Source organism: Pseudomaricurvus sp. HS19, assembly GCF_009857815.1.
GTDB lineage: Bacteria > Pseudomonadota > Gammaproteobacteria > Pseudomonadales > Cellvibrionaceae > Pseudomaricurvus.
Map to the genome: position 1 here is coordinate 860,928 of NZ_WVVW01000001.1, position 115,343 is coordinate 976,270.

Here is a 115,343-nt window from a genome sequence, read left to right on the forward strand (position 1 = left end):
CACTGAGCATGGTTACGGTGGCATTGCGCGGCGACTCCTTGAGCAGTGCATCCTCGCCAAAGCAGTGCCCGGCCCCCACTACAGCCAGTGGCTCAGCCGCCGACCCGCGAGTGACACGGGCCTCCCCGCTCTGCACAAAGTAACAGCAGTCACCCGCTGCACCTTCGCGAATAATCACGTCGCCGGCACGCACCTCCCGGGGCTCCAGTTTCTGCAGCACACGACCGATGTTGGTAGGTGACACCTTGAGGAAGAGGTTCGAACCCAGCAGACGATCCAGCCACAGGTTACCGGCAGCATCGCCCTGCTCCTCCACCGCCGCCAGCCGCAGATGTTCTGCCACCTGGCTCCAGCTGAGCAGCTCATCCAGTCGCTGGCGGTTAATTTTCAGAACTACCGCATCCGCCGCTACCCGGGCTCGATGCCGCCGCGGCAACATGGGAGACAGGGCACCGAGCGAAGTACGCCCCTTTTCCAGGGTGTGATTGCCGTTGGCGTCGGTGAGGGTTACATCACCACTGAGAAGAAAATATTCGCTGCTGTCGAACTGACCACTCTCAAACAGAATGTCACCGGGAAACAGATAGAGCGTATCGCTCTCCTGCAACAGCGCCTGCCGCTGTCCCGGGCTGAGGCTGCCCAGAGGCACCAGGGTATTGAGGGATTCGGGACTGACCTGCAACCTGGCACTATCGCCGGTTACCACCGCTGTACTGCTCATGCCCACTCCCCCTCAGCCGCGGTGCTGTCCAGCCCCGGCACGCCGCGCCGCCCCTGCAGCCCACCACTGTGCAGTACCACAAGGCGCGTGCCGCGGCGCCAGTGACCTTGTGCAGCCAGCTGGCTGATGGCGTAGAGCATTTTCCCGGTATAGACCGGATCCAGACCAACACCGGTTTGCGCTTCAAAATCGACCATAAACTCCAATAACTCCGGCTTAACCCGACCAAACCCGCCAAAACTCTGCTCGTCCTGCACCGTGACCCTGGCAGCACAGGCCGGTGACAGGCCCTGCAACAGCTGTTGCCTGTACGCTGGCAACCCGGGCCCGAGCCTCAATGCGGCAAAGGCCATGATGTCCTGCCGCGCCCCGCAATCCTCAAGCCCCTGCAAAATCCCCCGCAGGGTGGTGCCGGTACCGGTGGCCAGGCAGAGGTTGTCGCCAGGCTGCAACTGTATTCCCAGCCATTGCCCCAGGGCACGGCATCCCACCAACCCCGGGGCGCCACCGCCTCCTTCCGGTACGCAGTAGTAGCCCTGTGGCGTTGCGCCGCCGTGCCCGTCACAGGCCGCGCGGTAATCCAGACGACTGAGGAATTGCAGCTCCATACCCCAGTGCCGGCAGTCCCGTAACGTCGCCGACCACTGTCGTGGCTCGTGTCCACGAACAAAACCCAGCGTCGGAATGCCCAGCGCCCTGCCCACCCGGGCCAGCGCATGCAAATGATTGGAGTAGTAACCACCAAAGGTACAGAGTCCCCGCGCGCCCTGCTGGCGCGCCAGCTGCAGGTGGCCCCAGAGTTTGTAAAGCTTGTTGCCGGACGCTGTCGGGTGCAGCAACTCATCGCGCTTGCAAAAGACCTCGACGCCCGCCTTGTCGAACACCGGGTATGCAAGCCGGGACAGGCCAATGCGCCCTGCCAACTTCTCCGCCGTCCCATCGAGCAGTGGAACTATCGCCTCGCTGCCGCTTTCACTCTGCATGACATGACACCCCACCGCCCCGCACCTGCCGCAAACGGTGATTAAAAACCTACGCCGAGCGCGACTGGTCGCCGGACAAGAGGCGCTGGTGCTGCTGACAGCGATTACTGATGCCATCGACAAACGCCGCCGGCTTGTCGACCCGGGTCACCGCGGCCCCGCAACGGGCTCCATCGGCCAGCTCCCCCTGACACGCCGGGCTATGATAGTGATCGCGCCACAGACGCAGCTGATCCTCGCTGACCTGGCAACGAGCCGCCACATAGCCGTCGCGGTTCTCCATAAAGGCGCCCACATCATCCACCGGCAGGGTCATGTGTCCCGCTCCCAGCTGGAAGGTCACAAAACTGATACCGCTGGTGTGCATCTTGTCCAGCAGGTTATGGCCACTGGCATTAAGAAGTTCCTGCTTGTCCCGCTGCAGCCGCCGGATTTCGTCCTGCAAACCAGCCACCTGGGTGCTTTGGTACATCAGCTCAATTTCCTTGCGTTGCAACTGCTCGCTGTACTCACGCTGCAAACGCTCCAGCTCCAGCTGCCGGGTGCTTTCAAGCTGACTTTTGAGGCTGGCCAAAGCGCTGGCGTCCACATTACTGGCGTTCTCGAGGCGCTGTTCAAAGTAGTCCCGCAGACTGCTGAGCTTCTCCTCCTGGTGACTGCGCTCTTCCGCTAACCTGGTCACCCGCTCCTGGCTCTCCTGCAACTGTTGCTGCAGCTGTAACGCCCTGGTCTGCTGTGCCTGCAGGCTACCGGTGTGCTGCTGGTTCAACTGGTCAAGCTGTTCCCGGTGATGTTCCTGCAAGGTAGCCACCCGCAGCCTGGCCTCTTTGATGGCCTGTGCCAGCTTCAGGCGTAAAGCCTGCTCACGAGGTGACTCCTTGGGCTGGGTCTGTGGCTTTTGGGGGGAGGTTCGGGGTTCGGCCTGCAGGGTCGGGACACCAGCCCCGCTTTCGAAGCTGAGGCCAAGGCGATTACGCTGCACCGCCTTTTTAATAAGCGCCAGATGATTACACTGGGCATCCATGCGCGGATCCCAGAGCTGCTGCTTGTGCCAGGCGATGGCGCACTGGCTACGACAGGCAAGGCGTATGGGCCCTGCCCCCATATCAGGCCCTTCGGGCGAGATGGCAGCCAGTTGCCCAATGGGCAGATTCCAGCGCCGGTCAGCCTGGCCATCCTGACCAAAATCGATCAGGAAAAAGACTGCAGCCGTCGCGGCCGGGCCCGGGCCAATTTTCACGTAAACCGCCCGAATACTGCGCCCGGCGTATTCCGGCATGGGAACAAAGCCGTCCAGTACGGCTTCGAACTCCTGATACAACATTTCCCGGGGCGAGCTATCGTCGTCAAACAGGTAAATCGCCTCAGCGTTTTCTGTATGTACCCGCATAATCTGTCGCTCTGATGTCTCTGAACCTGACCGTGATAATGGGCTCGTTAAGCGGATTATGCCGGCTTCATGCCCCCTGCCCGACGACGCACTGGTGTCCAGCACAGAAGTCTCCATTTCTGACGCATTATCCGTCGCGGACGACATTCTATCTGTGACGCTGTCAGCAAAAGAGTAGCAGCCCGGGGCCTCCATTGAGGCGAGGAGTGACCTGCTGGCCTGGCATAGGCCGGAAGCTCATGCACCAACACGGAGCGCAGGAGAGTGTTTGCTCATTCCTGGGGCATCAGGTCGGCGGATAAGGGAGTGATAAACAGGTGGGATATATGGCAGGGAGTGACCTGCAGTGCCAGATGCACGCAGATTTTCTCCCCGCAGGTTTGGGTTAAGCCGAAACGTCAAACTTCGCAGTAGTCATCAGACCAGGCGTCGTCCTCATACTCTTCGTATGCGTCGTCCAGCAACTCTTCCAGATAGTCTTGCATGATAATTACCCTATAAATATCGGTTGCACCACTTAGGACAGCTCATTTGACCGGCCAACACTGCAGGGAGTTCCGTTCCCTGGCTACATCGGCTTGCCGGTCACCCCGGGTCACCCCTCGCTGGGGCAGCTGTCTGCGCTTCTGGTTACCTTGCGCGTTCAGCTGGCCTACGAGCGGTTTTGACCCTCGAGAGTAAGTTAAGCAAAGTTCATGACAGAAAAATGAATGTGGTAGATATCAATTTGGAATAATCATATAGCGCAATAAAACCAAATCAGAAACGGGCCAGAGCCCGAAGAGCTGCTGCCAGTGTCTGTTGGTATTTTGTCAGCTTTGGCACACCGCCCTCTGCTTTGCCTCCCCGGCGATCGACCGCCGCAATTTGTCTGTCGAGTTTGCAACAATAGCCCCGATGACGCCGGGCAAGCCCTGTCAGCTTCACAACAAGACTGTTCACACCCTTCTCTAGCGATAATTATTTTATTATATATATCAATGAGTTATCCCCTTAAGCCAACCCTCTAACGGATGGCACACGACGTGCAATTCTCCTTTCAGGCACCAGGATTTTGGTGTAGCGCGGCAGGCCTGTGCACAGGCTGTACGTTGAATTGATGTGACCAGCGATAGGAATGTTAAAGAGGACTGACCATGGCGAAGATCGGACTATTTTTCGGTACTGATACCGGCAAGACACGTAAAGTGGCCAAGATGATCAAGAAGATGTTTGACGACGAGATCATGGCCAAGCCTGTAAACGTCAACAAGGCCACTGCCGAGGAGCTCAGCGCCTTTGACTTCCTTATTCTGGGTACCCCAACCCTGGGCGAAGGCCTCCTGCCCGGCCTCTCCGCCGATTGCGAAAGCGAAAGCTGGGAAGAGTTCCTGCCAGGAATCGACAGTGTCGACTTCACCGGCAAAACCGTGGCCATCTACGGTCTGGGCGACCAGGTGGGATACCCCGATGAGTTTGTGGACGCCATGATGGAGATTCACGAGTTCGTTTCCGAGCGCGGTGCCAAGGTGGTGGGCGCATGGCCCACTGACGGCTATGAGTTTGAACACTCCGAAGCCGTGGTCGATGGCAAGTTTGTCGGCCTGGCCCTGGACCTGGACAACCAGTCAGGCCTCACCGAAGAGCGCCTGGCCAAGTGGCTCGGCCAGATCGCCCCGGATTTCGGCCTGCCTCTCTAAGCAATACTGCAAGCCGGAGATTTCCGGCTTTTGTGCCGGATGCCCGTCTGACGGGTATCCGGCCTGCTGGCAGCCCCATTCCCGACAAACGCTTTTACCCGTATTCCTTCCCGGCGCTCCCCCCGCTTCTCGCGCTCGCAAACAGCAACTGCAGTACAGTACCCCGGCAACCCGGCTCGCCCCCTGCCCCACCATCCATCAGTGCAACAACCGCTATTGAATCTTTTCTGCCAGGGCAAGTGCGCCCGCGACCAAATGGTATAAAAACCGGACATAAAAAAGCCCCGCGCGTTACACAGGGCTTTTCAAAGAGCGCAGACAACAGGGTCAGAGCGAAGCAGCACTCTCCCGGGCATCCATTTCGGTTACGGGTTCGCGACTCTCAGGTTCGACTGCACTGCCATCACTGGCACCAAAGTGTTGGACCACTTCCAGGTGAGCCTCTTCACCCTCGCCTGCCACCACCACCTCACAGCTTTTGAGGCCGACAATGGTTGGCAACTCAAACATGATCTCACACAGTGTGGTCTCCATCAGCGCACGCAGTCCGCGAGCACCGGTACCACGCTGCACCGCCTGCTCCGCAATAAAGCGCACGGAGTCATCGGTAAAGTTCAGCTCCACATTCTGGTAGGAGAACAGCCGGCGATACTGCTTGGTAAGCGCGTTTTTCGGCTCCCGCAGAATCCGCTCCAGCGCCGGCACGTCCAGCTCCTGCAGGAAGGTGACAATAGGGAAGCGGCCGATGAATTCGGGGATCAGGCCGAAGCCCTGCAGGTCGTCCGGTTGCAGGGCTGCCAGCAACTCATTGTTGCTGAATTCACAATCCTTCTTCAGCGGTGCGTTAAAGCCGATTCCCGCCTGTGGCGGCTGCAGACGCTTGCTTACCAGCTCCATCAGCCCGGGGAAGGCACCACCGACAATGAACAGAATATTCTGGGTGTTGAGGGTCACCTCTTCACCGTGATCCCGCTGCCCGCCCTTGGGCACCCTTACTTCGGCGCCCTCAATCATTTTCAGCAGTGCCTGTTGCACACCTTCACCGGAGATATCACGCACGGCAGTGCCGCCGTCGCCGCGCTTGGCGAGCTTGTCGATCTCGTCGATATAGACAATGCCCCACTCGGCCTGCTGTACATTCCAGTCGGAGGCTTCCAGCAGTCGCTTGAGCAAGCTCTCCACATCCTGCCCCACATAACCCGCCTGGGTCAGGGAGGTGGCATCGCCGATAACAAACGGTACACCAATAATACGGGAGAGGGTCTTCACCAGCAGGGTTTTACCAGTACCGGAAGGCCCGGTCATAAGCACGTTGGACTTCTCCACCTCCACCACCTCGGTGTCGGGATTGGTGCTGAACGGCTGCTGCTCCCCGCTGTTGTGCAGCCGCAGGTAGTGATTGTAGAGCGCGACTGACAGTGTCTTCTTGGCATCGTCCTGGCCGATAATATACTCGTCCAGGTACTTCTTGATCACCCCCGGAGCTTTCAGGTCGGGCTGGGATATAACCGCCCGCCGCCCCCAGCTATTCACCACCTGATAGGCTAACTTTACGCAGTGCTCACAGATGTGGCCGTCGTTACCGGCTATCAGGGGAACACTAACTGACTTTTCAATACCGCAAAACGAGCAACGCAATACCGGGTTGGTCGTTGTTTCATCCACCTTATCGTTCATTCTGTTTCCTCCACAGCCTTTTCCGGAGTTGTTGCGGCAGCCTCGGCGGAGACCTGCCGTAACCGTTGCTGTACCCACTCCCGCGAGTGGCGGCGACATTGCTGCCCCTGCAGGCTTTCACGCAACTTGTCGGCTATCTCTTCGTAAGATGGCACGCCACCCGCCTGTACACTCTCGCAATAGAGCACATGCAAGCCGACCGGCGACTCCAGCACCTCACTCACCTGCCCTGGCTGCATGGCAAAAAACACCGTTTCCAGGCTCTGGTACAGGTCGCCAGCCTTGATGTTGCTCAGCTCACCTCCCTGCAGCGCCGTGGGGCATTCGGAATGCTTCATCGCCTGCTCGGCAAAACGCTCAGGATTCTTCGCTACCCGCTTTTGCACCAGGGCAATACGCTTCTTCGCGGCTTCCTCGGTGTTATCGGGGAATTCAGGATTGATGGTAATCAGGATATGGCGCCCGTTGCGGACTTCCGGACGGGTAAAGCGATCCACATTCATGTAGTAGAAGAGGCTGACCTCGGTTTCATCCACCACAGGCGCCCGCGATTCCACCTTCGCAATCACCGCTTCCACCCACAGTTCACGATGCAACGCTTCCCGCAAGCCGGCCACGCTGAGGTTGTTCTCCTCCAGCGCCTCTTCGAAGGCCTCTTCGCTCTCGTAACGTTCACAGATCTGCTGCAGGGCGATATCCACCTGCGAAGGGGGAACGATAATATCGCTGGCCTCGGGGCTGGAGAGTACCGCCTGTTCCAGCAGGTACTCCTTTGCGGCGATGGAGCTGACCTTCTTGCGCTGGCTTTCGTCCAGCTGCGACGGGGCCTTGTCGAACTGATCGGTGGCTATACGCAGCAAGCGGTAATTGACGCTTACTGGCAGTGCTGAGCTACTGTCAGACATAACTGCAATCTCCTCGACTAGCCGGTTGCTTCAATATCCGTGGCGGGGGTTTCGTCCGGCGGCGGCGCCTCCAGCGAACTCTCGGGAACCACCAGGGTTCGTTCGCCAAAGCGGGCGTGGTAAAGAATCCGGCCAGGCTCCCTCAGGACCCGCTGCACTTCACCCAGGTCGCCGACCTTTACAATCACTTCACCATTAATGGCCAATGACTTGGTCGCCACAACTTTTTCGCGAAATTCAAACAGGTTCTGGATCCATTCATCCTGGGCGTCGATAAGCTCCTCTTCACGGCAACCTACCGTCATGCCCGCATCCAGGAAGTGCACGCGATAGATGATCTGATCCTGCAGATAGGTGCCCACGTCGTAGACACACCCGACGGCGCCACGACGGATAAGCAATTCCCCCACTTCCATCCCCGGATAGGTACCGTCGTTGCGCACGTTGCGAATCAGGCGCACCTCGGAGCCGTATTCATACTTTGGCTGCATACCACTACCTCCGTATCAGAGACCTTCCAGCAGAGTGTCGGCGGAGACAAACGTGGTCTGGGGGCCCTGCATTTTGTAAATCTTCAGTACCGCTTCGGTCTTGGCGTCCGAGTTGACGAAATCCTGGTAGGCCTTTTCCAGCAACACCTTGTACGCGTCGTAGATGGCTTTGTCGTTGCCTTCATAGCCCTCCAGCATGTCGGCACTGTCAGCGAGATAATCGTGATAGCGCTGCATAATATGCAGGCGATTCACCAGCACCACGGTGGTATCGAAGGAGATCTCGAAAAAATTGAGAAAATCCTCAGCGGAACTCAACTCTTCCATGGCTTCTTCAAGGGTCAGGTCTTCATCAAACATGCTTGCCACCTCAAGGTTTCAGTCAGCCAGTACGGCAGTGTACTTAGGCTGTTGTTCGGATTTGTTTCTGAGCTCGGTAGGCCCTACCGCCAGCAGCAGGCTCTTAGCCCCGAGCCGGTCCTTATGATCCAGCTCAATCACCTTGTTGAGCATCTTTACGCCCAGCTCCACATTTTCCATGCGCAGCTGCAGGTAAGCCTGGGCCTTCAGCGCCAACAGGTAGAAGCGCACCATGGTGAAGGACTCCTGCACGCCGTTGGCGAGGTGGGCGAACTCGATCTCCTGCCAGCGCTCCGGGAAATGAATCATCGGTGCCACCACGGCCATTACCTCTTCAGCAATGGCCACCCCTTCGGGATAGCGGTGCTGGTAGTAGTAGAAGCGGTAAAGCGCCACCAGCACAGACAGGTTTTCCGGCTCCAGCGTGTAGGCTTCAAGCAACAGCGGTTCGGCGTTACCGTCGCCGTAGGCTTCTGCTGCAGCTTCAATCAGGCGCTCGGTCTCAACCCGCATGGGCTTGTCGAAATAGAGCAGTTGCGATTCAAAATCCTGTAAGTCCATCCCCTGAGTCCTTTGTTTTTATTGGTTGGCCGCCACTGCGGACTTGCAATCACTCTCACAAATTTCATTGTCCGGATCGCACTGGAAGTCCGCCTGCGCGGTCAACGCTTTTGCACCCAACGCCGCTTCCAGAGCATCTATACGTTCCATCAGGCAACCCATTACTTTGGAAACCGGGTCGGGGATCAGGTGGTGATCCAGGTCGATACCATAGGGGTTCACCTGCCCTGCTTCCCGCACCTTCACCACTTTGCCGGGTATACCGACCACGGTGCAGCCGTCCGGTACATCCTGCACCACCACCGAGTTGGCACCGACGCGGGCATTTTTGCCGATGGTGATGTTACCCAGCACCTTGGCACCCGCACCTACCAGTACCCCGTCATCCAGGGTCGGGTGGCGCTTGCCCTTGTTCCAGCTGGTGCCACCCAGGGTGACACCGTGGTAGAGGGTCACATCGTTGCCGACGATGGCGGTCTCACCGATCACCACACAGGCTCCATGATCGATAAAGAAGCGCTCGCCGATCCGGGCACCGGGATGAATATCCACGTTGCTGATAAAGCGGCCGATGGCAGAGAGCCAGCGGGCAGCGAGACGCCAGTTGTTTCTCCACAGGCGATGACTGACACGGTGAATGGTGACCGCGTGTACGCCGGGATAGGTGACGGCTACTTCAAAGCGTGTGCGGGCAGCGGGATCACGCTCAAACACACAGTTGATATCGCCGGTGATCTGTTGCCATAAACTCTTGTTTGCGGTTGCGCTGTTCATTGCGTTACCTGCTGCCGTGTCATCGGTGTAGCAAAAACGGCGGTTGAAATGGGGGGATCAGACAGCGTCCTCATGGCCTCATAGAGGGCCAGCAGTTCGCTGTCCGTTGGGCTGCGTTTTACCGTAGTGACCAACACCCGCACCTGGGACAGCAGCATGTGCAGCTCCCACTCGGTGGGTTCGAGGTTCAGCGCCTGATAGGCGGTACGCAGCATATGGGTGCCGGAGTGTTTGCCCAGCACCAGGCGGTGTGACTTGCCAAGCTCCAGCGGATCCAGAGCCTGGTAATTGCGCGCATCTTTGAGCAAACCATCCACATGGATGCCTGCCTCGTGGGTGAATACACCTTCACCAACAATGCTTTTTTGCCAGGCTACAGCACGACCGGAGGCATCTTCGACAATCCTGGAGAGCGTCGGCAAACCCTGTGAGTTAATACCGGTATCGACGTTATGCAGGTGCTTAAGGGCCAGCACACACTCTTCCAGCGGCGCGTTACCGGCGCGCTCCCCGAGGCCGTTGACGGTGGTATTGATGTGCGTGGCACCGGCGTGCACCGCCGCCAGGGTATTGGCGGTTGCCAGCCCAAAGTCATCGTGGGCATGCATCTCGAGTTCCAGATCCACCACCGCACTCAGCTGGCCGATAGTACGGAATACGGAGAAGGGTTCCATCACACCCAGGGTATCGGCAAAACGCAGTCGTTTGGCGCCGGCACGGGATGCTGCCTCGGCCACCCGCAACAGGAACTCCATATCGGCGCGACTGGCGTCCTCGCAGCCCACACACACCTCATAACCAAGGTTGTGGGCCTTGCGCACCAGCCGGTCGATCTCCGCCAGTACCCAGTGGCGATCGCGGCGCAGCTTGTGTTCGATCTGCTGATCGGACACGGACACCGACAAATCCACCATGGTTACCGGTATCCCATTGACTGCCTGCAGATCCTTGTCACTCATCCGGCACCAGGCCAGGGTCCTTACAGGCAACTGCAACTGGGTGATTGCACGCATCACATCACGCTCTTCATCACCCATGGCGGGAATACCAATCTCCAGTTCCGGCACACCCACGTCCGCCAGCGCACAGGCAATCTGCAACTTCTCCTCGGCACTGAACGCCACGCCGGCGCTCTGCTCACCGTCCCGCAGGGTGGTGTCGTCGATTACAACTGCTGGTTGCTGCTTGCTCATCAGACGTTTCTCTTTACGGTATGCGCTTCACTCAGTGATCAGCGGGCTGTTAGGTTCCGTCAGGTTCAAACCGGGGCCGGAGCAGCGCTGAGCACCTGCTCCGGCTGAACCAGGCCTCAGGCGTAGACCGGAGCAAAGGCCTGCTCGGGGTTTTCCACCGGACCGGACTCGCCCCAGTAAGGCGACAGCTTGCGCAGTTTGGCCACAATCGGTGGTACCGCCTCAATCACACGCTCCACCTCTTCCATAGTGTTGTAACGGGAAAGAGAGAAACGCACGGTGCCGTGAGCGGCGGTATAGGGAATACCCATAGCCTTCATCACGTGCGACGGTTCCAGCGAGCCCGAGGTACAGGCTGAACCGCTGGACGCCGCAATACCCATCTTGTTCATCAACAACAGGATGGCTTCACCTTCGATGTACTCGAAGGCAATGTTGGCGGTATTGGGCAGGCGGTTATCCGGATTGCCGGTAACAAAGGCGTTGGGAACTGCTGCAAGAATGCCTTCCTGCAGACGATCACGCATGGCCTTTACCACAGTGTTTTCGTGCTCCATGTTCTGCAGCGCCAGTTCAGCTGCCACTCCCAGACCGACAATGCTGGCGACGTTCTCGGTACCGGCACGACGACCGCGCTCCTGGTGACCACCACGCAGCAGCGGACGGAAGCGCACGCCGCGCTTCAGGTAGAGCACGCCCACGCCCTTGGGGGCGTGCAGTTTGTGACCGGAAATAGAGAGCATGTGAATGGCGCTGTTCTCCAGGTCTATAGGCAGCTTGCCCACAGCCTGTACCGCGTCGGTGTGGAACACCACACCAGCTTCGTCAGCCAGCTCCGCCATCTCTTCCACCGGGAAGATGGTGCCGGTCTCGTTGTTGGCCCACATCACACTGACGATGGCCACGTTGTCGCTCAGCAGCGATTTGTACTCGTCCATGTCCAGATTGCCCTTACCGTCCACCTTGAGCTTGTGGATGGTGTAGCCTTCAGTCTCCAGGTACTCGCACAGGTTCAGTACCGCAGGGTGTTCCACCACAGTGGTAATGATCTCGGTGCGATTGGGCTGGGCCTTGAGGGCCGACATGATGGCGGTGGAGTCTGACTCGGAACCGCAGGAGGTGAAGATGATCTCTGAATCGTGCTCGGCACCGATCAGCTTCTGCACGCTTTTGCGGGCATTTTTCAGTGCCAGTCCCACCTTGTTACCAAAGCTGTGGAGGGAAGACGGGTTGCCGAACTGCTCGGTGAAAAATGGCAGCATCGCCTCCACCACCAGTGGGTCACATTTGGTCGTGGCATTGTTGTCGAGATAGATATCATTCATGAGACACCTCCGGTTACGCTGACGCGGTTGCTTGCTTCTGGGCCAGCTGCGCGGCGTACTGAGCCTTGTCAACCGGAATGATCTTCACGAACTCACCCAGGGCTTCGATCATCTTCTGCTGGATGCCGCCAACGGTCATGGCCGCCATCTGACAGCCACTGCAGGCGCCGACCAGGCTCACGTAAATGTTCTTGCCGTCGATATCCAGCAACTCGCAATCGCCGCGATCGGCCTGCAGGTTGGGACGAACCTTCTCGATCACTTCCTCGATTTTCTTGTAACGCTGGAAGGCGCTCATACCACCGGCAGCAGGGGCAGCAGCGGGCTCAGGAGTTTCCAGGGTGACCAGAGGTTGTGCCGCAGGCTTGGCCTTCTTCTTCTGGATGGCGCCGGGCATAAAGGTCTCACCACGGGCCTGCATCTCTTCCATGAGGATATTCTCGATACCTTCGTGGCAGGAGGAACAACCGCCGCCGGCCTTGGTGTAGTTGGTCACATCCTGTACAGAGCTGAGATTGTTCTCACGGATGGTGTCGCGGATCATGACTTCGTCGATGGCAAAGCACTTACAGACCAGCGCGCCCTCTTCGTGATCGTCCACCCACTCTTCACCGCGGTAGTTGGCCACTGCAGCCTGCAGGGCTTCACGACCCATGACGGAGCAGTGCATCTTCTCGGGAGGCAGGCCGTCGAGGAAATCAGCGATATCCTGGTTGCTGATCTTCAGCGCTTCGTCGAGGGTTTTGCCTTTCACCATTTCGGTGAGGGCGGAAGATGAGGCGATGGCGGAGCCGCAGCCAAAGGTCTGGAAGCCGGCATCGAGAATGATCTCGGTCTCTGGTTCCACTTTCAGGGTCAGACGCAGGGCGTCACCACAACTGATGGAGCCCACATCGCCCACTGCGTTGGCCTCTTCAATTGCGCCGGCATTTTTGGGGTTGTAGAAATGCTCTTTTACCGTTTCAGAATAATCCCACATGGCTATTTATCTCCTGCCGTGATTCTGAGGCTATCACTCAGATATTTAGGTTGGCTTAGCAAGCGAATGATTTACCGCAGCCGCAGCTGCCGGTGGCGTTAGGGTTTTCGAACTTGAAGCCCGAACCTTCCAGCCCATCCAGGAAATCAACAGTGACCCCGTCGAGCATCTCCACACTTTGTGGATCCACCAGAACTTTGACGCCGGAAAAGTCCATCACCGAGTCATCTTCGGCTGCAGCTTCTTCGAGCCGCATGCCGTACTGCAGGCCGGAACAACCGCCCCCTTCAACTTTTATCCTCAAACCAGCTATGGGCTTACCGGCAGAATCGATAAAACGCTGCACGGCACTCACGGCGTTGTTGGTTAATGTCAGCATGGGTGTGACTCCGTTGAGGTTGATTCGATACTTGCTTTGCAAGCTTTTCAAAGGAGGGAGGTGCAACGCCTGTGCCACTGACCAAAAGCATTTTTATTTGTTATTTTTCAATAGGTTGGAATTTACGGTGTCGCGTGAGGCGGGGTTTATGGTTGTCTTGAAACGGAGGGTTTGTCGCAGATACGACAATTGTTACAGGCGCCGGCAGCGAAAGCCTGTGTCAGTATTCACACAACAATTCAAACAACCCGGGGAAGACGCTGCTGGCAGGCTGTCAGCAGCAAAAGGATATGGCGAACCGGGCAATGCCGGCCCCTTCAACGAAAGTGGCCAGGCAATGAACGCTGCGGCCGCAGGTCCGGGACAGCGCCGCCTTGCACTGGCCTGTATCGGCCTGTCGCAACACAGGCTTCCCCCCGGCATGTAGCCGGGGCAAGACCCACTATTACGATGGGTGCCAATCTCGGGTAAAATGCCGCCCTGCCCCGCTGCGGGCCTGAAAATCCCTTAAATCACAGGATCACCATGGAACGCTTGCTCGAAAAACTGATGTACTCCTCCCGCTGGCTGATGGCCCCCATTTACCTGGGCATGAGCCTGATCCTGGTGGCGCTGGGCATCAAATTCTTTCAGGAAATCTTCCACATCTTCCCGATCATCCTTGAAATGAAAGAGGTGGATCTGGTACTCGTAACCCTGTCATTGATTGACCTTACCCTGGTCGGCGGGTTGATTGTGATGGTGATGTTCTCCGGCTATGAGAACTTTGTGTCGCGGCTGGATGTAGACGAAGGCGAGGAAAAACTGGGCTGGCTGGGCAAGCTGGATGCCGGCTCACTCAAGAACAAGGTGGCGGCCTCCATTGTGGCAATCTCCTCCATCCACCTGCTGAAGATATTTATGAATACCGAGAATACCGACGACAACAAGATTATGTGGTACCTGCTGATCCACATCACTTTTGTTATCTCGGCGTTCGCCATGGGTTACCTGGATAAACTGACCCGCAAGTGATTGCGGCACCGGGCCGGTTCGGGCCTGGGGAACGGTAGTCAGGCCAGAGGCAGGACGCGGTAACCTACCGCATTACCAAAAATCAGGGTGCCCCCCGCTTCTGCCACTATGTCAAACAGTAGCCCGGGGGCATGCACCTGCACGGGCGCCAGGTAATCCACCCCGAAATTGCGCCACTCCGCCACACAAGGCAGGGTCGGCCCCATCAGCACCGTTGTAGCATTGGCGCTCCACTGCAGCAGACGCGCCAGTGTGCCATTGGCCAAGGCACTGGCGGTAATAAACACCCAATCCGCCTCAGGCAACAGAGTCCCGGCAGCCTCTTCCGGATGATCCCCGGGCCCCGGTCGCTTCTCGATACAGTCAAAACTGAACTGCTCCCGGAAGCTGTCCAGCTGGGGGTAGCGCCCGATAATGGCCACTTTCTTACCCGCCAGTTGTGGCGCGAAGTGAGAGAACACCGCCAGATGCGGCTGCCCCGGCATCAACAGCTCTGTTGCGCTTTGCAGCAAGCTATTATGCGGGCCATTGAGGATGGCATTGCAGGTAGCAATACCAACAGTCACCGACGCAGAGTCATCCATGGTCAGCCAGCCAGCCAACTCACTGGCATGACGGCCCCGCAGGCTGCCGGCCCAGGGAATATGACGGGGAATGGCCACCGGGCTGAAGCAGAGTCCCTGGCTGCAGCTGCCATCGCCCCAACCCAACTCAACCACCGTCCAGTTAATCCCCATCAACACCCGGGTAATGTGGGCATCGCCCGCCTGCTCCATGGCTTTGCTCTGCAACATGGCGTGGATAGCGATGTTATTCATGCAGTGCGGTAGACCCCGTGAATGGTGGATCGGATACTGGCCTGCGCGGTACCGTCTGTCAGTCCTGCAGGGCCGGCAACAGCCGCGGTTCGGTTTTTACCGCTTCGGCACTGCCCCAGGCCGTCACCGCCTCAATAAACCACTGCGACTTGGTGGGATGGGCGGCCAGCACGTCATACTCGGCGTAAATCTGACCAGCACCGTGAATCAGCAGGTAACCCAACAGTGCGCCGCTGGGGGTACGCCACTCGGCGAACAGGGAATCAGTGCCCTCGTAACTGTCACGACGTAGCTCCGGATTCACCAGCGGCTCGTCAATGGCACCGGCCTTGTCATCAAAGCCGAGTTTACTGAGAGCTGCCTGCAAACCGGTGCGTAGCGCGGCGATTGCACCCTGCTCCGCTGCCAGGCGCTCCTGCAAACGCTCCTGATAGGTTGGTTTCAAGCTCACGTTATCGCTCCCCGGGCTTACCATACGGCATCCGGTGCAACTTTTGCAGCCAAAGGCTGGCCATTGACAAAATGACTGTCGACAATGCTGTCCAGGTCATCCGCCATCACGCCCTTGTAGAGCACCTCACCGGGAAACACCAACATGTTGGCTCCCACACTGCAGGGCCCCAGGCACGCGGTCGGTACGATGGAAACCTTCTGGTGCATGTTGCGAGCCATCAGGCTCTGGGACAGGCGCGGGATCAGGCCCGCTGCGCCGCGCTCACCGCAGCTGCCACGGGGATGGCCCTGCGGGCGTTGCTGTGAGCAGACAAAGACGTAGTACTCTGGTTTGGCCATGATCGCTTACCCCGCCAAGGCTTCGTGGGTGTGGCACTGCTTGGGACAGACCCGGGAACAGGACATGCAACCGATACAATCCATGGCGTCCTTGATAACCATGACCATCATCTCGTCATCGTCATCGTAAAAGTCATCGTCGTCATCCATCATCTCGCCACGCTCCACCAGCTCGAATACGCTGCGTGGACAGACCTTGTAGCAGCGGCCGCAGCCAATGCACTTGCTGGCGTCCAGCTCGGTGACGAATTCGGGCGTCCAATCAGCGCCGCCGCGGGTACGGCCGACGATCACGGCATCGTTCATGTCCTGTCTCCTGTTTGCTCCGGTTGGCTCACGACGAGCCATAATTTCTGTTGTAGGCCTGGCTTATCACGGTGCGGTTAACCACTTGTTTGCGTGGCTCTTTCCGTGACTGATTGCAAGCCATATGCCATCCGACAAAAATACGACAATACCTGAAATATCAGAGGGTTAGAAACCAGCGTGGACTGTCGCTCTTGTCGCAAAAAGCACCCCGACCGATACTTGTCGCAGGTGCGACAATGCACCCGGCACAAGACGCGACGGGAAAGCACCAAAATGACAGGCGTTACCAGCTGCAGGAATCAGAGATAGGGCAGGAACAGCCAGCAGGCGGCGTCGCGGATGCGGGCCGGCAAGGGTCGACTGACAATTTCCCGCAGCGTGACCTGGCGGGAAGCGTGGAGGATCTCATCGCCATAGGCCTGCAGCGGCGCAACCGCGCTGGCACCGTGAATCTCCACATTGAGCTCAAAGTTGAGTCGTAAACTGCGGGCATCAATATTGGCTGAACCCACCTGGGCGTAGTGCCCGTCAATCAATAGCAGCTTGGTGTGAGCGAATGGCGGAGGCTGATAGCGGACGCGCACGCCGTACTGCAACAACTCCCACAATAAGTTGCGCGAAGCCCAATCCACCATCCGCAGATTACTCTTCTCCGGCAATATCACGGTCACCGCCACACCCCGTAACGCCGCCGCCTGCAGGCTGCCAATCAGCTCACGCGAGGGAAGGAAATAGGGAGTGATCAGAGTCAGCTGTTCCCGCGCCGCCGAGATAGTGCCCATCAGCACCAGGGCAATGCGGTCCAGATCCTCTCCCGGCCCGTCACTGATGCAACGGCAACAAACGCTCTCATCACTGGTACCTGCATGCCACGCTTCTTGCACCGTCTCTTGCAGCGATACTTGTTGCGGCACTTGCGGTGGCAACAGGAGGTCCAACGGGCGACCGCTGGCGAACTGCCAGTCGCTGCGAAACACCTGCTGCAGCTGCTGCACAACACTGCCACGCATGGCAAAGTGAAGATCACTGGTGCGATGCGCCGACTCGCTCTCCAGCAGGTGGCGCACACCAATATTCATCCCCCCGGTAAACGCCTGCTCACCATCCACCACCAGGATCTTGCGGTGATTGCGTAAATTGATGGAAAACGACGGAGGCAACAACCGGGGTGGCAAAAAACGCTCCACGGCAACGCCGGCACGGCGCAGGTGCCTCACCACCACCCCGGGCCAGGAGTACCATTCGCCAACGCCGTCCAGCAGTACATACACCTTCACACCCCGGGCCTGAGCCTGCTTCAGGGCTGCCACAAACTGCCGCCCCACTGCATCCCACTGAAACAGGTAAGTGATCAACAGTACGTAGTGTTCGGCACCGGCAATAGCGGCCAACATGGCAGGATAGGCCTGCTCACCATTACGCAGCATGGTGATGCGATTGCCTTCACAGAGGGGAAAGGTGGAGACGTGATCGGCTACGGCGACGAACAGCTGCCGGTCATCATCGTCCAGCTGCAGGCTCGGTGTCGGTCGATGGACCAGCGAGCCACGCTCATAACCCACACGGAACCGAAAACGCCGCCCACCACTGAGACGATGCGCCTGGGTCTGCACCCGGTTGATTCCGAAGGTGTAGTAGAGCAGCGAACCCGCAAGGGGAAAGAACAGGCACATGGACACCCAACCCAGCGCAGCACGTGGGTCACGCTTATAGAGCAAGGCGTGCACAGTCGCCATCAGGGCGAGAATGAGGTGGAGTGCGGCAACCAGCCACTCCCAGGGCAGGCTGCCCAGCAACTGCCCCATCTCAGCGGTGATACGATTGAGATAACTGTCCAATAATACCTGCTCTGCCGACCTCAGGCCGCCCCACCCCCCCTGCTCAGTGGCAGGTAACAAGGTTGCAGCTCTTCAGTCAGTCCCGGTTACGCTTACCGGCAGAGACTAGCACAGTACTGGCACACAGGCACAAACCGGCACTGCTTGCGCAGTGCCGGTTTGTAAGCCTCAACGAGGATACCCTGTTGCTATCAGATAGCCTTTGCCATCAGGTAGCCTTTGTCATCAGGTAACGGAGCGATACTCGGAGTCGGCGACAGCCCACTCCTCACAGGCAGCAACGGTTCTCTCAGCCAGCGCCACCAGCTCCTTGTAATCAGTCAAAAGACGATCTTCCACCAGGTCGTGTACCTGTGAAGCGAAGTCCATGGCAATACGCTTCTTGCCCGCCACTTCTTTCTTCATGGTTTTCAGTTCGTCGTCAGTCATGGTGTTCTCTCCGTACTCTCTCCGTTACTTACAGTTCTGCGACTTCGCGATGCGCCTTGATCAGGTCAACCGCCTGGCCAACAATTTTCTCCATATCCGCCACCATGTCCGGCAGGGAGTCAAAACCAAAACGATGCACATCACGCAGGGTTTTGTTTACAGCCACCAGGCGCCCCACCAGGATCAGCGCTTTGCCAAATCCTTCGTGCGACAGATTGACGAATGGCACTGCCATCAACTCACACTCGCGCTCAATACCGGCGGCAATGCTGTTGTAGTAGGCCTTGAGGCGTGAAATCACGATCTCGTCGGGATCGCCCACGACCGGGATCTCACGACGGCGCTCCTTGGTGAGGATCATGGGATCAAGCACCTTGTAGTCAGGCCAGGTATCGTAGGTGCCGTAGCTGTCCAGCGCGCGCAACTGCGTGACCACCTGACGGACGATGGGGTGCTCCATCAGCGCTTCGTTTTCTGTTAGTACCAAATCGTTCATAAGATCCTCACTTGCTGCCTGTAGCAGGCGGTATGTCATTAAACCAATTACTCAATCCAGCCCTCGGATTCCATTGCATCGAAACGTCCCAGGTCACCGTTGCGCTGGATGGCTTTTGCCAACCAGCTGGATGGGCCTGAACGTAACTCGTCCTGCAGCGCCGATATCATCTCTTCGATGGTGGCGCCCTCACTCACTTTGACCGGCTGTATGCCCTGGGTCAGCAGTTGCCGTACCGCCGACGCGCCACAGGCACGGCAGTAAACTGCGATACAGTCCTTCAGCAGTTCCAGCTTGGCGGCCAGCTTGTCCTCGTCGTGGGTCAGGTCACCGAATTCAATGACCGTCAGCAAACGCGAGTCTTCCGGATTGACCCCGTAGATAGCGAAAGAACTGGCGGAGCCGAAATGCTGGTTGATCATCTTGCGATCAGAAGTGGCAAACGCCACCCGCAGCATGGCGATATCATCGCCGTCGTCGAGGACCCGTAGCTGTCGCGTGACCTCCGTCATCAGTGCCTCCAGTCATTGGTCGCCATCAACGGAATCTGCTCGGAGGATTTCTGCGCGTAAATCGAGTGATACGGTTGTGTTTCCTGATGGTGGGACAACACGATATTGGCCAGGTCAAACAGCGCCTGGGTAGTACCGCGATAGCCAAACCAGCAGCGCTGGAAGCCACCGACCAGGTCGTACTGCGGGAAGCCGACACGCAGGATGGGAATACCCAGCCGATGTGCGCTCTCCACACCGTGGCTGTTGGCCAGCAGCAACTGGGCACCATTTTCCCGCGCCAGCTTTTCCAGGTCTTCCAGGTCACCCACCTGCACTTCGGCCAGCTCGCTGTTGAGCAATGCGGGTCCCTTGGCAGGCACCACGGCGGCAACGGTCTGCGCGCCCATGGCGCTGATCAGGCGATCGAACCCCACCAGCATGTCGGGATCGGAGGCGATGGCCACTCGTGACAGGCCAATCATGAAATGGGTATCCAGCATGGCGTCCTGCAACTGCCGGCGCTGTTTCTGCCAGCGCGGGGCTACAGGCTCGCCACTGATGTGGGACAGGGTCTGGAACCAGGCATCCACCGCATCCAGACCCAGCAGGTGGCCAAACTGGTAGGCCGGCACACCAGTGCGCTTCTCCAGCAACACCGCCGGCGCCGCCATACTCTCACCCACCGACACGGTCGCTATGCTTTCGCAGGCCGTTGCAACCTCTTCCACCGATACACCACCGGTAGTCAGTGCGTTGTAGTCGCCGTCATCAAGGTGGCCATCAAGCGAGCCTGAGAGATCGGGAATCAGCAACGGACGCAGCCCGAAGCTTTCAATGCTCTCCACCACAAATTCAATGTCGCCCGGGGTCAGGTTTGCCCCGCACAGTACATTCACCTGACGTTTTCGCAGCCCTACCCGCTCGCGCTCTTCCGGTACCAGGGTCTCGATAATCCCGCGCACCGCCAGTGCATAACCACTTTCAAAACTGCCGGCAAAGTCCGGGGTGTTGACCGCAACCACCGCCACATTTTCATATTCGGGGTATTCGAGGCGGAACTCAGCCACCGCGCGCTTGATATCTGCACCCTGGGTTTCCGCGAGACCGGTGGTGCAGAGGCCGATCAGCGAGGGGCTGTTCTTCTCGGCAATCACCCGCAGGGCTTCAACAATATTGTCGTCAGCACCCATTACCGAGCTGACCTGATCCATGGCGGTGGTCTGCAGTGGTACCGGCTCGCGGAAGTGACGCACGAAAAACACCTTGGCAAAGGCGGTACAGCCCTGCGAACCGTGCATCAGAGGCATGGAGCGGGCCACACCCAGGAATGCCAGCGCCGCACCCACGGTCTGACTGGTTTTCAGCGGGCTTACGGAAAGCGGTTTCTTGCGCTTGAGAATCTCGGTCATTGGAGTCACCCGTTGGCAGTTAGAACACCGTTGTCACTGGCAGCCCAGGGCGCGGGACGACGTACCGCCTCCCACACCGGACTCTCCAGGGTCAGCGCCAGCTGACGCACCAGTTCCAGCATGCCGTCGTAGCCGGCATAACCGAACTCACGCTCCTGATTGATATCGAGGAACGGAATGCGCGCCTTCAGCGCTGTGTACATATTGCGGCCACCGGCAATAAGGATATCGGCCTTGTAATCGGCAACGGTCTGCAGCAACACGCGGGGATTACCCTCGTCCAGCATCTTCACATCGTCGCCCATCAGCTCGCGGATGCGCGCCTTGTCTTCTTCGGTGGATTTCTTGGTACCGGTAGCCACCACTTTCATCCCCAGGTCCTGCAGCGCCGAGATAACCGACCAGGACTTCACGCCACCGGTATAGAGCAGCACACGCTTGCCTTCGAGACGCTCACGCCACGGCTCCAATGCCTTGCGAATACGCGCCTCTTCACGTTCGATCAGTGCCTCGGTGCGGGCGGTGAGATCCGGATCATTGATCAGGCGGGCGAAATCCCGCAGTGACTGGGAGGTGTCGGTAATGCCGTAGAAGCTGCCCTCGAACCAGGGGATGTTGTAGGTCTCTTCCATTTTGCGGGCGACGTTGAGCATCGCCTTGGAGCAGACCATCATGTTGACTTCGGCGTGGTGCATGGTCTGCACTTCGTGGAAGCGGGCATCGCCGGAGAGCGTACACAGCACGCGGATACCCAGCTCATCCAGCAGTGGCAGCACATACCAGAACTCCCCGGCGATGTTGTACTCACCCACCAGGTTGACGTCGTGCACCTTGATTCCGGGACGCTGAGCGGATTCAGGCAACGGATCGGGCTCACGGTGACCGATCACATATTTGACCATGGCGTCACCGGCAATGCGGTTACCCAGGTTTTTGGTGCCGTAGAATCCGGCAGCATCCACCGGTACCACTGGCACGTTCCAGCGTTCCTCTGCGGCGCGACAGACGGCATCAACATCGTCGCCGATCAGCGCCGGCACACAGGTGTTGTACACAAACACCGCCGGTGGGCTGTACTCTTCAATGGCCTGCCTGATGGCATGGAACAGCCGCTTTTCAGCACGTCCCATGACAATATCCTGTTCGGTGAGGTCGGTGGTCATGCCGATACGGTAGAGCTGAGCCCCACTGGAGCGGGTGCCGCGGTTGTCCCAGGAACTGCCGGCACAAGCGATGGGGCCGTGAACGATATGGGCTACATCGGCGATGGGCAGCAATGCAATCTGGGCGCCGTCAAAGGCACAGCCGCCCGCCGACGCGCCAGGCTTGGGTTTGGCACAGCCGGATTTGCTTTTCTTGTTGTGCTCGCAGGCCGGTTCATCGAGAAGTTCGGCTATGTCCTTGGCTTTCATGCATGGCTCTCCGGCAACTGGGTACATAAGGCGTTTACTGCTGGAGGTGCAAGACTTGAGCCACAGACATAAGCCCATGTTTTTATTAGGTTTTCAGATCTTAAACAGCTGTAGCCATTACGACACGACACACGCCTTGCAGCAAATACGACAAAGCGTTATTACCCTGCACGACAACAGCGCGCTTTGTCAGCTTCGCCACACACTTGCGCGGCCTGCCGGCACAGCGCCCGCCCGTGCGGGAAATTCGTTTTTATCCATATATTTCATGAAGTTAAAATCAAACAGGTTCGCGACCAACCGTCAAAAGAGATATCTGGCGCGTTGTTTGCCGTTATATACTCAGCGTTATAACGCTTCGTCTGCACCCCGCCCGGCAACGGCGGATAGTGATTGCCGGGGGTGTAGTACAGCTCACTGCAACCGCTTACGCCTAAAGCGTTGCAACGACGGATTCACACATTACCCACGGAGAGCGCCCCATGACGAAGAACACCACACTGGCAGCCTGCCTCACCGGGCTTCTCGGCACACTGGCCATATCGCCTGCCCAGGCGACGGACAAGGCAGTAGCCGATCTGCTGCTGCAGAAAGGAGTGATCAGCGCTGAAGAGCACCGACAATTGCTGCAGTCCCCGCCGCAAGCGCCAGCCCCGGCAAGCAACACTGCCACCATTGATCTGAAACAGGGTCTGAAAATCACCAGCCCCGACAAACGCTACAGCGCCAAAGTCGGAACTTACATGCAGCTGGACACTGCCGCCTATAAAGGGGCCGAAGAGGTGGATCACAACAGTGGTACAGAGATGCGCCGTGGCCGCTTCTACCTGCAGGGTACGCTGGACAAGGATTGGCACTACAAGTTTGAGATGGAACTGTTTGCCGGCAGCGGCACTGAACTGACCGACGGCTATGTGCGTTACAGCGGCCTGGACGCCGCCAACATTACCGCCGGCCACTTCAAGGTACCTTTCAGCCAGGAGCAGCTGATGTCCGCCAGGGAGGTACCGTTTATGGAGCGCTCACTGGCCAACGCCTTTGTCATCTCCCGGGCCCCGGGGGTGATGGTGAGCAGCGGCGGAGACCACTGGTCGGCAGCCGGCATGATCATGGGCGAAAAGCTTTACACCAAAACCGGTGAGGACGAAGGCGGTGGTGTCAGCGGCCGCTTCACCTGGGCCCCCATTGCCAGCAGCGACAGCAGTCTTCACTTTGGACTGGCCGGTCAGTTCCGCGAGCCTACCCAGGCTGTGGGTGGTGAAACCGCCCGCTTCCGCGCCCGTCCCGAATCCCACCAGACCGATGAGTACCTGATTGACACCGGCACCATCGGTGATGTGGACAACTTGCAACTGTACGGCCTGGAAGTGGCCAGCCATTTCGGCAATACCTTCCTGCAGGCCGAGTATTTGCAGGCGGATGTGAATCGCGACAATGACGCCGACCTCTCGTTCAACGGCTGGTACCTGCAAGGTGCCTGGGTGCTGGTGGGTAATCCCCGCACCTACAACGCCGCGACCGGGCTCTATGGCGGTGTCAGCAGTGATTACGCCTTTGGGGCCGGCGGTATAGGTGCCTGGGAGCTGGCCCTGCGCTATTCAACCATGGACCTGAGCGACGCCGACATCGACGGAGGTGTGGAGGAGAACGTCACCATTGGCGTCAACTGGTATCCCACCCGCAACCTGCGCCTGTCCGGCAACTGGGTGCATGTGGTTGATATTGATGGCGGCCCCGCCGATGGCGAATCCCTGCATGCCATTCAGGTGCGCCTGCAGTTCGCCTATTGATAGCCAGCGACTGTATTTCATAACGACATTTTTATTTTTCGTGTGCCAGCCACTGGTGCCCGGGACCAAAGATCACCGCCGGCGACAAAACAAAACGCCGGACAGGAGTAGAACACAATGATGTACCGTCAATTATCAATCATGCTGCTGTGCCTTGGCGCCAGCACCTGCAGCCTCGCCGGCAGCACCCGCATCGCCGTGGCAGCCAACTTCACCGCACCCATGGAAGCCATAACCCACGCTTTTGAAGAGCAGACCGGACACACCGTCAGCGTCAGTTTTGGCTCCTCGGGCAAACTGTTCGCGCAGGTACAGAACGGCGCCCCCTTCGATGCCTTTCTCTCCGCGGATACTGCCAAGCCGGAAGCACTGGTTAACGCCGGGCTGGCCATCAAAGAGAGTCGCTTTACCTACGCGGTCGGCACACTGGCACTCTACGGTGGTGACAGCACCGACGCAAAGAGACTGCTGGAAAGCGGTGATTACAACAAACTCGCTATCGCCAATCCACGCCTCGCTCCCTATGGCGCCGCCGCCATGGAAACACTGCAGGCACTGGGAGTGGCGGACAGCGCAGCCAGCAAGCTGGTTACCGGCGAGAACATCAGCCAGACCTGGCAATTTGTCTTCACCGGCAACGCCGATATCGGCTTTATCGCCCTCTCCCAGATCATCAAAGGTGGGACGCCACCAACCGGCGCCTGGGTGGTGCCCGGCCAGCTGCACTCGCCCATCCACCAGGACGCCGTGCTTCTGGAGAGAGGTAAAGACAATCCTGCCAGTCAGTCGCTGCTCGATTTTCTCAAGGGTGATACTGCCCGGGAGATCATCCAGCGCTACGGCTATGCAACAGTGCAACCTTAATCCCGATAACCATTAAGCCATTTGCCACCGGGAAAGAACCACCGCAGGAGCCACTCAATGCTTTTCTCTGACGCCGACATCACCGCCATCTGGCTCACCACCAAACTGGCATTTGTGGTTACCCTGCTGTTGCTGGTGATCGGCACGCCCATCGCCTGGTGGCTGGCCAACAGTAACAGCCGCTGGAAAAGCCCTGTTAATGCGCTGGTGGCACTGCCCATTGTCCTGCCGCCCAGTGTGCTGGGCTTTTACCTGCTGATTTTCATGGGCCCCAAAGGCCCGTTGGGCGAACTGATCAGCACCCTGGGTCTGGGCACCCTGCCCTTCACCTTTAGCGGTCTGGTGGTGGCTTCGGTGATCTACTCCCTGCCCTTTGTGGTACAGCCTATCCAGAACGCCATTGAAGCTCTCGGCAAGCGGCCCTTCGAAGTAGCGGCCACTTTACGCGCGGGCCCCTGGGATCGCTTCTGGACGGTGTTGCTGCCACAGGCAAGGCCCGGGTTTCTCACCGCCGCCGTCCTGGGTTTTGCCCACACGGTGGGTGAGTTTGGTGTGGTACTGATGATTGGCGGCAACATTCCCGGTGAGACCCAGGTTGTCTCCGTCCGCATCTACGATCATGTGGAAGCACTGGATTACGGCAGCGCCCACGCATTGGCGTTCACCATGGTGGCCTTCTCGTTTGTGGTGCTGCTGGCGCTGTACACCCTTAACCCCCGTGCCGGCTTCACCACCGCCATCAAGTAACTTCCGGGACCAATACTGATTATGAGCATTAACGCCAGGTTTCATTTGCAATACCCGGACTTCTCCCTGCAGGCCGACCTGCAACTTCCCGCCACCGGTGTCAGCGTACTGTTCGGTCATTCCGGTTCCGGCAAAACCACCCTGTTGCGCTGCATCGCCGGTTTACAGCGGGCACAGGAAGGTGAGCTGAGTTTTCGCGGCGAAGTGTGGCAATCCGCCGGTCATTTCCTGCCCACGCATAAGCGTCCCATCGGCTACGTCTTCCAGGAAGCCAGCCTGCTTTCCCACCTGACAGCGCAAGGCAATCTCGACTACGCCATCAAGCGCGCTCCGGTCGTGGATCAGCCAATCCAGTTACAACAGGCGATTGAACTGCTGGGCATTGGGCACCTGCTGAAGCGGCGACCGGAGCAGCTCTCCGGTGGCGAGAGGCAACGGGTGGCCATTGCCCGGGCCCTGTTGATCCAGCCCCAGCTGTTGTTGATGGACGAACCGCTGGCGGCACTGGACACGGCTCGCAAACTGGAGATCCTGCCCTACCTGGAGAAGCTGAAAAGGGAACTGAAACTGCCCATCCTCTACGTCACCCATTCACCGGACGAGGTGGCGAAACTGGCAGACTATCTGGTGGCTATGGAGAATGGCCGCGTGCTCGCCGCAGGGACACTCAGCGACACCCTTGCCAGGCTCGACTTCCCCATCAAGCTCGGCGAAGAGGCCGGTGTTGTGCTGGAAGGTGTGGTCACCGAGCTGGATGCCCAATGGCAGCTGGTAAAGGTTCAGTGCCTCGGTGGCCCCGTATGGCTGCGCGACAGCGGCAATGACCTGCACAGCCTGGTGCGGGTACGAATCCTGGCTCGTGACGTCAGCCTGTCAGCATCCCTGCACAACGACACCAGCATCATCAATGTGCTGCCCGCCGAAGTGACAGACATCAGTGTGGATGAGCACGAAGGGCTGGCGCTGGTGAAGCTCAAAATTACCAGCAGCAGTACCGGCACTGATACCGGCAGCAGCAGTTTTCTTATCTCGCGTGTGACACGCCGCTCGGCACATCTGCTTGGGCTGGAGATCGGCAAGCGGGTGTGGGCACAGATTAAATCTGTTGCTGTGATTTAGTCCCTACTCCGGCACAGCAACGTTGCGGTCCAGCACCCAGCAACGGGGGTTATTGGTAAAACCCAGCGTGCTGTAATAGTCATTGGCCGCTGGCGCTGCCAGCAGGATGATCTTGCACCGCGGCCCCAGCTGCTGCTGTGAAAGTCTCAACAGCTGCTTGCCAATACCCTGTCTCTGGTAAGCACTGGCCACCGCCAGGTCAGAGAGATAGCAGGCGTAGTGGAAATCAGTCAACGATCGCGCCATACCCACCAGCTGCTCTCCCTGCCAGGCAGTAACCACCAGATTACTGCCTGCTATCGCGCCGGCCATACACACCTCATCCTCAACCGGTCGTCTTTCCCCCAGGGTGGAATCGGTGAGCAGGTTGATAAACTGGTCACTGGCGACCGCGGCATTAACCTTGTATTGAATGTCCATGAAAGGGATCCACGATGGATTGACGTTGAATCGACCAACAGACACGCTGCGTGGCGGTGCGCCATCATGCCCTGTCGCTACCGAAGGCGTGTTTGTGCAGTATATTGGTTAATCAAGTCAGTAGCCCCTGCTTTTACCATCGGCTGTCGGTGTCTGGGCAAACCCGTCACCGGCAAGCCCAGAGATTGCAGCACAACCCTGCAGCTGAGGCGAGGGAGCGGACAGCGATTTACCTGAACGCATTCTGCAATGACACCAGCATGGGCCGGATGGTGGTTTCGATTTTGGCCCTGCCCACCTTGTGGGCGATAAACTGCCCCATACCGGTAACTTTCTGGGTGAAGGTGGTATTGCTCAACACCACGTAGCTGCGGTCGTCAGCAGCCTGCTCGATGTAGATCAGGGTATGCATGGCGTCCAGGGAGTGGCTGATATAGAACTTGCGTTCCGCGATCAGCGCCGAGTTATCCCGCTGCTCCAGCATCCAGTGACGCAGGGAAGTGATGCGTTGTCCGTTATCGTTTTCCACCACCAGGAAAAAGTGGTGTTGGTAAGGAGATTTGTCAGTACTTCCCGCTTCCAGCTGCGGATACTCCAGAAAAGCCTGGTAAAAACCGGGCTCCAGCTTACTGACAACTTGCAGGGGCTGCAGCGAACCCGCCAGGTAATCCCCCGCTGCCACCTGCTTGCCATCGATATCATAGGACTCAATGCCGGCCAGTCCCTGTTTTACATAGGCCTCAACGCGACGGGCGAAGAACTCCCGTATGGCGTCGTTCAACGGTTCGAGATCCTTTGGCTCCGCCCGCAGTTCGGCGGCGGCTTGCTGCAACAATCCCAACTCCGCCGTGTTGACGTTGTAGGTTCCGTCAGCGGACGGATTGCGGAACCAGCGCATATTGATGTCATCCCCCGCTGCCACCGTAAACGGCTGCAGGGATCGGCGAATGGTCTCCGGACTGCTGACATCAATGGGTAAGGTGAAGGTATCCGGCAGCGGTTGCTGCAACTGTTGCAGAACCGCCCCCAGGCCGCCGTTAACCTGCGCGGCAAACAGAACCGCAATGGCTGCCGGCTCGGTTTCCAGCGGCGGCATCTCCAGATAGGTGATCTCCCCCTGCTGCACTTCGCTCCAATCCAGGTTCGGCAGGTTGCTGCGCAAGCTGGCCAAATCCAGTTCCGCCCGGGCCATTGCTGTCCCGCAAACCAGAAAAAGTGTGACCAGAACAACGATCCTGTTTCGTGCCATAGCATCCTGCCTTTCGATTGCGCGGTCATCCGTTGTGGGCAACCACTATAGAATTAGAATCACGCCACCAGAGGCGGAGGCGAACCCCGGGCCATTCTGTCCCGCCCCCAGGGGTGGTAGTAACGGTTTTTCAGGGCTTATTCGAGCGTCCAGCGGCCGTCTGCGGTCAGGCAAGCCCCAATTTTCTGACTGGAGTCATTCTTGCCATTTTTGGTGAGTTGAATGGCGAGCTCGCGACAGAGCTTTGCACCCTTGTTAAATTCGCGTTCAACTTCCATAACGATTTTCAGGCTGCGATCGTCATTGTAGTAGACCTGCCTGTCATTCACGGAGGACTGCGCCAGCATCGCGGCCGCCTTGTTCTCCACCAATTGGTAGTCCTCTTTGGACAGCTCCATACTGGCCGGGAACAAGGTTCTGCCAACACCACTCATCAACTGGAAGGGTGCTTTGAAAATTCCGGTCACCAGGCCGGTGACGGCGTTCTCCCCGGCGGAACTGGCAATGGTTTTGGCCTCATCGACGATACCTTCCAGCCGCGTCAGCGTCACCGGTAAGGAGGCACGGATATTCCCGGTTTCCGTCAGTACGTCAGGTACCAACGCCCGATACCCCTCGGACTCCCGTAAAATCGCCGGCAGTTCCCCGCGAATGGCCGCAGACTCCTGCAACACCTGTGGAATGGTCTCGGTGCGGGTAGACTGCCACTCCGCCAGAAGGGGGGGGACCGCCTCCCGGGTTGCCTTTACTTCGTCCAGGATGGGTGGGATCTGCTCCCTGACCAACTCCACCTCCCTCAATATCTCCGGAATCAGGCGGGTGATACTGTCCGCCTGCTCGACCACCGGCTCAATCTGTGCCGAGGTTTGCTGCAGGCTCTCCATAACCGCCGGCAGGTCGCGCACCAGTGTAAGGATGGCATAGCTCAGGTAGGCCAGTGAAGCCGCCAGGCACAGCATGGCCAGTGACGAAATCAGCTTGAGAAGATTGGTGTTCATATCGAGGCTCGGGTATTGAGGCGCAAAGTTTCTCACGCACTCCACGCTCGCCAGCTTAGCACCTGCAGCAGCGGTCAACCAATATTGGCGCCACCCGATGGCGGCTGCAGAGCCGAACAACACCGTCAGTATCAAAACAGAATGCGCTGCGGCTCAATCCGCCAGCAGGATAACGCTGGATGCCTTGAAAAACGCACACACCTCATCGCCTTCGGTCAGGCCCATGGTCCCGACACTGTCATTGGTGATAACCGCGAGGATGGTTTTGCTGCCGCCAATATCAATAGCCACTTCACAGTTCACCGCCCCCGGGTTGATACGCAGGATGCGCCCCTGCAGGCGGTTGCGGGCGCTGATCATCATCTGTGCCGAAGTGCTGAGCATGACCGAGGAAGACTTCACCAGCGCAACAACCACCCTGCCCGGCTCCAGCTGCATCTCCTTGCGACTGGCTTCCGTGACGATAACGTGGATCTGCTGGGTGTCGCTGATGGCCAGCGTCAGCGCGGCATTCACCGCGCCGGGCTCGACCGAGGTTACGACACCACGGTACTGGTTGCGGGCACTGGTTTTGATGGTACCAAGTTGCATGAAGCCGGCGACGTCTTCGAGGCTGTGCACTGCCTGGCCAAGTCGCTGCAGATAGGCCTGGTGTTCCGACTCCATCGCCCGGAAGCCCTGGATCAGTTGCCCGGCGAATGGTGTCAGTCGTGTTCCGCCCCCCTGGCTACCGCCTGCGGAACGCTCCACCAGCGCAGAAGCAGCCATGTTATTCATGGTGTCAATGCGATCCCAGGCGGTCTTGTAACTGACGCCGATAATGCGGGCGGCACCACTGATGGAACCAGCGGTCTGGATCGCCTCCAGCAGCCTCACCTGCTCTGCAGCCAGCTGATTGTGGCCCTGCCCGGCGAGGGTCAGGGAAGCGGACAGCGATGCTGAAGCACCTGTTGCAACGATTTGTCCGGTTGCCGGCGGTCTGCCGGCTGGAGTAACGGTAGGTTTTTTCTCTGACATGGGCGAAGCCGTAGTGGCGCAAAAGTGGCGCAAACCTGAACTTGGTTGGTATCGACAGCCACTAGGTTACAACAGGCAAGCGGGCAATGACCATTAGCCGATGACCATTAACCGATGCCTGCCTGACAGATGCCCGGGGCTTAGCGGCTGGATACACGGGGGCTTCGGCGGCTGGCGGACACACCAGCGAAGCCAACCCTGGCATACTGCCTCCCCACGACCACCAGAACCTGCCGCCCCCCGGTTTACGCCCCGCGGATTACGGGAGCAACGGGGCCGGGCTTCAGAACAAAAAGGAACAGCTGCTCAGCTTCTGCTGCAGGGATGTCTTGATATCGTCAGACAACAGATTGTGGCGTGCCTCCACCGACTCCAGTGTCGCACTCTCGGGCAACGCCAGCCCGCGCAGGCTATTACCACTCACCATCACCTCGAGCAACTTGCCATTGCTGGCCAGATCCAGATCACTGAGGTCGTTGTCATTGGCAAACAGTACTTCCAGCCTGGGGTTGTGAGTCAGGTCCAGCTCAGCCACATCGTTCATAAACAGATGCAACTCCATCAGGTTTGGCAGGCCGGAAAGATCCAGCTCCTCCAACTGATTGTTACCGATAAACAGCAGTTCCAGACTGGTGTTCTGGCTCAGATCAAGCTTGCTGATCTGATTACGGGTCAGGTCCAATTCCCTCAGATTGGTCAGGAACTCGATGCCGCTGACGTCGCGGATACCCTTTTTACGGGCATTGAGTTCTGTCACCTCTTCGGCCTCTGTGACACCCGTGGCCAGAACCGCAGCCTTGAAAGCATCATCCGCAAAGGCGATATCAATCAGTTTCATAAAGTGCTCCTCACGTGTGTTAATCCGGAAACAGCGACCAGCGGCTTCCGCAGTTCACTACTGCTGTTCCGATTCAGCGTACACACTGTTTTGCAATTTCAGCGCCAGCGACACTGCCCCCCGGTAAGCTACCGGGGCGGCATACGAAATCAGGCTCAACAGAATCACATCTGTACAGGCAGCCTCCTGTTTTTAAACTGCTTTTCGACATTCTCTGCATCACTCCCGACTGCAGCAGGCAGGCAAAGGCCGGGCGGGACGGGCGTGGCAACCGCTGTGGCATTCCCGGACACTGGCCGGAATTTGTCGCAAGCGCGACAAAGACCCAAATCAAGGACTCCGCAAAGCTGTGTGATTTCCGACACTGTATGCCGGGCTGCCTGCGTAAGTAACTGATTTCCCGTGCTCTGCTCGCCGAAGAATGTGATTAAAAAGCGGCCCGCTCCTTGCAACCTACCCAATGCACAACCTTATGAGTCATGTTGATAACTGCTATCTGTGCTTGTGATTTCAGGGACCCGGCGTCTTTGATGATCGTAGCAGCAGAGGCATTAGAGAGAGCTGTCGGGAGCCTTGCATGTACATCTGCGTCTGTCACGGAGTCACTGATCTGCATATAGACCAGGCTGTCACTGAAGGCGCCAGCTGCATGCGAGACCTGCGGGAAAACCTGAAAGTGGCAACGCAGTGCGGTCGCTGTGCCTCCTGCGCCCGCGATCAACTGCACTCTTCCCTGCAACAGTGTGCCAAAAGCCACGCCAGGGCAGATGCAAGGCAGCAGAACAACATCACTCCCCTGACTCAGAAGATTGCCGCTACCGCAAGCCTGACTGCCAGTGACAACTTGCAGTTGGCCGGCACCTGACACCCGACCCGGTGTCAACGGAGGGCGCCACAAGCGCCCCCCAACCCAGGTCGCACCGACCGCCTGCCCCGGCAGGCCGCCAACAAAAACCGCGACCGGGATGACTGACTATTGATTAACGGAGTTCACCTGTTTAGCGAGCGCACTGTAGCCAGGCATCACTGTCCCTTGCTGTGAAAAGGGTATTGACCAGCATTACCGTGAACCTGATGACCTAACACTGAGGAATGATTATGCGCCCTTCTCCGATTCACACCAGCACTGGTGTTGCGGCAGCTGTGCCGCAGGAAGAACACAGCCAGCCACCCGCCACAACTGGCGCCGGCGCCGAAGCCGGTTACAGCCTCGGCGACGCCGAGATGGATCACAGTCACGACGAGTTCATGCAGCTGGCCCAACAGGCCGCCAGCGCGCAACCCGCCGAGTTTGCGCCGGCGCTGCAGCAGCTGTTGCAACATACCCAGGAGCACTTCGAGAAAGAAGAGTTGCGTATGCACAGCTCTGATCATCGCCTGCTGAATGAACACCGGGCTGAACACCAGCGCATTCTGGGTGACATGGAGCGCTTCTGCCAGCGGGCCCGGGCCGGCCGCAGCACCATGGCCCGGGCCTGGGTTCGGGACAATCTGCTGGATTGGTTTTCCGCCCATGTTAAAACCATGGACAGCGCGCTGGCAGCGCACCTGACCGATGACAGCAGCGACCACGGGTAACCCTCAGATCGGGGAATGTCCTTGGTCGCCTGTGCCGGGCTATTTTGACCGGCCCCTTGACCGGGCCCCATTCTGCGGGAGTGCACTGACAGGAGCGCACAGGCACAGGCCGGAATAGTTATCCGGAGGCGCCTCACCCGGTCATAGTCCGGGCGAGGGCTCCACCGAAGGGTCAGGATTTGAGACAGGTTGGACAGAAATCCACGTGGTTGTGCAAACCCAGCGCCTTGTTAAGGGGAGCCTGCGCATTGCCGTACGACCCCAGGTAACGGGTTGCGTCGATCTTGCTTTGCAGGTCAGCACAATTTTTTTCATGCACCTGAAAGCTGGCAGGTTGGGTAGCAAGAGGTTCCAGGAAATATTCAGCCATGATTGTGTTCCTTTTGGTTATGGACACCGGCGTTTCACCCTGATCCGGGCAGCGGGTGTCTATCAACATGAGATGGACTATCACAGTCGATTCACAACGGTTCCGCCCGGCGGCTACGGCGAATCGAATCAGCACTGTGAGTGTTGCCAGATACGTACCAGCAGTACGCGAACAAAATCGGTTGAGAATTCTGCAGAAAATCAATCAGTTAGAAAGGACCAATAGAAGCAGCAATTTTTTGATCTGTATCAAGGTAAATTCTATGACACTGATTTGTGACCCTTCGTCGCAAACGCTACACACCGGAGAGAACCGATGTCCGAATTACTGATCGCCGTCGCCGTTGATCCCAACGGCCAATTGTCACCCCACGCCGGTCGCGCACGGCACTGGCGGGTCTTCGCGCTGCCATCCAGCGCCTCTATTCCGGAACCTGTGTGGGAGATCGCCCTGACATCCAGCGGCACCCTCCACGAATGGCATGTGCGCGGCGACGGCAACCGCCACCCGCTGCACAGTGTGGACATTGCTATTGCCGGTTCCGCCGGTGACGGCGTAATACGCCGCCTGGCCGACCGTGAGGTGCAGTTGATTACCACCGCCGAGACCGACCCGATGCTGGCCCTCACCGGCTACCTGCGCGGCGACCTGCCCGCCGGTGGCGGGCACGACGAGAGCACCTGCCTGGACCCTCACAACCACCAAACCCGTCAAGCCGGTTATTGAAAAGGAATCTACATGCCAACCCCCACTACCTTGCAATGGATCAGCAACCACGGCTTTGACGCAGACAACATCAACGCCCCGGGTCGCCACAATGACACTCCCCTGATGCTGGCTTGCCGACAGGGTGAGCACGACATCGCCAGCGACCTGATCAAGGCCGGCGCCAATGTCTTGCACCGCAATATGGACGGCACCGATGCCCTCTGGGCCTGTGTCGTCTCCGACAGCTTTGAGCTGGCAACAGAACTGCTCGCCGCCGGAGCCGATATCAACAACCAGAACGATAACGGGGCCAGTGTACTGATGTACGCCTCCTCTGCGGGCAAGGACCGCTGGGTCAGTTTTTTGTTGCAACAAGGCGCGGATACCCGCCTGAAATCGCTGGACGATTTTTCTGCACTGGAGCTGGCCAGCACCATTGGTTGCCTGCGGCTGCTGAAAGCCGCAACACGGGATCTGTCGGCGCAGGCATCCTGAACCCGCACCCGCCCGCCGTTTGCGAAGAGTCTGTTCGCAACGGCGTGCGCGGCGCCACTTTTATCGCGAGGTGCCCTGTGCTACGCCGCAGAAATATCGCCTCCCCCCATGGCGTTGAGCCAACTTCCTCCGTATCCTGAGTTTCCCCGGACCAATGACTAACGGCTGACGCAACCAGCCCCCTGTCCGCCTCTTGCATAACCTGCCCCCGGAGCCCTGACGATGGATAAAATCGAATTTTCCAGAGAAGAAAGGGAGATCATGATCCAGAAGGTCAAATTCTACTTTCGGGAAGAGATGCATCAGGAGATTGGCAACTTTGACGCTGAATTTCTTATCGATTTCTTTGCGGGGGAGATGGGCGGCTTTTTCTACAACCGGGGCCTGTACGACGCCGAAACCATGATCTCGGAAAAAGTATCCGAGATATCCGATCTGCTGCTGCAGCTGGAAAAGCCGGTTTCAATCGGCAACAAGACCTGAATTTGAATTAACCGCAATCTGGTCCTACATTTCCTGTCAGGCCCTGCTGTTACAACCATGCGGCACTTCAACTGCCGCGGAGGCACAGCCAGGTCCTGCCCATTCCGTCCCCTTCAGCTTCCGAGGTATGCCAGTATGAACAGCCAGCAGATCCATCTGGTCTCACGCCCTGCAGGGGTACCATCACAGGCGAATTTCAAGCTGGTCGAAGTGGCATTGCCTGACCTGAAAGACGGCGAAGTACTGGTGAAAAACACCTGGATGTCGGTCGACCCCTATATGCGGACGCGCATGATTGACCGCAAATCCTATATCCCGCCGTTCGAGCTGAATGCCGTGATGGATGGTGGCGCCATCGGCGAAGTGGTGGAGTCCCGCAACCCGAGGTTTCCCGTCGGTGCCAAAATCAGCCATATCAGTGGCTGGCGTACCGCCTTTATCAGCGACGGCCAGGATTTCACCCTACTGCCGGATGTGCCCCTGCCCGACCAGTATTTCCTTGGGGTAATGGGCATGACAGGCTTAACCGCCTGGGTCGGGCTTATCAAAGTGGCGCATCTGAAACCCACCGATACGGTGTTTGTGTCAGCAGCCTCCGGTGCTGTCGGCAGTGTGGCCTGCCAGATCGCCAAACTCTGCGGCTGCCGCGTGATTGGCTCGGTCGGGTCTGACGAAAAGGCCGAACTGGTCAAATCCATGGGGGTCGATGCGGTGATCAACTACAACAAGGTGGACGACCTAACCCAGGCGCTGCAGGCTGCGGCGCCGGAGGGAATCGATGTCTATTTCGAGAACGTGGGTGGCGACCATCTGCAGGCGGCATTAAATGTGATGAACGACTACGGCCGTATTCCGGTGTGCGGCATGATCGCTGATTACAACGCCGATACGCCCCAGCCTGGCCCCACCAACCTGTTGTTCATCACTATGAAAAAGCTGACCCTGCAGGGCTTTATCGTGATGGATTATTTTGATCAGTTCGAGGAGTTTGCCAGCCAGATGGCGCCCTGGATTGCCGAGGGAAAGGTGAAATCCGAAGAGACAGTTTATGAGGGTATCGATCACGCCGTCGACGCATTTCTTGGTCTGTTCGACGGTAAAAACAGGGGCAAGATGCTGGTCAAGCTTTAACCCGCGGGGTTAACTGCTCTCAAACCTCTTCCCGCAACCGCTGCTGCACCGCATCACGCACTTCCGGGTCCGAATCCTCCTGCAACGCGCACAGTGCCTCCAGCGGGGCATTCATGACTGCCGTGAGCCGGACCGTCCAATCCTCATCCTGCAACAACGGCACCACCGAAGGACCCTCCAGGCGATCGGCAACAATGCGCCGCACTTCCGGTTCGGGGTCGTAGATCATCAACGCCAGGGTCTCTTCCGGCAGCCGGCGGGCCACAAACTTGCGAACCTGACGATCTTCATCACGGATAAAGCGGAACAGACGGCCTGGGGGCACGCGTTGAGCTACGTAGGCTCGCACCAGATAGTCGGAATCCGTAGCCAAACGCTCCAGCTGATCCACCGGCAGGCGGTCAGCCACGGTAATACGAACCTCCCGATCCTCATCGTTGATGAGTTCAATCAGACGTTCCCGCGGCAGGCGGTAGGCTACGGCGCGGCGCACGGCCTCATCGGGATCACGGATCAGCTCGTCCAGCTTCTCCACCGGCAGGTAGCGGGCAGAGATGGCGCGACGCTCCCAGAAGCTGTCGGCAATATAGTCCACCGCCAGCTCCGGATTACGACGAAAGAAACGGTCGATCTGGCGACCACTGTCAACGGCAACACAGGCGTCACCGGGTACACACCGACCTGTCGGCAACAGATCCACACTGAAGCGGCAGGCCAGACAATCGGCGCGTGGCGTCAGGTCACCATCGCAGTAGTCGTCGCGACTCATAATCCAGGTCCGTACATCACATTTCGGTACACAAGAGCCCTATAAACAGGAGCCCTATCATCAAGAGTCCCATAGCCAAAAGCCCCTTGGATTACTCCTCAATCACTTCCGCCAGTACCAGTCCGGAAGCCAATTCCGGATCGGGGGTCAGTGTCGAGCAGTGGTCAGCAGAGCTGACCAGGTAGACATTAAAGCCTTCGCAGCTTTTAAACGGCCTTGAAGCATTCATGTCGTCATCCATGCAGTAGGTGAAGTGAGTGTCGTCGTACGTCTGACGCAGCATGGCGACACAGCTTTCATCCAGTCCCCGCTGACTCACCAGCGAAACAATTTCGTCAATCCGGGCCTCGTTGAGCATACTCACACCTCTTCTTCCAGCTCGTCTTCCGCTTCTTCACTCAGGGATGGCACCAGGCCCATGGCCTTCGCCAGCCACGGTGGTGGCGTACCACCCAATACCCGTTGCAAATCGGCCATCATCTCTGGCGCTGGTCTGGCCTGTGGCAACTTCATGGGGTGCAACCCGGCGCGAACAACTTTAGCCACCGCCGGCCCACCGATGGAGGAGGTGCACAGCACATGACAGTCCGCAATCAGGTCTGCACGCGCCTTGTTCTTGTCCGCTTCAGGGTCAATGGCCGGTACACTGCGGATATCAATCAGACGCACCTCTTCCGCTGAAACCTGGTAAACTAGGAAACGGGTACAGGAGCCGAAATGACCATCAATCTGGTCACCACGATTGGAGCTGCAGGCGATACGAATGGAGGCAGGCATATCGCCATCCTCGTAGTCGAGGATTTCCGGCAGGGGTTCGGCAGCCAGTTCAAAGCCCCGTCCCTTGAGGTAGTTGACGGCTTTCTTGAGCTGCTCGTCGGTGGCATTTTCCAGCTGTCCATTGGCAGCGGCCAGCAACCGTGCCTTACGCAGCTTGGACAGTTTCGCCAGTGTCAGCGGCGCTCCCAGAGCCTGCAGCAGGATCTTGAGGAGCAAACCGGCGTTGGTATCGGGCAACTCGCGGGCAGCGAGACCCACCCGCAAGGCGACATCTTCGCTAATTGGAGCTGCACTCATGTCACCCCTCCCCGGCCCGCTTGGCCCGCAGGGTGATGGGCAGCCGTGGTGGTTCTGACAGAGGCTCGATGTAATAGGCGGAGCCATCAGCCAGGGTGAACTCACCACCCCATTTGTCTTCACTGTCGTGCTCGATTGCGACGACGGTCTCCTCCAGGTCCTTTTTGGGCACGTAGAGGGTCATCTTGCCGGCCTGGTCTTTGCGTATCATCACGCTGGGCATTGTCACTTACTCCTGGGTTACGGATTGGTGCAGTTGCGCACCCGTGCAAATACAGAAACGACTGCAACCCGCAGCCACCACCCTTATGGGGTGATGGAGCAGGTTGACAGGACTATTAACGTACGAGGTCGTAGTTATAGTCAGTGGTCTGCATGCCACGGGTCTTGTTATCCAGGTGCTCAAGCTCGGTGTTCACCAGAGTGGTGAGCATCTGCATGGCACCCTCGTAACCGAGAGTAGTAGCGCGGTGCAGGTGGTGACGGTCAAAGATTGGGAAGCCGATACGGATCAGCGGCACTTCGAACTCTTCACCCTTGTACAGCGTGTCACGCTGGATAAACTTGCCGTAGGAGTTACCGATCATGTAATCAGGCTTGTCGGTAAACACCAGAGAGCGCATGTGCCACAGATCCTTACCGATGTGCACAGTGCTGTTGGCACCGTATGGGCTCTCGGCCAGGATGGCATTCATGGCTTTCTGCCAACGCTTGTTGGCGTTGTTGGCAAGAATGTGGATAGGCTCACAACCCAGCTCCAGCAGGAACTTGGTCATACCCATAACGAAGTCAGGGTCGCCCCACAATGCGTAACGCTTGCCGTGCAGCCAGGCGTGGGAGTCGGTCATCATATCAACCAGACGGCCGCGCTCTTTCGCCAGCGACTCAGGGATCTCCTGACCGGTGATCTTGGCAATGCTCATCAGGAAGTTATCAGTCCACTCCAGACCCATTGGGATATTGAAGTCTTTCTCGCCAGGAGCTTCGTGGTTCCAGGTGTTCTTGACGAACTTGAGGCTCTTGGTGGACTGCCATGGCTGCAGGAAGATGGTGTTCAGCGCGTTTGGCGCATCCTTCACTTCATCCATGGTGGTACCGCCGGCGTACATGCGGAAGTGACCGTCAGCCGGGGTATCCAGAACTTCTTCAGGATCGGCCAGCATGGTGTAATCCACATCCATTTCAGCCAGCATGCGCTTGATGACGCGGTAGTTACCCAGGTAGGTCTCGAAACCGGGAACGATGTTTACCTTACCGTTGCTGCCAACCTCTTTGTCTTCCATGAAGTTAAGAGTGAAGTAACGGATGATACCTTCGAACATGTTGTCCCAACCGGTAGTGTGGCTGCCCACAAAGCTTGGGGTATGTGCAAAAGGTACGGGGTAGTCGTCAGGTACGTGACCTTCTTTCTTGGAGTTGTTGATGAACGCGTTGAGGTCGTCACCAATAACTTCAGCCATACAGGTAGTCGATACAGCAATCATGTCCGGCTTGTAAGTCGCCTTACAGTTTTCCAGGCCGTCCATCATGTTCTTCTGACCACCGAATACAGCGGCGTCCTCGGTCATGGAGTCAGACACACAGGAGATTGGCTCCTTGAAGTGACGGTTGAAGTAGGTACGGAAGTACGCCACACAACCCTGACTGCCGTGAACGTAAGGCATGGTGTTTTTGAAGCCCAGGGAGCAGAGTACGGCGCCCAGTGGCTGACAGGCCTTGGCTGGGTTAACGGTCAGGGCTTCACGCTCGAAGTTGAGGTCCTGGTACTCCTGGGTGGTGGTCCACATGAACACTTCGTCGATCTTTTCCTGAGGATGCTTCTCTTCGAAGTTGTCACGCTTGTTACTAAGCATATCCTTGTAGTCCTGATCACGGAACAACGGATAGCTGGGCTTAATGTTGTCAACTGACTGACTCATGATAGTTCCTCCTCCCGCGCCACTAATCTGTGGTCCGGCGGGTTGCGGTTAAGAATGGCGGGCCGGAACCCGCCTTTAATACCAGTTAGCTCTGAACTCAGGCGCTCGCAGCAACAGCGTCGGCACTTTCAGCAGTTTGCTTCCAGGGGGCCTGCAGCTTGTTCCAGCAAGGGTTGTTCAGGGTCATGTCCATATCGCGGGCGAAGATGGCGAAACCATCGAAGCCGTGGTAAGGACCGGAGTAATCCCAGGAGTGCATCTGACGGAAGGGAATACCCATTTTCTGGAAAATGTACTTCTCTTTAATACCGGAACCGATCAGGTCAGGCTTGAGCGCTTTAACAAACTCTTCGAACTCATAGCCGGTGACATCATCGTACAGCAGAGTCGCATCGCCCATCTCTTTCAGGGTGCGATCGTAGTCGTCGTTGTGGCCGAACTCGTAACCGGTACCGATTACTTCCATGCCCAGATCTTCGTAAGCGCCGATCACGTGACGTGGACGCAGACCACCGATGTAGAGCATGACTTTCTTGCCTTCCAGACGAGGACGGAACTTGGCGATAACCTCATCCCACTCTGGCTTGTACTTGGCGATAACTTCTTCGCACTTGGCCTGGATAGTCTCATCGAAGTGTGCAGCGATCTTACGCAGGGACTCGATGGTCTTGGTTGGGCCAAAGAAGTTGTACTCCATCCATGGAATCTGATACTTCTCTTCCATGTGACGGGAGATGTAGTTCATGGAGCGGTAGCAGTGAACCAGGTTCAGCTTAACCTTTGGAGTCAGCTCCATCTCGGAGATGGTACCGTCACCAGACCATTGAGCTACACAGCGCAGGCCCATCTCTTCCAGCAGGATACGGGAAGACCAGGCGTCACCACCGATGTTGTAGTCACCGATGATAGCCACGTCGTAAGGAGTGGTTTCAAAGGTGTCGTCCTCGTCGCGGGCGCTCAGCACCCAGTCGCGAACGGCGTCGTTGGCAATGTGGTGACCCAGGGACTGGGACACACCGCGGAAACCTTCGCAGCGCACAGGTACAACAGTTTTGCCGTGCTCTTTGGTTTTGGCTTTGGCAACCGCTTCGATGTCATCACCAATCAGACCAATTGGACACTCTGACTGGATGGAAATGCCCTTGTTCAGAGGGAACAGGGTTTCAATCTCGTCGATCAGTTTGGCCAGCTTTTTGTCGCCGCCAAATACAATGTCTTTTTCCTGGAAGTCAGACGTGAAGTTCATGGTCACGAACGCGTTTACACCAGTGGTACCGATGTAGTAGTTACGACGACCAGCACGGCTGTACTGTCCACAACCAACAGGGCCATGAGAGATATGGATCATATCTTTGATGGGACCCCATACCACACCCTTGGAACCTGCGTAGGCACAACCACGAATGGTCATCAGGCCTGGCAGGGACTTTTTGTTAGAGGTGATACATTTCTTGGACTGCTCCAGCTCTGGATCGTTGGGAGAAAGGTGCTTGGCACGGTTAGCCTTGGCTTTCTCCGGATAGACTTCGAGCACTTCCTGAATCAAGGATTCAACTTCATCTCGTGACATAGTGGCCATGGTGAGCCTCCTCTTGTAAACGGTTACGGGTCTCGGTACAGCTGGCAGGTACTGATGTACCTGCCGGGCTGCATCCGATAGGGCCAATCTGCCCTATCCCGATGTTCGGCTGTGTTTACACTCAGCCTTCGAGTTCTGCAGCGGTCTTACCTACAACGCTCAGATCTTCTTCGTCCATGATGCCGAATTCCATCAGCAGGTCTTCCAGCTCATCCATGGTGATAGGAGTTGGGATAACCAGCTTCTTGTTATCAACAATCTTCAGAGCCAGCTGACGGTACTCGTCGGCTTGCTTGGCAGAAGGATCGTATTCGATAACAGTCATACGACGGATTTCAGCGCGCTGTACAACGTTGTCACGTGGTACGAAGTGGATCATCTGAGTGCCCAGCTTCTCAGCCAGAGCCATAATCAGCTCGTCTTCACGGTCAGTGTTACGAGAGTTACAGATCAGGCCAGCCAGACGCACGCCGCCGGAGTTGGCGTACTTCACGATACCCTTGGAGATGTTGTTGGCAGCGTACATAGCCATCATCTCACCGGAGCAAACGATGTAGATTTCCTGAGCCTTGTTTTCGCGGATAGGCATGGCGAAGCCACCACACACAACGTCACCCAGTACGTCGTAGAATACGAAGTCGAGATCGTCTTCGTAGGCACCTTCTTCCTCCAGGAAGTTAATCGCAGTGATTACACCGCGACCCGCACAGCCAACACCTGGCTCTGGACCGCCGGACTCAACACAACGAACATCGCCGTAGCCAGTCTTCAGTACATCTTCCAGCTCGAGATCTTCAACGGTGCCAGCTTCAGCAGCCATTTCCATAATGGTGTTCTGAGCTTTTGAGTGCAGGATCAGACGGGTAGAGTCTGCTTTAGGGTCACAACCAACGATCATGACTTTCTTGCCGGCTTCGGCCAGTGCGGCTACCAGGTTTTGAGTAGTGGTAGATTTACCAATACCACCCTTGCCGTAAATTGCACATTGACGCATTGCCATAGTATTTCTCCTCTGATTCAACAGGTGGCGTTCGCCACCGACTGATGGCTATCGGCCTAAAATTGCTTGTCACAGCAGGCAGCGTCGCTGCAGTAGCGTGTGCTGCCTGTTCACGATCTACAGGTGCGAAACTTGTGCCACTGCCAATACGACAAACTAACCAGCTGTTTTTAATAGCTTTTTTTGAATTTGTCGGACAACAACAACAACCAACGGACACGACAAGTCGGGAGTAAATGTCGTATAGCCCACACGGAACCGGCGCAAAAACCCGACAAAGCGTCGGGTTTTTAGTTTGGTTATCGAAACCAGGGAAGCTGCCGCTTTTTTGTCGCAAATCCGTCAAAAGCGCTGCCATATAGAGAAGACACTCACTTTTGTCGGCTTTGTCGCAAGGGGAATTATTGGGAAATCAATCAGTTAGCGGTGGTGTGCTTTTTGCGATCTGTACAGGGATAGCCACCAAAACCGGAGACACCACAATGATTGATGCAGCGACACTTACGACCATCACCGAAGGCCTGGCCGACGGCAGTGTGGTTCCTTACCTTGGCGCTGGCGCCCTGCGCGGCGTAACCAACAAAGCCGATGGCACACCCATTCCCGCTGACAGCGAGAGCCTGATCCTCGCCATGAACAATGGCACACCCATGGCTCCCAAGCTGATGTATGAGTTTCCCCGCGCGGCCATGAACCTGGAAAACAAGAAGGGGCGTAAATTTATTGAGCGCTTCCTCACCACCACCTATGGTGAAAAGCAGTGGACAGTTTCCCAACTGCACAGCTGGCTGGCGCTGGCCAACGCGCCCTACATTATCGACATCAACCGCGACACCCAGCTGCAGGATCTTTACAAGGATCGCCCCCATACACTGGCGGTAGGTCTCGCCCGTATTGCCGGCACCGATTACCGTTTCAAACTCTATGAGTTTACCGACGGTGCTTACAAAGAGGTGTCACTGGCGGAAGTGAATCCGGCGCTGCCCGTACTCTTCAAACCCATGGGAACGCCATTACCGGAAGCCAACTACATTGCCTCCGACGCTGACTACGTGGATTACATCACTGAGCTGATGGGTGGCTTTGCGGTGCCCTCCTTTATCAAGGAGTACCGTATGGGCAAGAAATACCTGTTTATCGGTATGCGTATGCAGCGCGACACCGAACGCATGGTACTGGGTGACCTGATCTATGGTGCCGGTGAGCCTGCGGGCTGGGCCCTGATACCGGATCCCACCGAGAAGGAGAAGCGCTTCTGCGCCAAGAAAGGACTGGAAGTGATAGACGCGGATTGGGATGTGCTGCTGGGTCATGCCCAGGCGGAGCTGGCCTCTGCCTGAGGCTAATCGATGGAGCCGCGCCCGCGGCTCCGGACTTTACCCATAGTACCTGTGACGCTGTCAGCCAGCCGCTTGTTCATAGATAACAAAACGTTTGCGGGTGGGCTCCACCACACGCCAGACACCGCTGAATCCCGCCGGGATGACAAACTCATCTCCCGCCTTTACCGCAAACTCCTCACCGGAATCGCTGATTATCAGGCTGTAACCTTCGATAATCCGGCAGTACTCCTCTTCCGTGTAGCAAATACGCCAGGCACCCACTTCACTGCCCCACACCCCAATGCAGAACTGCCCGGTAGGATCTTCATACTCCAGCCACAATGACTGTTTGGGATTGCCGTCGATCAACTTCTCTGTGGCGACATAGTACTCCTCCACCGCAACCTGGGCGGTCGCGGGAAAGATGCGGGGCAAGGGTGTTGGTGTGTCAGGGCTCATACAGACTCCGGTGTAAAGCCGCGCTGGAAACAGCGCCGGCAACAGAAAAGGGTGGGACAACCGCCCCACCCTGCAGGTATTGGCATGCGGGAAACTGAAATCCCGCGCTGAGCGGCTTACTTGCCGAACAGGCCTTTGAGCTGATTGAGCTGCTCCTTCTCCTCATCGTCGAGGTTCTCGTTCAGCTTTTCATCCAGCTTGGCCTTGGCCTTCTCCTTGGCGATGGCTTCGATACGTTTCTGTGCCGCACGCTTGGCCTCGTTGGTGAGGCGTTCAATCACTACCTGACCCAGTTGTTCAGGTGTCAGGCCATTCTCTTTGGTACCGAGATTCTTCATGTCGATGGTTGGCATTTTCACAACCTCTTCACCGTACTGGTCTGACTGGATAGTGAGTTTGCTCTCGGCAAAGCGGAAATGTTCGATCGCCAGTTTCACATCGCTGCCTTCGGCAGCAGGCTCAGCAGGCTTTTGCTCCGCCGGTTTGCTCTCACTGCTGGCAGTGTTCTGCTTGACGTTATTGAGCAGCGCCTGCAGGTTGTTGTCCTTGACGGTTTTGAATTCGGACAGCAACTCCATCTGATCAATCACCACTTCCTTGATCACAATGACATCGCCGCCGAGGGCACTGGTATCCAGCTGTACACCGATGGTGCCGAGGCTGAAGATGCTGTTGTCACTGAAGCCCTGGGGGTTGTGAATGGTCAGCCCATCCAGTTGTACCAGCCCTTCCTTCAGTTGTACCACTACGCCCTGCAGCTGCACATCAGTGCCCACCACTTTGGGCCCCACATCCTCCACCACCGCCTTGATAATCTTGTCGAGGTTTTGCAGTGCCAGCACTACCACAACAGCCACCACGGCAATGATGGCCACCAGTGCACCGACGGCAATTTTGATCGCTTTCATAGTTTCTCCCTGCGGTTTTCGATTCCGCTCTACTTTAATAATTGGTTGTGACGCTTTGAGGTCGTCTACCCCGGCATCAGGGTCCTGCCGGGTCCCCGGGTGACGCCTCTTCAAGCCCCTCGCGGGCCTTCTGCAGTTCCCGGTCCAGCGTCTGCATCAGTGCTTCCCAGCCGTCCAGCAACGCGTCATTGGCGCGTCGGGCCATGCCCTCCAGGCTCTGCTCGTCCACGCTTGCCAACTTCTCGTTGATACGCAGCAATTCCGCGTTCATCAGGTTCACCTGCTGCTCCAGTTCCGCCAGTTTGACGCTATCGGCACCCTGTTGTGTCGTCAGTGTCTGCAGGTGTTCCCACATCAGATAGTTGGCACCCAGGCTGCCGCCCAGCAGCACAATCAGTAATACGGCAAATCGTTTCATGACAAACCCTCCTGGTCATTAACCCGGCGATGACTATTCACCGCTGTCAGCGCCACCTTTCTGCTTTTGCAGGTACTGCACCAGCCGCAGTTTTAATGGCGCTGGCAGGTTCTGGATCGTAAGACTGTCGGACTCGCGATTGTACACAATCGTTTCCCCCAAGCACTCTGCGGCGAAGCTCATACTCAGTTGATCATTGCGGCCGCTGATGCGCACGAAATGCCTCAACTGCTTGCGATCCGGGTGCAGAGCCTCCGCCGGCAGCTTCACCTTCTGTCCTTCGCCATCATCACTGCCGGCAAACCGCTCAGCCCGCTCTGCCCTTTCCGCCACATAACGGGAGAAGCGCTCAGGCTCCTCCTGGTTGAGATGGCCGGACAGATCCCTTATGACCACCGGCTCGCCCTTTTTATCCTGTTCCAGGCAGTAGTCAATCACCCGATTGCGGTAAACGTGAGCTTCTTCCGCTTCCAGCTGTTCGCTGTAGTCGGCCACTACGTCCAAAAACACTTTTGTTTCCGCTGCCACATCGCGGGCGTCAGAAAAGCCGATCCACTGCCAGAAACAGTCGGTAAACTCCTTGTCACCCCTTGCCCGCAGTACGCTGAGGTAGCTGTTGTCGTTGCCGGAGAGCCAATCGCTCAGCTCTACCTTGGCCGCTGCGGTGACACCACGAACATCCAGATAGAAGGTTTTTTGTAACTGCAGCTCACCATCCAGCCACACACCCTCGTTGGGCTGGATAAAAAACAGGTAGGCGGCATCGCTGTCAGCGAGCTTTTCCAGCGCAATCAGCAGGTAGCCATCGATCACCACTTCGGTTTCACCCAACAGGCTGCGCAGGTGCTCGGCGGCCTTACCGGAGAAGGTCTCAAAAGCCATCTTCTCCTCACAGCACTCCCGCAGCCACTGGCCCACCACGGCGACGCTCAGATCATTGCTGAAGCGCCCATACTGCTTGCCCGCCTTACCAAGATAGGCGTGCTTGAGCTCCCGTACCAGTTCTTCCAGCGGGCCATTGAGCGTCAGCACAGCGGGCGCCTGCTGCAGGCTGACCGCGGCGTCAGGTCCGTCACGGCGAATGGCGTGGGCTATGCAGTGTGTTATGGCCAAAAGGAACTCCTCGGGTAAAAAGATTTCTGAACTATTTCGCACTCAAGCGGGCAAGTATACCCGCCCGGGAGCCAAAACCCATGCCCTTGTCCGCATCCCTGTGCCCCATGACCGTTCATCTTTCCGGGACGGACGGATATACTGCCCCGCTCACTGCAAGAGAGAACTGACATGCGCCTGACTGGCTGTTTTTTAATCATTTTGAGCCTTCTGGCTGCGCCGGCCAGCGCTGAAGAGAAGGTCACGATTGAAGAGTTCAACTGGCTCGACAACAGCTATCTGGAAAAGCAGGTGGCACGGGTCGACGAGCTCGGTCGCAGCGAGTTCGGAACCCCGGTGCGGGGTGACAAGAGCGACCTGGAGCTGCTGCAACGTATCATCTACCGTGGCCTGATCCCCAAGGATGACTCCCTGCGCCTGCAGGCCCTGGGTGTGGTACTGGGCAACGTGATGGTGAAAGATTTCGGCCTGGAGTGGAAAAAATACACCGACAGGATTGGCAGCACTCGCGCCGCCTGTATACCCGGCACCCAGGAGTGCGTGTTCCCCGTCACCATGCTGTCGCGGCGCATGGAAGTAGGCCTGATGCCGGATGTGCAGCGCATTTACGGCGAGGTGCAGGAGATGATCAAACCTTTCCAGCCCAAACTTCCCTATCAGGTGAATTGAGGCCGGGGAGCAGGCAACACGCTTGCTGTCATCAACCTCTAGGGCTAGTCTGAGGCAATTAATATTGAAGGACACGGAGACCCGGAATATGGAAGCCCATCTCAATCAGGAGCTGGAACAGTTGCAGACCCTCTACACCCTGTTGATGGAGTTCTTCGTTAACTACAGCTTCCAGTTACTGGGCGCCATGCTGATCCTCCTCGTCGGCGTGCTGGTGGCCCGCAAGGTGAGCACCATGGTGTTGCACCTGTGTGAACGCAAAAACCTCGACATTACCCTCAGCCGCTTTATTGCCGCCGTGGTGCGCATCCTGATTGTGGTGATGGTGGCGATCATTTCCCTGGGCAAGATCGGCATCAGCGTAACCCCGTTCGTCGCTGCCGTAGGCGCCCTCTCCCTTGGCGCCGGTCTGGCGGTACAGGGCCTGCTCTCCAACTACGGTGCCGGCCTCAATATCATCATGACCCGGCCGTTTGTGGTGGGTGACACCATCTTTATCCAGGGGCAGACCGGGCTGGTGGATGAAGTCCGCCTGGCCTGCACCGTACTGGTCAATGAAGACGGTACCCGCATCACCATTCCCAATCGCCACATTGTGGGCGAGATCCTGCACAACTCCGCCAGTTTCAGTCTCGCTGAACTGAGCGTTGGTATCGCCTACAGTGAGGATCCGGAACAGGTTATCGAACTGCTGCACCAGGCCCTGTGCAAGCTGGATGGCGTGGATGCCGAACAGAAGCCACCCCAGGTAGGCATTGATGCCTTTGCCGACAGCAGCATAAATATTGGTGTGCGTCTGTGGCTGCCCACCGAGCGTTTTATGAGCCTACGCTTTGAAGCCAACCGCTGTATCTACCGGACGCTCAAAGAGCACCATATCCAGATCCCCTTCCCGCAGCGTGAAGTACGCCTGCTGCAGGACAGCTGATCCCCCGTGCCGGACTCCAGCGCCCTGCTCCCACACCCCGCCGCCACGGTCATACTGCTGCGCCCGGCGGCGACTGGCTTCGAGGTGTTATTGCTCAGGCGCAGTGAACAGCTGGCGTTCGCGGCTGATCGCTGGGTGTTTCCCGGTGGCCGTATTGATGCTGCTGACGCCCCTGGCCAGCCCCGCGAATCCCTGCCTGCGGCCCGTGCCGCAGCGGCCCGGGAAACCCTGGAGGAAGCCGGACTAAGGGTCAACAGCGAGCATTTCCTGCTGTGGAGCTACTGGCTGACACCAGCGGGCAAGAGCCGGCGCTTCTCCACCTGGTTTCTGCTGGGAGATGTGAGTACTGATCAGTCCGTGGAAGTGGATCAGGGCGAGATTGTCGAAGCCCGCTGGCTGACACCCGCAGAGGCCCTGCTGCTGCAGCAACGGGGCGAACTACCGGTACTCCCCCCCGCCATTATCACCCTGCAGGAGCTGGCAGGGCTGGACAGTATTGCGGCCGCCAGGGCCTTCTGCCAGGACCGTCAGCCCCCCGCCTACAAACCCCGTATTATGATTGCCGGTGACCGCACCATCAGCGCCTACGAAGAAGACTGCGCCTACCTGAGCGGTGATCCGGAAAGCGAGGGGCCGCAGCACCGTTCCGTCATGATAGACGGTATCTGGCACTACGTCAGACGGCCCTGAGGTCAGGACCGCCCTGGACTCAGGCTGGCTCTTCCACTTTGCCGGAAGCCGGCAAAGCTGCCTGCTGCGGTTGCCCCTGCATGATGGCCAGTCGCAATGCGCGGATCTCCTCCTGCAAGTCCCGCAGGCTCGGCTCCCCCGCCGCTTCAGCTTCGGCTTTGGCAGCCTGCTGGTGCTCCTCTTCCATCACGTTGACCACAATTCCAATGATCATGTTGAGGAAGGCAAACGCCGTGAAGAAGATAAACGTAAGGTAATAGGCCCAGCTCAACGGATAGACTTCCATGGTCTCGTACATGACGTCCGTCCAGTCCTCAAACGTCATCACCCGGAACAGGGTCAGCAGGCTCAGGGCAATATCACCCCACAGGGTCGCGTTGATGCTGTGGAAAAAGGTGCTGCCAATGGCAGCGTAGATGTAGAAGATGATGAACATCATCAGCACCACATACCCCAGCTGCGGCAGTGCCTTCATCAGCGAAGTCAGCAGCATGCGCAGCTCAGGGATAATGGAGACCATCCGCAGCACCCGGAAGATGCGCACCAGCCGGCCAATCAGTGCCATATCGCTGTTGTCGATCGGCACCAGGCTCACCACTACGATCAATGTATCGAAAATATTCCAGCCGTTGCGAAAGAAGCGCGCCTTGTTGGGTTCGCCGAGAAACCGCACCACGATCTCGAACAGGAAAATAATGGTGATCGACCAGTCCAGCACGGTGATGGATTGCACCACCCATTCCGGCAAGGGGTAGGTTTTTACACCGATCAGCAACGCTGACAGTACAATCACCGTAATAACAAACAACTCAAACACTTTATTGGAACGCAGGCGGAAAAACTGCTCCTGCAGACGGGCGTTAGCGGTAACAGCGGTCATTTATTACGAAACCTCATACATCTTCAATCAACCACTCCTGATCCACAAAGCGTTGGCTGCGGGCCAGCGCCGGGAGCAGGACTGTATCAGCAAACTCACAACCCGTCGCCAAAATCTCGCGTTGCCCTTCCTTATTGGCAATGGTCGGTTCGTGCCCCTCATCCAACACCGCCAGAAGCTTCTGGTAACCGGGCTGCCAGGCTCTGGTCTCAGGAAACGTGGCGCGTAAACTTTTCAGGATCTGCATGCCCGCGTAGTCCAGATCTCCCCAGAAAAAACAGGGGAAAACACTACCCCCTCCGAACCAGTAGCGTTCAAAATGGACACAGCTCTCCTCTTTGGAACCGCCGCTATAACTGAACCACACTGCGTCCCGATTACGGGCTCGATCACTGGTCAACTTGAACCCCTGGCTGTAGACCAGCGCCGACCGGCGAGCATCGGAAAACGCTTGCTCGGCCAGCCAGCAGAAACTGTCCCAGTTCTCGACAAACAAAATATGGTCAAAATCAGTCGGAAGATGCACTTGTACATTCAGACGGCGCGGCAGAATAAGCTCCTCAATATCCGGAAACAGGAGCCGTAAACGGGATACAGGGAATTTGCGCTCAAGGAACTTGGAATCTCGTTGGAATAGCTGCGTACTCAAACGACGCAAGGTCATCGGCCCGCTCAAAATCGCACTAATTTTACCCAGTTCGATCACCACTTGATCGGAACTCCAGCCATCCAGGCTTAGCGGCCGACGCAGGAGGTCTTCAATGGCCCCCGGAAACACCTCCCGATGACTTAGCACTGCCGCTTCCCATTCCACCTGCTGCAGTGACACACGCGGCATTTGTAACCAATCGCGCAGTGTTGCTTCCTGCTGGCCATCAGAACGAACCTTGACTTTCACTCCGGATACCGGAGGCAGCTCTTCCAGACGCTCGCCCTTTGCTTTCGGCAAGAGCGTCAGCAGCCGGAACTCCTGATGCAACTCCCGTAGGCATTGCCAGCTGAAGTCACTATCCGGGTGCAAGTAAAGCCATCGGGCGTTGCTTTCAGTCAATGATACTGCCTGCAGCGATGAAATCTCCGTGCCCTTATCCAGCTTGCGAACAAACCGTCGTAATAAACCATCGATGTCAGGCTGATCCGGTAGCCACTTGGGGGGCTGCGACGTCAAGCGTCCACCTCATCCAGAAAATCCAGCGAGGCCTGCTGGCGAATGGCCCGGCGATGGTTGGCCATCAGCTCGGCGATCTTCTCTTTATTGCACTGCTGGCGGTCCACCAGCACCCGGGTGTGAAGCTCACCTACCGGCGCGGTTGTGGGCACTTTACTGAAGACAAACTGGTTGCTGATCAGGTCCATAAACGGGCCCGACTTGCTGGTGGGCATGATAAACATCAGCTGCAGCCCCAGTGACTCCGTCAGGTAGCGGATAACCTCCTTGGAGCGGTGTTCATCCATCTTCGAGAAGGCCTCATCCACCAGCACCATGCGCAGGTGGGTCTTGCCTTCGTTGAAGCGGAACGCGGAGGTAATGGCGGCACTGCGGATGATGTAGGCCGGGGTTTCCAGCTGGCCGCCGGAGCCGGTGCCGTACTGGCTGAGGGCAATCGGCGCCTTGCCCTCAGGTTTCTTGTAGATTTCGTAGCGGCGGTAGTTGCGATAGTCGGCGATACGAGCCAGCTCCCGCAATGCCTTGTCCTCGTCTTCGTCCAGCAGCATGGCCATCAGCCGGTCCCGCACCTGCTGGTGCTTGCTGCTCAGCTCCATGCTGAACAGGGTTTCACCGTCGCCGAGGCTGGGGTTATCCATCACTGCCTTGAAGAACTGCCAGTACTCACGGAACTCCGGCAGCCACTCCCAGCCAAACTCAAAGCTCTCCCGGTCAGCGCCGAAACGGTGATGCTGCAACTCTTTGTTGAGGGATTTCAGCGTGTGCTCGCCATCGTTGATGGCCTGGTAGATAGAGTGGCAGAGGTTGGTAACAAAAGCGTTATTAAAACTCTCCCGCAGGCTGCTGAGCTCTTCGTAGCGGCGCGCCAGGATGTTGTTCTTGAAGCGGTTGTAGAGTGCATCCAGCTGCCGCTGCAGGTCGCACACATGGCGGAAGTTGTTGCGCCCCAGGGCGTCGGCGAAATCCAGTTCCACCGCCAGTGCATCGCTGCCCTGGCAGTGCTGGTTATGCTCCAGCAAACGCTTTTGCAGGGTATTGAGTTCTCCGGTCAACTCGCCGGCCAGGGTCTCTGCGGCGTTGGCGAAGTAGTCGGGATTGTTGTGGGCCTGAACCTGCTGCTCGGCCAGGGCCAGCTGCTGTTCGGCGTCGAAGTCGGCGCGAATGGCGGTGAGGCTGCGCAGGTTGTCTTCGGCTGTCTCCAGCAGTTCCAGGTTGTGATCCTGCTCCTCGCCCAATTGATGACAGGTTTTATCCAGCGCCGTTAGACGAGCCTTGAGGTCAATCAGGCCCTTGTTCAGCACCGACAGCTTCTCTTCCTGCTGTTTTTCCTCCGCTGCCAGCTGCTCCAGCTGAGCTTCCAGCTCGGTAAAGTCCGACAGGTCCAGCTGGCGCAAACTCTCTTCCGCCTGTTGCAGCTTGCGCTGCACCGCGAGCATGGCCTGCAGTTTGTCGGCGTAGCTGAGCGACTTGAGCTGATCCACCGATTGCAGCAACAGCTGGCACTCGTTGGCGTGATCGGCGCTCTGCTGCCACTCAATCTGCAATTCACTCAGTTCGTTGCGCTTGGCCTGCAGCGCCTTTTCCCGCGCCGCCTGGCCAAACACCAGTTCGCTGTCGGCAATGTCGCAGCGGAACATGGCGTAGTTGCCGGACCCCATGCCGTCCTGGGTAACCCCGCGGTGAGTATTGCGCAGGGTGTCGCCATCCGCCACCCGTTGCACCTGGCCGTAGCTGACCGTCAGGTAGGCTTCTGCCACCGCGTGGCCAAACTGCATGACGTGCACGATGGAGTCATCCGGCAGCTGGCGGATGCGCTCGGCGTCGCGGCGGGCCTTGCTGCCCTGAATCACCTTGGCCTGGCCTCCACGGTTGCCAGCCTGTTCACGACGCAGCAAACGAATGGCTTCAGCCTCGTAATCCTCTTCCACAATGATGCCGAAGCGATTCCCGCCAATGTAGCCTTCAATGGCGGACTGCCAGTCGCCGTTCACCACTTCCACATAGTCACACAGCACCCGCGCGTCGGCCTGCGGCAGCTGCCGCTGCAGCAGCTCCAGCGCATGACGCACAAAGCCGGGGTAGACGGTGCGGCGCTGCTCCAGCAGCTCAATGTCGGTCTCCTTGTCCCGCACCCGGCGCTGCAGCCGCTCGCTGCTCTGGCGGCGTTTGTCCCGCTCCTGCGCCAGCAGGTCCCGCAGGCTGCCGTCACTGCCGGCACTGGCCAGCCACAGCTCCGCCAGGCGATTGTGCAATTGCTGCTGCGCCAGCGCTTCATCAAGGTGATTTTCCAGCGGCGAGATATCGATCCAGTCGCGGGTGAAGAGAGCGTGAAAATCGATACTGGAGCTGTCACTGGCCACCCCGGAGAGAGTCTTGCCCAGTGCCTTGTCCGCCAACGCCGGTAACGCGACCGACAGCGACGTTTGTTGCAGCTGCTTGTGGATGTGTGCCGCCGCCTGTCGGTTACGCTGTAACTGTTGGTCCTGCTGCAACAGTCCTGGCGCAGACTGGGCCAGCTGCTGCTCGAGCTCGGCGATGCCCTGCTCCAGCTGATCCTTATCCCGCAGGGCCGGCACCTGCAAGCGGCGCAGGTCCAGCTCGTAGCGGCGCTGGCGAATATCCTTGCGACGCGCCTCGCCCAGCTCCGTATCGCGCTCGTTGGCCTGCACCTGCTCGCGCACGGCTTGTTGCAGGGTCTTCTCTTTCAGGTAGCGCCCCTGGCATTGTACGTAGCGACTGCGGGCCAGGCTGTAATCCAGCAGGTTTTGCTCCAGCCACTGGGTGACAAAGCGGTCGGCACTGTCGCGGGCGCTCTGCAAACGCTCGGTGGCTTCACGCAGTTGGCGGGCGTCCCCCTCCATGGCGTGAATGCGCTTGAGCATCGCGGAGACGTCTCGGATTGCGTCACCCAGGTCGCGGGGCTCCAGCACCTCCTGCGAGACAAATTCATCAATGCCCTTAATGGGCTTGTAGGCCATAAAGCGGGAGAAGGCACGGGCGGCATTCATCGCTTCGCGCTCGGAGACCGCATCGCGGCGACCCCGCAGGACACCATAGAGACGACAGAGATAGGCTTTTTTCTTGTCGTACTTCTCCACGGCGGCATTACCGAACTGCTTGCGCAGCTGAGTGTAGACACGATCCATGGGCACCACATAGCGCCCGCCTTTGTCGCTCTTCACCAGATCCGCCAGGCACAGGCTCACCTCGGGCAGGATAAAGAACAGGCTGTCGTCCAGGCGGGCAATTTTCTGCTGGCCCGACGTTTCCACAAACGCACGCATGGCCAGCAGCGCGGTAAAGGGTTCGCCATCTTCTCCATTGGTAGGCGCAAAGACCGCCGCCAGATAGCCGTCACAGGCCTGCGGACGGGCGTAAGCGCCATCATCACAACCCAGCACATAGGAAGCCAGTGTGCGCACCTGTTTGCCACCACGGCCACGCTGGGTAGACTCGTCCTGCCCCGGGTTAAAGTGAAACAGGTTGTCGTGCGCTGCGGTCATCACAGTCTGAATGGCATCGGCAGCGGTGGTCTTGCCGGAGCCATTGCCACCGGAGAGCAGGTTGACCGGCCCGAAATCGAATTCGGCGTGGGGGATATTGCCCCAATTCACATAGATGAATTTTTTCAGGTACACGCTCAATCCTCGTCGGCAGTGTCAGCAAACACGGAGTCAGCATCAACGCTGACCGGGTTGAGGGTCTGCTGCGGGGCGTTGTCCGGATTGTTATCTGGTTCGCTGCTGTCTTCGGCTACCGGCGGCTGTCCGGAGGCGGCAGCAGCCAGCAGTTGGTCAATCAACTCATTGCTCACCAGATTGACCACCATGGGGCGAATCTTGATCCAGCTGTCGCCGTCGGGCAGGTCGGCATCGGCGCTGTAACGGATCAACCGCAGCTGTCGCAGCCGTTTAAACAACTGACGGCGATCACTGATGTTTTCCGGCAGACTGCGGGACAACAGATTTTTCAACGCCAGCACCAGCGCTTCCATGGAGAGGTTAACGCAACCACCTTCGTCCACCTTGCCTTCCCGCAGTGCCTTGTCGTACTCCGTACGCAGCACCAGTACCAGTGCCACCTCCTGCTTGGAGAGGCGCGCCCGCAAGCCGCCGTTAAAGGGCTGGTCCTGCTCGTCGTCAATGCCTGGCACCCGCGCGCCCGGCGGGATCAGGCGTACATACTCAAAGTGACTGTCGTGATGCAGGCGCACCCCCATCAGCGCCAGGTAGTCGTCCACCAGTGATTCGATGCGAACAAAACGGTCGTAGAGATCGGACTCAATACGACTCTCGTCGCGGCAGATGACACCGTAGTCCAGCAGCCGCTGGATCAGCTCCAGCCAGTCACCCTGACTCAGGTTTTTCTCCTGCAGCTGCTGTTGCAAGGTCTCCAGCAGATTACTGCTCACCATTCACCTCTATCAGTTCGATCACAAATTCATCCCTGCGATGGAAATAGTCGTCAACCACTGCTGCCGCAGACTGCGGCAACCACTGGCCATCCCTGTCCTGACTCAGCGGTGTCACCCGCAAACGGAACTCCGAGCTCAGGTTATCCGCCGAACCCACCTGAATAGCCTGGGCCAACGCCAACAACTCGCGGGCGCTGCTGACCGGCAGATGGCGGGTATTGATCTGTCCGGTATGACGCAACGCCTCGTGAATATAGCCGCGCACATCGGCACTCTGGATGGCAAACGCCTGATCAAGGGCTTGCTGAATATAAAGTTCGCGACGAGCATCCCGGTCGATGCCCTGCTCTTCAATGACCCGGCTCTGTACCACCCGGCGGGCGCTGCGCTCCCGCAACTGGATCTGGCCGGGGTCGATGTAACCCAAAGTCACCCCGGCCAGGTGTGCACCGACCGTCTCCAGAATCCCGTCCTGCAGCTCCGGATCCAGAGCTGCAAGTTGCTGGCAGGCTTCCAGCAGCCCATCGTCGTTACGGCTGTGCAGGTAGCTTAACTGCCGCATGATAATGTCGGCACGCTGGGTAAAACTGTTGAGGGAACGACGCAACGCCGGCAGCATGCCTTCACAGGCGCTGCGCAACCTCTCTTCGATACCACACAGGAGGTTCTCCAGAATGGACTGCCCCGCCACCACCTGGCCCGGCAATATCTGTCGCAAGCGCAACTCCATCACCGCCCGCCAATCCTTGGCGGTGTCCTCGCCAGCGCCGCCATAGGGCCGCTTGCGACGGATCTTCTGGACCAGCTCACTGATCTGGTCGCGGTATTTCTCCACACTGTCGGCCGACAGCCGCACCTCCAGATCCGGCTTGAATCGCTGCTCCATAAAGGCGAAAAATTCGTCGGTGGCCTGCTCCACCAACTGCCTGGCTTCCACCTCCCGCACCAGCTGCCGCTTGCGATCCTCCAGCTCGGAGATCACGTCGGTGAAGTCACTGACAATACGCTCGGAATACTCAAAGGCATCCAGCAGGTCGTGTACCTCGCCTTTGTCGAGGAACGCCTGAAGACTGTTGCGGGTGTTGCGGGTGTTGCGGTTGCGGGTGCGGAACTGACGACTGTCGCTCTCGATAAAGGGCTGGGTAAAGAGCCGACCGGTCTTGCTGAAGGCGTAGGTACTGTGCAGTGTGGCCTCGTCCAGCTGACGTTCCAGCCAGCCGTGCTCCAGCAGAAGATTGAGGATAAATCCCGCCAGCTCCCGCTGGTTGCGAAAGCGCCCCTCTTCCTCGCCACTGACGCCATCATCGGCTTCAAGCAGGGGCGCACGAGCGATGGCTTCCTGGAAAATCGCCACCATCTGTTCACGACTGCGCAGGTGGCCAAAATCGCTGAGATCGGTGTACATGCGCTGGTAGAGCAGCCGCAGGCACTCCACCACCACTTCACGGTATTTACCGGTAAGCGGCCGAAAAAAATGCTCGCGGCTGTCAGAGAAAAACATGGCGGTTGTCATGCAGTCCGCTGTTGGCAATCCGGATGGTGAGTAGCCACTGCTACTCAACATCCAGACAGGTTTTGGCAAAGCTCTCCGCTTCGCTTGTGGTCCACTCGATATTGGGCTTGTTCATCATAAACTCACACCAGGCTTCGCCAACCAGCGGTGGCTCCTGCTTGCTGCCTTCAATGAACGCCAGCCCCAACATCACCAGCACCAAGCCCAGCAACAACAGAGAGGCAACAATCAGATACTGCTTCAAGAGTGCTTGCCTCAGCGGAAGATGCAGTTTTTGGTGTAGGCACTGGCGTCATTAGTGGACCAGTCACCATTGGGGGTCTCTTTCATTTTGTCACACCAGGCCTCACTACCCACCTTGGGGGAACAGCCGGTAACAAGAACGAGAGCGGCCAGTATGGCCAGGGGAATACGAAATTTCATGGTTCACTCCTGAGCGGTAAAAAGCCCTTATTTTATTTTAATTATTGAGCCAGTCAGCGATCTGCTCGGCGTAATAGGTAATAATAAGATCACACCCGGCGCGTTTAAACGCCATCATGGTCTCCATCACAATCGCCTGCTCATCAATCACACCGGCATTGGCGGCGGCCTTGATCATGGCGTACTCACCACTGACGTGATAGACCGCCAATGGCCGCTCACTGTTTGCACGAATAGCGGCTATCACATCCAGGTAGGCGATGCCCGGCTTCACCATCAGGATATCGGCACCCTCAATTTCATCCAGCATGGATTCTGCCAGTGCTTCGCGACTGTTGGCCGGATCCATTTGATAAGTGGCACGGGTACCCTTGAAGGTGCTGTCCACAGCGTCACGGAAAGGCCCGTAAAACGCCGACGCAAATTTGGTGGAATAAGACATCACCGGAATGTGGCTGTAGCCAGCCTCGTCCAGCGCCTCCCGTATCGCCGCCACCATGCCATCAATCATGGTGGACGGTGCGATCATATCAACGCCGGCCTGCGCCGCCACTACCGCTTGTTTCTGCAGGTTGGCCAAGGTCGGATCATTGTCCACGTCCAGTCCCTCGTGGGAACCTTCACAGAGCACGCCGCAGTGGCCGTGATCGGTGTATTCGCAGAAACAGTTGTCACTGATCACCACCATCTCCGGCTGCGCCTGTTTGGCACTGCGGATACAGCGGGCCATAAGACCGTTTTCATCCCAGGTATCGGAGCCAACATTGTCCTTATGGGTGGAAACACCAAATAACAGTACTGCCTTGATGCCCTTGCTCCATGCTCGCTGCACCACCTCTGCCAGCTGGCTCTCGGGGTAGCGCACCACCCCGGGCATGCTGGGAATGGCCACGGGCGCGCTGATATCCTCTTCCACAAACAGCGGCAGTATCAGGTCGTCAGTACTGATGTGATGCTGACGCACAAGGCTGCGCAGGGTGGAGGTGCGACGCAGACGACGGAAACGAAATTCAGGGGTTACAGTCACGCTCAATCCTCCCAGCTATCGATGACTTCCCGGGCAGCGCGCATGGCCTCCAGCGCCGCCGGGAAACCACAGTAGGCCGTGGCCTGCAGGATAACCGCGCGAATCTCTTCCTTGCTGGCGCCGTTGCGCAGGGCACCGCGCACATGTCCCTTGAGTTCGTTCGGCGCCTTCAGCGCTATCAGCATGGCGATGGTCACCAGGCTGCGGGTCGCTCGGGGCAGGTCGTCACGGGTCCAGGGACCGCCCCAGGCATTTTCCATCACCAGATCCTGCAGTGGCTGGTCAAATTCGCTGGCGTTGCCGAGGGCACGATCCACAAACTCATCCCCCATGACGGCGCGACGAATGGCCTCACCCTGCTGACGATCCTCAATACTCATCTGTGCTGACCTCTCTCTGTGCTTCAGGCGGGAAATGCGGGTTGGTGACTAGTTATTCCCGGCGCCACTTCGTTCCGTCCCGCGAATCTTCCAGCTCCACACCTTGGGCTTTCAGCTCTGCGCGAATTTCATCGGCGCGGGCAAAGTTTTTGTCCTTTTTCGCCTGTACACGCTCGGCAATCAGGGCCTCTACCTCGTCGGCAGAAATCTGGTCGCCGGCCCCACCGGTAAACCACTGCTCCGGATCCTGCTGCAATAATCCCAGTAATTCACCGGCTTTCAGCAGCAGTGACTTCAGCTGTGGCTTATCTGCATCATCTGCCTTGTTCAGTTCACGGGCGATCTGGCGCAACTCGGCCAGGGCGATGGGCGTATTCAGGTCGTCCAGCAACGCCGCATAAAAAGCGGTGCCTTTGATATCCACGTCGATCGTTGGCTCTTCAGCCGCGTCGCGCAGCGCACTGTAGAAACTGTCGAGACGGGCCTTGGTCTCTTCCAGCAGGTCAACGGAAAAGTCCATCTCGGAGCGGTACTGGGCAGACAGCAACGCACAGCGTATGACTTCGCCACGGTACTGACTCAACAACTCACGCACCGTGCGGAAATTGCCCAGCGACTTGGACATCTTCTCGCCGTCGATATTGATGTAGCCGTTGTGCATCCAGTAACGCACATACTGTTTGCCGTCGTGAGCACAGCAGGATTGCGCCACTTCGTTCTCGTGGTGCGGAAAAATCAGGTCGCGACCGCCACCATGAATGTCGATGGTCTCACCCAGGTGGGTCTCGATCATGGCACTGCACTCCAGGTGCCAGCCCGGACGTCCGTAGCCCCAGGGGCTGTCCCAACCCGGCTCATTCTCGCTGGACGGTTTCCACAGCACGAAGTCACCGGCGTATTTCTTGTAAGGCGCCACTTCCACCCGGGCGCCGTCCAGCATGTCTTCAAGCGAGCGATTTGAGAGCTTGCCGTAGTTCTCCATGGACTGTACGGCGAACAGCACATGCCCCTCTGCCTCGTAGGCGTGGCCCTTGTCGATCAATCGCTGCACCATATCGATCATTTGCGGTACATGCTCGGTGGCATAGGGCACAACCGTTGGCGGCAGGTTGTTAAGCTGGGCCATATCGGCTTCGAATTCGGCCGCATAACGCTGCGCCAGCGCCGAGATGGGCTCACCGTTCTCGGCCGCGGCCTTCATGATCTTGTCGTCGATGTCGGTGATGTTGCGGGCGTAGGTCACCTGATCGAATTCGCTCTGCAACACGCGGAACAGGGTGTCGAACACCACCACCGGACGGGCGTTGCCGATGTGTACCAGGTTGTAGACTGTTGGCCCGCAGACATACATCTTCACCTGCCCTGGCACCAGCGGCTCAAAGATCTCTTTCTTGCGGGTTTGCGTGTTGTAAACGTAAAGCGTCATAGGGTTTTAGCAGCGCGCTGAAATGGAGGCAGTCTCTGCCGGGGCGCTGTCCTGTCTGTTACTGCGTAAATGTAAATAACGCCTCCCGCCATTAACAGGAGGCGCCCTGCCGGCATTAAACCTTATCGGACCAGCTATCTTTCAGGCCGATGGTGCGGTTAAACACCAGGGTAGAGCCGTTGCTGTACTGGGCATCAATACAGAAATAGCCTTCGCGCTCGAACTGATAGGCGTGCTCAGGCTGGGCGAACTGCAGGCCGATTTCGCCTTTGCACCCCTTCACTACCGTGAGCGACTCCGGATTGAGTGCATCAAGGAAGTTCTTGTCACCGGCATCCGGGGCCGGATCGTTAAAGAGGCGATCGTAGAGGCGCACTTCGCAATCCACATTCTCTGTCGCAGACACCCAATGGATCACGCCTCGCGGCTTGATATCCTCCGGCGGATTCTCACCCACCGTGCCCTCCACCAGTGTGGCGATGACTTCAACAATCTCACCGGCTTCGTTCTTGATCGACTCTTCCGCCTTGATGACATAGGCACCGCGCAGGCGCACGTAATCACCCAGTACCAGGCGCTTGAATTTCTTGCGCGACAGGCTGGTGTCTTCCGTAAAGTCGTCCTGCTCTATGAGGATCTCGCGGGTGAATGGCAGCTCCCGTTCACCCATCTCTTCACGGTTGGGATGCACCGGCTGCTTCATGGTCTGGGTTTCACCCGCGGGCATATTGCGGATGGTGACCTTGAGCGGGTTGATCACACACATGGCCCGCGGTGCGACGTTGTTAAGGTCGTCACGGACACAGTACTCCAGCTGCCCCACATCAATGGTGCTGCCGGATTTGGTGACACCAATCAGGTCACAGAAGTTACGCAGGGAAGCCGGCGTGTAGCCGCGGCGACGCATACCGGAGATAGTCGGCATACGCGGGTCGTCCCAACCGTCGACACGCTTCTCATCCACCAGCTGCTTCAGCTTGCGCTTGGAGGTAACGGTATAGTTCAGCTCCAGGCGCGCGAATTCGTACTGCCGCGGTACCATGGGCACCGGCAGATTGTTCAGCAGCCACTCGTACAGCGGGCGGTGGTCGGCAAACTCCAGGGTACAGATGGAGTGGGTCACGCCCTCGATGGCGTCCTCCTGACCGTGGGCGAAATCGTAGGACGGGTAGATGCACCACTTGTCGCCGGTCTGGTGATGCGACACCTTGCGAATCCGGTAGAGAATCGGGTCGCGCATGTTCATGTTGGGGCTGGCCATATCGATTTTCGCGCGCAGCACACAGGCGCCTTCATCGAACTCACCGGCACGCATTTTTTCGAAATCCGCCAGGTTCTCTTCCACCGGACGATCACGCCAGGGGCTGGGTTTGCCCGGCTGGGTCGCCCAGCCACGGTATTCTTTGGCCTGCTCGGCAGTCAGGTGACAGACATAGGCATTGCCCTCACGGATCAGGTGCAGGGCCCACTCATAGAACTGGTCGAAGTAGTCGGAGGCGTAGCGAACCTCTCCCGGCCAGCGAAAACCAAGCCAGGCCACATCGCGTTTGATGGACTCGACATACTCGAGCTCTTCCTTGGCAGGGTTGGTATCGTCGAAACGCAGGTTGCACTCACCACCGAACTTTTCGGCCAAGCCAAAGTTGAGGCAGATGGACTTGGCGTGGCCGATATGCAGGTAGCCATTGGGCTCGGGCGGAAACCGGGTGATCAACTTGGTTGTGGTGCCCGAATCGATATCCTGCTTGATGATCTGTTCGAGAAAATTTAATGGCTTGCTGTTCGCGTCGCTCATGGGGTTCTGGTAATTCCTTACTGCGCCGGCAACCGGGCAAATTGTTCAAAAATCAGGCAATCGAGACCTGCCCCACCACGTGGGGAAATCGTGTATTATAGCCACCTCGCGGTGCTCTAAGCACCCACCCGCTAAAGATTTTTTGCCCTGCAGCACACAGTTGCAGGGCACCAAACAGGAGCCACCGATGATTACTCTGCACACCAATTTTGGCGATATCGTACTGGAGCTGGATTTCGACAAGGCACCAAAGACCGCCGCCAACTTCAAGCAGTACGCCGAAGACGGTTTTTACGAAGGCACCATTTTTCACCGGGTTATTGACGGCTTCATGATTCAGGGCGGCGGTTTCAGCGCCGACATGAGCCAGAAGAAGACCCGCGACGCCATCGAGAACGAAGCGGACAACGGCCTCAAGAACGATTGCTACACCATCGCCATGGCCCGCACCATGGATCCCCACAGTGCCACTGCACAGTTTTTCATCAACGTGAAAGACAACGGCTTCCTCAACCATTCCGGCAAAAACAGCCAGGGCTGGGGCTACTGTGTATTCGGCAAGGTCACTGCCGGCACCGATGTAGTAGACCAGATCAAGGGCGTTAAAACCGGCATGGCTGCCGGCCACCAGGACGTACCGGTAGTGCCGGTAGTGATCGAAAAGGTCACCGTGGCCTGATAGCGCCCCCGGGACCCCGGCCAGCCCGGGGTCTCACAACCCCTCTCCCCCGACTCTCACCCTGCCATCCGAAGCGCGCCCATGACCACCCTGTTTATCTCCGACCTGCACCTGCAACCGGAACGTGAAGACATCACCCTGGCCTTCGAAGGCTTTATGCAGCGGGAAGCGTTGGCAGCCGATGCCCTCTATATCCTCGGGGACTTCTTTGAGGTCTGGGTCGGCGACGATGACGATGCCCCCTTTAACCAGCGCATTGCCGATGCCCTCACCGCTTTCAGCAGCAGCGGCCGGGCGCTGTACCTGATGTCCGGCAACCGCGATTTTCTGATGGGAGAAGGCTGGGCACAGCGCTGCGGCGCCACCTTGCTGGGTGAAACCGAAACCATCAGCCTGCAAGGAACCGACACCCTGCTGCTGCATGGCGACAGCCTCTGCACCCGTGACGAACCCTATATGGCCTTTCGCCAGATGGCCCGCTCACCAGCGTGGCAGGCAGAGCTGCTGAGCAAAAGCCTGGAGGAGCGGCGCATGATCGCCCGCCAGCTGCGACAGCAGAGCAAAAGCATGAGCAGCATGAAAGCCGAAGACATCATGGACGTCACCCCGGAAGAGGTGGTGACACTGCTGGAGCAGAACCAGTGCCAGCGCATGATTCACGGCCACACCCACCGCCCTGCGCGCCACCCCCTGCAGGCCAATCATGCCAGTGCAGAGCGTATCGTTTTGGGAGACTGGGACACCCACGGCTGGTGGTTGCAGGCTGACAACGACGGCAGCCTGCAGCTGCTGAACAAGCCCCTGGCCGAACTGCAGGGCTGACGCCGGTGTCCCTCACCTTTGACACCACCTTCACCTTTGACAGCATAGGTGTGGTGCACAGCCCCTACCGGGAGAAGTTCGCCATCCCCCGGCAACCGGGCCTGGTCACTGCCGACCAGGGCTATATTGAACTCAGCGGCCCCTGCAATCGCGAAGAGATCCTGAGGGGCCTTGAGGCGTTCAGCCACGCCTGGATCCTGTTTGTGTTCCACGAAGCCATGCGCGAACAGTGGAAGCCCATGGCCCGCCCGCCGCGCCTCGGCGGCAACCAGAAGGTTGGCGTGTTTGCCTCGCGCAGCCCCTTTCGCCCCAACCCCATTGGCCAGTCCGTGGTAAAACTGGAAGGCATCCGGGCTCACAGCGGTCAGTGGCGGGTGCACTTCAGCGGCGGCGACCTGCTGCACGGCACGCCGGTACTGGATATCAAGCCTTACCTGCCCTACGCCGATGCCATTGCCGACGCCAATGGCGCCTATGCACCGGACAAACCCGGGGCAGACCGGCCTGTGCGCTTCAGCGAAGCCGCCTCGGCATCACTGGCCCGCCTCGAAACGGAATACCCGGCACTGCAGTTGCTGATTGAGCAAGTGATTGCGCAACAACCACAACCCGCCTATCACCGGCAGGACGAAGCAAAAATCTACGGTATGATGCTTTACGACCTCAACATTCGCTGGCAACAGAGTCTGCAGGATGCGTGCGTGATAACAGTAGAAAAACAGCGCTGAGTAACCGACCGTGGAAATCCGACCCTCAATTCGCCGGGCCATCACCCTGCTGCGCACCGGAGCTGCCCTGGCAATCCTGGTGATAAGCGCCGCCGCCAGCGGTAGTCCGCAGGAACCCGCTGATACCACCCCGGCAAGATTGGTTTTCAGCTGCCCGATACCCGCAAGCAGCGAATCCGCACTGGTGATTACCAGCCTCTATCAGGCGGTGTTTGACAAACTACATATCGAGTTCAAGCTGCTGCCGGTCCCGACGCTGCGGGAGTCCGTGGAGCTGGAAAAAGGGACTTACGATGGCTCTTGCGGCCGCACCGAGTCTTTTCTGCTGAACAACAACCCCCACTACGTGCGACTGGCGCACCCCATCACCTACTTTTCCCTGACATTCTTTTCCACCCGTCCGATCAGCAGCTTCCATAGAATCAGCGACCTGCCGCCGGGCAGCCGGGTGCTCTATACCACCGGCTCACTGGCCATCGAAAATCAACTGCGGGCCATGGAGCAGGTTGAACTGATACCTGCGAAATCCACGGAGAGCGCTTTCCGCATGCTGGCAGCGGATCGTGCCGACTTTTTTATCACCGGCCACCGGCGCCCCCGCAGCCACCAGGACGAAGAGCTGGCCCGCTACCGGCACCCGGGTATCCACAGGGACTTTTACAGCCTGTTCAAATGGAACTACCAGGGGTTATACCCCTACCTCCACAAGCGTCACCTGCACCTGAAGCCGGCACTGGAAGCAGAGCTTGAACGCCAGCTACAGCACTACCCCGACGGCCAGCTGGGCCTGCCGGAACACGACTGAGCGCAACCTCAGCCCTCAAGTGCGCTGATGGCAGCCGCAATAGCAAGAGTGCGGCGCGCCTCTTCCACGTGCAGCACTTCCACCAACTTGCCATCGGCCACAGCAACGCCCTTACCGGCGGCTTCAGCCTCTTCAAACGCCTGAATCATACGCCGCGCCCGCCCAACCTCTTCGCCATCAGGACCAAAGGTCTGGTTAGCGGCCTCAATCTGTCGAGGGTGAATCAGCGATTTGCCATCAAAGCCCAGGCTGCGTCCCTGCGCACAAATCTGCCGCAGACCTTCCTCGTCATCCAGTGAGAGATGCACACCATCAATCGCGTCCAGGCCGTTCTGGCGTGCGGCCAGCACACAACGGCTGAGGCTGTAGATAAAACCGATGCGGTCCGGGGTATGGGGTACTCGCAACTCCTTGGCCAGATCGGAGGTTCCCATCAGCAGCAGCTGCAGCCGCGGGTGAGCGGCGGCAATAGCCTCCACATTACTCACCCCCTTCGGGGTTTCAATCATGGCCCAGACACCCACATGGTCCGCCGCACCAAACTCCTCCAGCCAATCCACAACCTGCTGCACCTGGCTGGCGCTCTCGACCTTGGGAATACAGACTGCATCCAGGGGCAACCCGGCCACGGCATGGGCATCATCCATCGCCCAGGGGGTATCCAGGCCGTTGATACGCACCACCAGCTCACGCTTGCCAAATCCGCCAGCCTGCAGCGCTGCAACGACCTGCGCCCGGGCACTCTCTTTCTGGTCGGGACTGACCGCATCCTCCAGATCCAGCACCAGCGCATCGGCGGGCAGGGTTTTGGCTTTCTCCATGGCGCGGCTGTTGGCACCGGGCATGTACAGCACGGAACGGCGTGGGCGTAAGGACATATCCCCTCTCTCCTGAAATGTGATTCCTGAAATGTGACCACCCGCCATTGCCGGCGCGGCGGAATGAAATTCGGTTATGGCAGTACACCGCGGCTCAGACGGCGGCCTCTTCCGGCGCAACCCTGTCACCAACCGGCACACCGGAGTGAAAGCGAAACAGCGGGTCCGGAGATACGATAGTTTCCTGCTCCAGTGCCAGGAAGTGATCTACCCGGCCACTGATATCCTCATCGCTGTAGCGTTCGGCCAGGGTCAGGTAGTCGCGAAAGTGGCGCGCTTCGGACTTGAGTAGCGACAGATAGAACTTGGCCAGTTCCCGATCCACCCTGGGGGCCAGTGCCGCGAAGCGCTCACAGGAGCGGGCCTCAATAATGCTGCCCACAATCAGCGTATCCACCAGGTTTTCGCGCTGCTCCCGGCGGATATGTTTCGCCAGGTGGGCGGCGTAACGACTGGCCTTCAGCGCACGGTACTCGATACCGCGGCGTTTGAGGATCTTGAGAACGTTCTCGAAGTGCACCAGCTCTTCCCGCGCCAGCCGGCTCATTTTATTGAGCAGGTCCACTTTGGTCGGGTTTTTGGACATCAGGGTCATGGCCGACTGGGCGGCTTTCATTTCGTTGGCAGCGTGATCCAGCAGCACAATTTCCAGCTCTTGTGGCGCACGCTCCAGCCAGGCATCAGGCGTCACACACGGCAGGTAGTCGAGGATCGGGTCAATATTTACTTCAGACATTAACTTTGGCGCCCAGGGCTATGAAATATAACGGATTCTTTAAGACCTTCCTGCCAATTCAGGCGTCGTCTTCCGGGACCATGGAGAAGTAGCGATCGTAGTGTGCGCTGGAGAGGACATAAAAATCCTGATCGATCTCCGCCTTGATCTGCGCCAGGGGCACCCCCTGCCATTGACGCTGGTAGGCCAGCCCGTAGACCGACAGATCCTGGATCTGGCTGGCGCCGGCCTTGAGCAGGTCGAAAACCCAGCAGTAAGGATCCTGCTCCTCGCGGAACCCGATCTGCTGGTGTCGCATTGACGCCAGCAGCTGCCCCCGATCCACAATCTGCAATTTATTGCTCACCACCTGCACCAGGAAACCTTCCAGGCGCCGGGCGATCAGCCGCTTTTGCTCCTGGGTGTAGCCATTCCAGTGAATGACCTCATGGGCAAATCGCTTGCAGCCGCGGCAGACCTGGTCTCCGATGCCGGTGCTGCAGATACCGACGCAAGGGGTTTTTACCCGCTCAAACACTGCCAATCACTCCCCTGTCGGCCCGCCAAAAGCGTGAATTATAGGCATGTTGCCCCGCCCTTTCGAGCCGTTTTGCCGCTTCGCCGGGGGATAACCCACCGCACCGGACGAGACTGCTGCGCCACCCCGGAAACAGCAAACGTACAATCAGGCCGTTTTATATACATCACCACAACTATTCACCAGGTTTATAGTGAATATAAGTAGCAAAATTTCACACTTTGTTAACTCCTAACGGGGTTTGCGGTACAATTCGGCCACTTTTTTCAGGTGGTTTTTGTAATAAATTTACAGAAAATCGTCGGTAAGGAGGGGGCCCCACAGCGAACAACAGCGCTGCCAACACCGATCCGATACTGGACACTGTATGGATCCTCGCCGCAAGACAACCCTGGCGGGTATCCAAAGACACACAGGAATCAACCGTGCTAGACGCCTTCAGGAGGTTTGAATGAGCTTATATTCAGAGTATTTGGATGAAATCGCCACCCGTAAAAAGGATCTGGGGTTGAATCCCAAGCCAATCGACAGCGCTGAACTGCTGTCAGAGATCATTGCCCAGATCAAAGACAGCGGCAATGAGCACCGTGAAGACTCCCTGAAGTTCTTCATCTACAACACCCTCCCCGGCACTACCCCTGCCGCCGGCGTCAAAGCCAAGTTCCTGAAAGAGATCATTCTCGGCGAAACATCTGTCGCAGAAATCACCCCTGAGTTCGCCTTCGAGCTGCTGTCGCACATGAAGGGTGGTCCTTCTATCGAAGTGCTGCTGGACCTGGCCCTGTCTGCCGATGCAGCCGTTGCCAAGCCGGCTGCCGAGGTGCTGAAGACCCAGGTATTCCTCTACGAAGCCGATACAGCTCGCCTGGTAGCCGCCCTCAAGGAAGGCAACGCTATCGCCAAAGAGATCCTGGAAAGCTACGCCAAGGCAGAATTCTTCACCAAGCTGCCTGACGTTGCGGAAAAAATTGAAGTGGTTACCTATATCGCCGGTGAAGGTGATATCTCTACCGACCTGCTGTCTCCCGGTAACCAGGCTCACTCCCGTGCCGACCGTGAGCTGCACGGCCAGTGCATGATCACCCCGGAAGCCCAACAGGAAATCGTTGCGCTGCAGAAGCAGCACCCTAACGCCAAAGTCATGCTGATTGCCGAGAAAGGCACCATGGGCGTTGGCTCTTCCCGTATGTCCGGTGTGAACAACGTCGCCCTGTGGGCCGGCAAGCAAGCCAGCCCCTATGTGCCTTTCGTTAACATCGCGCCAGTGGTTGCGGGCACCAACGGTATCGCACCAATCTTCCTGACCACCGTTGACGTGACCGGCGGTATCGGCCTGGATCTGAAAAACTGGGTCAAGAAAGTGGACGCCGACGGCAACACCGTGACCGACGCCAACGGCGACCCTGTACTGGAAGAGGCCTACTCCGTAGCCACTGGTACTGTCCTGACCATCGATACCAAAGCCAAGAAGCTGTACAACGGTGACAAAGAGCTGGTGGACGTGTCCGGCGCTTTCACTGCTCCCAAAATGGAGTTCATGAAAGCCGGCGGTTCCTACGCCGTTGTGTTCGGCAAGAAGCTGCAGACCCTGGCTGCCGAAGCACTGGGTATCGAAGCTCCACAGGTGTACGCACCATCCAAGGAAATTTCCCACGAAGGCCAGGGCCTGACTGCTGTTGAGAAAATCTTCAACCGCAACGCTGTGGGTGTTACCTCCAAGACCCCGCTGCACGCCGGCTCCAACGTTCGCGTCAAGGTGAACATTGTCGGTTCCCAGGACACCACTGGTCCTATGACCGCCCAGGAGCTGGAGGCGATGGCCGCTTCTGTGATCTCCCCAAGCGTTGACGGTGCCTACCAGTCCGGTTGTCACACTGCGTCTGTGTGGGACTCCAAGGCCAAGGCCAACATTCCCAAGCTGATGTCCTTCATGAACAACTTCGGCCTGATCACCGCCCGTGATCCCAAGGGTGTTTACCCGGCCATGACCGACGTTATTCACAAGGTGCTGAACGACATTACCGTTGACGATCGCGCCATCATCATCGGCGGTGACTCCCACACCCGTATGTCCAAGGGTGTTGCCTTCGGTGCTGACTCCGGTACTGTTGCCATCGCTCTTGCGACCGGCGAATCTGCCATGCCAATCCCCGAGTCTGTGAAGGTGACCTTCAAGGGCCACATGAAGCCCTACATGGACTTCCGCGATGTGGTACACGCCACCCAGGCGCAGATGCTGAAGCAGTTCAACGGCGAAAACGTGTTCCAGGGCCGCATCATCGAAGTGCAGATCGGCACCCTGATGGCCGACCAGGCTTTCACCTTCACCGACTGGACTGCAGAAATGAAGGCCAAGGCCTCTATCTGTATCTCTGACGATGAAACCATGATCAAGTCCCTGGAGCTGGCCAAGTCCCGCATCCAGATCATGATCGACAAGGGCATGGAAAACCGCGACAAGATGCTGCAGCGCCTGATCGACCTGGCTGACAAGCGTATCGCTGAAATCCAGTCCGGCGAGCAGCCTGCCCTGGCTCCGGACAACAACGCCAAGTACTACGCAGAAGTGGTTGTCGACCTGGACCAGATCGACGAGCCAATGATCGCCGACCCGGACGTTAACAACGACGACGTCTCCAAGCGTTACACCCACGACACCATCCGCCCGGTTTCCTACTACGGCGGCAACAAGAAGGTTGACCTGGGCTTCGTCGGTTCCTGTATGGTTCACAAGGGCGACATGCAGATCATCGCCCAGATGCTGCGCAACCTGGAGAAGAAAGGCGAAATCACCTTTAAAGCTCCACTGGTTGTAGCACCACCAACCTACAACATCGTTGACGAGCTGAAAGCCGAAGGCGACTGGGCCCTGCTGCAGAAGTACGCTGGCTTCGAATTTGACGACAAAGACCCCAAGGGCGCTGCTCGCACCAAATACGAAAACATCCTGTACCTGGAGCGCCCCGGCTGTAACCTCTGCATGGGTAACCAGGAGAAAGCCGAGCCCGGTGATACCGTACTGGCCACCTCTACCCGTCTGTTCCAGGGCCGCGTAGTGGCTGACACCGCCGAGAAGAAAGGTGAATCCCTGCTGGGCTCCACCCCTCTGGTTGTGCTGTCCACTATCCTGGGCCGTACACCGACTATCGAGGAGTACAAGGAAGCGGTTGAGGGTATTAACCTGACTGACTTCGCGCCACCGTCTGCTGACCTGAGTGTAGAAGCCCAGCCCATCAGGATTGTTGGCTAAGTTCAGCGGCAATCAGCCTTGCGCTGACTGGCATTAAGCTGACTAAAAAGCCCCGCAGGCCAAACCTGCGGGGCTTTTTTTCGTCCTGCGCTTGTGCCGGACGCTTCGCCTCATCCTCATCGGCGCCCTCTGCAGCCCCATAGCGGCCAGGGCTTGCCGCGCACCTCTTACTCGATCATTTCCAGCAGCTGCTATATTTACCTGACCCAAACTCATCTTGTGGCGGTCGGCCGGTGCCTGTCGCCAACCCACTTTGAGGATAACACCGTGCTTGAAGCCTACCGTCAACACGTAGCAGAACGTGCCGCCGACAACATCCCACCCAAACCGCTGACCCCCGAGCAGGTCGCCGACCTGGTAGAGCTGCTGAAGAGCCCTCCCGCCGGCGAAGGTGAGTACCTGCTGGATCTGATCAGTACTCGCGTTCCTCCCGGTGTTGACGAAGCGGCCTACGTGAAAGCCGGATTCCTGACCGCCATCGTCAAGGGCGAAGCCAGTTCTCCCCTGATTAGCAGACAAGATGCCATCAAGCTGCTGGGTAATATGCACGGCGGTTACAACATCGAGACCCTGGTTGCCGCCCTGGACTGTTCCGAGCTGGGCGCTCTGGCCGCTGAAGAGCTGAAACACACCCTGCTGATGTTCGACGCCTTCCACGATGTGGAAGAGAAAGCCAAATCCGGTAATGAAAACGCCAAAGCTGTCATGCAGTCATGGGCCGACGCCGAATGGTTTACCAAGCGTGACAAGGTGGCCGAGAGCATCAGGATGAGCGTCTTCAAGGTCACCGGCGAGATTAACACCGACGACCTGTCCCCTGCCCCTGATGCCTGGAGCCGTCCCGACATACCCCTGCACGCCCGCGCGGCGTTCAAGATGACCCGTGAGGGCCTGACTCCGGAAGAACACGGCGTCACCGGTCCCATGGCCCAGATTGAGGAAGTAAAAAGCAGCGGCTTGCCGGTTGCTTTCGTCGGTGACGTTGTGGGTACCGGCTCTTCCCGCAAGTCCGCCACCAACTCGGTACTGTGGTTTTTCGGCGATGACATTCCCGGGGTGCCCAACAAACGTGGTGGCGGCGTCTGTATCGGCGGCAAGGTAGCCCCTATTTTCTACAACACCATGGAAGATGCCGGCGCGCTGGTTTTCGAAGCCCCGGTTGATGAACTGAACATGGGCGACGTGATCGAGATCCGCCCCTATGAGGGCAAGATTCTGGCGGAAGACGGTTCCCTGCTGTCCGAATTTGGGCTGAAGTCCGAAGTACTGCTGGATGAAGTGCAGGCCGGCGGCCGCATCAACCTGATCATCGGTCGCGGCCTCACCACCAAGGCCCGCGAATCCCTCGGCCTGCCCCCTTCCACCCTCTTCCGTACCCCCGAAGCGCCTGCCGACTCAGGCAAAGGCTTCTCCCTGGCTCAAAAGATGGTTGGTCGCGCCTGTGGGCTGCCAGAAGGCCAGGGCATCCGCCCCGGCACCTACTGCGAACCCAAAATGACCACCGTAGGCTCACAGGACACCACTGGCCCCATGACGCGGGACGAGCTGAAGGACCTGGCCTGCCTGGGCTTCTCTGCCGATCTCACCATGCAGTCTTTCTGTCACACTGCCGCCTATCCCAAGCCGGTGGACATCGACACCCAGCACACCCTGCCCGACTTTATTATGACCCGTGGAGGTGTATCCCTGCGCCCCGGTGACGGCATCATCCACTCCTGGCTGAACCGCATGCTGCTACCAGACACCGTCGGCACCGGTGGTGACTCCCACACCCGTTTCCCCATGGGTATCTCCTTCCCGGCCGGTTCCGGCCTGGTGGCCTTTGCCGCCGCAACCGGGGTTATGCCGCTGGATATGCCAGAGTCTGTACTGGTGCGCTTCAAGGGTAAAATGCAGCCGGGCATCACCCTGCGCGACCTGGTACATGCCATCCCTTACTATGCCATTCAGCAGGGTCTGCTAACGGTTGAGAAGAAAGGCAAAAAGAACATCTTCTCTGGTCGCATACTCGAAATCGAGGGACTGGAGCACCTCACCGCCGAGCAGGCATTCGAGCTGTCTGATGCCTCGGCCGAGCGCTCGGCTGCCGGCTGTACAATCAATCTCTCCGAAGCTTCTGTGGCCGAATACCTGCGCTCCAACATCACCCTGCTACGCTCCATGATCGCTGACGGCTATGGTGACCCACGCACGCTTGAACGCCGCGCCCGCAAGATGGAAGATTGGCTGGCCAACCCAAGCCTGATGAGCGCCGATACCGATGCCGAGTACGCTGCCGTTATCGAAATCGATCTCGCCGAAGTCAATGAGCCTGTGGTTTGTTGCCCGAACGATCCCGATGACGCCAAGCGGCTGTCTGACGTGGCCGGCGACAAGGTGGACGAGGTATTCATCGGCTCGTGCATGACCAATATCGGCCACTTCCGTGCAGCGGGCAAACTGCTGGAGCAACACAAAGGGGGTATTACTACCCGCCTGTGGCTGTCCCCACCCACCAAAATGGATGAACACCAACTGATGGAAGAGGGCTACTACAACATCTTTGGTCGTGCCGGCGCCCGCATGGAGATGCCAGGCTGCTCCCTGTGTATGGGTAACCAGGCTCGCGTCGCTCCCAACAGCACCGTGCTGTCCACCTCCACCCGCAACTTCCCCAATCGCCTGGGCGATGGCGCCAACGTGTACCTGACCTCTGCCGAACTGGCCGCTGTGGGGGCGATTCTGGGCAAACTGCCAACCCCGGCAGAGTACATGGAATACGCCAACAACCTGGATTCCATGTCCAGCGAGATCTACCGCTACCTGAACTTCGACCAGATCGCCGAATTCCAGGCCAAACACGATGAAGGCCAGAGGATTGCTGCTGTCCAGATCCAGGACGTCGCGGTTTAATGACCCATCAGCGGTGGGCACCGTAGTGGTGCCCACCGTGCCCCGCCCTGCGGCGCAGTAATACTCCCACCCGCTGACAAGCCTGCCCATTTGCGAGCCCGATACCCCTTCTCTGCACAGATTGCGAACCAGATCATCGGTCATTCATCGATTGGCGCGGCACTAATCTTTTTGCCTACTGTCTGAGCCCCTGTAAACGACTACAATGAGCGTATTGGGCCAGGCAAAAACCTTACGCTTTCAAGGAATTGCAACAGTCCACAGCGATAATGCCGGGAGCCTGAGACCGGCAACCAGGAGTAGAGTTTTGAGATTGAATGTGTCCCGGGCAGCAATGCTCGGTGTAATCCTTGCCGGCTGTGCCGGCACCCAGTCCACCCTTGCGGAAGAGACCGTGGCAGCGACCGAGCTGCCGGCCATCGCCGCAGTAGCAGCCGCCGCCAGCGGCGACGCGCAGGTGAACGCCAGCGACAGTAACCGCCCTGCGCAAGCGAAAAGTGTACCCCTGGATGAACCGGTTACCGAGCGCTCCCCCGAGCCCTCGTTTGTGGCCAAGGAACGTCCGCCTGAAGTGGCAGAGCAGGTCCCGGCAGGTGACGACGCCACAGACTCTGTCGCCAGCGACACACCTGTGGAAGCCAACCAGCCCCAACCCCTGCTGATCCTCAATACCGAAGTCCCCCCGGCCACCACCACCCGCCTCTCCTGGTCACCCAGCCAGACCCTGGAAGGTATTGCCACACCGACTCCGGTACTGATTGTGAACGGCGCCCAGGCCGGCCCTACCCTGTGCCTGACTGGTGCCATCCACGGCGATGAACTGAACGGCATCGAGATTATCCGCCGGGTGATGTACAACCTCGACCCGCAGGAGCTGTCCGGTACCGTAATCGGTGTGCCCATTGTTAACCTGCAGGGCTTCCACAGCAGCTCCCGCTACCTGCCGGATCGCCGCGACCTGAACCGCTACTTCCCCGGCAATCCCCGCGGCAGCTCTGCCGACCGTATCGCCTATTCGTTTTTCAATGAGGTGGTCAAGCACTGTGACGCGCTGGTGGATATCCACACCGGCTCTTTCCAGCGGACCAACCTGCCCCAGGTTCGCGCTGACCTCAGCGTTCCCAAAGTACTGGAGCTGACCCAGAGCTTCGGCGCCACGGTGGTACTGGAGAGCCAGGGAACCAAAGGCACCCTGCGCCGCGCCGCCGTGGAGGCCGGAATCCCTGCTGCCACACTGGAAGCCGGTGAATCCATGCGCCTGCAGGAGAAATCGGTGAAGCACGGCGTCAACGGCATCAACACGCTGATGAGCAAGATGGGCATGATCGAGCGCTTCCGTATCTGGGGCGATCCGGAGCCGGTCTACTACAAATCCGAGTGGGTTCGTGCCGATCATGGCGGGATTTTGCTGGGCCACGCCAAGCTGGGCGAGCGAGTGGAAAAAGGGGAATTACTGGGTGTGGTCACAGACCCCATCACCAACGTCAAGAGCAACATCTACTCGCCCTATAACGGCCGTATTATCGGCAAAGCCCTGGATCAGGTTGTGCTGCCCGGTTTCGCCGCTTTCCATGTTGCCAAGGAGTCTGCCAAGCGCGCACCCCCGGTGGCCGTTGAGAGTCCTGCACCCGGCACCGACAGCGTGGCAGATGCGCGACCGGCTGCTACAGCCAGCGAGAGCAGCACAGACGTAGAGCTGGATACCGAGTGATCAGTGCAGGGGGTTAGCCCCCTGCTTCCATGCTATTCCTGATGCCCCGCCTTGAGCTGGGCAATCTGGTCCCGCAGCCTGGCGGCAGTTTCAAACTCCAGGTTTTTCGCCGCTTCGAACATCTTCTCTTCCAGAGCTGCCACCTGTTTCCAGACATCGCCACTGGCCAGGTCGGTACCGTAATCTGCAGTGGACTCGGCCACTTTCTGCCCGCGCCGGCCCTTGGCACCGGGCACATGGGTGCCCTCCAGGATATCGGTGATGTTTTTGCGGATGCCTTGCGGGGTAATGCCATGGGCCTCGTTGTGAGCCACCTGCTTGGCGCGACGGCGCTCGGTCTCATCCAGTGCCCGGCGCATGGAGCCGGTCACCTTATCGGCGTAGAGGATCGCTTTGCCGTTAACGTTACGGGCGGCACGACCAATGGTCTGGATCAGGGAGCGGTCGGAGCGCAGGAAGCCCTCTTTATCGGCGTCAAAGATTGCCACCAGTGAAACCTCAGGCATATCCAGGCCTTCGCGCAGCAGGTTAATACCCACCAGTACATCGAACTCGCCCAGACGCAGGTCGCGGATAATCTCTACCCGCTCCACCGTGTCGATATCCGAGTGCAGGTAGCGCACCCGCACACCATGTTCGGTGAGGTAGTCGGTGAGGTCTTCCGCCATGCGCTTGGTGAGCACGGTGATCAACACCCGCTCATCCACCTCTACCCGCTTGCGGATCTCCGACAATGCGTCATCCACCTGTGAACCGGCCGGACGCACCTCAACTTCGGGATCCACCAGACCGGTGGGCCTGACCACCTGCTCCACCACCTGACCCTGATGCTCCGCCTCATAGGGACCAGGCGTGGCGGAAACAAAGATCATCTGTGGCGCCAGCCGCTCCCACTCATCAAAACGCAGCGGACGGTTATCCAGCGCCGACGGCAGGCGGAACCCGTACTCCACCAGCGTCTCCTTGCGCGAACGGTCGCCGCGATACATGCCGCCGATCTGCGGTACACCGACGTGGGACTCATCGATTACCAGCAAGGCATCGGCGGGCAGGTAGTCAAACAGCGTGGGGGGCGGCTCGCCGGGCCCACGACCGGAGAGGTAGCGGGAGTAGTTTTCGATGCCGTTGCAGTAACCCAGCTCCTGCATCATCTCCAGGTCGTATTTAACCCTCTGCTCCAGGCGCTGGGCCTCCACCAGTTTGTCCAGCGAGCGCAGCTGCTCCAGCCGCTCCTTCAGCTCCTCCTTGATATGCTCAATGGCATCAAGGATGGTCTGCCGCGGCGTCACGTAATGGGACTTGGGGTAAATGGTATAGCGGGCCAGGTTCTGCAGCACCTCACCGGTGAGAGGGTCAAACAGCGACAGCCGCTCCACCTCTTCATCAAACAATTCCACCCGCAGGGCCTCGCGATCCGAGTCTGCCGGGAAGATATCGATCACATCACCCCGGACCCGATAGGTGCCCCGGTGGAAATCCACGTCGTTGCGGGTGTACTGCAGCTCCGCCAGCCGGCGTAACACCTGACGCTGGTCAATCTGGTCGCCGCGCACCAGGTGCAACAGCATTTTCAGGTAGGAGTCCGGGTCACCCAGGCCGTAGATGGCGGACACCGTCGCCACCACAATAGCGTCGCGTCGCTCCATCAGCGCCTTGGTGGCGGAGAGCCGCATCTGCTCAATGTGCTCATTGATGGAGGCGTCTTTCTCGATAAAGGTATCCGACGCCGGCACATAGGCTTCCGGCTGGTAGTAGTCGTAGTAGGAGACGAAATACTCCACGGAGTTGTTGGGAAAGAACTCCTTGAACTCACCATACAGCTGCGCCGCCAGGGTCTTGTTGGGCGCCATAATCATGGTTGGGCGCTGTACCTGCGCAATCACATTGGCGATGGTGAAGGTTTTGCCCGAGCCGGTTACCCCCAACAGCGTCTGGTGGGCCAGGCCCGCCTCAATCCCCTGAACCAGGCCTTTGATGGCAGTGGGCTGGTCCCCGGAGGGCTGGAACTGGCTGACGACTTGAAAAGGCTTGCTCATGCTACAACTCGGCTACAACTGGGAGAAACGGGAACAACCGTGAATGTTGGCATGTCTGCCCGTGACCGGCAACCGCGTACGGCTAAGGTGGCACCACTGCCGGGAAAAAACACACGATCAGTGTGGGATTCAGGCCTGATTGCAGTACAATGCGGCCCTCATTCACAAGCGGAAAGACAGCCAGCCATGAGTATCGATACCTCCCTGCAGACAAGAGCCAATAACCAATGTGAACTCTGTGGCGCCGGAGGCCCGCTGGCCGCCTTTGCGGTTGAGCCCTCTGACGGCAGTGTCGATCAGGCCGTTGCGGTGTGCGATAGCTGCCTGTCGGAGCTCGGCGCTGAAGTGATCAGCAACCCCAACTACTGGCGCTGCCTCAACGACAGCATGTGGAGTCAGGTACCTGCCGTACAGGTTGTGGCCTGGCGTATGCTCGGCAAACTGGCCCGCCAGGGCGAGGCCTGGGCGCAGGACCTGCAGGATATGCTCTACCTGGACGACGACAACCGCCAGTGGGCAGAAGCGCTGGAGCGCGAGGCCGCCAACGCCCCGGAACCCACCCGGGACAGCAACGGCGCCATCCTGGAAGCCGGTGACACCGTCACTATCATCAAGGATCTGGACGTCAAGGGTACCAGCATGACCGCCAAGCGTGGCACCGCGGTGCGCGGCATCTCCCTGACCAGCAACCCGGAACACATTGAAGGCCGGGTCAACGGCCAGCGTATTGTGATCCTCTCTTGTTACGTGAAGAAGTCCTGACAGTACCTAACAGCGACAACACAAACAGTGCCGACTGACAAAGCCGGCCATGCTTTAGACAAGGCCCGATGCCGTCATCGCGAGCGCAGCGTGGCGATCCATGTGCAGCACAATCTACACAGCTCCGTACCAAACATGGATTGCTTCGTGGCTTAAGGCCCCTACTTTGGGCGCTGAACAACGCTCCTCGCAATGACGGGGCTAAATTGGGCCCCGTATTTTGCTTGTAAAGGTAATGACTAGCGGGTGAGGTAGCGAATGCCCTCTTCCAACCCCTCGAGCGTCAGCGGGTACATATGACCATCCATTAACTCCCGGGTCATATTGATACTGCGGGTATGGTCCCAGTAACGCTCGGACACCGGATTGAACCAGATAACCTTTTCAAAGGTATGGGTCAGGCGCTCCATCCACACATAGCCCGGCTCCTCATTCATGTACTCCACACTGCCATAGGGTGCCGAGATCTCGTAGGGTGACATGGAGGCATCACCGATAAAGATCACCTTGTAGTCCTTGCCATAGGTATGCAGTACATCGTAGAGCGGCAGATTCTGCTCGTAGCGGCGGCGATTGTCCTTCCACACGTTTTCATAAATGAAGTTATGGAAGTAAAAATACTCCATGTGCTTGAACTCGGTCCGGCAGGCGGAAAACATCTCTTCGCACAAGGAAACGTAGGGATCCATGGAACCGCCGACGTCAAAGAACAACAGAATCTTCACCGCATTATGGCGCTCGGGCACCATCTTGATATCGAGAAAACCGGCGTTATTGGCGGTGGAGCGGATGGTGTTATCCAGATCCAGCTCCTCATGGGCGCCGGTGCGGGCAAACTTGCGCAGCTTGCGCAGGGCCATCTTGATATTGCGGGTACCCAGCTCCACGTCGTCGGAGAGGTTTTTAAATTCGCGTTTTTCCCAAACCTTGGCGGCCGAGCGATTGCCTCCCTCGCCACCGACGCGGATCCCTTCCGGGTTATAGCCACTGTTACCAAAGGGCGAGGTGCCACCGGTACCAATCCAGCGGTTGCCGCCCTGATGGCGCTTCTTCTGCTCTTCGAGACGCTTCTTGAACTCCTCGATCAGCTTGTCCAGGCCACCGAGGGATTGAATTTTTGCCTTCTCCTCCTCGGAGAGGCTCTTCATAAACTCGGCCCGGATCCATTCATCCGGGATCAGCGCCTTAATAATGCCTTCCAGGGACTCCAGCCCCTTGAAGTAGGCGCCGAAAGCCTGGTCGAAGCGGTCAAAGTATTTTTCGTCCTTGACCAGGCACACCCGCGCCAACAGGTAGAATTCGTCGACGCTGCCAAAGGCCAGGTGATTCTCCATCGCCTCCAGCAACACCAGCAGCTCCTTGACGGTGACCGGAACCCCCGCCTTGCGCAAGCCGTAAAAAAAGTTCACCAACATGATGACGTGGCTCCTGCAACAGAGTGAGTCAAACCCTTTCCCCTCAGGATTGGCTACGACGGGTCATGAACGCCAGCCGCTCCAGCAGCTGCACATCCTGCTCATTTTTCAGCAGCGCACCGTAGAGTGGCGGAATGGCCTGGCGGGCATCGCCGTTCTGCAGAACCTCTTCCGGAATATCATCTGCCATCAACAACTTCAGCCAATCCACCAGTTCAGACGTGGAGGGCTTTTTCTTCAGTGCCGGGATATCGCGCACATCAAAGAAGACATCCAGGGCATCACTGACCAGCTCTTTTTTGATGGTGGGGAAATGCACATCAATGATCTGCTTCATGGTCTCCCGATCGGGGAAACTGATGTAGTGGAAGAAACAGCGGCGCAGGAAGGCGTCTGGCAGCTCCTTCTCGTTGTTACTGGTAATGATAACGATAGGACGGTGTTTGGCCTTGATCACCTCACCGGTCTCATAGACAAAGAACTCCATCTTATCCAGCTCCACCAGCAGGTCATTGGGGAACTCGATATCGGCCTTGTCGATCTCGTCGATCAGCAGCACCACCTGTTCTTCGGACTCGAAGGCTTCCCAGAGCTTGCCTTTTTTCAGGTAGTTGCGGATATCGTGGACCTTGTCGTTACCCAGCTGGGAATCCCGCAGGCGGGAAACAGCATCGTACTCGTAGAGCCCCTGCTGCGCCTTGGTGGTGGATTTGATGTGCCACTGGATCAGGCGTTTGCCCATGGCCCCGGCAACCTGCTCCGCCAGCATGGTCTTGCCGGTGCCCGGCTCACCTTTTACCAGCAGCGGGCGCTGCAACACCACAGCCGCATTGACGGCCATACTCAGATCTTCTGTGGCGACGTAACTGTCAGTACCTTCAAACTTCATGAAAACCGCTCTCCGATTGGACTATGGGCGGCAGTTTACCACAGTCAGCGGCGGACAACGGGCAGTAGCCCGGCTCAAATAGCGGGCAAATTGGACAAGTTGGCGGGGTGGATGCCTTGGGTTGCCGGGGATCAGTTCAGGGTTCCGGCAACGGTCCGGAAGGTCATGGGGTAATCCTGCAGCATCCAGGCGAAATAGCCGTCACGGAAGTAGTAGACGTGCTGATAACCCCAGAGCACGGAGACCAGCGAGGCGTAAGCGCTGCGCAGGCAGTGCCGGCTTTCGCAGTAAAGTACCAGGGGAGTATCTGCCTTGATGCTGGTTATCGACTGCAGAAGGTCGAAATCGTTGCGAAAATCCAGGTGCAAGGCACCACGAATATGTCCCGCCTGCCAATCCTCCCGTGAGCGTACATCGACAAATACCGCACCACGCTCATAGAGGTAACGTGCTTGCGGAACCGTAATGGTTGTCGCTCCGGTCACAGCCAGCGGAGCCTCATCAGCGGAAGCCACGGCGCACATCAACAGTAGTAGTAAAAAAGCGGGAACACTCCGACAACCACACACACTCCGACTCCTTGCGCTCACACTGGCGCAGACAAAAACAGTCAGGCTGTGAACAGCCTGATGTCATTTTCTGACGGGGGTCTGATCAGTGTAGTGGTTGCAGGAGGGCGATATTAGTGCATTTTGGACTTAGAGACTGACGAGCGCGAGACGGCTACTTCTTAAAGGCAGGCAGGCGACGCCCGGCCGGCTTGTCGGGATCTAGCGATGCGCGGCCAGCGCATCCGCGACCCGCTGCTGTTCGGCGCCTGCTGCCCGAACCAAAGCCTCCAGCCCGGTCTCTTCACCTGCCTTGGCTGCCAGTTCTATCTGCAGGCAGAGTTCAGTGAGTGCGTGGGCGCCGAAATTGCTGCTGGCACCTTTCAGGCTGTGGGCCATACGACGCAGCTGCTCAAAGTCCCTGGACTCCAGCAATAGCGGCAGTTGCGGCATCTTGCGACTGCAGTCATCCAGGTAGGCATCGATCAACTTGCCAAAGTCATCCTCCATGACCTCCTTCAACATCGTCAGGGTGTTTTCATCAACGGCGTCACTCATAGCGGCTTCTTTTGTTATGGGTTGTAGAAGGCAAACAGAACAACAGCAAAACCGGCACCTGCCAGCGCCAGCAGTGGCACTCGCACTCAGTCATTGGCGTCCCACTGAAACACCACTTCCACTTCACTGCCATTGCCACGGTACTCTACCGCATGGGACAGCTGCCGGATCAGGCCCAGACCACGACCACTGAACTGATCGGCACCTGGGCAAAGCGGGCGCAATTGTAAATAATCAAAACCGGGGCCCGAGTCCTCTACGATAATCGTAAGCTCACCACCGTTCCCCAGCAACTTGTGCCGCAGGCGGATATCCACATGGCCTGCAGCCAGCTCCGCAAGGCGCTGCTGGCGCTGCCGGTAATACTCGGCAAACCCCGCCGATGTCCCTTTCAGTGAGGAATCAAGTTGCAATACCCCGTGTTCCAGCGCGTTGGTGTAGAGTTCCGCCAGCAGCGTGTACAGCCTGCCGCTGTAGCTGCTGAGCCCGGGCACCTCCACCAGAATACTGAGCAGCAGTGGCAGGGGATCAAAAAGTCGCAGGGTGGACGGCTCCAGTCGCAGCGACAAGGCCCACTCCTGCAAGCCGCTGTAACGGTGCTCACGAGGCTCTTCCCGGGGGGATACCACCGACGCCTGCTCTGTCATGGTGAGTTCGATCAGGGAGAGGTCGTCGTTGCGTTCACCACCGCAATAAGTATCAACAGCGTCCAGGATACGGTGAAAGATGGCCTCGCCGTCGTTTGCCTCCCGGAAAATTTCCAGCAAGCGCTCCTCACCGAACATTTCACCGGACTTGTTTCGGGCTTCGATAATGCCATCTGACCAAAGGTATATTTTATCCCCCAGTGCCATGTCCACATGCAGACAGTCATCCTTGAAGGCGGAATCATCCAGTATCCCCAGCGGCAGGTGACTGGAGCGGAACGGCTGCAAGGATCCATCCCTCTGACGGTAGAGCACACAATCCGGCAAGCCGCCATTCCAGATCCTGGCCCGGTGACTGTTGAAGTTTAGTTCTACCATTGTTGCACAACAGAACACGCCAAGCGGCAGGGTCTGCTTAAGCTTCTGGTTGATTTCCCGCAGAATATCCACCATGGCGAAGCCCTTCTTCACCATGCCGTAGAAACAGTTGGCCAGCGGCATGGCACCCACCGCTGCCGGTAACCCATGACCGGTAAAATCACCCAACAGGACCATCATGCTACCGGAGGGCCGGATCGCCGCTACAATGACATCGCCGTTAAAGATCGCCAGTGGAGACAGGCGATATTTGACATTGGGCGCATCCAGGCAGCCGGTATGGGCGATGTTATCGAAAACCTTTTTCGCAACCTCCTGCTCCTGCAACAGCTGCCGGTTGTGCAGGGAGATCTGGTCGCGCTGCTGCTGCACAACGCGGTGCATATCCCGCATGCGCATAAATGCCTTGATCTTGGCTTGCAGGATCACACGGTTGTAGGGTTTGGAAATAAAATCGTCCCCGCCCGCTTCCAGGCATCGAACCAGGGATTCGGTATCGGAAAGTGAGGTGAGAAAGATGATGGGAACCAGCTCGTCGCCAGCCCGGGCCTTGATCAACTCGGCCGCCTCAAAGCCGTCCATCACCGGCATCAGGGCATCCATCAACACCAGATCCGGGCGCTGCTCCAGAAACGCCTCCACAGCCTGCCGGCCATCAGCAACACTGACAGGTACGTGACCCTCCCGCCGTACGATAGACTCGAGGATCAGGCGATCCGAATCCGTATCATCGGCAATGAGAATTCTGAGAGGTTGCTGCGAATCCATAGCGCCTCAGTCCTGCAGGAAGAACCCCTCAAGCATCAGGTAATCTCGAACAACTGCTCAAAGTTGGAGATGTTGAGAATTTTCCGCACTTCCGGGTTGCAGTTGACGATCTCTATCCTTGCGCTGCTGCCACCGGCATGATCCCGCAGCAATAACAACATCCCCAACGCCGAACTGTCCAGATAGGTTGTCCCTTCCAGGTCGACCCGATAGCGGGCAGGCCTTACCTTAAGTGATTCATAGCTGCTTCTGAAGTCCTGATGGGAGCTGAAGTCAAAGCGCCCATCAATGGCGATGATCAGCTCATCGCAATCCGTTGACAAACTTGCCTGTATTGCCATGTCTCTCCTCAATATCTGCACCTACTGCGCCCGGCCCGGCCCTGTGCAGAGCCACTGTCATTATTACTATCGTTATAGGGCCAGCTAACACCTCCGCCTCTCCCGGATTGGCGTCGGGTATTTCCTCTGTGGGTCTTGAAGCATAAGACTCCAGCTGCCAACCATACCCCAAACACCCCTTTTCGGGTAGCTGCCAGGGCCGATTAGCGCCCTTTGCAGGCCCGAATACAGGAGTGGCCCAAGCCTGTAAGCAGAGGTGACGGCAGCAGTTCTTGCCCGTAACAGTAAATTCACGGCAAATTCACAATTCCGGACACAATCAGTCTTGACCTGTTAAACAGGCACAGGGTATTTTGTCGTCAGCCACTGGTAGACATCATAATAAGAATCATCGCCTAAGTATCGACATGGAGGAAATTCGATATGAGCAGTGCCGCAGCCAGCAACAGCAAGACCAGCACCCCCCGCAAGCGTCGCGAATCCCGTGACCGTTCTTCATCACAAACCCCTGATACACGCCGCCGCCTCGAAGACCGACTTGAGGAGATGAAACTGGCAAAAGAACTCAAGGAATTTGATTTCGAGTACTGCTGACCAACAAACGCCGCCCTGCGGCAAACAAAAAAGCCCGGCGTTGCCGGGCTTTTTTGTTCCTGCCTGAATGGCAGAGAGATCACGCCCGGCCCTGGGGATTCCAGCACCCGACGCAACGGTAAATGGCCCACCCTACAAGATTCGAACTTGTGACCTTCCCCTTAGGAGGGGGACGCTCTATCCAGCTGAGCTAAGGGTGGCAGATGACCTCTTCCAGACACACCGACATCAGCGGTCCGTGCTAGAATGGCGTGAAATTCTAAACAGTTACCATCCGTTCCTCAACCCGAACCACGCATCCCGCACGACCTGTACCGTAACCCTGACTGATGAACCTGCTGATCCTGCACCCCACCGATTTTAGTGACCCTCAACTCCCCCCGGACGTTGTCACCCTTTGCGACCGCAGGGCCAGACACCTGCTCACGGTCAACGGTGTGACGGTTGGCGACCAGGTGCGCACAGGCTTGCTCAATGGGCAAGTTGGGGAGGCGGAGGTCGTTGCCTGCGACAACACCTCCGTGCAATTGCAGGTCAGGCTCCACAGCCAACCGCCCCCGCCATTGCCGCTGCACCTGATCGTGGCCCTGCCTCGGCCCAAGATGGTGAAGCGCATCCTGCAAACCATCGCCACCATGGGCGTAAAGCAACTGACCTTTATCAACAGCTACCGGGTTGAGAAAAGTTACTGGCAATCCCCCTGGTTACAGGAGCATCAAATCCGGGAACAGCTGCTGCTGGGACTGGAACAGGGGGTGGACACACTGCTACCGGAAGTGCGACTGGTGAAACGCTTTAAACCCTTTGTCGAAGATGAGTTACCCCACCTATGCAAGGGGCGACGGGCTTTACTTGCCCACCCCCGCAACGCCCTGCCCTGCCCCCCTGCAGCACAGCAGGATACCTTGTTGGTAATTGGCCCGGAGGGTGGTTTTATCGAGTATGAAGTGAACAAACTGACAGACGCCGGATGCGCGCCCATTCACCTGGGGCCGAGAATTCTGCGGGTTGAAACTGCGGTACCGGTACTGCTGGCAAAACTGTTTCCCATCTGACGCGAGGCCACGCCGGCAGCGGCCATCAATTGCGGGCTGCCATTGCACCCGGCGCGGAGATCGCCAACAGTTTTTCAAACTCGGCCAGCGGTACCGGTTCGCTGAAATAATTACCCTGGTAGCTGTCGCAGCCATAGGCTCGCAGGACATCCAGTTGCATCCTGTCCTCCACCCCCTCGGCCACCACTTTCAGGCCCAGCAGCTGCCCCATGGTGATGATGGTCTCCACCAGGATGCGGTCGCTGTTGTCATCCACGACATCGCGCACAAAACTGCTGTCGATCTTGAGACTGGAGACCGGCAGGCGCTTGAGGTAGCTGATGGAGGAGTAGCCGGTGCCAAAGTCATCCAGTGAGAAGCTGATGCCAAGCCCCCTGAGGCGCTGCATAATGCCAATCGCTTCATCAATATTCTGGATCACCACCCCTTCGGTCACCTCCAGATCAATGGCACCTGGCGGCAATTGAGCCGCATCAAGCACCGCCGAGACCTCCTCCACAAACGTCTGGCAACGGAACTGCCGGGGACTCAGGTTGAGACTGAGCTTCATGCCCGGCACCCAGAGCCCGTTTTGCACCAGCGCGCGCACCTGGGCGCAGCCTTCGGCAATCACCCACTGCCCCACATCCACCATCAGACCCGACGCTTCCAGCACGGGGAGAAACTCCCCCGGCTCGATCAGGCCACGCTGGGGATGCTGCCAGCGCAACAGTGCTTCCGCGCCTTCGATGCGGCCATCATCCACGTTGATGCGCGGCTGCCAGTAGAGGCGGAACTGCTGCTCTTCCAGTGCCTGGTGCAACTCGCCCTGCATGCGCAATTGCGAGGCTACCCGGTCTGCCATGTCGGTATTAAAAAACTCGATGGCGTCGCGACCCTTCTCCTTGGATTGATACATGGCGGTATCGGCAAAGCGCAGCAGCTCGTGCACGGAGGTTTCCTCGTCCGAGAAGAGCACCACGCCGATACTGCAGGAGACGTGCAGCTGTATGTCCTCGTAGGGATAAGGGTCGCCGAGGCTGAGGCGAATTTTTTCTGCCACCTCACCGGCCTGCAGGGCCGCAGTCTCCCGCTCACTGTCCAGGCGTGTCAGTACCACCACAAACTCGTCACCACTCAGGCGTGCCACCACGTCGTCACCACGCACCATGGAAGAGAGGCGTTGCGCCACCTGTTGCAGCAGCTGATCGCCCACCGGATGCCCCAGTGAGTCGTTAATGGTTTTGAAGTGATCGAGGTCGATAAAGAGTATGGCGCCGTAGTAGCGATAGCGACGGCTGCGCACCATCTCCTGTTCCAGCCGCTCCACCAGCTGTACCCGATTGGGCAGATCGGTGAGGGCATCGTGATAGGCCATATGGGCCATCTTCTCTTCCGCCTCGCGGCGGCCGGAAATGTCATTAGCCACCAGCAACACCAGGGTTTTGTCCTGCAACTGGATCGGCTGTGCCTGTGCCTGCAGGTAGTGATTGTCGCCGCTTGCGGAGAGGAAAAAGCCCTCGAACCCGCTGGTCACCAGCTTGCCCACCCCCTGTTCGTCGCCAACCGCCAGAACACTCATACCCAATTGGGAGATATTCAGACCGGTCAGCTCCTCCCGGGTATAGCCAAAAAACATCGCCATATTCTGGTTGGCGAACTCGATACGGCCACCAAATTCGCACAGCGCCACCATGGCCGGCAGCTCATCGATAATCTGGCGGATGGCCCGCTCGCTCTCCCGCAGGGCGGACTCCACGGCACGACGCTTTTCGAACGCCTCCTCCACGGCCCCCAGCAACTGGTTGGCCGAACCCGCCAGCTGGCTTAACTCATCGTTCTGCTCGGCATGAGGGACCGCGATACGCCGGCGGCCGGGATCAGCGGGCTCTATAGACTGAATGTCCCGCAACATCCTCACCAGCGGCCTGGTCAGCAGGAAATAAAACACCGCCAACAGCAGCGCCAACAACAGCAAGTTGCGTAACATGCCGGTGAGAATCACCACACCGGAGCGCTCATAGAAGCCATTCAGGGCGCTGTGCACCTCGACACTGAAGGAGATGGCACCGGCCTGCTGGTTACCATAGCCGGGAAGGGTCAGATGCTGGATGTAGTGACGGTAAGTCGGTTTCAGGTAGGAAGCGAGCCAGGAGCGTCCGGCAAGCTGGGGAGGTTGCTGCCCATGGGCAAGGGTGTTACCCACCTCGTCCTGGATACGGGCGTCGGTGATAAAGCCGTAGGCCAGCAGGCCATCCACCACCTCCTCGGACATGTCGCCATCAAGGGTGTGCACCGCCCGCGTTGCCGGCGGCACCGCCGCCTGCAGAACCTGGTGCGCAAGCCGGTCCAGGGTGGAGAGCTGGGCGCGATAATCCAGGTAGAGCTGTGCCGTGGTCAGGGCGCCCCCCAGCACCAGCACCAGCACCACGCCGGCCCTGGCCAATCGGAACGAGATACCCCTGGAAAATGGCTGTGAGATCAAACTCTTAAACCCGACCCTGCAATCCGCAATTCACTCTATGCCGTCCATTCCTGCCACTGCGGATGCCAGTCAAGGGTCGGACGACGCTGGCATTCATTTTACTGTGAGCGACGACAATTGATAGCAGTGTCGCATGAATTAATGCGGTTTTTTACGCCGCCTCAGGACGGGGCGGAGAGGGCCTGGCGGTAGAGGTCGGCCATGGCACTGTCGAAACAGCAAAAAATAACTCCCAGGTCGGGGCGTTGGCGCAAGGCGCGACGGGCCTCAGCCACAGCAACAGGAACTGCCAGCTGCGGCGGAAACCCGTAGACACCACAACTGATGGCAGGAAAGACAATGGATTGCAGCTGATCCTCGATCAACTGTTGCAGGCAATGACGGTAGCAGCTGCGCAACAGCGCCTCTTCCCCTGCTGCCCCGCCCTGCCACACTGGCCCCACGGTGTGATAGATGGCCCGTGCCGGCAGCCGGAAGGCCGGGGTGACCCGCACCTCCCCGGTGGGACAGCCGCCAATAGCACGACAGGCCCGCTGCAAATCGGCACTACCGGCAGCCCGGTGTATGGCGCCATCGACGCCGCCGCCACCGGCGAGGCGGGTATTGGCAGCGTTCACTACCACGTCGACCTGCAGGCTGGTTATATCACCTTCTACAACGTCAATGGTCATGACACGACTCCGCTTACCGGGCCACCGGGGCAGGTTTCCCTCAGTCGGTAATTTCTACCGCTTCGACAATCTGTACACCGGCAGGAATTGCCGAAGGGGTCATATTGGAGGCAGCCATATTGGACGCACCCACAGTTGCATCCTCAAATTCATACTCTGCCCGCTCACCGCTGCGATCAATGGGCAGGTTGGCGAAATCAAACAGGTTGGTGTCCGCCAGCTGGCTGGGGGCAACATTCTGCAGGGACTTGAAGATACGCTCCACCCGGCTGACGTCCTTTCTCTCCCACTCCTGCAGCATGCCCTTGATCGCCTGGCGCTGCAGGTTCTCCTGCGAGCCGCAGAGATTACAGGGAATAATGGGGAACTGTTTGAAGTCGGCGTATTCAATCAGGTCCGCTTCACGGCAGTAGGCCAACGGGCGGATCACCACATTGCGCTGGTCATCGGAGCGCAGCTTGGGGGGCATCGCCTTCAGGCGGCTGCCGTGAAACATGTTCAGGAACAGGGTCTCGACAATATCGTCCATGTGGTGGCCCAGGGCCATCTTGGTGGCGCCGATCTGCTCGGCAAAGGAGTAGAGGGTACCGCGGCGCAGGCGCGAGCACAGGCCACAGGTCTTCTGACCCTCCGGGATTTTCTCCCGCACCACGCTGTAGGTGTCCTTATCGATGATGTAATAAGGGACATCAATGGACTCAAAATACTCCGGCAGCACATGCTCGGGAAAACCGGGCTGCTTCTGGTCCAGGTTAACCGCAATCACCTGAAACGAGATCGGCGCGGTCTTCTGCAGGCTGCGCAGGATATCCAGCATGGCAAAGCTGTCCTTGCCACCACTGATGCAGGCCATCACCACATCGCCATCCTCGATCATGTTGTAATCGACAATGGCGTTGCCCACGTTGCGGCGTAAACGCTTCTGCAACTTGTTGAACTCCAGCCGCTGCTTTCTTTCCGCTGTTTCCGTCACCACAATACCTGCTCTACCCGAGACTCAAGGGGGCGCTATTGTACGGATTTTGAACGCCCCGGGAAACTACCACCTGCGCCAGTCGCAACAGGCCCTGCAGACCAGCCAGCGCCCGCCCGACGTGTGTTTGGCTTGCGTTTGCATAGTCGCCCTCTACAATGGGCCCGAATGCAGACCGAGGTACCCATGAGCACCACCGACGAGATACTGAAGCTGGATCGCGAGCACGTCTGGCACCCCTACTCCTCCTTCCTCAACGCCCCTGTGGTCTATCCGGTGGCCTCGGCGAGCGGCTGTACACTGACCCTGGCGGACGGCCGCCAACTGCTGGATGGCATGGCCTCCTGGTGGTGCACCATCCACGGCTACAACCACCCGGTACTGAATGACGCCATGCAGTCACAGCTGGGCAAGATGTCCCATGTCATGTTCGGCGGCCTCACCCACGAGCCGGCGGTAGAACTGGCGGCGCTACTGGTGGATATCACCCCGCCATCACTCAACAAGGTCTTTTTCAGCGACTCCGGCTCGGTGGCGGTAGAAGTAGCCATGAAAATGGCCCTGCAGTACTGGCACAGCCAGGGCAAACCGCAGAAGTCGCGCCTGCTGAGCCTGCGCAACGGCTATCACGGCGATACCTTTGGTGCCATGTCGGTGTGCGACCCGGTCACCGGTATGCACCACCTGTTCAGCAACAACCTCACCCAACAGCTGTTTGTCAGCGCGCCGGTGGCCGGCTACGACACCCCCTGGGATGAGAGCTACATCAGTGAGATGCAGCAGGCCCTGGACCAACATCACGGTGAGCTGGCGGCGGTCATCCTGGAGCCCATCGTGCAAGGCGCCGGCGGTATGCGCTTCTACCCGCCAAAGTACCTGCAGCGGGTACGGGAGCTCTGTGACCACTACGATGTGCTGCTGATTGCAGACGAGATCGCCACCGGCTTTGGCCGCAGCGGCACCCTCTTCGCCTGCGAACACGCTGGCATCGAACCGGACATTCTGTGCCTGGGCAAGGCATTGACCGGTGGCTATATGACACTGGCGGCCACCCTCTGCAACACCCGTGTCTCCGACGGCATCTGCCGGGGTGAAGCCGGGGTGTTTATGCACGGGCCTACCTTTATGGGCAATCCGCTGGCCTGCGCGACAGCCCTGGCCAGTACCCGACTGTTACTGCAGAGTGACTGGCAGCAGCGAGTGCACGACATTAAGGCCAGCCTGCACAAAGGCCTGGCCCCCTGTTCGGAGCTGGACCACGTTAGCGACGTGCGGGTACTGGGTGCTATCGGTGTGGTGGAACTGGAGAAGCCGGTGCATATGGCCACCATCCAGCAAGAGCTGGTGAACGAAGGCGTGTGGATTCGCCCCTTTGGCAAACTGGTGTACGTCATGCCACCCTATGTGATGAGCGCAGAGGAGCTGGAACGACTGACCGCCGCCATGGTGCGGGTGGTGAGCGATCCGGCGCGCTGCTTTGAGCCCTGAGCCGGCGCAGGATACATAAAAAAACGGGGCGTTAAGCCCCGTTTTTTATTGCCTCGATGCAGACCGCCGCAGCTGTTACACCAGCGGGCGAATCCCCACCGCGCGACGGCACGCTTCCAGCATCGGCTGGCTGTATGCCCGCGCCTTGGCGGCGCCCTGCTGCAGTTTCTCCTCGATCAGCGCCGGGTTGGCCAGCAGCGTCTCGTAGCGCTCCCGCGCTTCGCCCAGTTCGGCATTGACCAGTTCAAACAGCTGCTTCTTGGCCTCGCCCCAGGCGATACCGTCGGCGAAAGCCTGACGCATCTCTGCGGTCTGTTCGGCGCTGGCAAAGGCCTGCCAGATCTGGAACACGGTACTGGTATCCGGGTCTTTAGGCTCGCCCGGCTCCAGCAGGTTGGTCTTGATTTTGTTGATGTGCTTTTTGAGCTGCTTTTCGCCGAGGAACAGCGGGATGGTGTTGCCGTAGCTCTTGCTCATCTTGCGCCCGTCCAGACCCTGCAGCACAGCCACATGCTCGTCCACCACCGCTTCCGGCAGCACGAAGTGCTCGCCGTAATGGTGGTTGAAACGGGCAGCAATATCACGGGCCATTTCGATGTGCTGGATCTGATCCTTGCCCACCGGCACCTTATTGGCATTGAACATGAGAATGTCGGCCGCCATCAGGATCGGGTAGCTGTAGAGACCCATGTTAATGCCGAAGTCGGAGTCCTGACCGTCCTCGCGGTTGCTGTCCACCGCCGCCTTGTAGGCGTGGGCGCGGTTCATCAGCCCCTTGGCGGCCTGACAGGTGAGCAGCCAGGTCAACTCGGGGATCTCGGGGATATCTGACTGACGGTAGAACACCACGTTGTCGGTATCCAGCCCCAGCGCCAGCCAGGTGGCGGCAATTTCAAGGGTGGACTGATGCACCTGCTCCGGGTCCTGGCACTTGATCAGGGCGTGGTAATCCGCCAGAAAATAGAAGGAGAGATTCTCCTGCTGACGGCTGGCCTCAATGGCAGGCCGGATAGCTCCGACATAGTTGCCCAAATGAGGTGTGCCTGTGGTGGTAATGCCGGTCAGTACCCGTGTTTTTGCCATAACTGTTTCCAAAAGCCTTTACCTGACAGTAACCGCTGCTCTGCGGCTACCGCGTCATATTCGTCTGTGATCAGAGGGCGGTATCATACAAGGGGCGGCAGGCTCAGGCCAGACAGTTGCTCAGCGTGGAGCTCAAACGCCGTCGCGGGGCAGCAGCTGATCAAATACGCGCTGATACGCCGTCTTTTGTTGGCGCCAGAGCCACTGCGTGGTATCCGGCGCCTCTACTGTTGCTCCCGGGGCGGTGAGAACCAGTAATCTGTCCACTGCCGCTGACGCCTGCTGCTCAAGGTCCAGGCCCTCTACCGGATAGAGGAACTCCCTGCTCACCCACTCCGGATAGGCCAGCCGATCCGGCAACAGCGGCAGGCAACCAGCGGCCATGGCCTCCTGCACGGCAATTCCCTGAAACTCATGCTCCGCGGTTGAGAAAACCACATCGCCGGAGGCGAGCCAGGCACGATAGTGGTGGACATCGGGCTCATAGCCAGCCTGTACCAGATAGTCGCCGGCAAGGGCACACACCTCGGCGAACTCCACCGGCTGCTGACGGAACTGTTGCCCCAGCAGGCACAAGCGGAAATTAACCTGACGCCGCTGCAACTCCCGGACAATCTGCAACAGCAGACCCGGTCCCTTGTCATACTCCCACCGGGCCACCCACAACAACCGGCGGGCCTGGCCGTTATCCCGCCAGTCTACCCCGCTCTCCTCTACTGCTGGTTCCTCTTCCAGCGGTTTCTCCCTCAGTGGCCTATCCCTCAGGGGAACTGGCAGCACGCAGCTGCGTGAGGCCAACCGGTCCGGCAGCCCGACAGGCACCTGATCCGGCAGTTTTTGCAGCAGCTGGCGCACGCCGTGCAGAAACGTGTCCCGATTCCAGGCCGAATTAAACACCACCCTGTCAGCGCATAAGGCGGTGTAGAGATTGCCAATCTGCGGCGCCACATCGGCGCGGGCGCTATCGGTGACCGGATAGGCAAACTGGTTTTCGTGGAAGTAGACCAGCGTAGGGATAACCGCCAGCTGCGGCACAAAACCGCGCAACGCCGCGAGATCGGTCATGGAGGTGGTGATTAAGAGGTCGTAGGGTTGCTCAAGCAACTCGCGCGCACTAAAGGCCCAGCTGAGGCTGTTGCCGCGGATGCGCCAACTGAAATAACGAGGCGGTAGCGTCAGCTCCTGCCACTGCCACTCGGGAAACGCCTCTACCAGCCCGCGCCGCCAATAACGATGGCTTTCAGCATCGTAGGCGGAGAGCAGCAGTACCCGGGTCATGCCTGTTCGAGGTAGAGCCGTTCGGCCCCTACCAGCAGGCTGGCATCAAGCCCCGCCTGACAGAAAAGCCAGGCCGCCAGGCGACTGCGACAACCGCCGTCATCGGTAATGACATAGCGGGTGCCGGCGGGCAGATCGGCCAGCTTGCGCCGCACTGCTGACAGCGGAATGTTGACACTCTCCGGAACATGACAGATACGGAACTCGAACGGCATGCGCACATCAACAATCTTCAGCTCACCACCGAGAGCACCAAGTTCACGGGCGGTGATACGTTTTTGCACCGGCTCGTGCATCAACTCGCTGAAGTCGGCCTTGCTGAGACGCATGAGGATACCTTCAGTGAGCATGGTGACGGTGGCATTGCGTGGCGATTCGGCCACCAGCGCCTCTTCACCAAAAAACTGCCCCGGTTTCAGAGTGAGCTGCAAAGTGCCGGCGATATTCCGCACCAGCGCCCGCCCCTTATCAATCACGTAGAAAAAGTCACCCGCTTCGCCTTCACGCACGATCGACTGACCGGGAGTCACCTCTACGGCTTCAAAGCGGGAAATAGCCTGGGAGATATTGGCTGGCGGAATTTTCTGAAACAGTGGCGATGCCAGCAGGCCCGACATCCAGTCGTGGAACTCCTCCGATACCTCCACATGGGCATCTTCCAGGTTAAACCCGTCCAGCGCATCGCTGCTCTCCGGTTTAGCCTCACCTGCTTCGTCACTGCTGGCACTCTCGCTCCAGGCCATGGCCAGATCAAGGAAAGCCGCATCCACCAGCAGCACCCGCAGCGGCTCCAGCGCTCTGGCAGAGACTGTGGTGGGGGTCACTTCGTTGAGCGCCCGGCGGCTGCGCTCGTCGCCAGCTTCTACCGTCTCGCTGTTGAACTGCGCATTGACCAGCTCCACCGAGCCATTCAGCAGGTAATAGAGACTGGGCAAGGACTTCCCGCGCTTGAACAGCAGTGTGCCCTTTGCCACCTCCTCTACCGTGACATGCTCACCCAACTGCCGCAGGTAGGTGCGCCCCATGCTGTCAAACGGGCTCAGCTGCTGTAAAAATCTGAGGGTAGCGGCATCCGCGGCGATGGCAGTCACAGTATCGTGCTCCTTGAAAACAGCTCGCTCGCCTGAACAGTCGAGCGACAAAAATCGGTAGTACCTGGACGGCAGTCCAGTCTACACCGGCTGATCAGGCGGCGCTGTGACCACAATCACTGCGAGACGGGCAACAGATTCCCGGAAGCCTGAAAAAAGTAGCTCAATACCCGGTACATGCCGTGGGCATCACTGCTACCCGCGAGCTCACGGATGGAATGCATGGCAAAAGTCGGCACACCCACGTCCAGCGTCAGTACTCCGACCTGAGCAGAAGTAATGGGGCCTATGGTGCTGCCACACCCCATATCCGTGCGGGTTACAAAGCTCTGCACCGCAACCCCGGCCTGCTCACAGCAGTGACGGAACACCGCAGAAGATTCGCTGTTGGTGGCGTAGCTCTGGTTGGAGTTCACCTTGATGACCGGCCCCTTGTTCAACAGCGGGCCATGATTACCATCGTGTTTGGCCGCGTAGTTGGGGTGTACGCCGTGCGCATTATCGGCTGATATCATCAACGAGCGGCGCACCGCACGTAGGCGCTGCTCGGTATCCGGCAACAGTCGGGCAAGGAAATCCGCCAGCATGGGCCCCTGGGCACCGCAGGCGGAACGACTGCCTACCTCTTCGTGATCGTTGCACACCAGCAGTACGGATTGGGAACCGTCGGACCCCAACAAGGCCTGCACACCGATAAAACAACTGAGCAGGTTATCGAGGCGCGCACTGGCAATAAACTCCTGCTGCAAACCGATGACCGCAGCCGGTTGTGTATCGTAGAAACTCAGTTCGTAGTCCAGCACCTGAGCGATACCAGTAATACCCTGCGCCTGCATCTGCTGCACCACGATATCGCGGAAATCCGGTTTTGCATCCGCCTCCACCTGCATCAGCACCGGAGGGATGTCGGTCTGGGCATTGATCTCCTGGCCGCGATTGGCGTCACGGTTGAGATGGATCGCCAGGCTGGGGATGACCGCCACTGCACGTTTGAAATCGATCATGGCACTGCGTAACTCACCATGGTCGGTGCGATAGGTCACCCGTCCCGCCAGCGACAGGTCACGGTCGAACCAGGGGTTCAGCAATACACCACCGTAAGTTTCCACACCCAGCTGGTAGTACCCCTGGGAGACCAGCTCGGGATTGGGTTTCACCCGCAGGCAGGGGCTGTCGGTGTGCGCACCGACCATGCGAACACCATCGGCAGGCTGATTCTCTGTGCCGTACACAAAACCGATAATGGAAGAGTCATTACGGGTGACGTAGTAACGACCGCCGGGCTGCATGGCCCAGTTATCCGACTCTTTCAGGCGTACGAAACCGGCTTTATCCAGTAGCGCCGCAAGACTCGCGACAGCGTGAAAGGGAGTGGGAGAACCGTCAAGAAAATCGAGCAGTTGCGCCTGGAAATCCGCCGCACTTAATGGCGTAGTCATTTTAAAACCCCTTTATTCCTCGTATTGCAGCGCCTGCAGGCGAGCCAGCAGGCTGGATGTGTCCCAACGCCTTCCACCCAGGCGCTGCACATCGCTGTAAAACTGATCCACCAATGCCGTCACCGGCAGTGCCGCACCGTTGTTGTTTGCCTCCTGCAGCGCCAGAGAGAGATCCTTGCGCATCCAGTCCACCGCAAAACCGTGATCGTATTGGCCGGCCAACATGGTGGCATAGCGGTTTTGCATCTGCCAGGATTGCGCCGCGCCCTGCGATATGACCGCGACCACCTGCTCTGCATCCAGCCCTGCACGATTGGCAAAATTGAGCCCCTCGGCCAACCCCTGCAGCAGGCCAGCGATACAGATCTGATTCACCATCTTGCACAGCTGACCACTACCCGAAGGACCCAGCAACTGCACTTCACGGGCATACACCGACAACAGCTCTTTAACGGCAGAAAATGCCTCAGCGTCGCCACCCGCCATGATGGTCAATGCACCCCGTTCGGCACCCTGCTGGCCACCAGAGACCGGCGCATCGATAAACTCACAGCCCCGGGCCAGTGCCTCCCCGCGCATTTCGCGGGCGATGTCTGCCGACGCCGTGGTGTGATCGATAAATACCGTGCCCCGGCGAGCATGAATCATGGCACCGTCCGCGCCCAGCAGTACTTCGCGCAGGTCCTTGTCAGCCCCGACACAGGTGATAACCACCTCGGCTTCGGCGGCAGCCGCTGCGGGTGTAGAGCCAGATGTGCCACTGTAAACGGCCAGCCACTCTGCTGCCTTTGACGGCGAGCGATTAAAGACCGTCACCGGGTATCCTGCCCGGGCCAGGTGCCCCGCCATGGGAAAGCCCATCACACCCAGGCCAATAAACGTTACCTTCTGCATAACTGCGCCCTCATTAAACCTTGCCGGCCAACGGCCCACACCTCAATGCCGGGCTATGGTCCTGTGTTGCCCCGGTATCACTCCCTGCGCTCAGCCCAAGGCTATCCACAACAGGATGACACCCAGCAGCAAGCGGTAAACAACAAATGGCCACATACCAATGCGGTCAATCCATGCCAGGAACAGGTGAATGCAGGCCGCGGCACTGATCGCAGACAACGCAACACCCCAGAGCAGCGACGACCAATCCACCCCGGAATGCCCGAGCAAGCCAACAGCCTCGTAACCACCACTCAAAACAATCAGCGGCACAGAAAGCAAAAACGAAAAGCGCGCAGCGGCCTGGCGCGTCAGCCCCAGGACTAACCCCATGGTCATGGTAACACCGGAGCGCGAAGTGCCCGGGATCAGGGCGAGAGCCTGGGAAACACCGATTAACAGGGCTTGCTTCCAGCTCATGTTTGCCATGTTGGTGGTACGCACACCACGCCAATCAGCCAAGCCCAGTAATACACCGAAAATGATGGTTGTAGCGGCAATAACCAGGATACTGCGCAGGTGGGCTTCGATGAAATCGTTGAACACCAGGCCCGCCAATCCAGCCGGTACCGTCGCCCACAATACCTGCCAGGCCAGCCGGCTATCGTCGCTGCGATGCCCCCGAAGACTCGCCAGCCAGGCTTTGAGCAACTGCCACAAATCGCGGTGAAAGTAGCCCACCACTGCGATCAGCGAGCCCACATGCACGGCCACGTCGAACGCCAGCCCCTGATCCTGCCAGCCAAACAGCTGGGCAGGAAGAATCAGGTGGGCGGAACTTGAAATGGGGAGGAACTCGGTCAAACCCTGTATGAGGGCCAGAAAAACCAGCTGAACACTATCCATAAATACAGCATCAATCCTTAATTAGTCCCGCGTATTGCGTATGCGCTCTCGCTTTTGCCAGGCCACACTGTCACGCAGGTAGGTCAACCGGGCCTGCTCAGCCGCAACCGTCTCTCCCCGGGACAGCGCAGCCTCGGCCAATCCCAGCATAAATTCCGCTTTGGGTTGCTGAACCAGGTCGGTCACAGTGGATTCCAGGCCTACCAGCGGCTGGTAGTGACAACCGCTGCCCACCTTCAGCGCCAGTGCTGGAGTATCCTGCAGATATTCCGCAACCATCTGCGGCGGGCTCAGAGTTTCCTCCGACAGAGACTCAATGCCATCCGCGGTGACCTGGTACACACACCAGTAGACTTCATCCATGCGCGCATCGATCGCCACCAGCAGTCGTTCCCCTGCAGGCAACCGATGTCGGAAAACCGCTTCGCAGGCCATGGTTTCCAGGCTGGATACACCGACCAACTGACGCTCGGCGGCGAACCCCAACCCCTGCGCTATGCCCAGACAGATGCGCAAACCGGTGAACGAGCCCGGACCGCGGCCATAGGCGATTGCGTCCACCTGATTCAGGGTAAGTCCTGCCGATGACAGCATTTCGTCGACCATGGGCAACAATAGCTGGGTGTGCTGGCGCGGAGCGGCCAGGTACTTTGCGCTGACAGCACCGTCTTGCAGGATGGCAACAGAGCAACCCTCACTGCTGGTATCCATTGCCAGAATTGTGGACATTCGACGTCAACCTCACCTTCAGGACGGAAATGCGGGGCATTTTCGCAGATTTTGGCAGGTGAAAACAGAAGACAAAAAAATCCCCCGGCGGTGGATCACACCGGCGGGGGATTATCCTGTCACAGGCGGCTCAAGGAGCCACTGCTGTGTTTCAGGAAGCGGCTTTTGGAGCTGCCTTGGCTTTAGCCTTGGCCTTGCGCTTCTTGGGTGCCGCTTTACGCTTGGTCTTGGCTACTGCTTTCTTGGCTGCTGCCTTGACCTTGGCTGCTGCACGCTTTTCAGCGGCTTTGGCGCGGGCCGCAGCACGCTTTTCAGCGACCTTGGCTTTGGCAGCGGCTTTTTTCGCAGCGGCTTTGGCCTTAACGGCTGCTTTTTTAGCTATCGCCTTGGCCTTAACAGCGGCCTTTTTCTCCGCGGCTTTGGCCTTGGCTGCGGCTTTCTTGGCTGTCATGGAAGCCTTGGCAACTGCCTTTTTCTTGGCTGCGGCCACTTTTTTGGCATTAGCAGCAGCACGCTGCTTCTTCCATTTGGCTTCGAACGCTTTTACCGCCTTGGCCAGATCTGCTTCAGCTTTGGTTGCCAGGGTTTTTTCCATAGCGGCAGCTTTGGCTACTGCAGCGTCCTTGGCAGCCTTCGCAGAGGCAACACTCTTAGCCTTAACCAGAGCCAACTTGGCTTCAGCAGCCTTGCCTTTCAGATCTTTCAGCTTATCGGATGCCTTGGCTACAGCTTTACCGGCAGATTCGGCAGCACGCTTATCCATGGCTTTTTTGCTTTTTGAGGCTTTGGTTTTTGCAGCCGCTGCCTTTTTACGGGCTGCTGCCTGCTCCTTGGCTACCGCACCCATATCTTTCTGCAGTTTCGCCAGAGCGTCCTGGGCCTTTTTAACCGCAGCTCCATCAGCAGAAACCGCAACTTTTTTTGCTGCAGGTTTTGCTGCAGTTTTTGCTGCAGGGCGACGCTTGGCCGGGGCCTTTTTCGCTTTCGCTTTCGCTACTCTTGCCATCTTTCTGTTCTCCTCGACATTAAAAGATGCGTATCCACTAACACACTAAACATAGCACTAATAGTCAACGCCAATGACGTTTGCAAGAATATTATTTAAAAAACTTTACTTTTGCACCCTTAAACGGTTTGTTTTCAGAAAAAACCGGTATTTTTTTGGCAAAAAAGATGATTTTTTTTATTTTTCGTCTGAATTACTGCTGCCCGGCTTTGCAAAATCTTCAGCAGCAATTTTTTCATTGTTTTCAAAGGCTGCTCTCGCGAGCTCTTCAGCAAACTCTTTCTGCCTTGAGCACATCTGTTTTGGGATCCGGTCACAGGCGTTTAACAAGTGCACCGGGTGCGATGCGAATATAAATTTTCGAAACTATTTTGGGAGCAACCAGCCACCCCAAATCCGCTTTGAAACAGGCGCATACCACTGCCGCAATATGGAATCATGCTTCCTTTTATATAGTCTGACTTCTTTTTGCGGGTCAGACCTGCCTTTGCATTGCGGGTTTGCACCCTCCCCCGTGCAGACAAAAGCCTGAGCGACAACGAATTACCCCTGTCAAACCATCAGCATCGCTGACCACAATTGCCAACAGTCACACCCGACATTTTCCGATTCGGAAGGCCGTGCGAGCGAACCAGGGAAAACAGCACCAGCAACGACTTGTTCCGGGCAAAGGAATATATGACAGAAAAAAGGCAGCAATCGGGGATAACCAAAGGAACACACGGCCAATAACCAGGCCCGGACAGAACGTCTGGCGAACGACACTTTTGGCAAACGCTTGCGCCCGCAAAGCCATCAACTTCCAGCCGCAAAGCCCAATGCCGGGGGCAAGCAAAAATCACAGGCAAAAAAAATGGGCCCGATGGGCCCATTTCACAAATCCGGTTAGCGAATCAGCCTTCCAGGACTGCCAGTACGCGGCTCTTGATTTCCGCGAGGTCACCGACCCCTTCAACGCACGCATAACGGGTATTCACACCGTCCTGTCCGGCCAGTTTCTGATAGAAACCCACCAGAGGCTTGGTTTGCTCGTGATAAACAGACAAACGCTTGCGTACGGTCTCTTCCAGATCGTCTTCGCGCTGGATCAGCTCTTCACCGGTTTCGTCATCCTTGCCTTCCACTTTGGGGGGATTGTGAATCACGTGGTAGGTGCGGCCGGAACCGGGATGAACGCGACGGCCACTCATGCGACTGACAATCTCTTCATCATCAACGTTAATTTCCAGTACGCGATCAATATCGACGCCTGCATCCAGCATCGCTTCCGCCTGGGGAATAGTGCGAGGGAAGCCGTCAAACAGGAAGCCATTGGCACAGTCGGCCTCGGCAATACGCTCTTTAACCAGCGCAATAATCAGGTCGTCAGACACCAGGCCACCAGAGGCCATGACATCTTTGGCTTGCAGGCCCAGTGGGGTACCGGCCTTAACCGCTGCACGCAGCATATCACCCGTTGAGATTTGCGGGATACCGTACTTTTCGGTGATGAACTTGGCCTGAGTACCTTTACCGGCACCAGGGGCGCCCAACAAGATGATACGCATAGAGAAAAACTCCTGAAATTGGCTCTCCGAAGGTCTGCTGAATACTGATAAATCAGCTGGTGATGCACCATCGGCAGGATTATACGGGGGAGCTGTCAAAAAAGGCGTTACATTACACTGCAGGGGGGTAAATCACAAGCAAATCCCCAGAAAAATGCTGGTTTTATACTTCTAACCAATTGATTTATATAGACTTTGGTCTAATACCACCAACACCTTGGACGGTAACACCCCGCGCGCGCCTGGCCACTGTATTACTCACCCCCGAAAGCGGCAAAGGGCCATAAAGCAGACAATAATAAAGGTGGTACTTTTGTTACAACAGTTCAGGCTATATAGTGAAGATACGTACATTTTGTGCGCCATTGTCCATTCCAATGGAAGCATCTGAGCGGAGATACACATGAGTATTGATTCTCTATTGCAAGACCTTCAGTCCCCTTCCCGTCCCGCCGGCACCACCAACTACTGCAACCTGCAACTCCCCATCGAAGATGCAGCGCGCCTCGCCGCACTGGCAGCACTCTATCCCCAGCACGACCAGGACACCATTCTCGGCCTGCTACTGAGTCACGGCCTGCAACAGATGGAACAGCTTACGAGGCAACAACCCAATTAATCACTGACAACTGACGGGGTCTACCCGCACAACAGCATCCCAACACCACCAGTCGGAGTGAAGTCATGAGACCTTTCGAAAACCTGCTCTCAAAATGGCAACAGGAAGGCAACGGGGCAATCAGCAAACAGTTTTACGATGTCAATCTACCACCGCAAGCTATCGCTACCCTGCAGGCGCTCAAGCAGCAGTTCCCGCGTCTGAATGAAGAGCTGCTATTGCGGGAAATACTCAATGCCAGCCTGGTGACACTGGAGCAGCACTTTCCCTATCAGCCCGGCGAGCGCATTGTCGCTTTTGATGAGTGTGGTGATGAAATCTATGAGGATTGCGGAATGACACCGCGCTTCCTGTCGCTCTGCAGAGAGTTTCAAAAGCAGATTGAGGCCGATGCCCAATCACTGATGGGCAGTGCCTGAGACACTGGTCACTCACTGCGAAGGAGTGGATTCCTGACCTCGGCAATGGTTTCGCCCCGGCTCTCCGCCTTGGCCTGATTCCAGAGGTTGTCCATCTCATCCAGGGTCGCCTCGGCAGGACTTATCCCCTGCGCGGCCAGCTGCTGCTCGATAAAGCGAAATCGCTGTTCGAACTTGCGATTGGTGCGTCGCAAAGCCTTCTCCGGATCGACCTTGCGGTGACGACAGAGGTTGACCACCGCGAACAGCAGATCGCCCAGCTCCTCCTCCACCGCATCTGTCTCTGCCGCGTCCAGGGCGTCGCGCACCTCTTCCAGCTCTTCGGCTATCTTCTCTAATACACCCTCTTCCCCGGGCCAGTCGAAGCCAACCCCGGCAGCACGCTTTTGCAGTTTCGCCGCACGAGTCAGGGCCGGGAAATTCACGGGCACATCATCCAGCACGCCGGCTTTACCCTTGCCCTCACGCTCCTGCTGCTTGAGCGCCTCCCAACGTTGCTTGATATTCGCCTCCCCTTCCGGGGACGCAGCCATGGCCGCACGACTTTGCAGTGTGCCATCGGGAAATACATGGGGATGACGACGCACCAGTTTTGTTACCAGATCAGAAATAACGTCGCCGACATCGAAACGCTGTTCTTCCTCTGCCAGCTGGCTGTGGTAGATCACCTGGAACAGCAGGTCACCCAGCTCTTCACGCAGATCCGGATAATCTTCCCGCTCAATGGCATCCACCACTTCGAAAGCTTCCTCGAGGGTGGAGACAGCGATCGAACGGTAATCCTGCTTCAGATCCCAGGGACAGCCATCGGCGGGATCGCGCAGTCGCTGCATGAGATAACGCAGGTCATCGAGGCTGTACGGCGGTGATTTTGCGACCATGACTACACTTGCCCCGTACTAACCGGTCAGGCGTGCTTACGCCGCGCAGTGGCGACGTTGGGCAGCTGATTCAGGCGACTCAGAACCCGGCTCAGCTCGGTGAAGCTGCGAATCTCGATGGTCACCTGCATATCCACCGTATTTTTGCGCTTGTCCGAGAGGGTCTGCATGGCACTGATGTTAATGCGCTCCGCGTCGAGCAAGGTGGTGATGTCTTTCAACAGCCCGTGACGGTCGAACGCTTCAATCAGCACATCCACCGAGTAGACATTCTGTGGTGCCTCGCCCCAGTCAACCTTGATGATCCGTTCCGGCTCATCGGTCTGCAACTGCAGCACATTGTGACAATCCTGGCGGTGGATAGAGACACCCCGGCCCAAGGTGATGTAACCCATAATGGCGTCGCCGGGTACCGGATTGCAGCAACCGGCGATGTGTGTCAGCAGGTTACCGACACCGTTAATAAAGAGGTCACTGTCGGCGTGATCACGGGTCGCTTTACCCACCAGGGTAATGACCGGCTCACGCTTCTCATCCGGCGCCAACAATTTCTGCGCGGCACTGACCACCTGACCCACTCCAATATCACTGGCACCGACCGCCGCATAGAGATCATCGAGGCCATTGAGGTTGAGTCGTCGCGCCAGCGCGTCGTAATCCAGTTCATCCATAGCCAGGCGACGGAACTCCTTATCGAGTACCGCACGACCTTCCGCCACGTTCTGCTCACGGGCCTGCTGCTTGAACCACTGCTGCACCTTGGCACGGGCGCGGCTGGTTTTCAGGTAGCCCAGAGGTGGTGATAACCAGTCGCGACTGGGCGAGCCGTGACGACTGGTCAACACCTCCACCTGATCGGCGTTTTTCAGGGTGTAATTGAGCGGCACGATACGGCCATTGACCTTGGCGCCGCGACAGCGATGGCCGACTTCAGTGTGTACCCGGTAGGCAAAGTCCAGCGGCGTGGAACCCGATGGAAAATCGATAATGTGGCCTTCCGGGGTAAATACATAGATCCGATCCTGCTCGATACCGGCGGAGAGGTCGTCCTCCAGCGGCGAGCCACCCAGCTCCTCGTGCCACTCCAGTACCTGCCGCAGCCAGGAGATTTTCTGCTCGTAGCTGTCCTCGCTGGTCTCCTTGTCGGTGCCCTTGTAGCGCCAGTGGGCGCACACACCAAACTCGGCGTCCTCGTGCATGGCGTGGGTGCGGATCTGCACCTCCAGTACCTTGCGGTCGGGACCAATAACCGCTGTATGCAGCGAGCGGTAACCGTTCTCTTTAGGCGACGCAATGTAGTCATCAAATTCGTTGGGAATGTTGCGCCACAGGGAGTGAACAATACCCAGTACCGCATAACAGTCACGCACAGTCGGCACCAGTATTCGCACTGCACGAATATCATAGACCTGGGAAAAGCCGATATCCTTGCGCCGCATTTTGCGCCAGATGCTGTAGATATGCTTGGCGCGACCGCTGATATCCGCCTGGATCCTGGCGCTCGTCAGCTCCTTGTTCAGAAGGCCGATCACCTTTTCAATATATTGCTGTCGATCCAGGCGTTTCTCATCCAGCAGGCGGGCGATGGATTTATAGTCTTCCGGTTCGAGATAGCGGAACGAGAGATCTTCCAGCTCCCACTTGATGTGGCCGATACCCAGGCGATGGGCCAGCGGCGCGTAGATCTCCGCCACCTCACGAGCGACTTTACGGCGCTTGCGCTCATCGGCGTTTTTCACCGCACGTATGGCACAGGTGCGTTCGGCCAGCTTCACCAGGGCGACGCGCACGTCGTCCACCATGGCCACCAGCATCTTGCGTACGTTTTCCGACTGTTCCTGTGACAGCAGGCCCAGGGCACGCTCTTCGGAATCGGTGCGACGGGTACTGATGGCTGCCATGCGCAACACACCGCGGACCAGTTTGGAAACAACCGGACCAAACTCCTCCTCAATACGGGTCAGGGCAATCTGGTTTTCCCGTACTGCCCGATAGAGAACCGCCGCCTGCAGGGTTTCACCATCCAGTTGCAGATCCGCCAGGATTTCCACCATCTCCAGGCCGGTGCGGAAACTGCTGGAGCCATCCGCCCAAGCCTTATCCTCCGCCAGTGCCGACGCCTCGGCCTGCTGGCTCAGCTCGCAGGCCTTCTGCAGCTGCCCCCAATCCACATCGGTAAGGTGGTAACGGTGGGCAAGGCGATCCAGCCAGGCAGCAATGTCCACCTTGCCTTCGGCGGTAACCGGATGATCTTCTCTGACTTTAACCATATATCTGTATCATTTCTTATAGTGTCCAGTTCGGTGCCCAACCCGTGGGGCCCGCTCTCTATGGCCTGCAGCAGTATCAGCCCACAGACGCCGCCACGCCACCACGCACAAACAGTGCCATAGTTTCCACATGGGAGGTGTGGGGGAACATATCCAGTACCCGCAATGAATCCAGCTCAAAACCGCCAGCGGCGAGAATCGCGGCATCCCGGGCGAAACTGGCCGGGTTGCAGGAGACGTAAACCAGCCGTTCAATGGCAGTAGCCGCCAGCTGCTCACACACAAAGCGCGCACCAGCCCGGGGCGGATCCAGCAACACTTTATTGATTTTTTCCTGCCGTATCAGCCCCTTCAATGCCTGGGACTCCAGGTCCAGTGCCAGAAAATGCACCGAATCAATGCAGTTTAATGCGCCATTTTGGCGCCCGGCTTCCACCATGGCATCCACGGCCTCAACGGCCAGCACCTTGCCCGCCTGCCGCGCCATGGGCAGGGCAAAATTGCCCACACCACAAAACAGGTCCATGGCCCGGTCGCCGGCCTGCAACTGCAGCCACTGCAGGGCCTGCAGTACCATCTGCTGATTGACGGCGCGGTTTACCTGGCTGAAGTTATCAGGGCCGTAACGAATTATCACCGGCTCCAGCCCCTCCGGCAGAGTGAGGGTCTGCTGCAGCTGTGGCTGCCCGGGCCGTTCGGAGGCGTCCGTGAGGGGCCCGTTCTTCTCACCACGAAACCAGCAATCCCCGCCTGGCAACACCTGCTCCAGGGCCTGCCTCTGTGACGCGGACAAGGGCCGGGTGTGGCGAACCACAACCAGGATCTGGTTGCCGCCCTCGTCCGTGCCGGCGCCCGTAAAACACTCAATGTGCGTAACTCCCGACTTGCGGGGCAATTGCAACAGCCACTGCTGCAAGGCTTCCATGACCGGCCACAATGCCGGTTCCAGTACCTGGCACTGGCTCACCGCCACCAGCTGGTCACTGCCCTGTTGCCGGAACGCCAGTTGTTGTTCCCCGGATACCGCAAAGCGAACACGGCTGCGATAGCCGGTATCCGCCGACGACATTGGCAACAGCAGGCTGCGGGGAGCCATGGCGTGCTGACGGGAGAGCAGATTCAGGACCTGTTGCTGCTTGAGCAGGATTTGCTGGTCGGGTTGAAGGTGTTGTAACTGGCAGCCACCACAGCCTTCAAAATGGGGACAAAATGGTTCCTGCCGCCAAACGCTGGCCGTCAGTATGTCGTTGGCCACACATTCACTGAAGGACTTGTGCCGCCGGTAGTGACTCACCGTCACCACTTCACCAGGCAAGGCCCCGGCGACAAATACCGCCTTGCCCTGATGACGGGCCACACCACGGCCGTCGTAACTGAGGTCGGTGACGGTTAAGGTTTTGGGGGTCTCTTCCCGCTGCACCGGGACACGGCGGGAAGACGGTTTGAACAGCCGCGCCATGGTCAGTTGCCGAACAGGCCCGAGGAGAGGTAGCGGTCGCCCCGATCACAGATCACCGCCACAATCACCGCGTTTTCCACTTCCCGCGAGATACGCAAGGCGCCTGCCACGGCACCCCCGCTGGAGACGCCACAGAAGATACCCTCCTTGCGGGCCAGCTCGCGCATGGTGTGCTCCGCTTCGGCCTGCCCCATGTTGATGACCCGGTCAACGCGGGCCTCGTCGAAAATACTGGGCAGGTACTCCTTCGGCCAGCGACGGATTCCAGGTATGGCTGCGCCCTCTTCCGGCTGCAGGCCAATGATGCGGATAGCCGGATTCTGCTCTTTCAGGTAGGCCGAAGTCCCCATAATGGTACCGGTGGTGCCCATGGAACTGACAAAATGGGTAATCAGTCCCTGGCTCTGCTGCCAGATCTCGGGGCCGGTGCTGTTGTAATGGGCCAGCGGGTTGTCGGCATTACCGAATTGATCGAGCACCTTGCCTACACCACGAGCCTCCATGGACTTGGCCAGGTCGCGGGCGCCCTCCATGCCCTCCTCGCGGGACACCAGGATCAGTTCAGCGCCGTAGGCCGCCATGGCCGCCTTGCGCTCGGCGGTGCTGTTATCCGGCATGATCAGGATCATGTGATAACCCTTGATTGCCGCCGCCATGGCGAGGGCAATACCGGTATTGCCACTGGTGGCTTCAATTAAGGTGTCGCCCGGTTTGATATCACCCCGTGCTTCAGCACGGTTGATCATGGACAGCGCGGGACGATCCTTGACGGAACCGGCGGGGTTATTACCTTCCAGCTTCACCAGAATGGTATTGGAGGTCTCACCTGGCAGGCGCTGCAGGCGCACCAGCGGCGTATTGCCAATGCAGGATTCAACGGTGGGAAATTCGGGATGATGCATAGAGCCTACTGCCATCGTAACCCCAAACCACAGGGGTTTGACTGTGAACAAGAGCCGCATTTTAACGGGGATTGGCAAACGGTGAAAGCAAGGCCCCGATATTGCACCCCGATGAAGCACACCACAGGGCAGGCGCTGCCGCCATGGAGCCGGTATACTCACTGCAGTACCAGTCGCAGGACATGGAAACTTTGCGACGTATAATTACCTCGGGCTATATTGCCAGGTTACGGGTTGGCGGAAGAGTCTCTCCGGGCAGCGGACAGAGACGCAACGAGAGGCCCTGTACCCGGCCACTGCAGCAGGTTATGGAGAGAACTGTGCGCTTACCGATTTCGTCAAAAAGTCTGGCGTTTAAAATTCAACAGCTGGCGGTGCTGCCCCTGGCTCTGGCGCTGGCGCTGTTTGCCGCCGGGGCACTTATCAATCATGTCATGTCCGCGCAAGAGGCAGAACATGAGCAGAACCAGCTGGCCACCCGCTGGCTGCTCACCATGAGCCGTCATGCCACCAGTCCCGACAATCGCGAATTCCTTCAGACCGCTTTCGACGACATGCTGGAAATGCCTCACGTTAGCGGCATCTATCTCTTCAACAATTCCGGCGAACTGCTGATCAAGCAGGGTAAGCGCCCCGATATCAACCTGTCGTCCTCGCTCAGCGATTCCCTCAAACACTGGAGCGACGCCGGTCACAACTATTACAGCGTTCCCATCTGGCGCACCGGCCCGCGCGGCGTCAGCATTCAGGACGGCTGGCTGGTAATGTCGGTCAACCCCGCTGGTGTAGTTATCCGACAGTACCAGGGCGCCGCTCTGATCCTCGCCTGCCTGCTGGCGGCCTTTGCCGTGATGATGATCATGGCCTGGCGCCTGACCCGTTCGGTAGAAGTACCTATCCACAATGTTCAGAAAACCCTGCAGGACTTTAACCGCCAGAATCTGGAGAGCCGCGTGCCGGTATCCGGCAGTGTGGAGATGCAGACCCTGGCCCACAATGTCAACGAACTGGGGGAACGGCTGCTGCACGAGCAGAACAACATCCGCCAACAGATTGACCTCGCCACCTCGGAACTGCAGGAGACCCTGGACCAGGTTGAAATCCAGAGTATCGAGCTGGACCTGGCCCGTAAAAAAGCCGTGCAGGCCAACAAGATCAAAACCGAGTTTCTCGCCAACACCTCCCATGAGATCCGCACGCCCATTAATGGCATCCTCGGTTTCACCAACCTGTTGCTCAAGAGCCCGCTGACCACCCAGCAGCGCGAATACCTGCGCACCATTGCCCACTCCTCCCAGGGCCTGCTGACCATCATTAATGACATCCTCGACTTTTCCCGCCTGGAAGAGGACAAGCTGATCCTCGACAGCACCCCCTTCAACCTGCGCCAGATCATTGAGGAGACGCTGCAGGTGCTGGCCCCCGCCGCCAGCGAGAAGCAGCTCTACCTGGTGGCACTGCAGGGGTCCGACACACCACTCAACCTGATTGGTGACGCACTGCGGATCAAACAGGTGCTGACCAACCTGATCGGTAACGCCATTAAATTTACCGATCACGGCCACATTCTCATCACCACCGAGCTGGTGGATGTGCACAGTAACATCGCCCAGATCCGGGTGCGGGTGACCGATACCGGCATTGGCATCAACCACGCCAGTAAAGCCAGCCTGTTTGAAGCCTTCCAGCAGGCGGACGGCTCCGACAATCGCCTGCGCGGAGGCACCGGCCTGGGACTGGCCATTGCCAAAAAGCTGGTGGACAAGATGGGTGGATCCATCGACATCGACAGCAACCCGGAAACCGGTGCCTGCGCCTGGTTCAGCCTGCCTCTGCCGATTCAGCAGAACACCTTTGAGCCCAAGTATCAGTCCCTGCTCAATCGCCGCGCTGCCGTAATGGTGGAAATTCCCATACTTGCCCAGCAGTTGACCACCTACCTCAACCAGTGGGGTATCAAGGTAGTCTCCTTCGGCAGTCTGCAGAAACTGCTGCGCGGCGCTGAGAATGATAACTTTGACTGGCTGATCGCCCTGCCCAAACGCGACACCACCGTGGGCGAGCTGGAACCGCTGCTGAAAATGTCCCAGCCAAAAGTGATCGGCACCCTGCCCGACTCTGCGTTGGCTTACAACGAACGGGTACAGGAGATGGAGGCCAACCTGGTGTTCCTGCCTCTCTCCCACGATCATCTCTATCAGGTGTTGCGCGATGCCTTGCACCTGCCTGCCGGCGATTCACCCCTGGAGCGGGTTATCGACAAGTCCGCACGGGTGATGGTGGTGGACGATAACCCCGCCAACCTGCAACTGGTCTGCACCTTCCTGCAGGCCATGGGAGTACAGGCTGTCGGCGCCAAGAGTGGTATGGATGCACTGGAGCTGCTGAAACACCAGAAGGTGGACCTGATTTTTATGGATGTGCAGATGCCCGGTATGGACGGACTGGAAGCCAGTCGCCGCATCCGCCAGGCAGAGCCGGAAAACCAGCGTATCCCGATTATCGCCCTGACCGCCCACGACATGGGACAACAGATGGCGGAACTGCGCCACGCTGGCATGGACGATTACACCACCAAGCCCATCAGCGAACAGCAGTTGGCGCACTTTATCCAGCACTGGCTCGGCAAGGCCCCCTCCATCCAGCCGGCACTGGCGGCGCCGGCGGCGGTTAACCTGGCTTTCCCCCAGTCGGCAATCATGGATCTGCAGGAGGCGCTGCGACTGGCCAACGGCAAGAGCGACCTTGCCCGCGACATGCTCCACAACCTCACCAGTAAACTGGGTGACGATGCAGAAACCATTGTGGAGCTTTACCGCCAGAAGGACCTGCAAAGCCTGCAGGATCGTGTGCACCGACTCTACGGTGGCTGCTGTTACTGCGGCGTACCGGAGCTGCGCCAGGCCAGCGGCCAGCTGGATAACTACCTGGTCAATGGCTACCACGAGCAGCTGGACGATGCGGTCAACGCCGTAGTGAAAGCGATTCAGCGTCTGCGCTCATGGGCCGACGAGCACGACCTCGATACCCTGTTTGAAGTTACGCCCCAGGCCGCGCCATGAGCCGCTGCAGTCACTGACTCGCCGTCAGGTCTGCTACCGTGCCGGCCCCGCCGCTGTCAGCGCTGCGTGGCTGGCGCTGTTGCAGGGCCCATAGCCTGGCGTAATGGCCCTGCAGCTGCAGCAGCTGCTCGTGACTCCCCTGCTCCACCACCTGTCCCTGGTCCAGCACCACAATCTGGTCGGCGTCGATGACAGTAGACAGCCGGTGAGCAATCACCAGGCTGGTCTGCTCCGCCGAAATTTCCCGAATCGCCTGCAGGATCAGTTTTTCCGATTCGCTGTCCAGCGATGAGGTCGCCTCATCGAATACCATCACCGGTGGCCGTTTGAGAATCGCCCTGGCGATGGCCACCCGCTGCTTTTCACCCCCGGACAGTTTCAGGCCCCGCTCACCCACCAGGGTGTCAGCTCCCTTGGGCAGCTGCTTCACAAAACCTTCCAGGTGAGCCAGCCGGATCGCTTGCCACACCTCTTCATCGGTGGCGTCCACCTGCCCATAACGGACGTTCTCGAACAAGCTCATGTTGAACAGCACACACTCCTGCGGCACCACACCAATGGCCTGCCGCAACGACTGCTGGGTCACCGAACGCACATCCTGACCATCCACCAGCACTGCACCACCGGTGACGTCATAAAAACGAAACAGCAGCTTTGCCAGCGTCGACTTGCCGGCGCCACTGCTGCCCACTACCGCCACCTTGGCCCGTGCCGGCACCCGAAAGCTGACACCTTTGAGTATCGGACGCTCGGCCTGATAGTGAAAGCTGACGTTGCGAAATTCGATCTCACCGCCGGCTACCTGCAGCGGACTCGCGTCTGCACTATCTGTGACCCGGGCTTCGACCTGCAGCAGCCGGAACATGGCTTCAATATTGGCCATTGAGCCTTTCATTTCCCGATAGACAAAGCCGAGAAAATTAAGCGGCATAAACACCTGCATCATAAACGCGTTGATCAACACGAAATCCCCCAGCGTCATAGCCCCGGCCCGCACGTTATAGGCTGCCAGTACCATGGCCGCGGTCATGGCGGCGGCAATAATCAGGGATTGCCCGCCATTGAGGGCAAACAGGGACAGGCGGTTCTGCCGGCGCGCCGTCTCCCAGCGAGCCAGTTCGTCATCGTAGTGCCGGGATTCGTAGGCCTCATTGGTAAAGTACTTCACCGTCTCGTAGTTGAGCAGGCTGTCGATAGCGCGGGTACTGCTCTCCGACTCCGCCAGGTTAGCGGCGCGGATAAAACGGGTGCGCCACTCGGTCGCAATCACCGAATAGGCGATATAGACAATCACTGCAACAACCACGATCACCGCAAACCAGACATCGTAATTCCACAGCAACAGCCCCACCACCAGTCCCACTTCCAGCAGGGTCGGCACGATGTTGAACACCATAAATCGCAACAGGAACGCTATGCCGTTGGTACCGCGCTCGATGTCGCGGGACAAGCCGCCGGTTTTGCGGTTGAGATGAAAATCCAGGTCCAGCGAATGCAGGTGACGGAACACCTGCAGCCCTACGCGGCGCATGGCACGTTCGGTAATCCTGCCAAAAAGCGTATCCCGCAGCTCACCGAACAAAACGTTGGAGAAACGTACCACGCCATACGCCAGCAACAGGCCCAGTGGCACCGACACCAGTTGGCTGCCCATGCTGCCGGCGCTATCAAGATCATCGACAATATGCTTGAGCACAAAGGGCAGGCCGACACTGGCCAGCTTCGCCAGCACCAGGCACAACATGGCGAGGGAGAGTCGCAGCCGGAATTCGGTCAGGTGAGGCAGCAAATGCCGCAAGGTTCCCCAGTTGACGTCGCCGAAGCGGACATCGGTTTTCATACTGCGCATGCAGCCCTACCCCTGTTTGCCTGAATATCTGCGCCAAGAATAGCACGCCACAGGGCCGGGGCCGCAGTCACCCGCTCGACCATCCAGTTCTGCAAGCACCCCGGCAAACAAATAGAGACACGCCACGCAATAGGCTAAACTGCCGCTATAAACTCAGGGACACAAGAGAGCCAATCATGTTTGCACGCAACGTTGTACTGTTACCCGCCCTGCTCGTTTCTCTGCTTGGCGCTATCGCCCTGCAGGCGCAGGAGAAGGGTAAATCGCTGGAAACCGAGGAGCTGAAACTGGAGACGGGCCATGAAGAGCCCGGCCTGGGGGCTCGCATCCACAGCATTGAAGAAGATGAGCAGGGAATAAAAGTCACCGTCTCTGCCCCGGCGCGAATCACCGACGGCACCCACGGTGATCTGGAAGAGATCACAGTGCTGGGTAAGGCTCCGGAGAGGGACAAACCACGCCCGTCGCTGATACAGATCCAGCGCCATGAAGTGATCAACGACCTGGAAGAAGGTCGCAGCGGGCTGGTGTTTTACCTGGGCAAACAAGAAGATTTCGTGCTCAAGTTCAACTACACCGACGATCGCCCTACCGTCGAACCGGATCTGCTGCACTGACATCCAAACTGCTGCGCTGCGCCCGTTAACCCGGGTGCAGAGCTCATCGAGTACGGCGTCGTGGCTCACCCCTCCATCCCCGCCCGGATCCCATGGCTATTCCACTGATCACCCACCCCGCCTACAGCTTTGACTTTCCCGGTAACCATCGCTTCCCCATGGAGAAGTTCGGTCTGCTGCACCGGCGACTGCAACAGTTGGGCCTGGCAACGGCAGACAATACCCTGCGCCCCGGCAAAGCCCGCTATGACGTACTGGCACGAGCCCACGACCAGGGCTACCTGGATCGCTTCTTCAACAACAGGCAAACGCCATCAGAGATACGGCGCATGGGTCTGCCCTGGTCGGAAGCACTGGCACACCGCACCCGCATTGCCCCCAACGGCACCCTGCTGACCGCAACCCTGGCCCTGCAACAGGGGATTGCCTGCCACATGGCCGGCGGGACTCATCACGCACATCGGGATTTCGCCTCCGGCTTCTGCATTCTCAATGACCTGGCCATCACCGCACTGGCCTTGCTGAACTCTCCCGACGGGCTGGCGCCGGGCCGGGGGTCCGTACTGATTTTTGACTGCGATGTGCACCAGGGTGACGGCACCGCCGCCATTCTCGCCGACGAGCCCCGTGCCTTTACCTGTTCCATACACTGCGAAAACAACTTCCCGGTGCGCAAGGCCAGCAGTGACCTCGACGTAGGCTTGCCCACCGGTACCGGCGACGATCAATACCTGCACACCGTTGAACGCACCTTGCTGCACGCCATTGAGCGCAGCCGCCCCGCGCTGGTTATCTACGACGCCGGGGTAGATGTGTACAGTGGCGATCCCCTGGGACTGCTGGAGGTGTCGCTGGAGGGACTCAGGCAGAGGGAAAACACCGTACTCAGCCTGTGCCAACGCAAGGGCATCCCGGTAGCGGTGGTGATTGGCGGCGGTTACGATAACGACCGCGAGGCGCTGGCGCGACGTCACAGCATGGTATTTGAAGAAGCCTTCCGCCTCCATGCGCCCGGCGTGCCTGATCCGTCCTCCGGAATTGGGCGTACCGTCAGCGTCGGCAACGAAGGCAGGCTGGCGGATTGACCCCCGTCCCCCAGCCAAAGAGAATGCCTGCACATAACCAGCCACCCTGCTTACGGCCGCGGGCCCGCAACCAGAGTAATTGCCAGATGAGTTTTATCGGACAAACCCAGTATGACCACCAGGGCCAGTCACCGCGCACCGGAGTCCTGCTGACCAATCTCGGCACCCCGGACGAGCCCACCGCACCAGCGTTGCGACGCTACCTGCGGGAGTTCCTCAGTGACCCCCGGGTGGTGGAAGTACCCCGCCTGCTGTGGTGGCTGATACTGAACCTGTTTATCCTGCCCTTCCGGCCGGCACGATCAGCGCGGCTTTACGCCGCCATCTGGCGAGAAGATGGCTCCCCCCTCATGCGTATCACCCGCAGCCAGGCCCACAAACTGCAGCAACGGCTGGACGCCAGCCCTGGCGCCGATGTGGTGCCCGTGGTGATGGGCATGCGTTACGGCAACCCGTCACTGGCCGGTGCCCTGCAGCAGTTGAGCGAGATGAATGTGCGCAACATCATCGTCCTGCCCCTCTACCCGCAATATTGTGGCGCCACCACCGGTTCCACCTTTGATGCCCTCAGCCAGCACCTGCAGCAGGTGCGCTGGGTGCCAGGCCTGACGTTTATCAATGGCTATCACCAGCACCCGGCCTATATCGACGCCCTGTGTAACAGCATTCGTGCGCATATTGCCGCACACGGCATGCCGGACCGCTTTATCCTCTCCTATCACGGCACACCCCAGGCCTATCTGGAAAAAGGTGATCCTTACAGCTGCTTCTGCCAACAGACCAGCCGCCTGGTGCGTGAGCAACTGGGTTTGGAGGAGTCCCGGCTGACAACCACATTCCAGTCCCGCTTTGGCCGCGAGCCCTGGCTGCAGCCCTATACCGACGTGACCCTGCAGGCGCTCCCTGCAGAAGGTGTGCGGCAGGTGGCTGTGCTCTGCCCAGGCTTTGCAGCAGATTGTCTGGAGACCCTGGAAGAGATTGAAGTAGAAAACCGCGACTTGTTTATCGCCTCCGGCGGCGAGAGTTTTCACTATATCCCCTGCCTCAACGACGCCGACGAACACATCGACCTGCTGCACCAGCTGGTGCAGGAAAATCTGTCACCAGCGGCAAACCGTAACTGACACTGCCACGTACTACACCTCAGGCAGAAATATTACGGGGTGATCAACGGCATGAGTGTCGGTGCGGGAGAAGCAGTACAGATTCCGGTAGGTATCAGCGCCTGCCTGGCCGGGGACAATGTTCGCTATAACGGCGGTCACAGCCAGTCACGGCTGTGCCTGAACACCCTCAGCCGCTATTTCAGTTTCTCCCGTTTCTGCCCGGAAGTCGCGGCCGGGTTTGGCACCCCCCGCCCCACCATGCGCTTGACTGGCAGTCCACAGGCTCCGCGGCTGGTTTACAGCGACAGCACCAATCCGGAAGAGGACCTTAGCCCTCAGTTGCGGGCCGGCTTTGCAGGCAGGATGCACGAGTTTGCCGGGCTGGATGGCTATGTATTGATGAAAAAC

General features: G+C 58.3%; 113 protein-coding genes and 1 tRNA gene (2 of these 114 cut by a window edge). 35 read left to right on the plus strand and 79 right to left on the minus strand.

Features of this window, described 5'->3' with window-relative positions; translation table 11 throughout:
* The 3 genes in view from GSF27_RS03760 to GSF27_RS03770 are tightly spaced (at most 49 nt apart) and all read right to left on the minus strand, a layout consistent with a single transcriptional unit that may run on beyond the window.
* Positions 1-721: the 5' portion of a cyclic nucleotide-binding domain-containing protein gene (locus GSF27_RS03760; RefSeq protein WP_160965844.1), read on the minus strand. 395 nt of this gene lie to the left of the window's left edge; 721 of the gene's 1,116 nt are visible here — the first part of the coding sequence; it begins with the start codon at positions 719-721; its stop codon lies off the left edge, out of view.
* The gene (locus GSF27_RS03765; protein ID WP_160965846.1) at positions 718-1,704 is read right to left on the minus strand and encodes a 1-aminocyclopropane-1-carboxylate deaminase/D-cysteine desulfhydrase; all 987 of its coding nucleotides are present in this window, start codon (positions 1,702-1,704) and stop codon (positions 718-720) included. Before GSF27_RS03765 ends, GSF27_RS03760 begins: the two co-directional genes overlap by 4 nt.
* A gap of 49 nt (positions 1,705-1,753) precedes the next feature.
* A complete protein-coding gene (locus GSF27_RS03770; protein WP_160965848.1) occupies positions 1,754-3,094 on the minus strand; it encodes a hypothetical protein in 1,341 nt (446 codons plus the stop codon).
* A gap of 1,136 nt (positions 3,095-4,230) precedes the next feature.
* Between GSF27_RS03770 and GSF27_RS03775 the strand changes: the two genes are divergently transcribed.
* Positions 4,231-4,773, plus strand: a complete 543-nt coding sequence (locus tag GSF27_RS03775; RefSeq protein ID WP_160965850.1) for a flavodoxin — start codon at positions 4,231-4,233, stop codon at positions 4,771-4,773.
* 327 nt (positions 4,774-5,100) lie between these two features.
* Here the strand turns inward: GSF27_RS03775 and clpX are convergent, their stop codons facing one another.
* The 10 genes from clpX to GSF27_RS03825 form a co-directional block, all read right to left on the minus strand.
* Complete coding sequence (gene clpX, locus GSF27_RS03780) at positions 5,101-6,450, minus strand: ATP-dependent Clp protease ATP-binding subunit ClpX (RefSeq protein WP_160965852.1); 1,350 nt, start codon at positions 6,448-6,450, stop codon at positions 5,101-5,103.
* On the minus strand, positions 6,447-7,355 hold the full coding sequence (gene nifM, locus GSF27_RS03785) for a nitrogen fixation protein NifM (protein WP_160965854.1): 909 nt from the start codon (positions 7,353-7,355) through the stop codon (positions 6,447-6,449). The genes clpX and nifM overlap by 4 nt, the downstream gene beginning before the upstream one ends.
* 17 nt (positions 7,356-7,372) lie before the next feature.
* Positions 7,373-7,846, minus strand: coding sequence for a nitrogen fixation protein NifZ (locus tag GSF27_RS03790; RefSeq protein WP_160965856.1), 474 nt, complete (start codon positions 7,844-7,846; stop codon positions 7,373-7,375).
* A gap of 15 nt (positions 7,847-7,861) precedes the next feature.
* Entirely contained in the window at positions 7,862-8,206 is a 345-nt protein-coding gene (nifW, locus tag GSF27_RS03795; protein ID WP_160965858.1) for a nitrogenase-stabilizing/protective protein NifW, read from the minus strand.
* Positions 8,207-8,224: 18 nt separating this feature from the next.
* Positions 8,225-8,767, minus strand: coding sequence for a hypothetical protein (locus GSF27_RS03800; protein ID WP_202410255.1), 543 nt, complete (start codon positions 8,765-8,767; stop codon positions 8,225-8,227).
* 18 nt (positions 8,768-8,785) lie between these two features.
* The gene (cysE, locus tag GSF27_RS03805; RefSeq protein WP_160965860.1) at positions 8,786-9,541 is read right to left on the minus strand and encodes a serine O-acetyltransferase; all 756 of its coding nucleotides are present in this window, start codon (positions 9,539-9,541) and stop codon (positions 8,786-8,788) included.
* Positions 9,538-10,734 carry a homocitrate synthase gene (gene nifV, locus GSF27_RS03810; RefSeq protein WP_160965862.1) on the minus strand — a complete coding sequence of 399 codons (1,197 nt, stop codon included), beginning with the start codon at positions 10,732-10,734 and terminating at the stop codon, positions 9,538-9,540. The genes cysE and nifV overlap by 4 nt, the downstream gene beginning before the upstream one ends.
* A 116-nt stretch (positions 10,735-10,850) precedes the next feature.
* Positions 10,851-12,059 (minus strand): cysteine desulfurase NifS, encoded by a 1,209-nt coding sequence (gene nifS / locus GSF27_RS03815; protein ID WP_160965864.1) that lies wholly within the window; start codon positions 12,057-12,059, stop codon positions 10,851-10,853.
* Between the two features lie 13 nt (positions 12,060-12,072).
* Positions 12,073-13,038, minus strand: coding sequence for a Fe-S cluster assembly protein NifU (nifU, locus tag GSF27_RS03820; RefSeq protein WP_160965866.1), 966 nt, complete (start codon positions 13,036-13,038; stop codon positions 12,073-12,075).
* Positions 13,039-13,093: 55 nt separating this feature from the next.
* On the minus strand, positions 13,094-13,417 hold the full coding sequence (locus GSF27_RS03825) for an iron-sulfur cluster assembly accessory protein (protein ID WP_160965868.1): 324 nt from the start codon (positions 13,415-13,417) through the stop codon (positions 13,094-13,096).
* Positions 13,418-13,942: 525 nt separating this feature from the next.
* Between GSF27_RS03825 and GSF27_RS03830 the strand changes: the two genes are divergently transcribed.
* Positions 13,943-14,431 carry a TIGR00645 family protein gene (locus tag GSF27_RS03830; RefSeq protein ID WP_160965870.1) on the plus strand — a complete coding sequence of 163 codons (489 nt, stop codon included), beginning with the start codon at positions 13,943-13,945 and terminating at the stop codon, positions 14,429-14,431.
* Between the two features lie 38 nt (positions 14,432-14,469).
* Here the strand turns inward: GSF27_RS03830 and GSF27_RS03835 are convergent, their stop codons facing one another.
* The 10 genes from GSF27_RS03835 to nifE all read right to left on the minus strand — a co-directional run bounded on the left by GSF27_RS03835 (position 14,470) and on the right by nifE (position 22,428).
* Positions 14,470-15,249 carry a DUF364 domain-containing protein gene (locus tag GSF27_RS03835; RefSeq protein ID WP_160965872.1) on the minus strand — a complete coding sequence of 260 codons (780 nt, stop codon included), beginning with the start codon at positions 15,247-15,249 and terminating at the stop codon, positions 14,470-14,472.
* A gap of 58 nt (positions 15,250-15,307) precedes the next feature.
* Positions 15,308-15,700 (minus strand): hypothetical protein, encoded by a 393-nt coding sequence (locus GSF27_RS03840; RefSeq protein ID WP_160965874.1) that lies wholly within the window; start codon positions 15,698-15,700, stop codon positions 15,308-15,310.
* A 17-nt stretch (positions 15,701-15,717) separates the two neighbouring features.
* Positions 15,718-16,041, minus strand: a complete 324-nt coding sequence (locus tag GSF27_RS03845) for a ferredoxin (protein ID WP_160965876.1) — start codon at positions 16,039-16,041, stop codon at positions 15,718-15,720.
* Positions 16,042-16,047: 6 nt separating this feature from the next.
* Positions 16,048-16,347, minus strand: coding sequence for a ferredoxin III, nif-specific (gene fdxB, locus GSF27_RS03850; RefSeq protein WP_160965878.1), 300 nt, complete (start codon positions 16,345-16,347; stop codon positions 16,048-16,050).
* 302 nt (positions 16,348-16,649) lie between these two features.
* Positions 16,650-18,188, minus strand: a complete 1,539-nt coding sequence (locus tag GSF27_RS03855) for a phospholipase D-like domain-containing protein (RefSeq protein WP_202410256.1) — start codon at positions 18,186-18,188, stop codon at positions 16,650-16,652.
* 225 nt (positions 18,189-18,413) lie between these two features.
* A complete protein-coding gene (locus GSF27_RS03860; RefSeq protein WP_160965880.1) occupies positions 18,414-18,617 on the minus strand; it encodes a CCE_0567 family metalloprotein in 204 nt (67 codons plus the stop codon).
* A 28-nt stretch (positions 18,618-18,645) separates the two neighbouring features.
* Complete coding sequence (locus tag GSF27_RS03865) at positions 18,646-19,113, minus strand: NifX-associated nitrogen fixation protein (protein ID WP_160965882.1); 468 nt, start codon at positions 19,111-19,113, stop codon at positions 18,646-18,648.
* 47 nt (positions 19,114-19,160) lie between these two features.
* Positions 19,161-19,625, minus strand: a complete 465-nt coding sequence (locus tag GSF27_RS03870; RefSeq protein WP_160965884.1) for a NifB/NifX family molybdenum-iron cluster-binding protein — start codon at positions 19,623-19,625, stop codon at positions 19,161-19,163.
* Positions 19,625-21,016 (minus strand): nitrogenase iron-molybdenum cofactor biosynthesis protein NifN, encoded by a 1,392-nt coding sequence (gene nifN, locus GSF27_RS03875; RefSeq protein WP_160965886.1) that lies wholly within the window; start codon positions 21,014-21,016, stop codon positions 19,625-19,627. The genes GSF27_RS03870 and nifN overlap by 1 nt, the downstream gene beginning before the upstream one ends.
* A 5-nt stretch (positions 21,017-21,021) precedes the next feature.
* Complete coding sequence (gene nifE, locus GSF27_RS03880; protein ID WP_160965888.1) at positions 21,022-22,428, minus strand: nitrogenase iron-molybdenum cofactor biosynthesis protein NifE; 1,407 nt, start codon at positions 22,426-22,428, stop codon at positions 21,022-21,024.
* Positions 22,429-22,910: 482 nt separating this feature from the next.
* Between nifE and GSF27_RS03885 the strand changes: the two genes are divergently transcribed.
* The 4 genes from GSF27_RS03885 (at position 22,911) to modC (ending at position 26,948) form a co-directional block, all read left to right on the plus strand.
* Positions 22,911-24,218 (plus strand): OprO/OprP family phosphate-selective porin, encoded by a 1,308-nt coding sequence (locus GSF27_RS03885; protein ID WP_160965890.1) that lies wholly within the window; start codon positions 22,911-22,913, stop codon positions 24,216-24,218.
* Positions 24,219-24,335: 117 nt separating this feature from the next.
* Positions 24,336-25,082, plus strand: a complete 747-nt coding sequence (gene modA, locus GSF27_RS03890) for a molybdate ABC transporter substrate-binding protein (RefSeq protein ID WP_202410257.1) — start codon at positions 24,336-24,338, stop codon at positions 25,080-25,082.
* A gap of 57 nt (positions 25,083-25,139) precedes the next feature.
* Positions 25,140-25,829: a molybdate ABC transporter permease subunit gene (gene modB / locus GSF27_RS03895; protein ID WP_160965892.1), complete on the plus strand. Its 690-nt coding sequence runs from the start codon at positions 25,140-25,142 to the stop codon at positions 25,827-25,829.
* 21 nt (positions 25,830-25,850) lie between these two features.
* The gene (modC, locus tag GSF27_RS03900) at positions 25,851-26,948 is read left to right on the plus strand and encodes a molybdenum ABC transporter ATP-binding protein (protein WP_202410258.1); all 1,098 of its coding nucleotides are present in this window, start codon (positions 25,851-25,853) and stop codon (positions 26,946-26,948) included.
* A 3-nt stretch (positions 26,949-26,951) separates the two neighbouring features.
* Here modC and GSF27_RS03905 read toward each other — a convergent pair whose 3' ends face one another.
* From GSF27_RS03905 to GSF27_RS03925, 5 genes are all read right to left on the minus strand, one after another.
* A complete protein-coding gene (locus GSF27_RS03905) occupies positions 26,952-27,368 on the minus strand; it encodes a GNAT family N-acetyltransferase (protein ID WP_160965894.1) in 417 nt (138 codons plus the stop codon).
* A 229-nt stretch (positions 27,369-27,597) separates the two neighbouring features.
* A complete protein-coding gene (locus GSF27_RS03910) occupies positions 27,598-28,539 on the minus strand; it encodes a hypothetical protein (RefSeq protein ID WP_160965896.1) in 942 nt (313 codons plus the stop codon).
* Positions 28,540-28,754: 215 nt separating this feature from the next.
* On the minus strand, positions 28,755-29,615 hold the full coding sequence (locus tag GSF27_RS03915) for a hypothetical protein (protein ID WP_160965898.1): 861 nt from the start codon (positions 29,613-29,615) through the stop codon (positions 28,755-28,757).
* A gap of 153 nt (positions 29,616-29,768) precedes the next feature.
* On the minus strand, positions 29,769-30,632 hold the full coding sequence (locus tag GSF27_RS03920; protein WP_160965900.1) for a TOBE domain-containing protein: 864 nt from the start codon (positions 30,630-30,632) through the stop codon (positions 29,769-29,771).
* 283 nt (positions 30,633-30,915) lie between these two features.
* Complete coding sequence (locus GSF27_RS03925; RefSeq protein ID WP_160965902.1) at positions 30,916-31,470, minus strand: hypothetical protein; 555 nt, start codon at positions 31,468-31,470, stop codon at positions 30,916-30,918.
* A 577-nt stretch (positions 31,471-32,047) separates the two neighbouring features.
* Between GSF27_RS03925 and GSF27_RS03930 the strand changes: the two genes are divergently transcribed.
* Positions 32,048-32,335 carry a (2Fe-2S)-binding protein gene (locus tag GSF27_RS03930; RefSeq protein WP_160965904.1) on the plus strand — a complete coding sequence of 96 codons (288 nt, stop codon included), beginning with the start codon at positions 32,048-32,050 and terminating at the stop codon, positions 32,333-32,335.
* A gap of 233 nt (positions 32,336-32,568) precedes the next feature.
* Positions 32,569-33,048 carry a bacteriohemerythrin gene (locus tag GSF27_RS03935; RefSeq protein WP_160965906.1) on the plus strand — a complete coding sequence of 160 codons (480 nt, stop codon included), beginning with the start codon at positions 32,569-32,571 and terminating at the stop codon, positions 33,046-33,048.
* Between the two features lie 172 nt (positions 33,049-33,220).
* Here the strand turns inward: GSF27_RS03935 and GSF27_RS03940 are convergent, their stop codons facing one another.
* Complete coding sequence (locus GSF27_RS03940) at positions 33,221-33,418, minus strand: hypothetical protein (protein WP_160965908.1); 198 nt, start codon at positions 33,416-33,418, stop codon at positions 33,221-33,223.
* Positions 33,419-33,733: 315 nt separating this feature from the next.
* On the opposite strand from GSF27_RS03940, the gene GSF27_RS03945 reads away from it, so the two are divergent.
* The 4 genes from GSF27_RS03945 to GSF27_RS03960 all read left to right on the plus strand — a co-directional run bounded on the left by GSF27_RS03945 (position 33,734) and on the right by GSF27_RS03960 (position 36,235).
* Positions 33,734-34,144 carry a nitrogen fixation protein gene (locus GSF27_RS03945; protein WP_160965910.1) on the plus strand — a complete coding sequence of 137 codons (411 nt, stop codon included), beginning with the start codon at positions 33,734-33,736 and terminating at the stop codon, positions 34,142-34,144.
* 12 nt (positions 34,145-34,156) lie between these two features.
* Positions 34,157-34,621 carry an ankyrin repeat domain-containing protein gene (locus GSF27_RS03950; RefSeq protein WP_160965912.1) on the plus strand — a complete coding sequence of 155 codons (465 nt, stop codon included), beginning with the start codon at positions 34,157-34,159 and terminating at the stop codon, positions 34,619-34,621.
* Between the two features lie 222 nt (positions 34,622-34,843).
* Positions 34,844-35,104 carry a DUF2164 domain-containing protein gene (locus tag GSF27_RS03955; protein WP_160965914.1) on the plus strand — a complete coding sequence of 87 codons (261 nt, stop codon included), beginning with the start codon at positions 34,844-34,846 and terminating at the stop codon, positions 35,102-35,104.
* Between the two features lie 135 nt (positions 35,105-35,239).
* Entirely contained in the window at positions 35,240-36,235 is a 996-nt protein-coding gene (locus GSF27_RS03960; protein ID WP_160965916.1) for an NADP-dependent oxidoreductase, read from the plus strand.
* A gap of 19 nt (positions 36,236-36,254) precedes the next feature.
* Here the strand turns inward: GSF27_RS03960 and GSF27_RS03965 are convergent, their stop codons facing one another.
* The 7 genes from GSF27_RS03965 to nifH all read right to left on the minus strand — a co-directional run bounded on the left by GSF27_RS03965 (position 36,255) and on the right by nifH (position 42,576).
* Positions 36,255-37,004, minus strand: a complete 750-nt coding sequence (locus GSF27_RS03965; RefSeq protein ID WP_160965918.1) for a 4Fe4S-binding leucine-rich repeat protein — start codon at positions 37,002-37,004, stop codon at positions 36,255-36,257.
* 91 nt (positions 37,005-37,095) lie between these two features.
* Positions 37,096-37,362 carry a DUF6129 family protein gene (locus GSF27_RS03970; protein ID WP_160967480.1) on the minus strand — a complete coding sequence of 89 codons (267 nt, stop codon included), beginning with the start codon at positions 37,360-37,362 and terminating at the stop codon, positions 37,096-37,098.
* 2 nt (positions 37,363-37,364) lie between these two features.
* Entirely contained in the window at positions 37,365-38,078 is a 714-nt protein-coding gene (locus GSF27_RS03975; RefSeq protein WP_160965920.1) for a NifB/NifX family molybdenum-iron cluster-binding protein, read from the minus strand.
* Between the two features lies 1 nt (position 38,079).
* The gene (nifT, locus tag GSF27_RS03980) at positions 38,080-38,301 is read right to left on the minus strand and encodes a putative nitrogen fixation protein NifT (RefSeq protein WP_160965922.1); all 222 of its coding nucleotides are present in this window, start codon (positions 38,299-38,301) and stop codon (positions 38,080-38,082) included.
* A gap of 115 nt (positions 38,302-38,416) precedes the next feature.
* Positions 38,417-39,997, minus strand: coding sequence for a nitrogenase molybdenum-iron protein subunit beta (gene nifK / locus GSF27_RS03985; RefSeq protein ID WP_160965924.1), 1,581 nt, complete (start codon positions 39,995-39,997; stop codon positions 38,417-38,419).
* A gap of 97 nt (positions 39,998-40,094) precedes the next feature.
* Positions 40,095-41,576: a nitrogenase molybdenum-iron protein alpha chain gene (gene nifD / locus GSF27_RS03990; protein ID WP_160965926.1), complete on the minus strand. Its 1,482-nt coding sequence runs from the start codon at positions 41,574-41,576 to the stop codon at positions 40,095-40,097.
* Positions 41,577-41,697: 121 nt separating this feature from the next.
* Entirely contained in the window at positions 41,698-42,576 is an 879-nt protein-coding gene (gene nifH, locus GSF27_RS03995) for a nitrogenase iron protein (RefSeq protein ID WP_160965928.1), read from the minus strand.
* 482 nt (positions 42,577-43,058) lie between these two features.
* Between nifH and GSF27_RS04000 the strand changes: the two genes are divergently transcribed.
* The gene (locus GSF27_RS04000) at positions 43,059-43,916 is read left to right on the plus strand and encodes an SIR2 family protein (RefSeq protein ID WP_160965930.1); all 858 of its coding nucleotides are present in this window, start codon (positions 43,059-43,061) and stop codon (positions 43,914-43,916) included.
* A 60-nt stretch (positions 43,917-43,976) separates the two neighbouring features.
* On the opposite strand, the gene GSF27_RS04005 is transcribed toward GSF27_RS04000, so the two are convergent.
* From GSF27_RS04005 to GSF27_RS04020, 4 genes are all read right to left on the minus strand, one after another.
* Positions 43,977-44,357: a cupin domain-containing protein gene (locus GSF27_RS04005; RefSeq protein ID WP_160965939.1), complete on the minus strand. Its 381-nt coding sequence runs from the start codon at positions 44,355-44,357 to the stop codon at positions 43,977-43,979.
* 116 nt (positions 44,358-44,473) lie between these two features.
* Complete coding sequence (locus GSF27_RS04010) at positions 44,474-45,265, minus strand: AsmA family protein (protein WP_160965941.1); 792 nt, start codon at positions 45,263-45,265, stop codon at positions 44,474-44,476.
* Positions 45,266-45,341: 76 nt separating this feature from the next.
* Positions 45,342-45,683, minus strand: coding sequence for a hypothetical protein (locus GSF27_RS04015; protein ID WP_160965943.1), 342 nt, complete (start codon positions 45,681-45,683; stop codon positions 45,342-45,344).
* 33 nt (positions 45,684-45,716) lie between these two features.
* Positions 45,717-46,796, minus strand: a complete 1,080-nt coding sequence (locus GSF27_RS04020; RefSeq protein WP_160965945.1) for a nucleoid-associated protein — start codon at positions 46,794-46,796, stop codon at positions 45,717-45,719.
* A gap of 201 nt (positions 46,797-46,997) precedes the next feature.
* Between GSF27_RS04020 and GSF27_RS04025 the strand changes: the two genes are divergently transcribed.
* From GSF27_RS04025 to GSF27_RS04035, 3 genes are all read left to right on the plus strand, one after another.
* Positions 46,998-47,465, plus strand: coding sequence for a DUF3806 domain-containing protein (locus tag GSF27_RS04025; RefSeq protein WP_237457341.1), 468 nt, complete (start codon positions 46,998-47,000; stop codon positions 47,463-47,465).
* Positions 47,466-47,553: 88 nt separating this feature from the next.
* Positions 47,554-48,393 (plus strand): mechanosensitive ion channel family protein, encoded by an 840-nt coding sequence (locus tag GSF27_RS04030; protein ID WP_160965949.1) that lies wholly within the window; start codon positions 47,554-47,556, stop codon positions 48,391-48,393.
* Positions 48,394-48,399: 6 nt separating this feature from the next.
* Positions 48,400-49,083 (plus strand): NUDIX hydrolase, encoded by a 684-nt coding sequence (locus tag GSF27_RS04035; protein ID WP_160965951.1) that lies wholly within the window; start codon positions 48,400-48,402, stop codon positions 49,081-49,083.
* 19 nt (positions 49,084-49,102) lie between these two features.
* On the opposite strand, the gene GSF27_RS04040 is transcribed toward GSF27_RS04035, so the two are convergent.
* From GSF27_RS04040 to GSF27_RS04090, 11 genes are all read right to left on the minus strand, one after another.
* Positions 49,103-49,963, minus strand: a complete 861-nt coding sequence (locus tag GSF27_RS04040; protein WP_160965953.1) for an ion transporter — start codon at positions 49,961-49,963, stop codon at positions 49,103-49,105.
* A 13-nt stretch (positions 49,964-49,976) separates the two neighbouring features.
* Entirely contained in the window at positions 49,977-51,131 is a 1,155-nt protein-coding gene (locus GSF27_RS04045) for a Wadjet anti-phage system protein JetD domain-containing protein (RefSeq protein ID WP_160965955.1), read from the minus strand.
* A complete protein-coding gene (locus tag GSF27_RS04050) occupies positions 51,128-54,769 on the minus strand; it encodes an SbcC/MukB-like Walker B domain-containing protein (protein WP_160965957.1) in 3,642 nt (1,213 codons plus the stop codon). Before GSF27_RS04050 ends, GSF27_RS04045 begins: the two co-directional genes overlap by 4 nt.
* Positions 54,770-54,771: 2 nt before the next feature.
* Positions 54,772-55,545, minus strand: a complete 774-nt coding sequence (locus tag GSF27_RS04055; protein WP_202410261.1) for a DUF4194 domain-containing protein — start codon at positions 55,543-55,545, stop codon at positions 54,772-54,774.
* A complete protein-coding gene (locus GSF27_RS04060) occupies positions 55,532-57,046 on the minus strand; it encodes a Wadjet anti-phage system protein JetA family protein (protein WP_160967484.1) in 1,515 nt (504 codons plus the stop codon). Before GSF27_RS04060 ends, GSF27_RS04055 begins: the two co-directional genes overlap by 14 nt.
* Before the next feature lie 52 nt (positions 57,047-57,098).
* A complete protein-coding gene (locus GSF27_RS04065) occupies positions 57,099-57,302 on the minus strand; it encodes a DUF3012 domain-containing protein (RefSeq protein ID WP_160965959.1) in 204 nt (67 codons plus the stop codon).
* A gap of 11 nt (positions 57,303-57,313) precedes the next feature.
* The gene (locus GSF27_RS04070; protein ID WP_160965961.1) at positions 57,314-57,481 is read right to left on the minus strand and encodes a DUF3012 domain-containing protein; all 168 of its coding nucleotides are present in this window, start codon (positions 57,479-57,481) and stop codon (positions 57,314-57,316) included.
* A gap of 37 nt (positions 57,482-57,518) precedes the next feature.
* Entirely contained in the window at positions 57,519-58,508 is a 990-nt protein-coding gene (gene hemB, locus GSF27_RS04075; protein WP_370462557.1) for a porphobilinogen synthase, read from the minus strand.
* A 2-nt stretch (positions 58,509-58,510) separates the two neighbouring features.
* The gene (locus GSF27_RS04080; RefSeq protein WP_160965965.1) at positions 58,511-58,888 is read right to left on the minus strand and encodes a carboxymuconolactone decarboxylase family protein; all 378 of its coding nucleotides are present in this window, start codon (positions 58,886-58,888) and stop codon (positions 58,511-58,513) included.
* Between the two features lie 52 nt (positions 58,889-58,940).
* A complete protein-coding gene (gene cysS / locus GSF27_RS04085; RefSeq protein WP_160965967.1) occupies positions 58,941-60,314 on the minus strand; it encodes a cysteine--tRNA ligase in 1,374 nt (457 codons plus the stop codon).
* Positions 60,315-60,429: 115 nt separating this feature from the next.
* Positions 60,430-62,109: a glutamine--tRNA ligase/YqeY domain fusion protein gene (locus GSF27_RS04090; RefSeq protein ID WP_160965969.1), complete on the minus strand. Its 1,680-nt coding sequence runs from the start codon at positions 62,107-62,109 to the stop codon at positions 60,430-60,432.
* Between the two features lie 187 nt (positions 62,110-62,296).
* Between GSF27_RS04090 and GSF27_RS04095 the strand changes: the two genes are divergently transcribed.
* The 4 genes from GSF27_RS04095 to GSF27_RS04110 all read left to right on the plus strand — a co-directional run bounded on the left by GSF27_RS04095 (position 62,297) and on the right by GSF27_RS04110 (position 65,143).
* Positions 62,297-62,788, plus strand: coding sequence for a peptidylprolyl isomerase (locus tag GSF27_RS04095; protein WP_160965971.1), 492 nt, complete (start codon positions 62,297-62,299; stop codon positions 62,786-62,788).
* Positions 62,789-62,869: 81 nt separating this feature from the next.
* On the plus strand, positions 62,870-63,610 hold the full coding sequence (locus GSF27_RS04100) for a UDP-2,3-diacylglucosamine diphosphatase (RefSeq protein WP_160965973.1): 741 nt from the start codon (positions 62,870-62,872) through the stop codon (positions 63,608-63,610).
* A gap of 5 nt (positions 63,611-63,615) precedes the next feature.
* Positions 63,616-64,338: a tRNA (N6-threonylcarbamoyladenosine(37)-N6)-methyltransferase TrmO gene (gene tsaA, locus GSF27_RS04105; RefSeq protein WP_160965975.1), complete on the plus strand. Its 723-nt coding sequence runs from the start codon at positions 63,616-63,618 to the stop codon at positions 64,336-64,338.
* Positions 64,339-64,348: 10 nt separating this feature from the next.
* Entirely contained in the window at positions 64,349-65,143 is a 795-nt protein-coding gene (locus tag GSF27_RS04110; RefSeq protein ID WP_160965977.1) for a hypothetical protein, read from the plus strand.
* An 8-nt stretch (positions 65,144-65,151) separates the two neighbouring features.
* On the opposite strand, the gene GSF27_RS04115 is transcribed toward GSF27_RS04110, so the two are convergent.
* The 3 genes from GSF27_RS04115 to GSF27_RS04125 form a co-directional block, all read right to left on the minus strand.
* The gene (locus GSF27_RS04115; protein ID WP_160965979.1) at positions 65,152-66,021 is read right to left on the minus strand and encodes a CoA ester lyase; all 870 of its coding nucleotides are present in this window, start codon (positions 66,019-66,021) and stop codon (positions 65,152-65,154) included.
* A 94-nt stretch (positions 66,022-66,115) separates the two neighbouring features.
* Positions 66,116-66,757 carry a tRNA-(ms[2]io[6]A)-hydroxylase gene (locus tag GSF27_RS04120; protein ID WP_160965981.1) on the minus strand — a complete coding sequence of 214 codons (642 nt, stop codon included), beginning with the start codon at positions 66,755-66,757 and terminating at the stop codon, positions 66,116-66,118.
* 58 nt (positions 66,758-66,815) lie between these two features.
* Complete coding sequence (locus GSF27_RS04125; RefSeq protein WP_160965983.1) at positions 66,816-67,280, minus strand: DUF1289 domain-containing protein; 465 nt, start codon at positions 67,278-67,280, stop codon at positions 66,816-66,818.
* Between the two features lie 445 nt (positions 67,281-67,725).
* Here GSF27_RS04125 and GSF27_RS04130 point away from each other — a divergent pair, with 445 nt between their 5' ends.
* The 3 genes from GSF27_RS04130 to GSF27_RS04140 all read left to right on the plus strand — a co-directional run bounded on the left by GSF27_RS04130 (position 67,726) and on the right by GSF27_RS04140 (position 75,127).
* Complete coding sequence (locus tag GSF27_RS04130; protein ID WP_160965985.1) at positions 67,726-70,524, plus strand: bifunctional aconitate hydratase 2/2-methylisocitrate dehydratase; 2,799 nt, start codon at positions 67,726-67,728, stop codon at positions 70,522-70,524.
* A 267-nt stretch (positions 70,525-70,791) separates the two neighbouring features.
* Positions 70,792-73,416, plus strand: coding sequence for a bifunctional aconitate hydratase 2/2-methylisocitrate dehydratase (gene acnB / locus GSF27_RS04135; protein WP_160965987.1), 2,625 nt, complete (start codon positions 70,792-70,794; stop codon positions 73,414-73,416).
* A 307-nt stretch (positions 73,417-73,723) separates the two neighbouring features.
* A complete protein-coding gene (locus GSF27_RS04140; protein ID WP_237457343.1) occupies positions 73,724-75,127 on the plus strand; it encodes a succinylglutamate desuccinylase/aspartoacylase family protein in 1,404 nt (467 codons plus the stop codon).
* Between the two features lie 32 nt (positions 75,128-75,159).
* Here GSF27_RS04140 and uvrB read toward each other — a convergent pair whose 3' ends face one another.
* On the minus strand, positions 75,160-77,163 hold the full coding sequence (gene uvrB, locus GSF27_RS04145) for an excinuclease ABC subunit UvrB (RefSeq protein ID WP_160965989.1): 2,004 nt from the start codon (positions 77,161-77,163) through the stop codon (positions 75,160-75,162).
* 186 nt (positions 77,164-77,349) lie between these two features.
* On the opposite strand from uvrB, the gene GSF27_RS04150 reads away from it, so the two are divergent.
* On the plus strand, positions 77,350-77,925 hold the full coding sequence (locus GSF27_RS04150; protein ID WP_160965991.1) for an alkylphosphonate utilization protein: 576 nt from the start codon (positions 77,350-77,352) through the stop codon (positions 77,923-77,925).
* Between the two features lie 239 nt (positions 77,926-78,164).
* On the opposite strand, the gene GSF27_RS04155 is transcribed toward GSF27_RS04150, so the two are convergent.
* The 6 genes from GSF27_RS04155 to GSF27_RS04180 all read right to left on the minus strand — a co-directional run bounded on the left by GSF27_RS04155 (position 78,165) and on the right by GSF27_RS04180 (position 83,469).
* On the minus strand, positions 78,165-79,340 hold the full coding sequence (locus GSF27_RS04155) for a VWA domain-containing protein (protein WP_160965993.1): 1,176 nt from the start codon (positions 79,338-79,340) through the stop codon (positions 78,165-78,167).
* A 43-nt stretch (positions 79,341-79,383) separates the two neighbouring features.
* Complete coding sequence (locus tag GSF27_RS04160; protein WP_160965995.1) at positions 79,384-80,229, minus strand: MoxR family ATPase; 846 nt, start codon at positions 80,227-80,229, stop codon at positions 79,384-79,386.
* Positions 80,230-80,360: 131 nt separating this feature from the next.
* Positions 80,361-80,744 carry a rhodanese-like domain-containing protein gene (locus tag GSF27_RS04165; RefSeq protein WP_202410262.1) on the minus strand — a complete coding sequence of 128 codons (384 nt, stop codon included), beginning with the start codon at positions 80,742-80,744 and terminating at the stop codon, positions 80,361-80,363.
* Between the two features lie 255 nt (positions 80,745-80,999).
* Positions 81,000-81,335: an Hpt domain-containing protein gene (locus GSF27_RS04170; RefSeq protein ID WP_160965997.1), complete on the minus strand. Its 336-nt coding sequence runs from the start codon at positions 81,333-81,335 to the stop codon at positions 81,000-81,002.
* 86 nt (positions 81,336-81,421) lie between these two features.
* Positions 81,422-83,128: a fused response regulator/phosphatase gene (locus GSF27_RS04175; protein ID WP_160965999.1), complete on the minus strand. Its 1,707-nt coding sequence runs from the start codon at positions 83,126-83,128 to the stop codon at positions 81,422-81,424.
* A 35-nt stretch (positions 83,129-83,163) separates the two neighbouring features.
* Entirely contained in the window at positions 83,164-83,469 is a 306-nt protein-coding gene (locus GSF27_RS04180) for an STAS domain-containing protein (RefSeq protein ID WP_160966001.1), read from the minus strand.
* A gap of 423 nt (positions 83,470-83,892) precedes the next feature.
* On the opposite strand from GSF27_RS04180, the gene GSF27_RS04185 reads away from it, so the two are divergent.
* On the plus strand, positions 83,893-84,063 hold the full coding sequence (locus GSF27_RS04185) for a PA3496 family putative envelope integrity protein (protein WP_160966003.1): 171 nt from the start codon (positions 83,893-83,895) through the stop codon (positions 84,061-84,063).
* Between the two features lie 123 nt (positions 84,064-84,186).
* Here GSF27_RS04185 and GSF27_RS04190 read toward each other — a convergent pair.
* Positions 84,187-84,263 (minus strand) — tRNA-Arg (locus GSF27_RS04190).
* Between the two features lie 129 nt (positions 84,264-84,392).
* Here GSF27_RS04190 and GSF27_RS04195 point away from each other — a divergent pair.
* Entirely contained in the window at positions 84,393-85,118 is a 726-nt protein-coding gene (locus GSF27_RS04195; protein ID WP_160966005.1) for a 16S rRNA (uracil(1498)-N(3))-methyltransferase, read from the plus strand.
* A gap of 25 nt (positions 85,119-85,143) precedes the next feature.
* On the opposite strand, the gene GSF27_RS04200 is transcribed toward GSF27_RS04195, so the two are convergent.
* The 3 genes from GSF27_RS04200 to ttcA form a co-directional block, all read right to left on the minus strand.
* Positions 85,144-87,582: a bifunctional diguanylate cyclase/phosphodiesterase gene (locus tag GSF27_RS04200; protein WP_160966007.1), complete on the minus strand. Its 2,439-nt coding sequence runs from the start codon at positions 87,580-87,582 to the stop codon at positions 85,144-85,146.
* 161 nt (positions 87,583-87,743) lie between these two features.
* Complete coding sequence (locus GSF27_RS04205) at positions 87,744-88,253, minus strand: macro domain-containing protein (RefSeq protein ID WP_160966009.1); 510 nt, start codon at positions 88,251-88,253, stop codon at positions 87,744-87,746.
* A gap of 40 nt (positions 88,254-88,293) precedes the next feature.
* Positions 88,294-89,226, minus strand: coding sequence for a tRNA 2-thiocytidine(32) synthetase TtcA (ttcA, locus tag GSF27_RS04210; protein ID WP_160966011.1), 933 nt, complete (start codon positions 89,224-89,226; stop codon positions 88,294-88,296).
* A 168-nt stretch (positions 89,227-89,394) separates the two neighbouring features.
* Here ttcA and bioA point away from each other — a divergent pair, with 168 nt between their 5' ends.
* On the plus strand, positions 89,395-90,714 hold the full coding sequence (bioA, locus tag GSF27_RS04215; protein WP_237457344.1) for an adenosylmethionine--8-amino-7-oxononanoate transaminase: 1,320 nt from the start codon (positions 89,395-89,397) through the stop codon (positions 90,712-90,714).
* A 75-nt stretch (positions 90,715-90,789) separates the two neighbouring features.
* Here bioA and GSF27_RS04220 read toward each other — a convergent pair whose 3' ends face one another.
* The 8 genes from GSF27_RS04220 to GSF27_RS17830 all read right to left on the minus strand — a co-directional run bounded on the left by GSF27_RS04220 (position 90,790) and on the right by GSF27_RS17830 (position 98,708).
* Positions 90,790-91,797 carry a tryptophan--tRNA ligase gene (locus tag GSF27_RS04220; RefSeq protein WP_160966013.1) on the minus strand — a complete coding sequence of 336 codons (1,008 nt, stop codon included), beginning with the start codon at positions 91,795-91,797 and terminating at the stop codon, positions 90,790-90,792.
* A 132-nt stretch (positions 91,798-91,929) separates the two neighbouring features.
* Positions 91,930-93,075 (minus strand): DUF3524 domain-containing protein, encoded by a 1,146-nt coding sequence (locus GSF27_RS04225; RefSeq protein WP_160966015.1) that lies wholly within the window; start codon positions 93,073-93,075, stop codon positions 91,930-91,932.
* Positions 93,072-94,166, minus strand: a complete 1,095-nt coding sequence (locus GSF27_RS18075; protein WP_160966017.1) for a cyclic nucleotide-binding domain-containing protein — start codon at positions 94,164-94,166, stop codon at positions 93,072-93,074. Before GSF27_RS18075 ends, GSF27_RS04225 begins: the two co-directional genes overlap by 4 nt.
* Positions 94,167-94,282: 116 nt before the next feature.
* Positions 94,283-95,605, minus strand: a complete 1,323-nt coding sequence (locus GSF27_RS04235; protein ID WP_160966019.1) for a M18 family aminopeptidase — start codon at positions 95,603-95,605, stop codon at positions 94,283-94,285.
* Between the two features lie 12 nt (positions 95,606-95,617).
* Entirely contained in the window at positions 95,618-96,499 is an 882-nt protein-coding gene (locus tag GSF27_RS04240; protein ID WP_160966021.1) for an NAD(P)-dependent oxidoreductase, read from the minus strand.
* 90 nt (positions 96,500-96,589) lie between these two features.
* Entirely contained in the window at positions 96,590-97,384 is a 795-nt protein-coding gene (locus GSF27_RS04245; protein ID WP_160966023.1) for an undecaprenyl-diphosphate phosphatase, read from the minus strand.
* A gap of 21 nt (positions 97,385-97,405) precedes the next feature.
* Positions 97,406-98,113 carry a tRNA (adenosine(37)-N6)-threonylcarbamoyltransferase complex dimerization subunit type 1 TsaB gene (gene tsaB, locus GSF27_RS04250; protein WP_160966025.1) on the minus strand — a complete coding sequence of 236 codons (708 nt, stop codon included), beginning with the start codon at positions 98,111-98,113 and terminating at the stop codon, positions 97,406-97,408.
* 151 nt (positions 98,114-98,264) lie between these two features.
* A complete protein-coding gene (locus tag GSF27_RS17830; RefSeq protein WP_237457345.1) occupies positions 98,265-98,708 on the minus strand; it encodes a hypothetical protein in 444 nt (147 codons plus the stop codon).
* A 76-nt stretch (positions 98,709-98,784) separates the two neighbouring features.
* Between GSF27_RS17830 and GSF27_RS17835 the strand changes: the two genes are divergently transcribed.
* Positions 98,785-99,168 carry a hypothetical protein gene (locus GSF27_RS17835; protein WP_237457346.1) on the plus strand — a complete coding sequence of 128 codons (384 nt, stop codon included), beginning with the start codon at positions 98,785-98,787 and terminating at the stop codon, positions 99,166-99,168.
* A gap of 844 nt (positions 99,169-100,012) precedes the next feature.
* Here the strand turns inward: GSF27_RS17835 and adk are convergent.
* A complete protein-coding gene (gene adk, locus GSF27_RS04260) occupies positions 100,013-100,666 on the minus strand; it encodes an adenylate kinase (protein ID WP_160966027.1) in 654 nt (217 codons plus the stop codon).
* 403 nt (positions 100,667-101,069) lie between these two features.
* On the opposite strand from adk, the gene GSF27_RS04265 reads away from it, so the two are divergent.
* On the plus strand, positions 101,070-101,285 hold the full coding sequence (locus GSF27_RS04265; RefSeq protein ID WP_160966029.1) for a hypothetical protein: 216 nt from the start codon (positions 101,070-101,072) through the stop codon (positions 101,283-101,285).
* Between the two features lie 65 nt (positions 101,286-101,350).
* Positions 101,351-101,704, plus strand: a complete 354-nt coding sequence (locus GSF27_RS04270; RefSeq protein WP_160966031.1) for a hypothetical protein — start codon at positions 101,351-101,353, stop codon at positions 101,702-101,704.
* A gap of 8 nt (positions 101,705-101,712) precedes the next feature.
* On the opposite strand, the gene mazG is transcribed toward GSF27_RS04270, so the two are convergent.
* The 4 genes from mazG to cysM all read right to left on the minus strand — a co-directional run bounded on the left by mazG (position 101,713) and on the right by cysM (position 107,216).
* On the minus strand, positions 101,713-102,585 hold the full coding sequence (gene mazG, locus GSF27_RS04275; protein ID WP_160966033.1) for a nucleoside triphosphate pyrophosphohydrolase: 873 nt from the start codon (positions 102,583-102,585) through the stop codon (positions 101,713-101,715).
* 26 nt (positions 102,586-102,611) lie between these two features.
* On the minus strand, positions 102,612-104,855 hold the full coding sequence (relA, locus tag GSF27_RS04280) for a GTP diphosphokinase (protein WP_160966035.1): 2,244 nt from the start codon (positions 104,853-104,855) through the stop codon (positions 102,612-102,614).
* 76 nt (positions 104,856-104,931) lie between these two features.
* Positions 104,932-106,314: a TRAM domain-containing protein gene (locus tag GSF27_RS04285; RefSeq protein ID WP_160966037.1), complete on the minus strand. Its 1,383-nt coding sequence runs from the start codon at positions 106,312-106,314 to the stop codon at positions 104,932-104,934.
* Between the two features lie 2 nt (positions 106,315-106,316).
* The gene (gene cysM / locus GSF27_RS04290; RefSeq protein WP_160966039.1) at positions 106,317-107,216 is read right to left on the minus strand and encodes a cysteine synthase CysM; all 900 of its coding nucleotides are present in this window, start codon (positions 107,214-107,216) and stop codon (positions 106,317-106,319) included.
* A 320-nt stretch (positions 107,217-107,536) separates the two neighbouring features.
* On the opposite strand from cysM, the gene GSF27_RS04295 reads away from it, so the two are divergent.
* Positions 107,537-110,278 (plus strand): response regulator, encoded by a 2,742-nt coding sequence (locus GSF27_RS04295; protein ID WP_160966041.1) that lies wholly within the window; start codon positions 107,537-107,539, stop codon positions 110,276-110,278.
* Between the two features lie 10 nt (positions 110,279-110,288).
* Here GSF27_RS04295 and GSF27_RS04300 read toward each other — a convergent pair whose 3' ends face one another.
* Positions 110,289-112,127, minus strand: a complete 1,839-nt coding sequence (locus tag GSF27_RS04300; RefSeq protein WP_160966043.1) for an ABC transporter ATP-binding protein/permease — start codon at positions 112,125-112,127, stop codon at positions 110,289-110,291.
* Positions 112,128-112,303: 176 nt separating this feature from the next.
* Here GSF27_RS04300 and GSF27_RS04305 point away from each other — a divergent pair, with 176 nt between their 5' ends.
* The 4 genes from GSF27_RS04305 to GSF27_RS04320 all read left to right on the plus strand — a co-directional run.
* Complete coding sequence (locus GSF27_RS04305) at positions 112,304-112,744, plus strand: hypothetical protein (RefSeq protein ID WP_160966045.1); 441 nt, start codon at positions 112,304-112,306, stop codon at positions 112,742-112,744.
* 92 nt (positions 112,745-112,836) lie between these two features.
* Positions 112,837-113,829 (plus strand): histone deacetylase, encoded by a 993-nt coding sequence (locus tag GSF27_RS04310; protein ID WP_160966047.1) that lies wholly within the window; start codon positions 112,837-112,839, stop codon positions 113,827-113,829.
* Positions 113,830-113,915: 86 nt separating this feature from the next.
* Positions 113,916-114,953: a ferrochelatase gene (gene hemH, locus GSF27_RS04315; protein WP_160966049.1), complete on the plus strand. Its 1,038-nt coding sequence runs from the start codon at positions 113,916-113,918 to the stop codon at positions 114,951-114,953.
* Between the two features lie 51 nt (positions 114,954-115,004).
* Positions 115,005-115,343, plus strand: partial view of a DUF523 and DUF1722 domain-containing protein gene (locus GSF27_RS04320; protein ID WP_160966051.1) — the 5' end (the start) only. Its footprint extends 636 nt past the window's final position; 339 of the gene's 975 nt are visible here — the first part of the coding sequence; its start codon is at positions 115,005-115,007; its stop codon lies beyond the right edge, outside the window.

Bases quoted from the DNA above. Each gene is read 5' to 3' on its own strand.
- GSF27_RS04120 (WP_160965981.1), bottom strand. From the start codon at position 66,757: ATGTCTGAAGTAAATATTGACCCGATCCTCGACTACCTGCCGTGTGTG.
- GSF27_RS03915 (WP_160965898.1), bottom strand. From the start codon at position 29,615: ATGAACACCAATCTTCTCAAGCTGATTTCGTCACTGGCCATGCTGTGC.
- GSF27_RS04090 (WP_160965969.1), bottom strand. From the start codon at position 62,109: ATGAGCGACGCGAACAGCAAGCCATTAAATTTTCTCGAACAGATCATC.
- GSF27_RS04175 (WP_160965999.1), bottom strand. From the start codon at position 83,128: ATGGATTCGCAGCAACCTCTCAGAATTCTCATTGCCGATGATACGGAT.
- cysM (WP_160966039.1), bottom strand. From the start codon at position 107,216: ATGCATCATCCCGAATTTCCCACCGTTGAATCCTGCATTGGCAATACG.
- nifV (WP_160965862.1), bottom strand. From the start codon at position 10,734: ATGAGCAAGCAGCAACCAGCAGTTGTAATCGACGACACCACCCTGCGG.
- GSF27_RS04235 (WP_160966019.1), bottom strand. From the start codon at position 95,605: ATGACTACGCCATTAAGTGCGGCGGATTTCCAGGCGCAACTGCTCGAT.
- GSF27_RS04130 (WP_160965985.1), top strand. From the start codon at position 67,726: ATGAGCTTATATTCAGAGTATTTGGATGAAATCGCCACCCGTAAAAAG.
- GSF27_RS04155 (WP_160965993.1), bottom strand. From the start codon at position 79,340: ATGTTGGTGAACTTTTTTTACGGCTTGCGCAAGGCGGGGGTTCCGGTC.
- nifS (WP_160965864.1), bottom strand. From the start codon at position 12,059: ATGAATGATATCTATCTCGACAACAATGCCACGACCAAATGTGACCCA.
- GSF27_RS04170 (WP_160965997.1), bottom strand. From the start codon at position 81,335: ATGAGTGACGCCGTTGATGAAAACACCCTGACGATGTTGAAGGAGGTC.
- GSF27_RS03770 (WP_160965848.1), bottom strand. From the start codon at position 3,094: ATGCGGGTACATACAGAAAACGCTGAGGCGATTTACCTGTTTGACGAC.
- GSF27_RS03860 (WP_160965880.1), bottom strand. From the start codon at position 18,617: ATGACTGACGACGAACTGAAAACCATGAAGAAAGAAGTGGCGGGCAAG.
- GSF27_RS04300 (WP_160966043.1), bottom strand. From the start codon at position 112,127: ATGCGCAGTATGAAAACCGATGTCCGCTTCGGCGACGTCAACTGGGGA.
- GSF27_RS04195 (WP_160966005.1), top strand. From the start codon at position 84,393: ATGAACCTGCTGATCCTGCACCCCACCGATTTTAGTGACCCTCAACTC.
- GSF27_RS04270 (WP_160966031.1), top strand. From the start codon at position 101,351: ATGAGACCTTTCGAAAACCTGCTCTCAAAATGGCAACAGGAAGGCAAC.
- GSF27_RS04285 (WP_160966037.1), bottom strand. From the start codon at position 106,314: ATGGCGCGGCTGTTCAAACCGTCTTCCCGCCGTGTCCCGGTGCAGCGG.
- adk (WP_160966027.1), bottom strand. From the start codon at position 100,666: ATGCGTATCATCTTGTTGGGCGCCCCTGGTGCCGGTAAAGGTACTCAG.
- nifH (WP_160965928.1), bottom strand. From the start codon at position 42,576: ATGGCAATGCGTCAATGTGCAATTTACGGCAAGGGTGGTATTGGTAAA.
- GSF27_RS17830 (WP_237457345.1), bottom strand. From the start codon at position 98,708: ATGGAAAAAACCCTGGCAACCAAAGCTGAAGCAGATCTGGCCAAGGCG.
- GSF27_RS04305 (WP_160966045.1), top strand. From the start codon at position 112,304: ATGTTTGCACGCAACGTTGTACTGTTACCCGCCCTGCTCGTTTCTCTG.
- fdxB (WP_160965878.1), bottom strand. From the start codon at position 16,347: ATGAACGATGCCGTGATCGTCGGCCGTACCCGCGGCGGCGCTGATTGG.
- GSF27_RS04225 (WP_160966015.1), bottom strand. From the start codon at position 93,075: ATGACCCGGGTACTGCTGCTCTCCGCCTACGATGCTGAAAGCCATCGT.
- clpX (WP_160965852.1), bottom strand. From the start codon at position 6,450: ATGAACGATAAGGTGGATGAAACAACGACCAACCCGGTATTGCGTTGC.
- modB (WP_160965892.1), top strand. From the start codon at position 25,140: ATGCTTTTCTCTGACGCCGACATCACCGCCATCTGGCTCACCACCAAA.
- GSF27_RS04010 (WP_160965941.1), bottom strand. From the start codon at position 45,265: ATGAAAGCGATCAAAATTGCCGTCGGTGCACTGGTGGCCATCATTGCC.
- GSF27_RS03960 (WP_160965916.1), top strand. From the start codon at position 35,240: ATGAACAGCCAGCAGATCCATCTGGTCTCACGCCCTGCAGGGGTACCA.
- GSF27_RS03975 (WP_160965920.1), bottom strand. From the start codon at position 38,078: ATGAGTGCAGCTCCAATTAGCGAAGATGTCGCCTTGCGGGTGGGTCTC.
- GSF27_RS04185 (WP_160966003.1), top strand. From the start codon at position 83,893: ATGAGCAGTGCCGCAGCCAGCAACAGCAAGACCAGCACCCCCCGCAAG.
- nifW (WP_160965858.1), bottom strand. From the start codon at position 8,206: ATGTTTGATGAAGACCTGACCCTTGAAGAAGCCATGGAAGAGTTGAGT.
- GSF27_RS03940 (WP_160965908.1), bottom strand. From the start codon at position 33,418: ATGGCTGAATATTTCCTGGAACCTCTTGCTACCCAACCTGCCAGCTTT.
- GSF27_RS03830 (WP_160965870.1), top strand. From the start codon at position 13,943: ATGGAACGCTTGCTCGAAAAACTGATGTACTCCTCCCGCTGGCTGATG.
- modA (WP_202410257.1), top strand. From the start codon at position 24,336: ATGATGTACCGTCAATTATCAATCATGCTGCTGTGCCTTGGCGCCAGC.
- GSF27_RS04005 (WP_160965939.1), bottom strand. From the start codon at position 44,357: ATGAGCCCTGACACACCAACACCCTTGCCCCGCATCTTTCCCGCGACC.
- GSF27_RS04000 (WP_160965930.1), top strand. From the start codon at position 43,059: ATGATTGATGCAGCGACACTTACGACCATCACCGAAGGCCTGGCCGAC.
- relA (WP_160966035.1), bottom strand. From the start codon at position 104,855: ATGGTTAAAGTCAGAGAAGATCATCCGGTTACCGCCGAAGGCAAGGTG.
- GSF27_RS03870 (WP_160965884.1), bottom strand. From the start codon at position 19,625: ATGACGGAGGTCACGCGACAGCTACGGGTCCTCGACGACGGCGATGAT.
- GSF27_RS04115 (WP_160965979.1), bottom strand. From the start codon at position 66,021: ATGTCCTTACGCCCACGCCGTTCCGTGCTGTACATGCCCGGTGCCAAC.
- GSF27_RS03970 (WP_160967480.1), bottom strand. From the start codon at position 37,362: ATGCTCAACGAGGCCCGGATTGACGAAATTGTTTCGCTGGTGAGTCAG.
- GSF27_RS03885 (WP_160965890.1), top strand. From the start codon at position 22,911: ATGACGAAGAACACCACACTGGCAGCCTGCCTCACCGGGCTTCTCGGC.
- nifE (WP_160965888.1), bottom strand. From the start codon at position 22,428: ATGAAAGCCAAGGACATAGCCGAACTTCTCGATGAACCGGCCTGCGAG.
- nifK (WP_160965924.1), bottom strand. From the start codon at position 39,997: ATGAGTCAGTCAGTTGACAACATTAAGCCCAGCTATCCGTTGTTCCGT.
- GSF27_RS03950 (WP_160965912.1), top strand. From the start codon at position 34,157: ATGCCAACCCCCACTACCTTGCAATGGATCAGCAACCACGGCTTTGAC.
- GSF27_RS03790 (WP_160965856.1), bottom strand. From the start codon at position 7,846: ATGCAGCCAAAGTATGAATACGGCTCCGAGGTGCGCCTGATTCGCAAC.
- nifM (WP_160965854.1), bottom strand. From the start codon at position 7,355: ATGTCTGACAGTAGCTCAGCACTGCCAGTAAGCGTCAATTACCGCTTG.
- nifD (WP_160965926.1), bottom strand. From the start codon at position 41,576: ATGGCCACTATGTCACGAGATGAAGTTGAATCCTTGATTCAGGAAGTG.
- GSF27_RS03905 (WP_160965894.1), bottom strand. From the start codon at position 27,368: ATGGACATTCAATACAAGGTTAATGCCGCGGTCGCCAGTGACCAGTTT.
- GSF27_RS04180 (WP_160966001.1), bottom strand. From the start codon at position 83,469: ATGGCAATACAGGCAAGTTTGTCAACGGATTGCGATGAGCTGATCATC.
- GSF27_RS04060 (WP_160967484.1), bottom strand. From the start codon at position 57,046: ATGTTTTTCTCTGACAGCCGCGAGCATTTTTTTCGGCCGCTTACCGGT.
- cysE (WP_160965860.1), bottom strand. From the start codon at position 9,541: ATGAACAGCGCAACCGCAAACAAGAGTTTATGGCAACAGATCACCGGC.
- GSF27_RS03925 (WP_160965902.1), bottom strand. From the start codon at position 31,470: ATGAAACTGATTGATATCGCCTTTGCGGATGATGCTTTCAAGGCTGCG.
- GSF27_RS04055 (WP_202410261.1), bottom strand. From the start codon at position 55,545: ATGGTGAGCAGTAATCTGCTGGAGACCTTGCAACAGCAGCTGCAGGAG.
- GSF27_RS03930 (WP_160965904.1), top strand. From the start codon at position 32,048: ATGTACATCTGCGTCTGTCACGGAGTCACTGATCTGCATATAGACCAG.
- GSF27_RS04160 (WP_160965995.1), bottom strand. From the start codon at position 80,229: ATGAAGTTTGAAGGTACTGACAGTTACGTCGCCACAGAAGATCTGAGT.
- GSF27_RS04080 (WP_160965965.1), bottom strand. From the start codon at position 58,888: ATGAGTATTGAGGATCGTCAGCAGGGTGAGGCCATTCGTCGCGCCGTC.
- GSF27_RS03965 (WP_160965918.1), bottom strand. From the start codon at position 37,004: ATGAGTCGCGACGACTACTGCGATGGTGACCTGACGCCACGCGCCGAT.
- GSF27_RS03955 (WP_160965914.1), top strand. From the start codon at position 34,844: ATGGATAAAATCGAATTTTCCAGAGAAGAAAGGGAGATCATGATCCAG.
- nifT (WP_160965922.1), bottom strand. From the start codon at position 38,301: ATGCCCAGCGTGATGATACGCAAAGACCAGGCCGGCAAGATGACCCTC.
- GSF27_RS03935 (WP_160965906.1), top strand. From the start codon at position 32,569: ATGCGCCCTTCTCCGATTCACACCAGCACTGGTGTTGCGGCAGCTGTG.
- GSF27_RS03765 (WP_160965846.1), bottom strand. From the start codon at position 1,704: ATGCAGAGTGAAAGCGGCAGCGAGGCGATAGTTCCACTGCTCGATGGG.
- GSF27_RS04220 (WP_160966013.1), bottom strand. From the start codon at position 91,797: ATGGCAAAAACACGGGTACTGACCGGCATTACCACCACAGGCACACCT.
- GSF27_RS03865 (WP_160965882.1), bottom strand. From the start codon at position 19,113: ATGAACGATTTGGTACTAACAGAAAACGAAGCGCTGATGGAGCACCCC.
- cysS (WP_160965967.1), bottom strand. From the start codon at position 60,314: ATGACGCTTTACGTTTACAACACGCAAACCCGCAAGAAAGAGATCTTT.
- GSF27_RS04040 (WP_160965953.1), bottom strand. From the start codon at position 49,963: ATGACCGCTGTTACCGCTAACGCCCGTCTGCAGGAGCAGTTTTTCCGC.
- mazG (WP_160966033.1), bottom strand. From the start codon at position 102,585: ATGGTCGCAAAATCACCGCCGTACAGCCTCGATGACCTGCGTTATCTC.
- GSF27_RS04265 (WP_160966029.1), top strand. From the start codon at position 101,070: ATGAGTATTGATTCTCTATTGCAAGACCTTCAGTCCCCTTCCCGTCCC.
- GSF27_RS04030 (WP_160965949.1), top strand. From the start codon at position 47,554: ATGGAAGCCCATCTCAATCAGGAGCTGGAACAGTTGCAGACCCTCTAC.
- nifU (WP_160965866.1), bottom strand. From the start codon at position 13,038: ATGTGGGATTATTCTGAAACGGTAAAAGAGCATTTCTACAACCCCAAA.
- GSF27_RS04015 (WP_160965943.1), bottom strand. From the start codon at position 45,683: ATGAAACGATTTGCCGTATTACTGATTGTGCTGCTGGGCGGCAGCCTG.
- tsaB (WP_160966025.1), bottom strand. From the start codon at position 98,113: ATGTCCACAATTCTGGCAATGGATACCAGCAGTGAGGGTTGCTCTGTT.
- GSF27_RS03945 (WP_160965910.1), top strand. From the start codon at position 33,734: ATGTCCGAATTACTGATCGCCGTCGCCGTTGATCCCAACGGCCAATTG.
- modC (WP_202410258.1), top strand. From the start codon at position 25,851: ATGAGCATTAACGCCAGGTTTCATTTGCAATACCCGGACTTCTCCCTG.
- GSF27_RS03800 (WP_202410255.1), bottom strand. From the start codon at position 8,767: ATGGACTTACAGGATTTTGAATCGCAACTGCTCTATTTCGACAAGCCC.
- GSF27_RS03775 (WP_160965850.1), top strand. From the start codon at position 4,231: ATGGCGAAGATCGGACTATTTTTCGGTACTGATACCGGCAAGACACGT.
- GSF27_RS04205 (WP_160966009.1), bottom strand. From the start codon at position 88,253: ATGACCATTGACGTTGTAGAAGGTGATATAACCAGCCTGCAGGTCGAC.
- GSF27_RS04070 (WP_160965961.1), bottom strand. From the start codon at position 57,481: ATGAAATTTCGTATTCCCCTGGCCATACTGGCCGCTCTCGTTCTTGTT.
- GSF27_RS04150 (WP_160965991.1), top strand. From the start codon at position 77,350: ATGAGTATCGATACCTCCCTGCAGACAAGAGCCAATAACCAATGTGAA.
- GSF27_RS04095 (WP_160965971.1), top strand. From the start codon at position 62,297: ATGATTACTCTGCACACCAATTTTGGCGATATCGTACTGGAGCTGGAT.
- GSF27_RS03835 (WP_160965872.1), bottom strand. From the start codon at position 15,249: ATGAATAACATCGCTATCCACGCCATGTTGCAGAGCAAAGCCATGGAG.
- GSF27_RS04100 (WP_160965973.1), top strand. From the start codon at position 62,870: ATGACCACCCTGTTTATCTCCGACCTGCACCTGCAACCGGAACGTGAA.
- GSF27_RS03825 (WP_160965868.1), bottom strand. From the start codon at position 13,417: ATGCTGACATTAACCAACAACGCCGTGAGTGCCGTGCAGCGTTTTATC.
- GSF27_RS03920 (WP_160965900.1), bottom strand. From the start codon at position 30,632: ATGTCAGAGAAAAAACCTACCGTTACTCCAGCCGGCAGACCGCCGGCA.
- bioA (WP_237457344.1), top strand. From the start codon at position 89,395: ATGCAGACCGAGGTACCCATGAGCACCACCGACGAGATACTGAAGCTG.
- uvrB (WP_160965989.1), bottom strand. From the start codon at position 77,163: ATGAGCAAGCCTTTTCAAGTCGTCAGCCAGTTCCAGCCCTCCGGGGAC.
- GSF27_RS04310 (WP_160966047.1), top strand. From the start codon at position 112,837: ATGGCTATTCCACTGATCACCCACCCCGCCTACAGCTTTGACTTTCCC.
- GSF27_RS04240 (WP_160966021.1), bottom strand. From the start codon at position 96,499: ATGCAGAAGGTAACGTTTATTGGCCTGGGTGTGATGGGCTTTCCCATG.
- nifN (WP_160965886.1), bottom strand. From the start codon at position 21,016: ATGACCGAGATTCTCAAGCGCAAGAAACCGCTTTCCGTAAGCCCGCTG.
- GSF27_RS04245 (WP_160966023.1), bottom strand. From the start codon at position 97,384: ATGGATAGTGTTCAGCTGGTTTTTCTGGCCCTCATACAGGGTTTGACC.
- GSF27_RS03845 (WP_160965876.1), bottom strand. From the start codon at position 16,041: ATGGCCAAACCAGAGTACTACGTCTTTGTCTGCTCACAGCAACGCCCG.
- hemH (WP_160966049.1), top strand. From the start codon at position 113,916: ATGAGTTTTATCGGACAAACCCAGTATGACCACCAGGGCCAGTCACCG.